Annotated in this window: 111 protein-coding genes and 1 tRNA gene (1 of these 112 only partly in view); 41 read left to right on the top strand and 71 right to left on the bottom strand. The window is 67.8% G+C overall.

Features of this window, described 5'->3' with window-relative positions:
• Together PFX90_RS01120 and PFX90_RS01115 are read left to right on the top strand one after the other, a co-directional pair.
• Nucleotides 1-712, top strand: partial view of an alpha/beta hydrolase gene (locus PFX90_RS01120; RefSeq protein WP_285709563.1) — the 3' portion only. The gene continues 239 nt to the left of window position 1, outside the view; only the last 712 of its 951 coding nucleotides appear in the window; its start codon lies beyond the left edge, outside the window; its stop codon occupies nucleotides 710-712.
• The gene (locus tag PFX90_RS01115; protein WP_285709561.1) at nucleotides 709-1191 is read left to right on the top strand and encodes an RNA pyrophosphohydrolase; all 483 of its coding nucleotides are present in this window, start codon (nucleotides 709-711) and stop codon (nucleotides 1189-1191) included. The genes PFX90_RS01120 and PFX90_RS01115 overlap by 4 nt, the downstream gene beginning before the upstream one ends.
• A gap of 4 nt (nucleotides 1192-1195) precedes the next feature.
• Here the strand turns inward: PFX90_RS01115 and PFX90_RS01110 are convergent, their stop codons facing one another.
• The 5 genes from PFX90_RS01110 to PFX90_RS01090 all read right to left on the bottom strand — a co-directional run bounded on the left by PFX90_RS01110 (nucleotide 1196) and on the right by PFX90_RS01090 (nucleotide 6759).
• The gene (locus tag PFX90_RS01110) at nucleotides 1196-1693 is read right to left on the bottom strand and encodes a tetratricopeptide repeat protein (RefSeq protein WP_285709559.1); all 498 of its coding nucleotides are present in this window, start codon (nucleotides 1691-1693) and stop codon (nucleotides 1196-1198) included.
• 62 nt (nucleotides 1694-1755) lie between these two features.
• Complete coding sequence (locus PFX90_RS01105; RefSeq protein WP_285709556.1) at nucleotides 1756-2934, bottom strand: RsmB/NOP family class I SAM-dependent RNA methyltransferase; 1179 nt, start codon at nucleotides 2932-2934, stop codon at nucleotides 1756-1758.
• Between the two features lie 9 nt (nucleotides 2935-2943).
• Complete coding sequence (gene guaB / locus PFX90_RS01100) at nucleotides 2944-4398, bottom strand: IMP dehydrogenase (protein WP_285709553.1); 1455 nt, start codon at nucleotides 4396-4398, stop codon at nucleotides 2944-2946.
• 91 nt (nucleotides 4399-4489) lie between these two features.
• Nucleotides 4490-6001: a M28 family peptidase gene (locus PFX90_RS01095; RefSeq protein WP_285709552.1), complete on the bottom strand. Its 1512-nt coding sequence runs from the start codon at nucleotides 5999-6001 to the stop codon at nucleotides 4490-4492.
• Nucleotides 5998-6759, bottom strand: coding sequence for a 3-hydroxybutyrate dehydrogenase (locus PFX90_RS01090; protein ID WP_285709550.1), 762 nt, complete (start codon nucleotides 6757-6759; stop codon nucleotides 5998-6000). Before PFX90_RS01090 ends, PFX90_RS01095 begins: the two co-directional genes overlap by 4 nt.
• 105 nt (nucleotides 6760-6864) lie before the next feature.
• On the opposite strand from PFX90_RS01090, the gene ypfJ reads away from it, so the two are divergent.
• Nucleotides 6865-7743, top strand: a complete 879-nt coding sequence (ypfJ, locus tag PFX90_RS01085; protein WP_285709548.1) for a KPN_02809 family neutral zinc metallopeptidase — start codon at nucleotides 6865-6867, stop codon at nucleotides 7741-7743.
• Between the two features lie 5 nt (nucleotides 7744-7748).
• Complete coding sequence (locus PFX90_RS01080) at nucleotides 7749-8237, top strand: hypothetical protein (RefSeq protein WP_285709545.1); 489 nt, start codon at nucleotides 7749-7751, stop codon at nucleotides 8235-8237.
• Between the two features lie 95 nt (nucleotides 8238-8332).
• Here the strand turns inward: PFX90_RS01080 and PFX90_RS01075 are convergent, their stop codons facing one another.
• Together PFX90_RS01075 and PFX90_RS01070 are read right to left on the bottom strand one after the other, a co-directional pair.
• Nucleotides 8333-10012 (bottom strand): M56 family metallopeptidase, encoded by a 1680-nt coding sequence (locus PFX90_RS01075; RefSeq protein ID WP_285709541.1) that lies wholly within the window; start codon nucleotides 10010-10012, stop codon nucleotides 8333-8335.
• A complete protein-coding gene (locus PFX90_RS01070) occupies nucleotides 10009-10398 on the bottom strand; it encodes a BlaI/MecI/CopY family transcriptional regulator (protein WP_285709538.1) in 390 nt (129 codons plus the stop codon). The genes PFX90_RS01075 and PFX90_RS01070 overlap by 4 nt, the downstream gene beginning before the upstream one ends.
• Nucleotides 10399-10524: 126 nt before the next feature.
• On the opposite strand from PFX90_RS01070, the gene PFX90_RS01065 reads away from it, so the two are divergent.
• The gene (locus PFX90_RS01065) at nucleotides 10525-12129 is read left to right on the top strand and encodes an esterase-like activity of phytase family protein (RefSeq protein ID WP_285709535.1); all 1605 of its coding nucleotides are present in this window, start codon (nucleotides 10525-10527) and stop codon (nucleotides 12127-12129) included.
• Here PFX90_RS01065 and PFX90_RS01060 read toward each other — a convergent pair.
• From PFX90_RS01060 to PFX90_RS01030, 7 genes are all read right to left on the bottom strand, one after another.
• On the bottom strand, nucleotides 12126-12509 hold the full coding sequence (locus PFX90_RS01060; RefSeq protein ID WP_285709532.1) for a PaaI family thioesterase: 384 nt from the start codon (nucleotides 12507-12509) through the stop codon (nucleotides 12126-12128). The two genes, PFX90_RS01065 and PFX90_RS01060, sit on opposite strands and share 4 nt — an antisense overlap.
• Nucleotides 12506-13075 (bottom strand): TetR-like C-terminal domain-containing protein, encoded by a 570-nt coding sequence (locus PFX90_RS01055; protein WP_285709530.1) that lies wholly within the window; start codon nucleotides 13073-13075, stop codon nucleotides 12506-12508. The genes PFX90_RS01060 and PFX90_RS01055 overlap by 4 nt, the downstream gene beginning before the upstream one ends.
• 17 nt (nucleotides 13076-13092) lie before the next feature.
• Nucleotides 13093-13551, bottom strand: coding sequence for a YiiD C-terminal domain-containing protein (locus PFX90_RS01050; protein ID WP_285709527.1), 459 nt, complete (start codon nucleotides 13549-13551; stop codon nucleotides 13093-13095).
• A 317-nt stretch (nucleotides 13552-13868) separates the two neighbouring features.
• On the bottom strand, nucleotides 13869-14861 hold the full coding sequence (locus PFX90_RS01045; protein ID WP_285709525.1) for a C13 family peptidase: 993 nt from the start codon (nucleotides 14859-14861) through the stop codon (nucleotides 13869-13871).
• Nucleotides 14862-14907: 46 nt separating this feature from the next.
• Nucleotides 14908-15330 carry a thiol-disulfide oxidoreductase DCC family protein gene (locus PFX90_RS01040; protein WP_285709523.1) on the bottom strand — a complete coding sequence of 141 codons (423 nt, stop codon included), beginning with the start codon at nucleotides 15328-15330 and terminating at the stop codon, nucleotides 14908-14910.
• Nucleotides 15327-16442, bottom strand: a complete 1116-nt coding sequence (locus PFX90_RS01035) for a saccharopine dehydrogenase NADP-binding domain-containing protein (RefSeq protein ID WP_285709520.1) — start codon at nucleotides 16440-16442, stop codon at nucleotides 15327-15329. The genes PFX90_RS01040 and PFX90_RS01035 overlap by 4 nt, the downstream gene beginning before the upstream one ends.
• Entirely contained in the window at nucleotides 16435-16971 is a 537-nt protein-coding gene (locus PFX90_RS01030; RefSeq protein WP_285709516.1) for a hypothetical protein, read from the bottom strand. The genes PFX90_RS01035 and PFX90_RS01030 overlap by 8 nt, the downstream gene beginning before the upstream one ends.
• Before the next feature lie 136 nt (nucleotides 16972-17107).
• Between PFX90_RS01030 and PFX90_RS01025 the strand changes: the two genes are divergently transcribed.
• Nucleotides 17108-17356: a type II toxin-antitoxin system ParD family antitoxin gene (locus PFX90_RS01025; RefSeq protein WP_285709514.1), complete on the top strand. Its 249-nt coding sequence runs from the start codon at nucleotides 17108-17110 to the stop codon at nucleotides 17354-17356.
• A complete protein-coding gene (locus tag PFX90_RS01020; RefSeq protein WP_285709512.1) occupies nucleotides 17356-17646 on the top strand; it encodes a type II toxin-antitoxin system RelE/ParE family toxin in 291 nt (96 codons plus the stop codon). The genes PFX90_RS01025 and PFX90_RS01020 overlap by 1 nt, the downstream gene beginning before the upstream one ends.
• A 72-nt stretch (nucleotides 17647-17718) precedes the next feature.
• Here the strand turns inward: PFX90_RS01020 and sdhA are convergent, their stop codons facing one another.
• Genes sdhA through sdhC form a run of 3 tightly spaced genes read right to left on the bottom strand, consistent with a single transcriptional unit; the run spans nucleotide 17719 to nucleotide 20367 of the window.
• On the bottom strand, nucleotides 17719-19587 hold the full coding sequence (gene sdhA, locus PFX90_RS01015; RefSeq protein WP_285709511.1) for a succinate dehydrogenase flavoprotein subunit: 1869 nt from the start codon (nucleotides 19585-19587) through the stop codon (nucleotides 17719-17721).
• The gene (sdhD, locus tag PFX90_RS01010; protein ID WP_285709509.1) at nucleotides 19587-19973 is read right to left on the bottom strand and encodes a succinate dehydrogenase, hydrophobic membrane anchor protein; all 387 of its coding nucleotides are present in this window, start codon (nucleotides 19971-19973) and stop codon (nucleotides 19587-19589) included. Before sdhD ends, sdhA begins: the two co-directional genes overlap by 1 nt.
• A gap of 13 nt (nucleotides 19974-19986) precedes the next feature.
• Nucleotides 19987-20367 (bottom strand): succinate dehydrogenase, cytochrome b556 subunit, encoded by a 381-nt coding sequence (gene sdhC, locus PFX90_RS01005; RefSeq protein WP_285709507.1) that lies wholly within the window; start codon nucleotides 20365-20367, stop codon nucleotides 19987-19989.
• A gap of 108 nt (nucleotides 20368-20475) precedes the next feature.
• On the opposite strand from sdhC, the gene PFX90_RS01000 reads away from it, so the two are divergent.
• The 5 genes from PFX90_RS01000 to PFX90_RS00980 all read left to right on the top strand — a co-directional run bounded on the left by PFX90_RS01000 (nucleotide 20476) and on the right by PFX90_RS00980 (nucleotide 25041).
• Complete coding sequence (locus PFX90_RS01000; protein ID WP_285709505.1) at nucleotides 20476-21198, top strand: SDR family NAD(P)-dependent oxidoreductase; 723 nt, start codon at nucleotides 20476-20478, stop codon at nucleotides 21196-21198.
• On the top strand, nucleotides 21188-22120 hold the full coding sequence (locus PFX90_RS00995; RefSeq protein ID WP_285709503.1) for an MBL fold metallo-hydrolase: 933 nt from the start codon (nucleotides 21188-21190) through the stop codon (nucleotides 22118-22120). Before PFX90_RS01000 ends, PFX90_RS00995 begins: the two co-directional genes overlap by 11 nt.
• The gene (locus tag PFX90_RS00990) at nucleotides 22117-23025 is read left to right on the top strand and encodes a 50S ribosomal protein L11 methyltransferase (protein ID WP_285709500.1); all 909 of its coding nucleotides are present in this window, start codon (nucleotides 22117-22119) and stop codon (nucleotides 23023-23025) included. The genes PFX90_RS00995 and PFX90_RS00990 overlap by 4 nt, the downstream gene beginning before the upstream one ends.
• A 4-nt stretch (nucleotides 23026-23029) precedes the next feature.
• Nucleotides 23030-24097: an AraC family transcriptional regulator gene (locus PFX90_RS00985; RefSeq protein WP_285709497.1), complete on the top strand. Its 1068-nt coding sequence runs from the start codon at nucleotides 23030-23032 to the stop codon at nucleotides 24095-24097.
• Nucleotides 24098-24204: 107 nt separating this feature from the next.
• Nucleotides 24205-25041: a sterol desaturase family protein gene (locus PFX90_RS00980; protein ID WP_285709494.1), complete on the top strand. Its 837-nt coding sequence runs from the start codon at nucleotides 24205-24207 to the stop codon at nucleotides 25039-25041.
• A 3-nt stretch (nucleotides 25042-25044) separates the two neighbouring features.
• Here the strand turns inward: PFX90_RS00980 and PFX90_RS00975 are convergent, their stop codons facing one another.
• From PFX90_RS00975 to recN, 14 genes are all read right to left on the bottom strand, one after another.
• Nucleotides 25045-25632, bottom strand: a complete 588-nt coding sequence (locus tag PFX90_RS00975) for an urea carboxylase-associated family protein (protein WP_285709491.1) — start codon at nucleotides 25630-25632, stop codon at nucleotides 25045-25047.
• The gene (gntA, locus tag PFX90_RS00970; RefSeq protein WP_285709487.1) at nucleotides 25629-26372 is read right to left on the bottom strand and encodes a guanitoxin biosynthesis heme-dependent pre-guanitoxin N-hydroxylase GntA; all 744 of its coding nucleotides are present in this window, start codon (nucleotides 26370-26372) and stop codon (nucleotides 25629-25631) included. Before gntA ends, PFX90_RS00975 begins: the two co-directional genes overlap by 4 nt.
• A 104-nt stretch (nucleotides 26373-26476) precedes the next feature.
• Nucleotides 26477-27661 (bottom strand): RNA polymerase sigma factor, encoded by a 1185-nt coding sequence (locus tag PFX90_RS00965; protein ID WP_285709484.1) that lies wholly within the window; start codon nucleotides 27659-27661, stop codon nucleotides 26477-26479.
• 29 nt (nucleotides 27662-27690) lie between these two features.
• The gene (locus PFX90_RS00960) at nucleotides 27691-28050 is read right to left on the bottom strand and encodes a YciI family protein (protein WP_285709482.1); all 360 of its coding nucleotides are present in this window, start codon (nucleotides 28048-28050) and stop codon (nucleotides 27691-27693) included.
• A gap of 91 nt (nucleotides 28051-28141) precedes the next feature.
• Complete coding sequence (locus PFX90_RS00955; RefSeq protein ID WP_285709480.1) at nucleotides 28142-29332, bottom strand: sterol desaturase family protein; 1191 nt, start codon at nucleotides 29330-29332, stop codon at nucleotides 28142-28144.
• Nucleotides 29333-29407: 75 nt separating this feature from the next.
• Nucleotides 29408-29902 carry a CinA family protein gene (locus tag PFX90_RS00950; RefSeq protein WP_285709478.1) on the bottom strand — a complete coding sequence of 165 codons (495 nt, stop codon included), beginning with the start codon at nucleotides 29900-29902 and terminating at the stop codon, nucleotides 29408-29410.
• On the bottom strand, nucleotides 29892-30725 hold the full coding sequence (locus PFX90_RS00945; protein ID WP_285709475.1) for a c-type cytochrome: 834 nt from the start codon (nucleotides 30723-30725) through the stop codon (nucleotides 29892-29894). Before PFX90_RS00945 ends, PFX90_RS00950 begins: the two co-directional genes overlap by 11 nt.
• An 82-nt stretch (nucleotides 30726-30807) precedes the next feature.
• The gene (locus PFX90_RS00940) at nucleotides 30808-31539 is read right to left on the bottom strand and encodes a glycosyltransferase family 2 protein (protein WP_285709474.1); all 732 of its coding nucleotides are present in this window, start codon (nucleotides 31537-31539) and stop codon (nucleotides 30808-30810) included.
• A gap of 83 nt (nucleotides 31540-31622) precedes the next feature.
• Nucleotides 31623-33689 (bottom strand): NAD-dependent DNA ligase LigA, encoded by a 2067-nt coding sequence (gene ligA, locus PFX90_RS00935; RefSeq protein WP_285709472.1) that lies wholly within the window; start codon nucleotides 33687-33689, stop codon nucleotides 31623-31625.
• Nucleotides 33679-34062 carry a putative quinol monooxygenase gene (locus PFX90_RS00930; RefSeq protein ID WP_285709469.1) on the bottom strand — a complete coding sequence of 128 codons (384 nt, stop codon included), beginning with the start codon at nucleotides 34060-34062 and terminating at the stop codon, nucleotides 33679-33681. The genes ligA and PFX90_RS00930 overlap by 11 nt, the downstream gene beginning before the upstream one ends.
• Nucleotides 34063-34075: 13 nt before the next feature.
• Nucleotides 34076-34978 (bottom strand): alpha/beta hydrolase, encoded by a 903-nt coding sequence (locus PFX90_RS00925; protein WP_285709468.1) that lies wholly within the window; start codon nucleotides 34976-34978, stop codon nucleotides 34076-34078.
• A gap of 60 nt (nucleotides 34979-35038) precedes the next feature.
• Entirely contained in the window at nucleotides 35039-35851 is an 813-nt protein-coding gene (locus tag PFX90_RS00920) for an alpha/beta hydrolase (protein WP_285709464.1), read from the bottom strand.
• Nucleotides 35852-35967: 116 nt separating this feature from the next.
• The gene (locus tag PFX90_RS00915) at nucleotides 35968-36498 is read right to left on the bottom strand and encodes an endonuclease domain-containing protein (protein WP_285709461.1); all 531 of its coding nucleotides are present in this window, start codon (nucleotides 36496-36498) and stop codon (nucleotides 35968-35970) included.
• Nucleotides 36495-38162 (bottom strand): DNA repair protein RecN, encoded by a 1668-nt coding sequence (gene recN, locus PFX90_RS00910; RefSeq protein ID WP_285709458.1) that lies wholly within the window; start codon nucleotides 38160-38162, stop codon nucleotides 36495-36497. The genes PFX90_RS00915 and recN overlap by 4 nt, the downstream gene beginning before the upstream one ends.
• A gap of 216 nt (nucleotides 38163-38378) precedes the next feature.
• On the opposite strand from recN, the gene PFX90_RS00905 reads away from it, so the two are divergent.
• A complete protein-coding gene (locus tag PFX90_RS00905) occupies nucleotides 38379-39872 on the top strand; it encodes a sensor histidine kinase (RefSeq protein WP_285709455.1) in 1494 nt (497 codons plus the stop codon).
• A gap of 9 nt (nucleotides 39873-39881) precedes the next feature.
• Entirely contained in the window at nucleotides 39882-40238 is a 357-nt protein-coding gene (locus PFX90_RS00900) for a response regulator (RefSeq protein ID WP_285709453.1), read from the top strand.
• A 12-nt stretch (nucleotides 40239-40250) separates the two neighbouring features.
• Here PFX90_RS00900 and PFX90_RS00895 read toward each other — a convergent pair whose 3' ends face one another.
• Entirely contained in the window at nucleotides 40251-42167 is a 1917-nt protein-coding gene (locus PFX90_RS00895; protein ID WP_419180070.1) for a potassium transporter Kup, read from the bottom strand.
• A 105-nt stretch (nucleotides 42168-42272) separates the two neighbouring features.
• Here PFX90_RS00895 and PFX90_RS00890 point away from each other — a divergent pair, with 105 nt between their 5' ends.
• Nucleotides 42273-43625 (top strand): DUF4118 domain-containing protein, encoded by a 1353-nt coding sequence (locus tag PFX90_RS00890; RefSeq protein ID WP_285709451.1) that lies wholly within the window; start codon nucleotides 42273-42275, stop codon nucleotides 43623-43625.
• A 66-nt stretch (nucleotides 43626-43691) separates the two neighbouring features.
• Here PFX90_RS00890 and PFX90_RS00885 read toward each other — a convergent pair whose 3' ends face one another.
• Nucleotides 43692-44600, bottom strand: a complete 909-nt coding sequence (locus tag PFX90_RS00885) for an alpha/beta fold hydrolase (protein ID WP_285709450.1) — start codon at nucleotides 44598-44600, stop codon at nucleotides 43692-43694.
• Entirely contained in the window at nucleotides 44597-45025 is a 429-nt protein-coding gene (locus tag PFX90_RS00880; protein ID WP_285709447.1) for a DUF4267 domain-containing protein, read from the bottom strand. Before PFX90_RS00880 ends, PFX90_RS00885 begins: the two co-directional genes overlap by 4 nt.
• A gap of 74 nt (nucleotides 45026-45099) precedes the next feature.
• Here PFX90_RS00880 and PFX90_RS00875 point away from each other — a divergent pair, with 74 nt between their 5' ends.
• Nucleotides 45100-45993 carry a LysR family transcriptional regulator gene (locus PFX90_RS00875; protein WP_285709445.1) on the top strand — a complete coding sequence of 298 codons (894 nt, stop codon included), beginning with the start codon at nucleotides 45100-45102 and terminating at the stop codon, nucleotides 45991-45993.
• Between the two features lie 28 nt (nucleotides 45994-46021).
• Here the strand turns inward: PFX90_RS00875 and PFX90_RS00870 are convergent, their stop codons facing one another.
• Nucleotides 46022-46816 carry an outer membrane protein assembly factor BamD gene (locus PFX90_RS00870; RefSeq protein WP_285709443.1) on the bottom strand — a complete coding sequence of 265 codons (795 nt, stop codon included), beginning with the start codon at nucleotides 46814-46816 and terminating at the stop codon, nucleotides 46022-46024.
• A gap of 198 nt (nucleotides 46817-47014) precedes the next feature.
• Here PFX90_RS00870 and PFX90_RS00865 point away from each other — a divergent pair, with 198 nt between their 5' ends.
• The 3 genes from PFX90_RS00865 (at nucleotide 47015) to PFX90_RS00855 (ending at nucleotide 49700) form a co-directional block, all read left to right on the top strand.
• Complete coding sequence (locus tag PFX90_RS00865; protein WP_285709439.1) at nucleotides 47015-47917, top strand: hypothetical protein; 903 nt, start codon at nucleotides 47015-47017, stop codon at nucleotides 47915-47917.
• Nucleotides 47918-48285: 368 nt separating this feature from the next.
• Nucleotides 48286-49149, top strand: a complete 864-nt coding sequence (locus tag PFX90_RS00860; protein WP_285709437.1) for a macro domain-containing protein — start codon at nucleotides 48286-48288, stop codon at nucleotides 49147-49149.
• Nucleotides 49149-49700 (top strand): TIR domain-containing protein, encoded by a 552-nt coding sequence (locus tag PFX90_RS00855; protein ID WP_285709436.1) that lies wholly within the window; start codon nucleotides 49149-49151, stop codon nucleotides 49698-49700. Before PFX90_RS00860 ends, PFX90_RS00855 begins: the two co-directional genes overlap by 1 nt.
• A gap of 258 nt (nucleotides 49701-49958) precedes the next feature.
• Here the strand turns inward: PFX90_RS00855 and lepA are convergent, their stop codons facing one another.
• The 3 genes from lepA to PFX90_RS00840 all read right to left on the bottom strand — a co-directional run bounded on the left by lepA (nucleotide 49959) and on the right by PFX90_RS00840 (nucleotide 56861).
• Complete coding sequence (gene lepA, locus PFX90_RS00850) at nucleotides 49959-51776, bottom strand: translation elongation factor 4 (RefSeq protein ID WP_285709433.1); 1818 nt, start codon at nucleotides 51774-51776, stop codon at nucleotides 49959-49961.
• Nucleotides 51777-51842: 66 nt separating this feature from the next.
• The gene (locus PFX90_RS00845) at nucleotides 51843-53921 is read right to left on the bottom strand and encodes a putative bifunctional diguanylate cyclase/phosphodiesterase (RefSeq protein WP_285709430.1); all 2079 of its coding nucleotides are present in this window, start codon (nucleotides 53919-53921) and stop codon (nucleotides 51843-51845) included.
• A 210-nt stretch (nucleotides 53922-54131) separates the two neighbouring features.
• Nucleotides 54132-56861: an EAL domain-containing protein gene (locus PFX90_RS00840; RefSeq protein WP_285709428.1), complete on the bottom strand. Its 2730-nt coding sequence runs from the start codon at nucleotides 56859-56861 to the stop codon at nucleotides 54132-54134.
• Nucleotides 56862-57063: 202 nt separating this feature from the next.
• Here PFX90_RS00840 and PFX90_RS00835 point away from each other — a divergent pair, with 202 nt between their 5' ends.
• The 3 genes from PFX90_RS00835 (at nucleotide 57064) to PFX90_RS00825 (ending at nucleotide 61580) form a co-directional block, all read left to right on the top strand.
• The gene (locus PFX90_RS00835) at nucleotides 57064-58761 is read left to right on the top strand and encodes a PHA/PHB synthase family protein (protein WP_285709427.1); all 1698 of its coding nucleotides are present in this window, start codon (nucleotides 57064-57066) and stop codon (nucleotides 58759-58761) included.
• Nucleotides 58762-58894: 133 nt separating this feature from the next.
• Nucleotides 58895-59755, top strand: coding sequence for an alpha/beta fold hydrolase (locus PFX90_RS00830; protein WP_285709425.1), 861 nt, complete (start codon nucleotides 58895-58897; stop codon nucleotides 59753-59755).
• A gap of 58 nt (nucleotides 59756-59813) precedes the next feature.
• Nucleotides 59814-61580 (top strand): N-acyl-D-amino-acid deacylase family protein, encoded by a 1767-nt coding sequence (locus PFX90_RS00825; protein WP_285709423.1) that lies wholly within the window; start codon nucleotides 59814-59816, stop codon nucleotides 61578-61580.
• 9 nt (nucleotides 61581-61589) lie between these two features.
• On the opposite strand, the gene PFX90_RS00820 is transcribed toward PFX90_RS00825, so the two are convergent.
• The 7 genes from PFX90_RS00820 to PFX90_RS00790 all read right to left on the bottom strand — a co-directional run bounded on the left by PFX90_RS00820 (nucleotide 61590) and on the right by PFX90_RS00790 (nucleotide 69166).
• On the bottom strand, nucleotides 61590-62672 hold the full coding sequence (locus PFX90_RS00820) for a DUF2855 family protein (RefSeq protein WP_285709421.1): 1083 nt from the start codon (nucleotides 62670-62672) through the stop codon (nucleotides 61590-61592).
• Nucleotides 62673-62701: 29 nt separating this feature from the next.
• A complete protein-coding gene (dnaN, locus tag PFX90_RS00815; protein ID WP_285709419.1) occupies nucleotides 62702-63829 on the bottom strand; it encodes a DNA polymerase III subunit beta in 1128 nt (375 codons plus the stop codon).
• A gap of 157 nt (nucleotides 63830-63986) precedes the next feature.
• Nucleotides 63987-64550 carry a hypothetical protein gene (locus PFX90_RS00810; RefSeq protein WP_285709417.1) on the bottom strand — a complete coding sequence of 188 codons (564 nt, stop codon included), beginning with the start codon at nucleotides 64548-64550 and terminating at the stop codon, nucleotides 63987-63989.
• Nucleotides 64547-65305 carry a 3-oxoacyl-[acyl-carrier-protein] reductase gene (fabG, locus tag PFX90_RS00805; RefSeq protein WP_285709415.1) on the bottom strand — a complete coding sequence of 253 codons (759 nt, stop codon included), beginning with the start codon at nucleotides 65303-65305 and terminating at the stop codon, nucleotides 64547-64549. Before fabG ends, PFX90_RS00810 begins: the two co-directional genes overlap by 4 nt.
• A 76-nt stretch (nucleotides 65306-65381) precedes the next feature.
• Nucleotides 65382-67313, bottom strand: coding sequence for a beta-propeller domain-containing protein (locus PFX90_RS00800; protein ID WP_285709413.1), 1932 nt, complete (start codon nucleotides 67311-67313; stop codon nucleotides 65382-65384).
• A gap of 51 nt (nucleotides 67314-67364) precedes the next feature.
• Complete coding sequence (gene fabD / locus PFX90_RS00795) at nucleotides 67365-68300, bottom strand: ACP S-malonyltransferase (protein ID WP_285709410.1); 936 nt, start codon at nucleotides 68298-68300, stop codon at nucleotides 67365-67367.
• Between the two features lie 35 nt (nucleotides 68301-68335).
• Nucleotides 68336-69166, bottom strand: coding sequence for an LD-carboxypeptidase (locus PFX90_RS00790; protein ID WP_285709408.1), 831 nt, complete (start codon nucleotides 69164-69166; stop codon nucleotides 68336-68338).
• 56 nt (nucleotides 69167-69222) lie between these two features.
• Here PFX90_RS00790 and PFX90_RS00785 point away from each other — a divergent pair, with 56 nt between their 5' ends.
• From PFX90_RS00785 to PFX90_RS00765, 5 genes are all read left to right on the top strand, one after another.
• Nucleotides 69223-70650, top strand: coding sequence for a glutamate ligase domain-containing protein (locus tag PFX90_RS00785; RefSeq protein WP_285709405.1), 1428 nt, complete (start codon nucleotides 69223-69225; stop codon nucleotides 70648-70650).
• Nucleotides 70651-70685: 35 nt separating this feature from the next.
• Nucleotides 70686-70937, top strand: a complete 252-nt coding sequence (locus PFX90_RS00780) for an RING finger protein (RefSeq protein WP_285709402.1) — start codon at nucleotides 70686-70688, stop codon at nucleotides 70935-70937.
• Nucleotides 70938-70973: 36 nt separating this feature from the next.
• Nucleotides 70974-72515, top strand: a complete 1542-nt coding sequence (locus PFX90_RS00775) for a class I adenylate-forming enzyme family protein (protein WP_285709399.1) — start codon at nucleotides 70974-70976, stop codon at nucleotides 72513-72515.
• 142 nt (nucleotides 72516-72657) lie between these two features.
• Nucleotides 72658-73896: a carbohydrate porin gene (locus PFX90_RS00770; protein ID WP_285709398.1), complete on the top strand. Its 1239-nt coding sequence runs from the start codon at nucleotides 72658-72660 to the stop codon at nucleotides 73894-73896.
• A gap of 35 nt (nucleotides 73897-73931) precedes the next feature.
• A complete protein-coding gene (locus tag PFX90_RS00765; RefSeq protein ID WP_285709395.1) occupies nucleotides 73932-75671 on the top strand; it encodes a methyl-accepting chemotaxis protein in 1740 nt (579 codons plus the stop codon).
• On the opposite strand, the gene PFX90_RS00760 is transcribed toward PFX90_RS00765, so the two are convergent.
• Nucleotides 75668-76303 carry a glutathione S-transferase family protein gene (locus tag PFX90_RS00760; RefSeq protein WP_285709393.1) on the bottom strand — a complete coding sequence of 212 codons (636 nt, stop codon included), beginning with the start codon at nucleotides 76301-76303 and terminating at the stop codon, nucleotides 75668-75670. The genes PFX90_RS00765 and PFX90_RS00760 overlap by 4 nt on opposite strands.
• A 12-nt stretch (nucleotides 76304-76315) precedes the next feature.
• A complete protein-coding gene (locus PFX90_RS00755) occupies nucleotides 76316-77254 on the bottom strand; it encodes a DUF808 domain-containing protein (RefSeq protein ID WP_285709390.1) in 939 nt (312 codons plus the stop codon).
• Nucleotides 77255-77462: 208 nt separating this feature from the next.
• Here PFX90_RS00755 and rpsF point away from each other — a divergent pair, with 208 nt between their 5' ends.
• The 4 genes from rpsF to PFX90_RS00735 all read left to right on the top strand — a co-directional run bounded on the left by rpsF (nucleotide 77463) and on the right by PFX90_RS00735 (nucleotide 80242).
• Entirely contained in the window at nucleotides 77463-77828 is a 366-nt protein-coding gene (gene rpsF, locus PFX90_RS00750; protein ID WP_088915598.1) for a 30S ribosomal protein S6, read from the top strand.
• Nucleotides 77828-78052 (top strand): 30S ribosomal protein S18, encoded by a 225-nt coding sequence (rpsR, locus tag PFX90_RS00745; protein WP_017665523.1) that lies wholly within the window; start codon nucleotides 77828-77830, stop codon nucleotides 78050-78052. Before rpsF ends, rpsR begins: the two co-directional genes overlap by 1 nt.
• 14 nt (nucleotides 78053-78066) lie before the next feature.
• On the top strand, nucleotides 78067-78672 hold the full coding sequence (gene rplI / locus PFX90_RS00740; protein WP_285709376.1) for a 50S ribosomal protein L9: 606 nt from the start codon (nucleotides 78067-78069) through the stop codon (nucleotides 78670-78672).
• A gap of 91 nt (nucleotides 78673-78763) precedes the next feature.
• The gene (locus PFX90_RS00735; protein WP_285709373.1) at nucleotides 78764-80242 is read left to right on the top strand and encodes an AMP nucleosidase; all 1479 of its coding nucleotides are present in this window, start codon (nucleotides 78764-78766) and stop codon (nucleotides 80240-80242) included.
• Between the two features lie 64 nt (nucleotides 80243-80306).
• On the opposite strand, the gene PFX90_RS00730 is transcribed toward PFX90_RS00735, so the two are convergent.
• The gene (locus PFX90_RS00730) at nucleotides 80307-80789 is read right to left on the bottom strand and encodes a hypothetical protein (RefSeq protein WP_285709370.1); all 483 of its coding nucleotides are present in this window, start codon (nucleotides 80787-80789) and stop codon (nucleotides 80307-80309) included.
• A 159-nt stretch (nucleotides 80790-80948) separates the two neighbouring features.
• On the opposite strand from PFX90_RS00730, the gene PFX90_RS00725 reads away from it, so the two are divergent.
• Complete coding sequence (locus PFX90_RS00725; protein WP_285709368.1) at nucleotides 80949-81716, top strand: SDR family NAD(P)-dependent oxidoreductase; 768 nt, start codon at nucleotides 80949-80951, stop codon at nucleotides 81714-81716.
• Between the two features lie 6 nt (nucleotides 81717-81722).
• Here PFX90_RS00725 and PFX90_RS00720 read toward each other — a convergent pair whose 3' ends face one another.
• From PFX90_RS00720 to PFX90_RS00690, 7 genes are all read right to left on the bottom strand, one after another.
• The gene (locus tag PFX90_RS00720) at nucleotides 81723-82589 is read right to left on the bottom strand and encodes an SDR family NAD(P)-dependent oxidoreductase (RefSeq protein WP_285709365.1); all 867 of its coding nucleotides are present in this window, start codon (nucleotides 82587-82589) and stop codon (nucleotides 81723-81725) included.
• Nucleotides 82590-82684: 95 nt separating this feature from the next.
• Entirely contained in the window at nucleotides 82685-83272 is a 588-nt protein-coding gene (locus PFX90_RS00715) for a TetR/AcrR family transcriptional regulator (RefSeq protein WP_285709362.1), read from the bottom strand.
• A gap of 38 nt (nucleotides 83273-83310) precedes the next feature.
• The gene (rimK, locus tag PFX90_RS00710; protein ID WP_285709355.1) at nucleotides 83311-84213 is read right to left on the bottom strand and encodes a 30S ribosomal protein S6--L-glutamate ligase; all 903 of its coding nucleotides are present in this window, start codon (nucleotides 84211-84213) and stop codon (nucleotides 83311-83313) included.
• 24 nt (nucleotides 84214-84237) lie between these two features.
• Nucleotides 84238-84708, bottom strand: coding sequence for an ATP-dependent zinc protease family protein (locus PFX90_RS00705; protein ID WP_285709353.1), 471 nt, complete (start codon nucleotides 84706-84708; stop codon nucleotides 84238-84240).
• Between the two features lie 24 nt (nucleotides 84709-84732).
• Complete coding sequence (locus PFX90_RS00700) at nucleotides 84733-86598, bottom strand: M2 family metallopeptidase (RefSeq protein ID WP_285709351.1); 1866 nt, start codon at nucleotides 86596-86598, stop codon at nucleotides 84733-84735.
• 63 nt (nucleotides 86599-86661) lie between these two features.
• The gene (locus PFX90_RS00695) at nucleotides 86662-87417 is read right to left on the bottom strand and encodes an alpha/beta fold hydrolase (RefSeq protein ID WP_285709350.1); all 756 of its coding nucleotides are present in this window, start codon (nucleotides 87415-87417) and stop codon (nucleotides 86662-86664) included.
• On the bottom strand, nucleotides 87407-88063 hold the full coding sequence (locus PFX90_RS00690) for a 2-hydroxychromene-2-carboxylate isomerase (protein WP_285709348.1): 657 nt from the start codon (nucleotides 88061-88063) through the stop codon (nucleotides 87407-87409). The genes PFX90_RS00695 and PFX90_RS00690 overlap by 11 nt, the downstream gene beginning before the upstream one ends.
• 78 nt (nucleotides 88064-88141) lie before the next feature.
• Between PFX90_RS00690 and PFX90_RS00685 the strand changes: the two genes are divergently transcribed.
• From PFX90_RS00685 to PFX90_RS00675, 3 genes are read left to right on the top strand one after another with little or no spacing between them, the layout of a single operon-like run.
• Nucleotides 88142-88591 (top strand): MarR family winged helix-turn-helix transcriptional regulator, encoded by a 450-nt coding sequence (locus PFX90_RS00685; protein WP_285709346.1) that lies wholly within the window; start codon nucleotides 88142-88144, stop codon nucleotides 88589-88591.
• On the top strand, nucleotides 88584-89660 hold the full coding sequence (locus PFX90_RS00680) for an HlyD family secretion protein (protein WP_285709344.1): 1077 nt from the start codon (nucleotides 88584-88586) through the stop codon (nucleotides 89658-89660). Before PFX90_RS00685 ends, PFX90_RS00680 begins: the two co-directional genes overlap by 8 nt.
• A 1-nt stretch (nucleotide 89661) precedes the next feature.
• Nucleotides 89662-91248 (top strand): DHA2 family efflux MFS transporter permease subunit, encoded by a 1587-nt coding sequence (locus PFX90_RS00675; protein WP_285709342.1) that lies wholly within the window; start codon nucleotides 89662-89664, stop codon nucleotides 91246-91248.
• On the opposite strand, the gene PFX90_RS00670 is transcribed toward PFX90_RS00675, so the two are convergent.
• The 15 genes from PFX90_RS00670 to PFX90_RS00600 form a co-directional block, all read right to left on the bottom strand.
• Entirely contained in the window at nucleotides 91249-91812 is a 564-nt protein-coding gene (locus PFX90_RS00670) for an aspartate-semialdehyde dehydrogenase (protein WP_285709340.1), read from the bottom strand.
• The gene (locus tag PFX90_RS00665) at nucleotides 91809-92384 is read right to left on the bottom strand and encodes a DUF2238 domain-containing protein (protein WP_285709337.1); all 576 of its coding nucleotides are present in this window, start codon (nucleotides 92382-92384) and stop codon (nucleotides 91809-91811) included. Before PFX90_RS00665 ends, PFX90_RS00670 begins: the two co-directional genes overlap by 4 nt.
• Nucleotides 92385-92425: 41 nt before the next feature.
• The gene (locus PFX90_RS00660; RefSeq protein WP_285709335.1) at nucleotides 92426-93451 is read right to left on the bottom strand and encodes an aspartate-semialdehyde dehydrogenase; all 1026 of its coding nucleotides are present in this window, start codon (nucleotides 93449-93451) and stop codon (nucleotides 92426-92428) included.
• 86 nt (nucleotides 93452-93537) lie between these two features.
• Nucleotides 93538-95820, bottom strand: coding sequence for a S9 family peptidase (locus tag PFX90_RS00655; RefSeq protein WP_285709331.1), 2283 nt, complete (start codon nucleotides 95818-95820; stop codon nucleotides 93538-93540).
• A 144-nt stretch (nucleotides 95821-95964) separates the two neighbouring features.
• Entirely contained in the window at nucleotides 95965-96333 is a 369-nt protein-coding gene (gene rplS, locus PFX90_RS00650) for a 50S ribosomal protein L19 (RefSeq protein WP_017665507.1), read from the bottom strand.
• Nucleotides 96330-97073, bottom strand: coding sequence for a tRNA (guanosine(37)-N1)-methyltransferase TrmD (gene trmD / locus PFX90_RS00645; protein WP_285709325.1), 744 nt, complete (start codon nucleotides 97071-97073; stop codon nucleotides 96330-96332). Before trmD ends, rplS begins: the two co-directional genes overlap by 4 nt.
• Nucleotides 97074-97412, bottom strand: coding sequence for a hypothetical protein (locus PFX90_RS00640; RefSeq protein ID WP_285709322.1), 339 nt, complete (start codon nucleotides 97410-97412; stop codon nucleotides 97074-97076).
• Nucleotides 97409-98368, bottom strand: coding sequence for a carbon-nitrogen hydrolase family protein (locus PFX90_RS00635; RefSeq protein WP_285709319.1), 960 nt, complete (start codon nucleotides 98366-98368; stop codon nucleotides 97409-97411). The genes PFX90_RS00640 and PFX90_RS00635 overlap by 4 nt, the downstream gene beginning before the upstream one ends.
• Before the next feature lie 22 nt (nucleotides 98369-98390).
• Nucleotides 98391-99224 (bottom strand): TIGR04222 domain-containing membrane protein, encoded by an 834-nt coding sequence (locus PFX90_RS00630; RefSeq protein WP_285709315.1) that lies wholly within the window; start codon nucleotides 99222-99224, stop codon nucleotides 98391-98393.
• Nucleotides 99224-99772 (bottom strand): glycine-rich domain-containing protein, encoded by a 549-nt coding sequence (locus tag PFX90_RS00625; protein ID WP_285709312.1) that lies wholly within the window; start codon nucleotides 99770-99772, stop codon nucleotides 99224-99226. The genes PFX90_RS00630 and PFX90_RS00625 overlap by 1 nt, the downstream gene beginning before the upstream one ends.
• 4 nt (nucleotides 99773-99776) lie before the next feature.
• The gene (gene rimM, locus PFX90_RS00620; protein WP_285709310.1) at nucleotides 99777-100283 is read right to left on the bottom strand and encodes a ribosome maturation factor RimM; all 507 of its coding nucleotides are present in this window, start codon (nucleotides 100281-100283) and stop codon (nucleotides 99777-99779) included.
• Between the two features lie 108 nt (nucleotides 100284-100391).
• Nucleotides 100392-100895: a 30S ribosomal protein S16 gene (gene rpsP / locus PFX90_RS00615; protein WP_285709308.1), complete on the bottom strand. Its 504-nt coding sequence runs from the start codon at nucleotides 100893-100895 to the stop codon at nucleotides 100392-100394.
• Nucleotides 100896-100950: 55 nt separating this feature from the next.
• On the bottom strand, nucleotides 100951-102411 hold the full coding sequence (ffh, locus tag PFX90_RS00610; RefSeq protein WP_285709306.1) for a signal recognition particle protein: 1461 nt from the start codon (nucleotides 102409-102411) through the stop codon (nucleotides 100951-100953).
• Between the two features lie 133 nt (nucleotides 102412-102544).
• A tRNA-Ala gene (locus PFX90_RS00605) sits at nucleotides 102545-102620 on the bottom strand.
• A 241-nt stretch (nucleotides 102621-102861) separates the two neighbouring features.
• Nucleotides 102862-103203: a TIGR02300 family protein gene (locus PFX90_RS00600; RefSeq protein WP_285709304.1), complete on the bottom strand. Its 342-nt coding sequence runs from the start codon at nucleotides 103201-103203 to the stop codon at nucleotides 102862-102864.
• Between the two features lie 174 nt (nucleotides 103204-103377).
• On the opposite strand from PFX90_RS00600, the gene aroA reads away from it, so the two are divergent.
• The 3 genes from aroA to PFX90_RS00585 are packed head-to-tail and all read left to right on the top strand — an operon-like array spanning nucleotide 103378 to nucleotide 105976.
• Nucleotides 103378-104697 carry a 3-phosphoshikimate 1-carboxyvinyltransferase gene (gene aroA / locus PFX90_RS00595; RefSeq protein WP_285709301.1) on the top strand — a complete coding sequence of 440 codons (1320 nt, stop codon included), beginning with the start codon at nucleotides 103378-103380 and terminating at the stop codon, nucleotides 104695-104697.
• Nucleotides 104694-104963, top strand: coding sequence for a CBU_0592 family membrane protein (locus PFX90_RS00590; protein WP_285709299.1), 270 nt, complete (start codon nucleotides 104694-104696; stop codon nucleotides 104961-104963). The genes aroA and PFX90_RS00590 overlap by 4 nt, the downstream gene beginning before the upstream one ends.
• Complete coding sequence (locus PFX90_RS00585) at nucleotides 104960-105976, top strand: proline iminopeptidase-family hydrolase (protein WP_285709297.1); 1017 nt, start codon at nucleotides 104960-104962, stop codon at nucleotides 105974-105976. The genes PFX90_RS00590 and PFX90_RS00585 overlap by 4 nt, the downstream gene beginning before the upstream one ends.
• Here PFX90_RS00585 and PFX90_RS00580 read toward each other — a convergent pair.
• Nucleotides 105970-106503, bottom strand: a complete 534-nt coding sequence (locus PFX90_RS00580) for a hypothetical protein (protein WP_285709294.1) — start codon at nucleotides 106501-106503, stop codon at nucleotides 105970-105972. The two genes, PFX90_RS00585 and PFX90_RS00580, sit on opposite strands and share 7 nt — an antisense overlap.
• Nucleotides 106504-106616: 113 nt before the next feature.
• Here PFX90_RS00580 and PFX90_RS00575 point away from each other — a divergent pair, with 113 nt between their 5' ends.
• The 3 genes from PFX90_RS00575 to rpsA all read left to right on the top strand — a co-directional run bounded on the left by PFX90_RS00575 (nucleotide 106617) and on the right by rpsA (nucleotide 110196).
• Nucleotides 106617-107237, top strand: coding sequence for a (d)CMP kinase (locus tag PFX90_RS00575; protein WP_285709292.1), 621 nt, complete (start codon nucleotides 106617-106619; stop codon nucleotides 107235-107237).
• 73 nt (nucleotides 107238-107310) lie between these two features.
• Entirely contained in the window at nucleotides 107311-108261 is a 951-nt protein-coding gene (locus PFX90_RS00570) for a bifunctional helix-turn-helix transcriptional regulator/GNAT family N-acetyltransferase (protein WP_285709291.1), read from the top strand.
• A gap of 240 nt (nucleotides 108262-108501) precedes the next feature.
• Complete coding sequence (gene rpsA, locus PFX90_RS00565) at nucleotides 108502-110196, top strand: 30S ribosomal protein S1 (protein ID WP_419180069.1); 1695 nt, start codon at nucleotides 108502-108504, stop codon at nucleotides 110194-110196.
• Nucleotides 110197-110223 lie beyond the last annotated feature (27 nt).

Below are 110223 nucleotides of genomic sequence, written 5' to 3'. Positions count from 1 at the left end.
CCCCACCCCCGTCATCACCTTCTACCACGGCGGCGGCTTCGTCATCGGCGACCTCGAAACGCACCACGCGCTGTGCACCGAGATCGCCGCGCTCGCCGATCTGCCGCTGGTCGCGGTGCACTATGCCCGCGCGCCCGAGGCGCCCTTCCCCGCGGCCATCCTCGATTGCGAGGCGGCGACGCGCTGGGTGGCCTCGTCGCCTGCCGAACTCGGCCTGACCGCGAGCGGCATCGTCACCATCGGCGATTCGGCGGGGGGCAATGCGACCGTGGTGGTGAGCCAACTGCTTGGGCAGCAACCCGCCGCCGTCCCCGTGCTGCTGCAAGTGCCGATCTTCCCGCTGGTCGCCGACGCCGAGGGCTCGGCGAGCATGGCGCAGTTCAGCGAGGGCTTCGTACTCACCGCCGAGACGATGGGCTTCTTCGACGCCGCCTATGCCGCCGACCGCTCGGACCCGCGCGGTTTCCCGATCCTGTCGGACCACTCCACCGCCCCGCCCACCATCGTCGTCACTGCCAGCCTCGATCCGATCCGCGATTCGGGCCGCGCCTATGCGAGGGCGCTGGTCGATGCGGGGCGTGATTGCGTGTTCCTCGAGATGCGCGGGGTGACCCACTCCTTCGTCAACCTGCGGCAGATGGTGCCGAGCACGCAGGGCGATCTCGAACGCATCGTCGCGGCGATGACATTCATGCTGGGGAACCCCGCATGATCGACCCCGAGACCCTCCCCTACCGCCCGTGTGCCGGCTTCATGCTGGTGAACCGCGACGGCCTCGTCTTCGTCGGCCAGCGGATCGACCCTTCGGCGCATGGCTTTTGGCAGATGCCCCAGGGCGGGATCGACAAGGGCGAGGACGTGCGCGAAGCAGCCCTGCGCGAGCTTGAGGAGGAAATCGGGGTGCCTGCCCACATGGTCGAGGTGATCGCGCAGGCCTCCAAGCCGATCTGCTACGATCTGCCGCCCGAGCTGCTCGGCAAGGTGTGGAAGGGCAAGTATCGCGGACAGGAACAGCACTGGTTCCTCGGCCGGTTCCTGGGCGAGGACGCGGACATCGACCTCGAAGCCCACGATCCGCCCGAATTCAACGAATGGCGCTGGATCGTGCCGGGCCTGCTGCCCGAGGTGATCGTGCCCTTCAAGCGGGCGGTCTATGAGGAAGTGCTGGCGGAATTCCGCGGGCTGATCTGACGCCTCAGTTCGACGCCGCCCCATCGCCCTTGCTCTCCACCGCGAGCCTTGCGGGCGCGCCGCGGGCGATGGTCGATTGCAGCGCCACCGTCTCGGGGCAGTCATCCCCGCACAGCGATTGCAGCTTGGCGAGGTTGCGCTTGGCCTTTTCCAGCGCGCCCTTCTCCGCCAGCGCCGCGCCCTCGCCCGAGATCGCGGCGAAGTTGCCCGGATCGCGCTCCAGCGCCTCGCGGTAATACTTGATCGCCTTGCCCTGCAACCCCTGCTGGCGCGCGGCGTCGGCGAGGTTGATGAAGATCGGGGTGTAACCCGGATCGACCGCCAGCGCGGCCTCGAAGGCGTCGGTCGCGGCCTGGGCCTCGCCTGCCGCCAGCAGCGCCTGCCCCTGCGCGATCAGCGCCTCGGCGCGCGGATCGGGCCCTGTCTCGCTCCCTGCCAGCGATATGCTCGCGGTCATGGCGAGGCACAGCGACAGGGCGGCGGCAGGGGCTGCGAAACGCATCAGAAGCTCCTTCAGTGCTTGAGACCGGGAACCGGGCGGCTGGGTCATAGCAAAGGATGCTATCATGGTGAACGAAGGCACGCGACGAAAAAACCATCCGTGCCGTGATGGAGCGGATCGAGGCGGATTCCTGCACCGCGAGGGCTGCCCAAGGGGAGCGGCAGGGCCTCGGCGGTCCACCCCGGATGGCGCTCGAGAAAAACGGAAATCCGGTCCGCGCCTTCTGCATCCAGAACCGAGCAAGTGACGAAGGCGATGGTCCCGCCCGGCCGGGTGAGCTGCGCGGCGAGGCCGAGGACGTGGTCCTGCAAATGGTTAAGGCGCGCGAGCTCGGCCGGGTCGAGTCGCCAGCGCCCTTCGGGGCTGCGGCGCCATGTCCCGCTGCCCGAACAGGGCGCGTCGACCAGCACGTGATCGGCCTTGTTCGCCCAGGGGTGGAGGGCGCGCATCTCGCGGCCGGGATCGAGCAGCACGGTGTGATCGACCGCCGCCCCTGCCCTGGCCGCACGGGGGGCGAGGTTGCCAAGGCGGCGCTTGTCGGTGTCGGCGGCGACAAGGCTCGCGGCATTGCCGAGTCGCGCGGCCAGCGCGAGGGTCTTGCCCCCGCCTCCAGCGCAAAGGTCGATAATGGTGTCGCCCGCAGCCACCGGCAGCGCCTCGACGATCAGCTGGCTGCCGAGGTCCTGGATTTCGACCAAGCCCTGTTCGTAGGCCTCCCATTGCTCGACCGGCGTGCCGGAGGGGAAACGCAGGCCCTGCGCGCTGGCGAGCGGCTCGCCCGGTTCGGGGAGTTCGAGCCCCGCCCGGTCGGCCTTCAGCGCATTGACCCGCAGATCGAGCGGCGCGCGGTCGAGCAGCGCGGCAATCTCGCGCCCGCCAAGGCCCGAGGCACGCAAGGCCGCGGCGAGCCACTTGGGGGCAAGGCCGGTGCTGGCCGCCTCCTCGCCCTCACCGCGTGGAGCGGGGCCGTGGGGGGAGCCGTCGAACAGAGCCGCAATGGCTTCGTCCTGCCCCGCCACCGCCAGCATCGCCGCACGCCCGCTGGCAGGCACCGGCCCGCACAGCCGGATCGCGCGGTAGACGAGATCGCGCACCGCGCGGCGGTCCTTCGATCCGGCATAGCGGCGCGCGCGGAAATAGTCGGCGATGATCCGGTCCGCAGGCGCGCCTTTGCTGCGCGCGGACGTGATCACGGTGTCGAGCAGCTCGATCGCCGCCTGTACTCTAGCGGCGGGGGTCATATCGAGGCCTCAGCGTGTGGGATAATTCGGCGCCTCGCGGGTGATGGCGACGTCGTGGACGTGGCTTTCGGAAAGCCCCGCATTGGTGATGCGCACGAACTGCGCGCGTTCCTGCAGGTCGGTGATGGTGCGCGATCCGGTGTAGCCCATCGCCGCCTTGATCCCGCCGACCAGCTGGTGGACCACGTCCGCCGCGGGGCCCTTGAAGGGCACCTGTCCCTCGATCCCCTCGGGCACCAGCTTCATCGCCGAGACGTCCTGCTGGAAATAGCGGTCGGCCGAGCCGCGCGCCATCGCGCCGACCGAGCCCATGCCGCGATAGGCCTTGTAGGAGCGGCCCTGGTAGAGAAACACCTCGCCCGGGCTTTCGGTGGTGCCGGCGAGCATCGAGCCGATCATCACGCTGGACGCGCCCGCCGCGAGCGCCTTGGCCGCGTCACCACTGGTGCGCAGGCCGCCATCGGCGATCACCGGAACGCCCGACTTGGCGGCCTCGGCGGCGCTTTCCATGATCGCGGTCAGCTGCGGCACGCCCACGCCCGCGACGACGCGGGTGGTGCAGATCGAGCCCGGCCCGATCCCGACCTTGACCGCATCGGCCCCTGCATCGACCAGCGCGCGGGTCGCCTCGGCGGTGGCCACATTGCCCGCGACCACCTGCACCGCGTTCGAGAGCTTCTTGACCCGCTCGACCGCGCGGGCGACTTCGATGTTGTGGCCGTGGGCGGTGTCGATCACGATCACGTCGACCTCGGCATCGACCAGCGCCTCGGTGCGCGCGAAGCCTGCGTCACCCACGGTAGTCGCGGCGGCCACACGGAGCCGGCCGGTGCCGTCCTTGGTCGCGTGCGGATAGTTCACCGCCTTCTCGATGTCCTTGACCGTGATGAGGCCGATGCAGTGGAAGGCATCGTCGACCACCAGCAGCTTCTCGATCCGGCGGGCGTGAAGCAGGCGGCGCGCCTCTTCCTGCCCGGTGCCGAGCGGCACGGTGGCGAGGTTCTCGGTGGTCATCAGCTCGCGCACGGGCTGCGCGGGGTTCTCGGCAAAGCGCACGTCGCGGTTGGTGAGGATGCCGACGAGCTTGCCACCGGCGTCGACCACGGGAATGCCGCTGATGCGGTTAGCCTGCATCAGCGCCTGCGCCTCTCCGAGGGTCGCGTCGGGCCCGATTGTGATGGGGTTGACCACCATCCCGCTCTCGTAGCGCTTGACCGCGCGCACCGCGGCGCATTGCGCGTCGATATCGAGATTGCGGTGGAGCACCCCGATCCCGCCCAGCTGCGCCATGGCGATCGCCATGTCGGCTTCGGTCACGGTGTCCATCGCCGAGGACAGGACGGGGATGTTGAGCCGGATGTCGCGCGTCAGCCGGGTCGAGGTGTCGGCCATGCTCGGCAGGACGTTGCTCTCCGCCGGACGGAGCAGCACGTCATCGAAGGTCAGACCGAGCGGGATATCCATGGAGCGCCACTTTCGCTTGCAAAGGTAGAGGGGGCATCTCCTCTGGCGGGAGATTCGTGGCGGCCCATGTAACCGCGGTTTGCGCGGAGCGCTAGGGGCGGGTCTTCGCGGGCGCGGGATACTTCTGCGGGTCGGCAAGCGTGCGGATCAGATCTTCGTGCAGCAGCAGATCGTCGATCGCGCCGCCGAGCTCGATTCCCTCCACCTCGTCCGAGGGCTGGTGGTAGCGCGACGCGATGAAGGGATCGAGGATCGCGCGGGTGCCATAGGTGCTCGACAGCAGCACCGCAGGCACGCCCGCCTGCACCAGCGCCCAGCCGTCCTGACGTTGCAGGAAAGAATCGGCGAGGGTCTGGTCGCCCAGTGTGCGCCCGCGGTTGCCCATCGCGGCCAGCACCACATCGTCGAGCGCCGCGTCTCTGCCCCGCCCGATGTAGCCGACCGGGCTTCCGGCGGGCGCGACCGCCATCATGTCGAGATTGAAGGCGGCGACGATGCTGGCGAGCGGGAACGGCGGGTTCTTGACGAAGGCACGGATGCCGAGCAGTCCGGGCTCCTCGGCGGTGGTGGCGAGGAAATAGACGTCGCGGGCCGGCGGCGGCCCGGCCTTAAGCCGCCGCGCCAGTTCGAGCATCATCGCGATGCCGCTGGCATTGTCGGCCGCGCCGTTGCAGATCCGGTCGATGGCCTCGGGCGGGCCGCATTCGCCGAGGTGGTCCCAGTGCCCCAGCACCAGCACCGCGCCCGATCCCGGCACGCTGCCGGGGATCATGCCGATGATGTTCTGGCTCGCGAATTCGCGGCGGTCGCTGGTCGCCTCGATGCTGACCGAGAGGTTGAGTTCGAGCGGGGCGAAGGCGTGGTCGCCCGCCTCGGCCTCCTTCTTCCACCCGGCCCAGCGGCGCGCGCCGATCACCTCGGCGAAAGCCTTGTCGGTGATATAGGCGGCGAGGTGGTCCTGCTCCTCGCTCGCGAGTTGCAGGCGCGGGCGGTCTTCGCGGGCGCGCAGGGCGGCGAGCGCATCGCGGTCGGGGAGGATGGTGAGCACGGCGGTCGCGCGCTGGCGGAACAGGGCCTCGCGGCGGGCCTGATCGCGGCCCGGATCGGCCAACATCACCGCCACCGCGCCCGCGAGCGCATCGCCGAGCACCGAGCCGTCGCCATAGCCCACGAACACCACCGGCACCCCCGTCCCCGGCCCACCGAAGGCGAGCGCGCGGCGGCGCGGGGTGAAGACCGCGGCATCCTCGGTAGGGACGACCACCCGCCGCCGCCCCTGGCCGAGCACCAGCTCGGCGCTCTCGGGCGTGACGCTCAGGAGGTCGACCGGCAGGCGCCAGTAGGAGCCCGGGTCATTGGTGCCCGAGACAAGGCCCGCCTCGCCCATGCGCTGCTCGATCCAGGCATAGGTCTCGCGACCGCCCTCGGTGCCGGGCTTGCGCCCCGCCATGGCGTCGGAAGACAGCGCCGCGATATCCGCCTCGAGCCGCGCGGCAATCGCGGCGCGATCTTCGGGCGCGACGCTCGCCGGGCGCGGGGCCGCAGGCGCGCAGGCGGCAAGCAGCGCCACCAGCAGCAGGGCAAGAGCGCGCGAAAGGCTCATTCGGCGGTCCAGCCCCCGTCGATCGCGTAGTTCGCGCCGGTGATCCCGCGCGCCGCGGGCGAGCACAGGAACACCGCGAGCGCGGCGACATCCTCGGGGGCGATAAACTCTTTGGTCGGCTGCTTGGCGAGCAGGATGTCGTTCATCACCTGCTCGCGCGTCATGCCGCGGGCGGCCATGGTGTCGGGGATCTGGTTCTCGACCAGCGGCGTCCAGACATATCCCGGAGAGATGCAATTGGCGGTGATGCCGTGGGTCGCGAGTTCCAGCGCGATGGTCTTGGTGAAGCCGGCAAGGCCATGCTTGGCCGCCACGTAAGCGCTCTTGAACGGCGAGGCGACGGCGGAATGCGCGCTCGCGGTGTTGATGATCCGGCCCCAGCCGCGCTCCTTCATCGCGGGCACGGCAAGGCGCGTGGTGTGGAAAGCGGCGGTGAGGTTCAAGGCGATGATCGCGTCCCACTTGTCCGCCGGAAAGGCCTCGATCGCGGCGACGTGCTGCATCCCGGCATTGTTGACGAGGATATCGACCGGGCCGACCTCCTCCATCATCGCGGCGATGGCGGCGGGATCCATCAGGTTGGCGCCGTTGTAGGTCGCCCCCAGCTCGTCGCAGAGCGCTGAAATGGCGTCCGGATCGCCCAGCCCGTTGAGAATCACCCCCGCGCCCTCGGCCGCCAGCGCGCGGGCGACCGCAAGGCCGATCCCCGAGGTCGAGCCGGTCACCAGAGCACGCTTGTCCTTGAGCATTCGCCGCATCTCCTGCACGTTCGGGCCATCAGGCCATGCAGCGCTTTTGCCGTGTGGCACGTGCCTGTCCAACAGAATTGTTGCAATCCAGGGGGCCAAGGGGAGGAATCGAAAATGCGTCTGGGGCCGTTCGACACGTCACGGATCAATGTCCGCTCCTCCGATGGCGGCGGGGGCGGCGGCGGGTTGGGCCCGCGCGGGATCGGCTGCGGGACGCTGGTGATCGCGCTGATCGGGGCTGTCGTGTTCGGGCTCGATCCGATGCAGACCATCGGGGTGCTGCAAGGGGTGCAGCAACAGACCGCCCCGGCCCAGAGCGGCAGCGGCAAGGAACTCAGCGCGCAGGAGGTCTGCACCCAGAACGAATATGCCACCGAAGCCTGCAACGCGCTCACCAGCCTCGATGCCACGTGGAGCACGGCCTTCCAGCGCGCCGGCATCCCCTTCGAGCAGCCGGTGCTCGATCTCTACCGCAACGGCCGGGTCAACACCGGGGGCTGCGGCAGCGCGACCTCGGCGGTGGGGCCGTTCTACTGCCCGGCCGACAAGGGCATCTATATCGACACCAGCTTCTACGACCAGCTCGCGCAGATGTCGGGCACCGGCGGAGACTTCGCGCGGCTCTACGTGATCGCGCATGAATATGGCCACCACATCCAGAATCTGACCGGCATTTCGGATCAGGTGAGGAAAGCCCAGCGCAGCAATCCCGCCGCCGCCAACCGCCTGCAGGTGGCGATGGAACTTCAAGCAGATTGCTATGCTGGATTATGGGCGGGCAAGAACCGCAACCTTATCGAGGCCGGCGATCTTGAGGAGGGTTTGAAAGCCGCGAGCGCGATCGGCGACGATACTCTCCAGCGCAATGCGGGTCAGGGGGTCAATCCCGAAAGCTTCACCCACGGCTCCAGCCGCCAGCGCATGCAAGCGCTGCGGCTGGGTCTGGAAGCGAATGACGACACCGCCTGCGACGTGTTTTTCGAAAGAGGTTGATTGTGATGCGCCCTGCCCTTCTCGCCACGCTCGCTGCCCTCGGATGCGCAGGCACGCCGCTCCCGCTCGCCGCGCAGGCCATGCCCGAGCCCGACGCGACCGAAGTCGCCAAGACCCCCTTGCGCGATCTCAACATCGACGGGCGCGACATTCCCGAGGTGCTCGTGGCGGCGGTGGCCGATCCCTATGCGACCAAGGGGCTCGGCAAGTGCAACGCGCTGGTGAGCGCCATCGCCGAGCTCGATATGGTGCTGGGCGCGGATTACGACATTGCCGAGGATGACGGGGGCAAGCGCATCAGCGAGGGCCGCATCGGGCAGAGCGTGGTCGGCTCGGTGATCCCCTTCCGCGGCATTCTGCGCGAGGTGACGGGCGCGGCGGACAACGACCGCAAGTTGCGCGCGGCCTATACGGCGGGGATGGTGCGCCGCTCGTTCCTCAAGGGCTGGGGTCTGGGGCGCGGCTGCGCCTATCCGGCGCGGCCCAAGAAGTGAACGCCAGGGCACCTGCGAAAACAGCAGCGGGCGGGAAACAGGCTTAGCGCCCCCTTCCCGCCCGCTCCCGGGCTCCCGATCGAACCTTGAAGGCGTCAGCTCTCGCGGCCGCTGCTCCAGCGGCTGATCTGCGCATCGAGCGTGCGCAGTAGCTGCTTGCGGGTTTCCTCGGGGATGTCCTTGTTGCCCGCGATCTCGGCGCGCGCTTCCTTGAGGCCCATCACCGCCGAGGCATAGATGCGCTTCTGGCAGATGCTGACGATCTGGACGCCGCCGCGGGTGGTGGTCTCGCTCACTTCCTCGCTGCCGGGGCGGCAAGCCTGCCGCACTTCCACGCGCATCGGCGAGCCGGCGGCGCGGGCTTCGGCATTGGCGGCATCGGCCTCGGCGCGGGCTTCGGCGAGCATCCGCGGCAGTTCGGCGAGCTCGCGGTCGGCCTCGGCGAGGCTGGCGCGCAGTTCGGCCAGCATCGCGTCGCGCTCGCCCTTGTCGAGGCCCTCGACCCCCTCGAGCTCGCGCGCCATCGCCTCGCCATCAGGGCGGCCGCGGGTGACGATCTTGACGCGGCGCTCCTTGCCATCGGCATCGCGCCAGACGCGTTCGGTGACAGTGCGGTCGCCGGGCGCGTCGGAGGCGTCAAGCAGCAGGACAGACGGCGGCTCGGGCGCTTCGGGAGCCTCGGGGGCTTCGGGCGGCACGGGGGGTTCGGGGGCCTCGGGCGGCTCGGGCGCTTCGAGCACGCTCTCGGTTTCGCTGGCGGCATAGGTGATGCTCGCGGTCAGCGGCAGGGCGAGCAGCCCCGCGCCGAGCAGCGCGCGGCCGGCCATGCGGCGGCGGGGGGAAAGATCGGACATGGATAGGCTCCTCAGGCGGTGAATGATCGATTTCTCGCCGAGCACCGGACAGGCCATCGGCGCGGTCAGAGCGGCGTTGTGGGCAGTGCCGGGGGCGGCAGCGAAGCGGGCGATGAGCGCGGCATAGGCGGCCTTCTCCTGCGCGCCGCGCCGGGCCATGACCCGCGCATCGCACGCCGCCTCCTGGTCACGCCTGAGCGCGAGCCAGCCAAAGCGGCCGAGCGGGTTCCACCAGTGCAGCGCGAACAGCGGCTGGACGAGGATGTTGACGAGCAGATCCCCGCCGCGATGGTGCGCGAGTTCATGCGCCAGCGCGAGATCGCGGCCGGTGCGGTCATGGAGCGCGAGGAAGCCCGGAGGCAGAGCGATCACCGGATCGAGCACGCCCATCGCCAGCGGCGCATGGGTCGCGGGCGTCTCGACGAGGCGCACCGGCATCCCCATCAGCCCCCGCGCCCGCCCCAGCTCGCGGGCACCGGCGAGCAGGCCGTCGCGCAGGGAGAAATAGGCGGCAAAGCGCAAGGCGAGGAACAGCGCCGCCCCGCCGAGCCAGACGACCAGCAGCATCTCGACGATCGGCCAGTCGGCCAGCACGGCGAACAGGTCGAAGCCGGGCTCGGGCGCAGGGATGGGCGCGGCGGGCAGCGTGTCGGCAGGTAGCGCGGCGGCGGCGGCCTCGAGCAGCGCCGGATCGGAGACCGGCGGCGCGTCGACGATGACAGGCGCGGCGGGCGCGGGGGACTTGGGTGCCATCCACGCAGGCAGCACCACCGGCGGCACGATCAGGCGCAGCAGCGGCAGCGCCCACAGCGCATAGGCCGCCTCGGGGCCGAAATAGCGCGCAACGGGACGGCGCAGCAGCAGCACCGCAGCGATCAGCACGCCGGTCCACGCCAGCGTCTGGATAAGGATCGCGCTCATGCCCGCAGCTCCTTCAGCAGCGCCTCGATCTCGGCGAGATCATCGGCGGTGAGCGCTTCGGTCTCGGCCAGATGCGCGACCAGCGAGGCGGCGCTGCCGCCGAACAGTCGGTCGACCAGCCGGCGGCTCTCGCCCCCGACATAATCCTCGCGCGCGATCAGCGGCGAATAGAGGAAGCGGCGGCCATCGGGCTCGGCCAGCAGGGCCCCCTTCTGGACGAGGCGCGAGAGCAGGGTCTTGACCGTGGCGAGGCTCCAGTCGCGGCTCGCGCAGACATCCTCGCACACTTCCGCCGCGGTCTGGCGCGGGCGGTCCCACAGGACTTCCATCACCGCATATTCGGCATCGGTGATGCGCTCTCCGGGATGCTCTTCTGATGCAGACACGACAGCGTCTCCCTCGCTTGATGATTACATCTGTAGTCATGGCGACTACGCTTGTAAACCTTGCGCGCGGCTGAACGGGGCCCTTCCCGCCTTGCGCTTCGTCGAAGCGGCGATACACCCGGACGAATGACATGGATGCGCGCTCTTGCCCTCACCCTCGCCCTTGCCGCCGCGCCGCTGGCCGCGCGAGGCGATGACGCTTTCCTCCCCGAGACCGCTCCCGCCGACATCGGAACGGGCGACACCGGCGTCCTGACCTTCCGCGGCGGAGTCGAGATCTTCCCCGACAAGGCCGATATCGGCGGCATCTCGAGCCTCGAATGGCACGGCGACACGCTGGTCGCGATCACCGATGACGGGCGCTGGATGGAGCTTTCCATCGATCAGGTGCAGGGCCGCCTGACCGATGTCTCGGGCGTGCGCCTCGGCCCGCTCCGCGACGCGAAGGGCTCCGCAATCGACGACAAGACCCGCGGCGATGCCGAGGCGCTGACCCGCCTGCCTTCGGGCGAATGGCTGGTCGCCTTCGAACAGCAGCACCGCATCTGGCGCTATGGCGATCTCGTACGCCCGCCGAGCGGCGACTACACGGCGGCCTCCGCGCTGCTGCCCGCAAAGCCTTCCAACGACGGGATCGAGACCCTCGCCGCCTACCCCGGCGGGGTGCTCGCCTGCGGGGAGTGGACCGATCCTGCGCGCCCCAATTGCCTGCGCATCGGCGATGACGGCGCGGCCACCCCCTTCACCCTCCCCGCGCCCGAGGGCATCGCGGCCTATGGCGGCGTGCCGACCGACGCGAGCTGCAAGGGTGACGGCACCTGCTACGTCCTCTTCCGCAGCTACACCCCGAGCGACCCGCCCAAACAGCGCAGCCGCGCCGCGATCATCGCCCTCGCCCCCGACAACACCGCGACCACCCTCGCCGTGCTCGCGCCGCCGCTGGTGCTCGACAATTTCGAGGGGTTGGCGGTGCGCGAGGAGGCGGGCGCGACGGCGCTCTACCTCATCTCCGACGACAACAATGACAATTGCCGGACGCGCGAGCACGACAAATGCCAGCGCACCTATCTCTACAAATTCACGCTCCCCGGCCCGCCTGCCCCTGAGGCCGCCCCTGCCCCTGCCCCCGCAGCCAACCCGCTCGTCACCGCCCGCCCCGCGGTGCGCCCCCATCCCGAGGCGGCAAGCGTCACCGTGGTGCTCGAGACCGAGCTGGGCCCCGTCACCATCGCGCTGGAGACCGAGCGCGCGCCGGTCACCGCGGGCAATTTCCTGCGCTATGTCGACCAGAAGCGCCTCGACGGCACCACCTTCTACCGCGCGATGGCGCTGGAGGGCGAGCGCCAGCCCTCGGGTCTCGTGCAAGGCGGCACCCGCGGCGACCCCAGGCGCGTCCTCCCCAAGATCGCCCACGAGCCGACCAGCACAACCGGCCTCACCCATGCCCACGGCGCGCTGTCGATGGCGATGGGCGCGCCGGGTGACGCCGACGGCGACTTCTTCATCATGGTCGAGGACCAGAACGGCTTCGACGCCGATCCGACCGCGAGCGACCCCGCCTGGGTCGCGGGCTATGCCGTCTTCGGCTATGTCACCGAGGGCATGGACATCGTCGCGAAAATCCTCGCCGCCCCGCGCGATCCGGAGGCGGGCGACGGGGTGATGAAGGGGCAGATGCTGGAGCCGAAGATCAAAATCCTCTCGGCGCGGCGGGTGGAGCCGAAGCCTTAAAGCACCAGCTGCGTCTGGATCACCACCGCAACCTGCTTGCCCTCGCCAGTGTCGATGGTGGTCTGCCACACCGACATCCGTTTGCCCGTCTTGAGCGGCACGCTGCGGCCCTTCACGAGGCTCCCGACCGGCGCGGCGCCGAGAAAATTGGTCTTGCTCTCGATCGTGGTGGTGCCCTTCGCGCCCTCGGGCAGGCAGGCGACCGCGCCCACCGCGCCCAATGCATCGGCGAAGGCCATGATCGCCCCGCCATGCATGATCCCGCCTGCGGTGCACAGGTCCTCGCGCACGGTGATCTCGCCCTCGACGCCTTGGGCCGAGGCGGCGGTGACGGTCACGCCCATCAGCTTCGAGAAGGGCATGGCATCGGCAGGGTTCATCGCGTCGTCTCCTCAGGCGGTGCAAGGCCCGCGATCTGCAACACCTCGGCGGCGAAGGCCGCGTCGCTGCGCATCTTCAGCATTCCGGCGCGCTGCAAGCCGATCGCGCCGTGGGCGAGCATCCACACCCGCATCACCTCGCGCCGCCGGGTGTCGTCATCCGCGCCCGGCGTCGCGAGCGCATCGAGCGCCACGGCGATCACCCGGTCGACTGCCGCGCGCAAGGCGGGAACGGCGTTGATCTGCGCGTGATGCCGCCCGGTCATCACCGCATAGAGCCCGGGCTGTTCGAGCGCGAAGCGGACATAGTCGGCAAGGAACCCCGCCGGATCGGGCGCGGGCGCAAGGCGCTCGGCAAGTTGCTGGAAGCCGCGTGCAGCCAAGGCCGCCAGCAATGCCTCGCGGTCGGCAAAGTGGTTGTAGAGCGCGCGGTGCGCGACCCCCAGCTTCTCGGCGAGCGTGCGCAGCGAGAAGCCCGCCGCAGGGTCCTCGGCCACCAGCGCTTCGGCCGCATCGAGCGCGGCTGCCGCAAGATCGCCATGATGGTAGGCCACACGCCGGGTCATCCGCTCCGGTTAGACGCTCACGCCGCCTTGGCCAAGGCCGAGAGGTGCCAGTCGACGCTCATCCGCGCGACTTCGCGGCCTTCGGCGTCCTCCATGGTGATGGTGACGGGGAAGCGCACCTTGCCTTCGCCGTCGAGCGCGGCGAACAGCGCCGCCTTCTCGCCATCGACGTTGGCGCGCGCGGTGATCGTGCCCTTGGCGGGCCGCGCATAGGCGATGGTCGAGCCCGCCGCGACCGGGCGCAGCGCGGCGAGGCGTTCGAGGAACATCCCCGCCATCGCCGCGCCCGAGGCGGCTTCCGCCAGCGTGAACAGCGCGCCGGCGTGCATCGTGGCGATGTGGTTCGAGGTGTTGTGACTCTGTGCGAGCGTGGCGGTGGCGCGGCCCTCGGCGATCTCCTCGAGCGTGACGCCGACATAGGCGGCGAAGGGGACGACGGCGGAAAGCTGGGCCTTGAGGGCATCGAAGGGGGTCATAGGGAATCGCCTCGCTGGGGTTATGTATCCACTGGATACATTGAGTCCGCGCAAGGTCAAGCGGAGCGGTCAGGCGGTCGGACTTCGCGTGCCCACCCCCGACCGCTGTGGCTGCGCCACGCCTGCGGCTCTCCGCAAGCGGGAGGGGAGAAGCATTTTCCTACAGCTTCGCGCTTTGCTAATGCTCGCGAAGCTGCTCTTTGGACTTGGTAAAACACCCCCGCGCACACCCCACCGGAGCGGAAGGAATTTGCGCCCCTGGACAGTGTCGCATGTGTCTCCAACACGGGCCGGAAGCGCCCGTCGAGCGGCGCGCTCTACTCGGCGAAGGCCGGGCGGCCGACCGGCTTCGAGGCCTCGCGCGGCATCCCCGCCTCGATCACCGGCAGCCAGGCGCGCGCGTTCATGCCCACATTGACCTGCGGCAGCGAGGCGAGGAACCGGGCCTTGGCCTCCCACTCGGCGACCGAGCGGCCAGCAGTGCGCGCGGCCTCCTCGAGCCCGACCGGCTGGCGCAGCGCGCGGTTGACGAGCGCGTCGCCGAAGAAGGTCCAGTCGTTCTCGGCAAGGCACCCGAAGGAGCTTCGCGTGCTGGCGGCAGCGGTGAGGATCGCGGTGTCGGGGCTCGCCAGCACCGGCACGAAGACGCCCGAGTAGCAGGCCGAGAGGATCAGCACCCGCCGCTTGATCCCCGCCTCGGACAGCGCCTCCTTGAGGCCCTTGGGGCTGAGGATGCCGTAGCCGACATCGCCCCAGTGATAGGCAAGGCCCAAGTCGTTGCCGTGGCTGGTGGTGTAGAGGACGAGCACATCCTCCTTGCTGTCCATCACGCTGCCAAGGTGGGCGATGGCAAGGCGGAGCGCGCTGATCGAGCCGTGCGGGGCATCGTCGCGCGTGCCGTCAGGCCCGGCGAGGGTCAGCGTGCGGCCCTGTGCTCCGTAGCGCGCGGAGAGCACCCTGGCCGCCTCGCGCGCCTCGCGGGCGAAGACCGGGTCGCTGTCGAGCGCGACGCTGAGGACATAGGCGTCGGGCGTGCCGGGGCGCTGGGGCTGGAGCGCGGCAAGGGCAGCCTCGAGGCGCGCGGCCTGCGCGCGCATCTCGGCGGCGCTGAGCCCGCGGCGCAGTTCGGGCGAGGCCTCGTAGCTCTGCCGCCGCTCGGCCATGGTCTGGCCGCTGCCGAGATCGGGAAACGGCGCGGTGTGCGGCGGGGGCTGGTTGGGGTTCGGCGGTGTCGGGGCGGAGGACTGCGAGAGCGCAGGGAAGGCGGCAAGCGCCGCCACAAGTCCCGCGATGATCTGGCCCCTGTTCATCGAGACCCAAGCTGCCCGCACGACTCCGGCCCGTCAAGCCGCTGCGTCAGACGAGCCGCGCGCGCTGGTCGGGGGTGAGCAGCTGGCAGGCCTCGGCGGTCTTGCCGAACCAGCGGTAGCGGTTGCGGGCGACAAGGTCGTAGGCCCAGTCGCGCAAGGGCCGGGGGATGATCCGGAAGACGAGCGTGAGCCGCCACCACCCGCCGAGGACGCGGGCGACCTCGAAATAGCCGTCGGACCTGGTGAAGGCGCGGCCACCCGAGACGAAGACATAGGTCGCGTTCCAGTCGATCCCGAAGTGGCCACACAGCTGCTGGCCGAGGGGGCCTTGCGCGGGGGTGAAGGCGATCTTGCCGGCGCGGTCGTGCTTCATGATGAAGGAGACCCCGCCCGAGCATAGCACGCAGACATGGTCGAAGATGAAAAGCGGGCGCGGGTCGCCCCAGTCGGGGAGTTCCGGTTCGATCATGCGGAGGTCTCTGTAACATCGAAGTCGGCAAAGGCAGCGCGGAAATCGGACAGGCTGACGATATCGAGGCAGGGCCGCGCGCCGGGATCGTAGCGGTGTCCGGCGGCCATGGCGCGGGCGATAAGGATGACGGGGATGCAGGGAATGAACGGCCCATGCCCCGAGCGCGCGACGATCCAGTGGCGGCGGGTGGCGGGAGCGCCGTCCGCCCCCTCGCCCGCGATGGTCATGAAGAACCCGCTGGTGCCGGTGCCGAGCCAGTTGAACAGGCTGGCGATGCGGACAAGCTGGGGCGCGAAGCGGTCGAGCCTCGGGAGCAGGCCGCGCTGCGTCAGCCAGCCCATCAGCGCCGTGCCGAAATGCATCGGGAGGATCGCGTGGCCGGCCCAGAAGGTGTGCTCCTCAAGCCCCGGATAGCGCGCGGCAAAGAGGTCGAGATCGGGCGCATTGGCCCGCCCGAACCAGCGCGCGCCGATGCCGGGAATGTGCACGCGGCGCTGGTCGCCCCAGCCGGTGACTTGGGTCATCCGCCCGCCGATGCGCTGGCTAAAGCGCTGGCCGACAAAGGACAGCACCGCCGCCACCGTCCCCGCCCCCGCGTTGGACTGCTCCGCGCCGCTGATGCCGTAGTCGAGCACGCGGATCGTGTGCATCTCCTCCAGCGCTGCGTCGGCATAGGCGGCGGTCAGCGCGGGGATCGAGCTCGCCCCCGCGATCACCGCGACGCCTGCGGCCTTGGCCTTGTGGTCGAGCATCCCGATCCCCGTGACGAAATCCCGCGCGTCGGCAATGTCGCAATAATGCGCCCCGCAGGCGATCGCGGCCTCGGCGACGGCGTAGCTCTGGCCGTTATAGGGCCCGACCATGTTGATGACGAGATCGGGCCGGAGCGCCGCCAATGCCTCGGGCGGGCCGGCCAAGTCGTAGGCGCCGGCCTCGGCGGGGTTGGCCGCGTCCAAGGCCGCAGCCGCCGCCCGCGCCTTCTCCAGCGAACGCCCGGCAAGGATCAGCCGGATCGCCGGATCGCCCGCAAGGCTGCGCGCCACGTGCTGGCCGAAATTGCCATAGCCGCCGATGATCGCGACCCGCAGCGGCGCGCGCGCCTCAGCCACGCCCCCTCCCCCGCCGCGCGCGCCATTGGGCAAGGTCGAGCGCCATCTTCGCCGGGCGGAAACCGCGCCCCGTGATCAGCCGCTTGAAGTCGGGCCAGTTGTCGAAATGCTGGAGCTGGCGGTGATAGTAATTCACATATTCCGCCACCGCGAGCGCCGCCGCGGCCAGCACTGCCCAGCGGTCGCTCGCGGTGCTGCCCAGGAGCGGCAAGGCGAAGCCAGCCACCGCCAGAACGAGAGCCAGCAGGGTAAGCACCAGCAGCGGCCGGTCCCAGCGATCGGCGAGCGCCAGCGCGCTATTCAGCGCCTCGCCCTCCCCCCGTAAGGCATGGAGCTTGCCGCGCCAGTAGAGCCCGCCCACCACCAGGAGCCCGCACACCGGCAGCAATGCGACAAGCGTCGGCCAGCCCAGCCCGTCGCCGAAGCGCCAGGCAAAGATGGCGAAGGCCAGCGGAACCAGCGCGGCATTGCCGACCTCGACCTGCCAATACCAGGTGAGCCGCTTGATGACGGGCCCATCGGCCGGCATCAGCTGAGTATTCCGGCAGGAATCGAGGAGGACATGCGCACGGCGCGAAGCTGCCTGCGGACGGGGAGCGGGTCAACCGGGATAGGGTGATGCCCGGGGCTTTGCGACATTACCAGAATCTGGTATCTTACCATCCATGGGAAAGAACACCTCGATCTCGCTCGGCGACCATTACGAAGCCTATGCCCGTCGCAAGGTGGAATCGGGCGAATTCGCCACGATCAGCGAAGTGATCCGCGACGCCCTGCGCCGCGCGGAGGAGCGGGAGAAGCGCATTGCGGCGCTTGATGCCGCGCTTGAAGAGGGATTGAATAGCGGCCCCGCCGAAGAGTTCGACTTCGACGATTTTCTTCGCGAGATGCACGCTACCTACAAAGCTGACTGATGCGCCTTGTCGTGCGTCCCTCGGTGCGGCGAGACCTCGCGCTGATCTGGACCGATACGGCGAACAGGTGGGGAATCGATCAAGCGGACGCTTACGTCGCGGCGATCAACGCCCGTTTCGGCGGAATTGCCGATTTCCCTTCCAGCTACCCTGAATATCGCAGCAAGCGCGCCGCCTTCCGCAAGGCTGCCAGCGGTGAACATCTGATCTTCTATGTCGTCACAGCTGACAGGGTGGAGGTCGTCCGCGTGCTCCACAATCGGATGGATGTGGACGAGATGCTGGGCTGATCCGCAGAGCAAAACGAAAGGCCCGATCCTTCCCAGGACCGGGCCTTGGCTGTCACGAATTGCTCCGAAGGATCAATAAACCCGCGCCTTGGGCTCGATATACTTGATGTCGTCCGTCAGCGTGTACTCGTGCACCGGACGGTAATCGAGGCGGATGTTGCTGCCGCGACCGCCCCAGCCGTCGAACCAGGCGATGGTGTGCTTCATCCATTCCTTGTCGTTACGCTCGGGGTAGTCCTCGTGCGCGTGGGCGCCGCGGCTTTCCTTGCGGTTGGCGGCGGAGGCGATGGTCACATTGGCCTGCGCCATGAGGTTGTCGAGCTCGAGCGTTTCGATCAGGTCCGAGTTCCAGATCAGCGACTTGTCGGTGACGTGGATGTCCTCCATCCGCTTGTTCTGCTCGGCGAGCTTGGCGACGCCCTCGTCCATCAGCTTCTGGTCGCGGAACACGGCGCAGTGCTTCTGCATCGCCTTCTGCATTTCCGCACGGATCTGCGCGGTGGGCGAGCCGCCCTGCGCATAGCGGAAGTGGTCGAGCCGGGTCAGGGCGAAGTCCGCGCTGTCGGCGGGGAGTTCGGCCTGCTTGGCATTGGGCTTTAGGTTGTCGCGCAGGTGGTGGCCGGTCGCGCGGCCGAACACCACGAGGTCGATCAGCGAGTTCGAGCCGAGGCGGTTCGCCCCGTGCACCGAAACGCAGGCCGCCTCGCCCACGGCGTAGAGGCCGGGGATGACGGTGTCCGGGTTGCCGTCCGGCCCCAAAGTCACGACCTGCCCGTGATAGTTACACGGGATGCCGCCCATGTTGTAATGCACCGTCGGGGTGACGGGCAGCGGCTGCTTGGTGAGGTCGACGCCGGCGAAGATCTTGCCGCTCTCGGTGATCCCCGGCAGGCGCTCGGCGAGCACCTTGGGGTCGATGTGGTTGAGGTGGAGGTAGATGTGATCGCCCTCCGGCCCCACGCCGCGGCCCTCGCGCATTTCCAGCGCCATCGAGCGGCTGACGACGTCACGGGACGCCAAGTCCTTCGCGGAAGGGGCATAGCGCTCCATGAAACGCTCGCCCTCGGAGTTGGTGAGGTAGCCGCCCTCGCCGCGTGCGCCTTCGGTGATGAGCACGCCCGCGCCGTAGATGCCGGTCGGGTGGAACTGGACGAACTCCATGTCCTGCAAGGGCAGCCCGGCGCGCAGCACCATCCCGCCGCCGTCGCCGGTGCAGGTGTGGGCGCTGGTTGCGGTGTAGTAGCAGCGCCCGTAGCCGCCGGTCGCCAGCACGACGGACTGCGCGCGGAAGCGGTGGATCTTGCCGTCGTCGAGGCACATCGCCATCACGCCGACGCACTGCTTCACCCCGTCGCGCTCGGACATGATGAGGTCGAGCGCGAAGTATTCGATGAAGAAGTCCGCGTCATACTTCAGGCTCTGCTGGTAGAGCGCGTGGAGCATCGCGTGGCCGGTTCGGTCGGCCGCGGCGCAGGTGCGCTGCACCGGCGGGCCGGCGCCCATGTTCTGCATGTGCCCGCCGAAGGGGCGCTGGTAGATCGTCCCGTCCTCGTTGCGGCTGAAGGGCACGCCCGCGTGCTCCAATTCATAGACCGCCGCCGGGGCCTCGCGCGCGAGATATTCGATCGCGTCCTGGTCGCCCAGCCAGTCCGACCCCTTGACGGTGTCGTACATGTGCCAGGTCCAGTGATCGGGCGAATTGTTGCCGAGCGAGGCGGCGATCCCCCCCTGCGCGGCCACGGTGTGCGAGCGCGTCGGGAAGACCTTGGAGATGTTCGCGGTGCGCAGGCCAGCCTCGGCCGCGCCCATCGTCGCGCGCAGGCCCGATCCGCCCGCGCCGACCACCACCACGTCATAGGTGTGATCGACGATCGTGTAGGCGCCCTTCAGATGCGCTCCGCCGACGTCATTCGCGGTGCCCTTGGGTGCTGCGGTGGCCATTACGCCTTACCTCCGAAAACAAGCGCGGCGACGCTGAAAATCCCGAAGGCGCCCCCGCCGATGGTTGCAAGATTGAGCAGCGCGATCGCGCCGAACTTGAGGCCTGCCTCGTGAACATAGTCCTCGATCAGCACCTGAAGGCCGAGCCGCGCGTGCCAGAACAGGCTGACGACCAGCAGGATCATCGCGGTCGCGTTGATCGGGTGGCTCAGCCACTTGGTGACATTGGCGTGGCCGAAGTCGCCCAGCAGCGCGAGACTGACCAGCAGCCAGGTCATCAGCACGAGATTGCCGATCGCGGTGAAGCGCTGGAGCAGCCAGTGATGCGGCCCCTCATGCGCGGCGCCCAGGCCCCGCACGCGGCCGATGGAAGTTCCGTTACCCATGTGCCTTACCCCCTCAGCCCAGCAGGATCACGGCCCAGAAGGCCGCAGTCAGCAGGATCGCGATCACCGGCGAGGCAATCGACCACATGCGGTTGGTGTCGAGCTCGTAACCCGCGCCGATATCGAGCACGAAGTGGCGAAGGCCGCTCATCATGTGCGTGAAGAAGGCCCAGCTGAGCCCCACCAGCACCAGATAGCCGATCGGCGAGCCCATCGCCCACTGGAAGGTCGCATAGGATTCCGGCCCGCTCGCCAGCGATCCCAGCCACCACAGCAGGACGCCGAGGCCCACCAGCGCCATGCCGTCGCCGGTCGCGCGGTGGAGGATCGATACGAGCATGTGCGGCCCCCAGCGCCAGATCTCGAGGTGGGGCGATAGCGGTCTTTGGTTCATGGTGATCCCGTCTGTCCCATAATTCGGCTTTCCCACTTAGCGCCGCTGACGCGCGAGGCAAGCGGCGAGCAGTGGACATGGCTTGCAAAGTTTCGGATAGCGGATTGCATGGGACACATTCTGGTAACCGGATCAAGCCGCGGAATTGGCAGGGCGGCGCTCGAGGCGCTGGCGGCAAGGGGCGCGAAGGTCATCGGCCACGCCTCGCGCGCGCCTGCCCTGGCGGGAGAGACGCCGATCATCGCCGCCGATTTCGGCAATCCCCTCGCCGCGCAATCGCTGTGGGAAGCCGCGCTCGAGGTCGCGGGAGGCGAGATCGATGCGGTGGTCAACAATGCCGGGCGCTTCGAAGCCAACCGGCTCGACCGCTCGGACATCGAATGGCTCGATGCCTGGGAGGACACGATGCGCGTGAACCTCACCAGCGCGGCGCAATTGTCGCGGTTCGCTGTGCTGCACTGGCAGGAGCGCGGGTTTGCCGGACGGCTGGTGCACGTCGCGAGCCGCGCGGCATACCGCGGCGATTCCCCCGCGCACTGGCATTACGCGGCGGCCAAGAGCGGGATGATCGGGATGCACAAGACCATCGCGCGAGCCTATGCCAAGGACGGCATCCTGAGCTTTGCGGTGACCCCGGGCTTCACCGATACCTCGATGGCGGGCGACTATCTGGCGAGCCGCGGCGGGCCGGGGCTGCTGGCCGACATCCCATTGGGCCGGGTGGCTACGCCCGAGGAAATCGCGGCGATCATCGCCTTCTGCGCCCTCGACGCGCCCCCCAGCATGACCGGCGCGGTCATCGACGCCAATGGAGCAAGCTTTGTACGTTGAACTCATCGCCCTTGCGCTGTCCGGCGGGCACGCGGTCGCCGCCCCGGCAGAGCGGCAACAACAGGCCGCCGAGCCGCAGCAAGCTCTGGCGATCGTCGCAGAGCCGCGGATCGTGAAGCCGGAAGACTGGTCGCGGGCCTGCAAGGACGGGGACGATTGGGACAAACCCGGCCCGCCCTTCAAGGTTTACGGCAACACCTATTATGTCGGCACCTGCGGCATCACGATCCTGTTTGTCGCGGGCGAGAACGGCACCGTCCTGATCGACACCGGCACGGAAAAGGGCATCTGGCTTGCATTGGAGAACGTGGCGCGGATCGGGCACGACCCCACGCGGATCGGTCTGCTGCTCTACAGCCACGAGCATTTCGACCATGTCGGCGGAATGGCAGCAGCGCAGAATTACACCCTCGCGCCGATGCTGGCATCTCCCGAAGCCGCCGAGGTCTTGCGCACTGGCAAGGACAATCCGCGCGATCCCCAGGCGGGGATGCACGAACCGATGCGCCCTGCCACTAACATCATTGCCATCGAACCGGGCCGCCCGGTCACCTTCGGTGGGATCGCCTTCACTCCCATCAGCACCCCCGGCCACACGCCCGGCGCGCTCAGCTGGCAGTGGGAGGCTTGCGAGAGGGACGTGTGCAAGACCATCGTCTATGCCGACAGCCTTTCGCCGATCAGCAGCGACACCTACCGGTTTTCCGATAATCCGGAGTACGTCGCCGCCTATCGCGCCGGGCTCGCCAAGTTGGGTGCGCTCGAGTGCGACATCCTGCTTACCCCCCATCCTTCCGCGAGCGAAATGATCACACGGGCGCGCAACGGGACACTCGAAGGCGGAATGACCTGCGCGCAATATGCTGACAGCAAGATCAAGGCACTCGATGAACGCCTCGCCAAGGAAGCGGCGGGCAAGTGACCACCACCTGGAAACTCACCGCCCACGCCCCCAAGCCGGTCGTGCAGGCGGCGCTGCTGGCGCATGATGAAATCGACGATTGGGACTTCGAGCTCGTCATCGCCGGGCGCGAGGTGGCCGAGGACAAGCCCGACGACTGGGTGCTCGAAGGCTGGTATCCGAGGAAGCCCGGCCCGGCCGAGAAAGCCGCGCTCGCCGGGCTGTTCGAGGGCACGCCGCCGAAGATCACCGTCGAGGAACTCGCGCCGCAGGACTGGGTGACGCTCAGCCAGCACAACGCGCCCCCGATCCGCGCCGGGCGCTTCCACGTCCACACGCCCGAATACCCCGCCGATCCCGAGCTGATCGACTTCGTCATCCCCGCCTCTCAGGCCTTCGGCACCGGCCAGCACAAGACCACCGCCGGGTGCCTCGAGATGCTGGGCCACATGAAAGCGAGCGGCGTCGTGGCGAGGAATGTCGCCGACATCGGCACCGGCACCGGCCTGCTCGGTTTTGCGGCGCTGGCGCTGTGGCCGCAGGCATTGTGCACCCTCACCGACATCGACCCGGTCTGCACCGGCGTGGTCGAGGAGAACGCGCGGCTCAACGCCGTGCCGCTGGGCGCCGGACACGGCGAGGCGGTGATGATCGTCGCCGACGGGATGGACGATCCCCTCCTGCAAGTGCGCGGGCCCTATGATCTGCTGATCGCCAACATCCTCGCCGGGCCCCTGGTGAGCCTCGCGCCCGACTTCGCCAAGGCCGTGCCGCCGGGCGGGAGCCTGCTGCTCGCAGGCCTGCTGGCGGGCGAGCAGGAGGCTGCGGTCAAGCGCGCCATGCATCGCGCCGGCTTCCGCATGGCCGCGCGCCTGCAACGCGGCGACTGGGCGATCCTGTGGCTGCGGCGCCGACGGGTGCGCTGACCCGATGATCGAGCGGCTCGACATCGCGGTCCGCCTGCTCGCCTGCGGGGCGAGCCTGCTGCTGGTGCTCCTGCTGCTGACCGGCGAGATGCGGCGCGGCCTGAAGCTTCCTCTGGCCGGCCTGCTGGTCGGGCTGATCGGATACCTACTCAATACTGCGGGAGGCGTCTTCGGCCTGCCCGGCCCGCTGCCGGTGAGCGACTTCCTGTCGATCTTCACCCCCTATTTCATCTGGCTTTTCGCCTTGCGCGTGTTCGAACGCGAGCCGCCGCGGCTGGCGGTGAGCGGGGTTCCGGCCCTGCTCGCGGCCGCCTGGGTGACCGGGTGGCTGATTGTGCCGCACCTGCGGGTCGGCTTCTACCTCATCCACATCATCGGGCTGCTGCTCGTCGCCGACCTGTTCCGCATTGCCCTGCTTGGACGCGACGACGATCTGGTCGAGCAGCGCCGCACCTTCCGCCTGTGGCTGCCGCTGCTGATCGGCGCGCAGACCGGGGGCATTCTGGCGTGGGATCTCGTCGCCGGGCGGGCGAGCGGCGGCGCGGCGTTTCCGGCGGTCTCGCTCGTCAATGGCATCCTGATCCTCGCCCTGACCCTGTTCGCGGGCAAGACCCTGCTGCGCACCGAGCCCGAACTGCTGCTCGAGACCGAGCGCGAGGCCCAGCCCGCCGGGGGCGCAGACGCAGCCGGATCAGGCTCGCCCGGCGCCGCGCTCTCGCCCAGCGAGATCGTGCTGAGGGACAAGCTCGAGGCCGCCATGAACGAGGGCATCTACCGCACCCCCGGCCTCACCATCGCCGGGCTCGCCGAGCGCCTCGGCACCCCCGAGCACCGCTTGCGGGCGCTGATCAACCGGCGGATGGGGCACCGCAACTTCTCGGCCTACCTCAACCGCTACCGCATCAACGAGGCGCGCGCGCTGCTGGCGGATCGCGCGAAGGTCGACCTGCCGGTGCTCACCATCGCGATGGACCTCGGCTACAATTCGCTCCCGCCCTTCAACCGCGCCTTCCGCGCCGAGACCGGGCAGACCCCCACCGATTACCGCCGCGCCGCGATCGGTCGGAACTGAAAAAGCGAGGGCGATTTCGGAATCCTTCGGCTTTTTCCGCCAGCGACGAGCCTTTGCCGGTGAGGCAAGCCATGTCATAAGCCTTCGCTGACAAAGGCTTCTCCCCCATGCTGACCCCCGCCGACCCCGCCACGCTCGACTATGCCATGACCCGCGTGGCCGACCACTTCATCTTCGGGATCTATTTCGATCTCAGCCGCTACCTGATCGCGGCGGGCGTGCTGACGGCGCTGCTGCTGGTCTTCCGCGGCTTTGCCGAGAGCCGCCGCATCCAGCAGGGGCGCCGCGCGATCCGCGCCGACTACATCCGCGAGCTGCTCTCCTCGATGCGCACCGTGGTGGTCTATGCCGTCGTCACCCTCGCGATTCTGGTCGGGCACGAGACCGGGGTGATCCTGCTCTCGATCAAGGATGCGCCGCTGTGGACGATCGCCTGGCAGTTCGTGCTGATCGTGCTCGCGCATGACGCGTGGTTCTACTGGGCCCACCGCGCGATGCACTCGAAGCGGCTGTTCCGCGCCACCCACCTTCACCACCACAAGTCGCGCACGCCCACGCCGTGGACCGCCTACAGCTTCACCATGACCGAGGCGGTGATCGAGGTCGCCTTCGTGCCGGTGTTCCTGTTCCTCACCAGCCAGCTCGGCATCGCCTATGCGGGCTATGCGATCCTGTTCTTCATCTGGCACCAGATGATCCGCAACGTAATGGCGCATGCGGGGAGCGAGCTGTTCCCGGCCGGCTGGGTCGACAATCCGTGGACGGACTGGATCGCGACCACCACGCACCACGACCTGCACCATTCCTCGGGCCACAATTTCGGCTTCTACTTCACCTGGTGGGACCGCTGGATGGGCACCGAGCACCCGCGCTACCGCGAGGCGTTCCGCGAGGTGACCGAGCGGCGCCGCGCGGCGGAGCCTGTCGCCGAGCCTGCGGAATAGGCCCTACTCCGCCCGTTCGACCGTGTAGTCGATCGGCTTGAAGCTCCCCCCGTTCGAGGCATAGGCCGAGCACGCGGTGAGGCCGATGACGAGGTCCATCTCCGCACGCAGCCGGATGAAATCGCCTGCGCGGGTTTCGGGTGGGAGCACCGCCAGCTTGCCGTCCTGCGCGAAGGTCACGTTCATGAAGACGTTGAAGGCGCAAGGGATCATGTCGGGCGTCACGCCATGCGGCGCGAGCGCCTCGGCAAGGTTGCCGAAGCAGCCGCGGTGGACGGGCTTGTCGGGATAGAAATGCCGGAAGGTCTCCTCCGAGCACGGCGTAAGCAGGAAGTCATGCGCGGGCGCGGTGTCCTCGAGGATCGTCAGCATCACCCGCGAGCGGTTCGACCACAGCCGCGCGCCCGTGGTGAGGCGCAGCGTCTCCTCGTAATCGAAGGTCCGCCCGTTGGAGATGATCTCGCCCGGATCGCCGTCGGCCACGGCGATCAGATCGCTGACCTGACCGCCCTCGGGGTCGATCACCGTCAGGATGTCGCCCTTGGCAAGCCGCAGCGCGGTGCCGCTGCGCGGGGGGATGCGATCCGTCATGCGTTCGTGCCGGGGCGGAAGAAGGGGCAGGACCAGCCATCCTCGACCTCGCGCCCGCTGTACTGGCGCGCCTCGCTCACCTCGCCGTGGCGCGCCAGCATCGGGTTGGGCTCGCCGTCGAATGCCTCGTCGCGGGCGAGGATGACCTCGCGCATCCGCTCGTAGCGATCCTCGGCGCGCAGCTTCTCGAACTGGTTGTGGAGGTTGAAGACGATCGCCGGGAACGGCAGCCGCCGCGCGCGGCGCGAGGCATTGGGGTGGAGGCCGACCGCGAAATAGGCGCGCCCGCCGAAGCTCAGCGCGAAATGCGGGTCTTGCGGGTCCGTGCTGAAGCCGGGATCGGGGGCGAAGCCGCGTTCGGCGTCCTCGGCGCTGATGCTCGACAGGCGCGCCCACAGCGCGGCCTCGAACGCAGGTTCGTCGAGGTCGCGCGGGCCGTGGTAGACGACGGTGAGGCTGCGGAAATCGGCCTCGTTGGTGGCGGGCATCCGGCTCCAGCGGGCGAGCGCGCGCTGGATGCGGGCATCGTCGGCAGGGCTGGTGATGTCGCCGGCGGTCTCGATCCTGAGGCCGCTCTGCGCGAGGGCGGCCTTGGCGCCGACGCAGGGGAAATCGGTGCGGGCGATAAGGCCGCGCAAGGACTCCTCGAGCTCCTCATCAAGGTGCGGCTCGCCGCAGCCGCGCAGGGCGCAGAGGTGGGCGTGGGGGCCGGGGCGGAAGGCGGTGTCGCTGGTTTGCATAGCGCCAACGCCCTAGGCGAGGAGGCAATCTGCGTCCCTAACCTGCATCGCTACACCGCTATGGCAAACATGGCATCCATCCGGCTCCGGCTTCCGCTGGCCGTTCACAGCGCAGCGCGGCGTGCCTCCAGCCACAACCGCTCGGCGCGCGGGGGGCCAAGCGCGAGCGCGGCATCGAGCGCCGCGCGGGCCTCCTCGGGGCGGCCACATCGCGCCAGCAAATCGGCGCGCGCGACGTGCCACGGACGGACGAGCGCGAGCCGCTCGGCAGGAAGCGCGTCGAGCGCCGCCAGCCCGGCTTCGGGCCCCTGCACCTGCGCCAGCGCCAGCGCGCGGCTGAGCGCCACCATCGGCGAGGGCCGCAGCACCATGAGCACATCATACAGCCGCAGCACCGCGCTCCAATCGACCACCCCGTCGAAGGCGCGGCGCGTGTGGGTGAGCTGGATCGCGGCCATCACCTGATAAGGCCCCGAGCGCCCGATCCGCTGCGCGCGATCCATCAGCAATTGCGCATATTCGATCCGCGAATAGCTCCAGCGCGCGACGTCCTGCTGCGAGAGCGGCACCATCGCGCCCTCTCCGTCCAGCCGCGCGCCCTTGCGCGAGCGCGCCAGCAGCACCAGCGCGGCGAGGCCCAGTGCCTCGGGCTCCTGCGGCAGCAGTTCGGCGACCAGCAGCGCGAGGTGCTCGACCTCCGCGCCAAGGTCCTCGCCCAGATCCGCCGATAGCTCGCCGCCCGCATCGGCATAGGCGGCGGTGAAGGCGAGCTCCAAGGCCAGCAGCACCGCCCCCAGCCGCTCGGGCCATGCCTTGCGCGGCGGGAGCTCGAAGGCGATCCCCGCCTCGCGCACCTTGGCCTTGGCGCGGGTGATGCGCTGGAACATGGTGGGTTCGCTCACCACGAAGAGCTGCGCAATGCGATCGACCGGCAGCCCGCAGATGACCTTCAGCGCCAGCGCCGCGCGCACCTCGGCCCCGAGCGCCGGGTGGCAGCAGATGAACAGCAGACGCAGCCGCTCATCGGGGATCGGGTCAGGGAGTTGCAGGATGTCGGCCATGTCGGACACCTGAGCGAGCGCCTCGGTGCTGCGCACCTCGGCGGCCTGTTTGCGAATGGCATCGAGCGCGCGGCGCTTGCCCGCGACGAACAGCCATGCGGCATAATCGTCCGGCGGTTCGGCCAGCGAGAGGCAGCGTTCAGCAGCGCCCGCAAAGGCCTCTTCCGCCGCATCGAGATCGCGCAATTGGGCGGCAAGCGCGGCCACCACCCGGGGCCGCGCCGCCATGATCGCCAGCGCTCGCTCGCGCGCCTCGGTCAGCTTTCGGGGCCCATCTGCCAGACCGGACGCACCTCGACCGCGCCCTTGGGCACGGGGATTCGCTTGGCCCATTCGATCGCCTCGTCGAGCCCCGGCACGTCGATGATGTAGAAGCCGCCCAATTCCTCGTGGGTCTCGGCAAAGGGGCCGTCATGCAGGGTCACGGTGCCGTTGTCGGAGCGCACCGTGGTCGCGGTCGAGGCGGGCTTCAGGCGCTCGCCCGAGAAGGGGATGCCGGCCGCGACCAGATCCTCGGCGAGCTTCATGTGCCCCGCCAGCGTCGCCTCGAGCAGCGCCGCGCCGCCCTCGCCGGCATAGGGGCTTTCGTCCTCGTTGATCATCAGCATGAATTGCATGGGTCGTCTCCGTCATCGGCCCGGCCGGAATGGCGAGGCTCTGATACGGAGACGCGGGGGGCAAGACGGATTCGACAGGGCGCGCGAAAAATTATTCGGCAGGCTCGGCCCCGCTACCCGAAGACGCCCCCGTCTCGTCGAGCTTCTTGCCGGTGCGGGTCCAGGGATAGAGGAACTGCCCGGCATAGCCCTGCGGCACGTCCTCGGGGATGCCGTAGTCCTTGGGCCAGCGGTCTTGCGGCAGATGGAAGGTGCCGAACAACTTGTCGATCCAGGGGAAGTGGATCGCGAAGTTCACATCGAACGCCTCGCGCTCGAGCCCGTGGTGCCAGTGGTGGAAGCGCGGCGTGGCGATCCAGTGGCCGAGGCGGTTGAAATTGCCCCCGACATTGGCGTGCAGCAGCGACGACCACACGTAGATGAAGCCGATATAGGCCTGCATCACCGAAGCCGAGAAGCCGAGCGTGAACAGCGGCAGCGAAGTCACCGCGCGCAGCAGAACGACCTCGACGATATGCATCCGCGATCCCGCCAGCCAGTCCATCGCCTTGGCGCTGTGGTGCACCGCATGGAAGCCCCACAGGAAGGGCACCTGATGGAACAGGCGGTGATACCAATATTGCAGGATGTCCGAGGCGACGAGGACGATCACGAACTGCACCGCCCACGGCAGGCTCGCCACGCCCGCGCGGAAGGCGTCCCAGCTGTTGGTGTTCGCATTGATGATCTGCGAGGGCGCGAGGCTGAGGAAGGCCAGCACCTGCACGAACATCGAGCTCACGAGGAAGTAGAACAAATCCTCGCGCCATTCGTGACGGAACAGGCGCTGCTCGCGGCGGTGGGGGACGAAGCGTTCGAGCGGGGCCCACATGAAGCCGGTCGCGAGCAGGTTCACCACGAAGAAATCGAGCCCGAAGAACACCCCCCAGCCGCTTGCGTTGTCCGCCTCGACCGCCGCGCCGCCGAGCAAGGTTGCCGCCAGCGCGATGACCAGTGCGGTCATCCCGAGCACCTTCCTCGGCCGCAGCAGCAGGCTGAGCAGCGCCAGCGCATAGCTCGCCAGCAGCATGACGTGGATCGCGGTGCGGAAGCCGGCCCAGTCGCGCACCACCTGCAATTCGGGCGTGGTGAAGACCGCGGGGAACTTTAAGGCCACCACCATCACGAAGCCGCTGATGGCGAAGAGCAGCGCGAAGAAGCCCGCAAACCACCCCGATCCGAAGCGCCGCACCTCGACCGGCGATTCCAGATCGCGCATCAGCTTCGTTAAATATCCCGCCATGATCCCGCTTGGCCCCTTTTGTCTTTGCCGGGCCTTACCACGAAAATGCTTGCCAGACAGCTACCTGCCCCGCGCTCATCCGCCCAGCGCGTCCTTCAGGGCTTCGAGCGCGTTGCGGGTGAAGGCTTCCATATTGGCGATGCGGTCATCGCTGCCGGTCTCGATGGTGGAAATCACCTTCTTATGCTCCGGCCCGACAATGGCGACGACGCTGCGCCCCGCTGGCGCCCCGCTCGGATGCGAGGAACCGCCGACCGATCCGCTTTCGGCAATGCCCCACTCCGCCCCGAAATTGTCGCGGATCGCGCGGGCCTGGAGCAGGGCATAGTCCTCGGTGGCCCCGCGCATCCCCTTGTAGGCCTCGCGCGGCAGAGCGAGCAGCACGTCGCGCGCGCGGAAGGAATAGACCACGCCTCCCCCGACGAAAAAGTCGAGCGCGCCGGGCACGGTCAGCAGGCTCGCCGCGATCAGGCCGCCGGTGGCGCCATCGGCCACCGCGACCTTCTCGCCCCGCGCACGCAGCAGCGCGGCGATCCGGAGCGCCCGGGGATGAAGTTCTTCAAGGATCACGGTTGGCCAACTCCACCAGATAGCCCCGCACCGCCTCGACCTCCTTGTCGGTGAGGTTGGCATAGCGCCGCCGTGCGACCTTGCTCATCAGTCCGACTTCGCGGTCGCCGGCCGCCTTGCCTTCGCGCATCAGCCGGGCGAAATCCTGCGCGCTGTAGGAGCCCACGATGCGCAGGTCAGCCGGCGGGTTGCCATCGCCCTCCATCGGTTCCTTGCCGCCCTTCAGCTCGATCCCGTGGCACTCGGCACAGGTGGCGCGGACGATGAAGCGGCCAAAGGCGTGGGCCTCGCCCAGATCCGGCGGGCCCTTGTCCTTCATGTCGGCGACGCGGGCAGGCGAATCCATCCACTCGCCCTTGGCCTGCAGGGCAAGCAGCTGCGGGCCCAGCACCGGCTCGGGATGCACCGCGCCCTCGGGCTTGAGCGTCTTCAGATAGGCCACCAGCGCGTCGACATCGGCGGGCGCAAGGCCGCTGAACAGCCACGAGGGCATGTCGATCAGCGCCCGATCAGGCTTGCGGCCCTCGGTTATTATCACGGCCAGCTCGGCCTGCGAATATCGCCCCGCGCTCTGCGTGAGGTTGGCGGTCCACAGCGTGCCCATCGCATCGCTCCAGTCCTGCCCGGTGAGATTGTCCGCGTGGCAGCCCGAGCAGCCGAGCACCTGCGACAGGCGCTTGCCATGCACGGCCGGATCGGCGGAGGCGAGTTCGAAGCGCGGCGGAACCGGCGCGGCAGGGGGCGTGTCGGAGGGCGCGGAACAGGCGACGAGGCCCACCAGCGGCGCCAGCAGCAAAGCGCGGGGCAGGTTGAACAGGGTCATTTCGGGCTCCTCAATCCGGCGCTTTCGACGTGCTCTATCACAGCGGCCGCGCGTCCGGCAGCCACGCTCCGCCTCGCCCCCCTCACCCCAGCACGATATGCGCGCCGACGCGGTGGTCGAGCGCGCGGCGTTCTTCGGGGGAGAGGCCCGCGACCCAGCCCGCGATCGGCTCGACATCGAGCGCGCGCGCATCGGCGGGCACGGGGCTGCCGCTGGCGGCATAATGCGATGCCCATTGGCTGACATAGGTCACGCTCGCGCGCGCGGTGTGCGCCATGCGGCAGCCGGCGGCACCCAGCGCAGCGTGGAACACCCGGTCGCCGACCGCGGCGAGCGGGGGCGGGATCAGCGCCCAGCGCGCGATAACCGGAAAGGCGCCGGGGAGCAGGAAGAGGCAGTTGGTATCGACCAGCCCGGGCTCCTCGTCGACCGCGACAGGGGTGCCGCAGGGCAGCTCGATCCGGCGGCGGGCGACGACGACGTCGGGCGCATCGGGTTGCTCGGCGGTGGCGGCGAGGCATAGCGCGACATGATCGGGGTCGATGCGGTTATCAGCGTCGAGAAAGCCGACCGCCTCATAACCCTCGCCCGCCGCCAGCAACGCCCCGATCCCGCGCGCGGCATTGCCATAGTCGGCGTGATTGCGGTCGAGCTGCAAGTGCCGCACCGGCGCGGCGTCGATCCAGTCCTGCGGCGCGCCGTCGGCAACCAGAAGATGATCGCAGGCCACGTGCTGCGCGGCGACGCTGGCGATGCAGCGTTCGAGCAGGCTACGCGGCTCCTGCCAGTATGGCGTGACGATGCAGATGCGCATGGTTTGCCCGGCCCCCCAGCCAAGGAAGCCGCACCATGGCACAGGCTGGTCAGGGTGTCAGCCGCTTTGTAAGGGGCGCGCGGCTAACCCAGCGCCTCGGCGACGATGGCGGCCCAGCCCGCCTCGTCGGTCACCTCGATCCCGAGCTCGGCCGCCTTCTTGAGCTTGGAGCCCGCGCCGGGGCCGGCAACCAGCAGATCGGTCTTGGCGCTGACGCTGCCCGCCGCCTTGGCCCCGAGGCGTTCGGCCTGCGCCTTGGCCTCGTCGCGGCTCATGGTTTCGAGCTTGCCGGTGAAGACCACGGTCTTGCCCGCGACCCGCGAGGCGACGGTCTTGACCTCGTAGCGCGGCGGGGTGACTTCGGCGAGGAGGTCTTCCCAGACGGCGACATTGTGCGGCTCGTGGAAGAAATCGCCCAGCGCCTCGACGACGCTCGGCCCGATGCCGTCGATGGCGGTGAGTTCGCCCGCCGCTTCGGCGTCGCCCGCGTGGGCCCTTTCGGCCAGCTCGCGCAGCGCGGGAAGCTCGTGGACATGCTTCATCAGATCGCGCGCTGTCACCTCGCCGACATGGCGGATGCCGAGCGCGAAAAGCAGCCGCGCGGCATCGGGCGCGCGCTTGGCCTCGATCGCGGCGAGGAGGTTGTCGACCGACTTCTCCTGCCAGCCTTCGAGGCTCAGGATCTCCGAGCGGCGGCGGCGCAGGCGATAGATGTCGGCGGGGCTCTCGAGCCAGCCCAATGCGAAGAACTGCGCGATGGTCTTCTCGCCCAGCCCTTCGATGTCGAGCGCCTTGCGGCTGACAAAGTGCTCAAGGCGCTGGGTGCGCTGTGCGGGGCAGATCAGCCCGGCGGTGCAGCGGACGTCGACCTCGCCTTCCTCGGCAACGGCTTCGGACTGGCATTCGGGGCAATGGTCGGGGAACAGGAACGGCGCGCGCGGTTCCTCGCGGGTCAGGTTCTCGACCACCTGCGGGATGACGTCGCCCGCGCGCTGGATCACCACGCGGTCGCCGACGCGAAGGCCCAGCCGCGCGATCTCGTCGCGGTTGTGGAGCGTGACGTTGGTCACCGTCACCCCGCCCACCAGCACCGGCGCGAGGCGGCCCACCGGGGTAAGTTTGCCGGTGCGGCCGACCTGAATGTCGATGCCCTGCACGACCGTCTCTGCGCGCTCGGCCGGGAACTTGTGCGCGAGCGCCCAGCGCGGGGCCTTGGCCACGAAGCCGAGGCGTTCCTGCCAGTCGAGCCGGTCGAGCTTGTAGACCACCCCATCGATGTCATAGGCGAGGTCCGGGCGCTTTTGTCCGATGGCATGGAACCATGCCACGAGGCCGTGCGCATCGCCGACGATCGTCACGAACAGCGGGGAGACCGGGAAGCCCCATTCCCGCAAGCGCGCCACCACCTCGGATTGCGTCGCCCCCGGCACCGCCGAGGCCGCGCCCCAGCCATGCGCCCAGAACCTGAGCGGACGCTTGGCGGTGACGCTCGCGTCCTTCTGGCGCAGGCTCCCGGCGGCGGCATTGCGGGGGTTGGCGAACAGCTTTCCGCCCACCTTATGCTGCGCAGCATTGAGTGCGGTAAAGGCCTGTTTTTCCATATAGACCTCGCCGCGCACCTCGAACACGTCGGGGACGCCTGTGGGGAGGGTTTGCGGGATGTCGGGAATATGCGCGACATTGGCCGTCACATCCTCGCCGACCTGTCCGTCGCCGCGCGTCGCGGCGCGCACCAGCTTGCCGTTCTCGTAGCGCAGCGAGCACGAGAGACCGTCGATCTTGTCCTCCGCCGTGATCGCCAGCGGCTCGCCCTCCGGCAGGTTGAGAAAGCGCCGCATACGCGCCAGCCACTCGGCCACCTCCTCCGGGGAAAAGGCGTTGTCGAGGCTCATCATGCGAACCTCGTGCGTCACCTTGCCCAAGGGCGAGGCGGCGATGGCGTGGCCGACCTTGCGGCTCGGCGAATCCGCGCGGATCAGATGCGGGAATGCGGCTTCCAACTCGGCATTGCGCCGCACCAGCGCGTCATATTCGGCGTCGGTGATCTCGGGGCTGTCCTCGGCGTGATAGAGCCGGTCGTGATGCGCGATCGCCTTGGCGAGGCGCATCAGCTCGTTGGCGGCCTCCGCCTCGGACAGCTCAACCGGCATAGCCCACCGGAGAGGTTTCCGCGCGCACCCCGAAGCCCGCGATCAGCGGGCGGCCCCTGTCAATCGCGGCCTGCACCGCCGGCAGCGCGAGCGATGCGGCATGGTCATCCTTGCTCGCCCACACCTCGGTGATCCAGATCGCATCGGGATCGGCCATATCCTCGGCGATCAAGTAGAGCAGGTTGCCGGGCATAGCCCCCGTCCCCTCGCGCAGGATCGCCACCAGCTCGGCGCGCTTGCCGGGTGCTGCCATCATCTGGCCGATGAGGCCGTAGAGGGTGTCTTCCATGCCTTCTCCTGTCGCCAAGCCGGGCGCGGCTGTGGCCAGCAGCGCCAGCGCGGCGGTCCCGATGAATGCGCGTCGCTCGATCATGGCTGCCGCTTTTTCACCGCGCCTTGGCAATGTCCAGCAGCGCCGGAGCGATTGCGGCAAAATCCTTCGTGCCGGGGACGAGCAGGTTGAAATGCTGCTGCTGGTCGATGGTGATGACCTCGACCGCGACGCCTTGCGCCTTGAGCGCCGCGAGCACCGCCGGATCGGGATCGGGCAGCGCGGCGTCGACCACCAGCAGGCGCTTCGCGCGCGGCGGGTTGGTCACGGGATCGAGCATCGCAAACCGCCCCGGCAGCTCGGCGGGTGAGCCGCCCACCAGCGGGACGATCACCGGCTCCCCGCAGATCGCCGCGTCCACCCCCACGAAGGGCCCCAATGCCAGCGGCCCGTCAAGCGCCACCACGCCGCGCACCTTGGGCAGCCCGCCCGTGACCACCGCGTCGCCCTTGTCGCCGCTCGCCAGCCACACCGCCGGGGTGACGCCCGCCGAATGGCCCATCAGGGTGATGCGTTTGAGGTCCAGCGGATAGTCGCGCGCCAGCGTGTTCACGTGGCCAAGGCCCTGCGCCCAGTCGGTGAAGGTGTTGGGCCAGCCCCCGTCCGAGCCCAGCTCGCGGTAGGAGGGCGACCAGGTGGCGATGCCGTTCTGCGTCAGGAAACTCGCCAGCGCGGCAAGGTTGGCGGTGCCCCCCATCCCCGCCCAGCACCCGCCGTGATAAAGCACCGCGAGCGGGAACGGGCCTTTCCCTTTGGGCACCCTGAGCTCGCCATATTGCCGCGCCGAGGCGCTGCCATAGGCGATGCGCGCGGTCGGCGGATCGGAGGGGACGGCGTTGACCGACATAGGGTTGTAGTCGGCGGTGTCGGTGACGGCGATGCTGGCGGCGGGCGGCTCCTCGGGAGCGCAGGCGGCGAGTGTGGCGGCCAGCGCGGTGGCTGCGATCAGGTGTCTCATGGTCGTCTCCCCCCTTGTCGTTGTCCGACAATTAGCGCGCCCGCAGGCCGCAGCAAACCGTCACTTGATGACCGCCAGCATCGCCGCCTCGTTGGCCTCGTAGACCGGGTTGCCGGGCGTGATGATGGCGAAATGGCTCGCCCCTGCGTTCTCGCGCACCGTGACTGTCCCCCCGTCGCGCGCGAGTGCTGCCTGGGTCGCTGCCGAGGGCGCGGGGAGCTTGGCCTGCACGAACAGGATTTGCGCAAGCTCCGGCGCGCGGGTCGCGGGCGAGATCGCCGCATAGCGTGCCGGATCGGCAGCCGGAGCGGCGCCCATGAAGGGCTCTACTGCAGAGAATTGGCACAGCGCATCGAAAGCGGGCTGCTCGGCCCCGACATCGCCCGGCCCGTCGAGCACGATCGACCCTCGCACCTTCAGGGCAGAGCGCGCGCCGACCGGCCCGCCCGGGCCGTCGGCGCGCGCCAGCCACTGCGCGGGCAAGGCTCCCGCCGAATGCCCGGCGAGGGTGACGCGGGCGCGGTCGATGGGGTATTTCGCCGCAACCTCGTCGATCAGCCTTGCGGAAGCGGCCCAGTCCTTGAACGACCCCGGCCAACCGCCCCCGTCGCCGACCTCACGGTAATCGACATTGAGCGTGGCGATGCCGAGCTGCTGCCAGCGCGTGGCGAGCGGGGCCATGTAGGCCTGCGAGGCGATCCCGGTCTTCCAGCACCCGCCATGATAGATCACCGCGAGCGGGAACGGGCCTTTGCCTTGCGGGACCCTGAGTTCCGCAAACCCGCGCGGGTGGTCGGCATAGCGCAGGATAGCGTCCGGCTTCGAGGCGGCGAGGTTGGCATCGGTGCCATAGGTCGCATTGTTCGGCTGCACGGCGGCGGGGGCCTCCTCGGGGGCTTTGGCGGGGGAGCAGGCGGCGAGGAGTAAAGCACTCCACCACCCCCAACCCCCTCCTCTAAAGAGGAGGGGGCTTTTTGGGCACCGCCTCATCACTCCCCCTCCTCTTTAGAGGAGGGGGTCGGGGGGTGGTGCCGTGAGTTGCGCGTCACCCGCCCGCTCCAGCGCTCCGGCGTTGCCGCAAGCACCTCCTGCAAGCGCATCAGACACCCGTCGAGATTTCGCATCACATCCTCATTCGTGAACCGCACGGTCGCAAAGCCGAAGTCCCGCAGCATCCGTGCGTCGCGCAGCGCATCAACCTCGGCGTCATGCGTGTGCCCGTCAACCTCGACGATCACCCCGCGCGCCGGACAGAAGAAGTCGACGATGCGGTGACCGATCACGTCCTGCCTGCGGAACTTGAAGCCCTCGAAGCGGCTCGAGCGCAGCGCCATCCAGAGGCGCTTTTCCGGCTCGGTCGGGTTGTTGCGCATGGCGCGGGCGCGGAGCCTGAGTGTCTCTGCCGTGACGCCACCACCCCCAACCCCCTCCTCTGAAGAGGAGGGGGCTTTGGTGCCATTCTCCCCCTCCTCTTCAAAGGAGGGGGCCGGGGGGTGGTGAAGTCCCTTGTCGGAACTCACACCCCCTCCAGCAACCGGTCCGCCTGCGCGCGGGCCTCGGGCGTCACCTCGGCGCCGGAGAGCATCCGCGCGATTTCCTCCTGCCGCCCGGCGTGGTCGAGCAGCACGACGGATGTCTTCGTCACCGTCCCCGAGGAGGCCTTGGCGATGAGGTAGTGCTGCGAGCCGCGCGCCGCGACTTGCGGCGAGTGGGTCACCGCCAGCAATTGCCCCTCCTGCGAGGCCAGCCGGGCGAGGCGCTCGCCAATCGCGGAAGCCACCGCACCGCCCACCCCGCGGTCGATTTCATCAAAAATGATCGTCGCCGCCCCGCCCTTTTCGGCAAGCGCCACCTTCAGGGCGAGGATGAAGCGCGACAGCTCGCCCCCCGACGCAATCTTGGCCAGCGGTGCAAAATCCGCGCCGGGGTTGGTCGAGATGAGAAACTCCACCGCATCCATGCCCGACGCCGCCCAGCGCTCCTCGGGGAGCGGGGTCACCTGCGTGCGGAATTTCGCCGCGTCGAGCTTCAGCGGCGCGAGCTCGGCCGCCACCGCTGCGTCGAGCCGCTCTGCCCCCGCGACCCGCGCGGCGTGGGCCTTGCCGGCGGCCTCGACATAGGCGAGGCGCGCTTCCTTGGCCGCGGCTTCCAAAGCATCGAGCTGCGCCTCCCCGCCCTCGATCGCGTCGAGGCGGGCGCGCATGGTGCGCATCAATTCAGGCAGATCATCGACCTCGCAGCGGTGCTTGCGGGCCGCGGCGCGCAGATCGAACAGGCGGGTTTCGGCGCGTTCGAGCGCCATCGGATCGTGGACCAGCGCCTCGGCCGCGAGCCGCAGCTTGTCCTCGGCCTCGCTCGCCTCGATCACCGCGCGATCGAGCGCGGCGAGCGCTTCGGCCAGCAGCGGATGCTGTTCGGCGATGCGATCCAGCCGCCGCGCCGCCACCCGCAGCGCCGCGAGCGGCGAATCCGAACCCTCCCACAGGTGCCGCAGGTCCTCGAGATCGCCCGAGAGTTTCTCGCCCTTCTGCATATCGGCGCGGGTCAGCGCGAGGCGCTCCTCCTCGCCCGCGACCGGCTCCAGAGCCGACAATTCGGCAAGGTGGGCGATGAGTAAATCCTGATCGGCCTTGGCCTGCTCCACCGCGTTGCGCGCCTCGGAAAGCTGCGCCTCGGCGCGGGCCCAGTCGGCATAGGTGCGTTCGAGACCCGCAACGTCCGTCCCGGCATAGCGGTCGAGCAGCATCCGGTGCCCGCGCGGGTTCACCAGCCCGCGATCATCGTGCTGGCCGTGGAGTTCGACCAGCGCCGGGGCGAGTTCACGCAGCAGCGCGACGCTCGCGGGCTGATCGTTGATGAAGGCCTTCGAGCCCCCGTCGGCCCGCACCTGACGGCGGATCATCAGCGGCTCGCCCGGCTCGAGCGCGATCTCGGCCTCGTCCAGAGCGGCGGCCACGACAGGCGGCAGGGCGGCGAATTCGAAACTGGCGGTGACGCTCGCCCGCTCCTCGCCCGCGCGCACCAGCGACGTCTCCGCCCGGTCTCCCAGCACGAGGCCCAACGCGTCGAGCAGGATCGACTTGCCCGCCCCCGTCTCCCCCGTCAGCACGCCGAGCCCGCGCGCGAAATCGAGATCGAGCGCTTCGATAAGGACGATATTGCGGATCGAGAGACGGGTGAGCATGGCCGTCCAAGCGGATAGCGCAGCCATCGGGCCGCGTCACGCGGGAAGGCTGGCCCAATCCCCAAGCCGCAAGCGCCCCGGAGTGCCTGCCTTTCACGGTCCGTCTTGACCTTGGCGCGATTTGCGCGCCAATCGCTGCACCGGGAGCGCCGATCGGGCTCCCGCTCCCTTGCGCGCGGCACCGGCACTGCGCCGGCCGCTGCGCGCGAGGGCAGGATGCAGGTGGTCGCGATGGGGCAGGACGGTTCCGTTTCCGAACAATCCGGCGGCGTGTTGCCGTGGATCGCGCGCGTCCAGATTGCCGACTTCGGCCCGCTCACCCGGCTGGCCGGAACCCTCGCCATCTTCGCGGCCGCCTGGGGCCTCAGGGTGCTGGTCGATCCGGCGCTGCCGCCGGGCTTTCCGTATGTCACCTTCTTCCCCGCCGTCATCCTCACCGCCTTCCTGTTCGGCCTGCGCGCGGGGATACTATCGGGAGCGCTGTGCGGTCTGGTGGCGTGGTATTATTTCATCTCGCCGGGCCGCAGCTTCCAGCTTGCCGGAGCCGAGGTCGCGCTCGGGCTCTACGTCTTCGTGGTCGCGACCGATCTGGCCCTGATCCACGGGATGCGCGTCGCCAACCGGGCCCTGCGCGCCCAGCGGCAGACCAGCCTCGATCTGGCCGCGGAAAAGGCGCAGCAGGCCGAAGAGCTGCGCCAGGCGCTGGACGCGCTGCGCGAGAGCGAGATCAAGACCCACCTTGCGACCCAGACCGCCGGGATCGGCATCTGGCAATGGCACAAGCCGAGCGGGACGATCCACTGGGACGACACCATGTTCGCCCTCTACGGCATCGCCCCGACGCCTGACGGCACGCTCCCTCTCGACGAATATCTCGCCCGGCTGCACCCCGATGACGTGCCCGCGCCCGACAGCATCCGGGAAATGGAAGCGCGGCGCGACGGGACCGTGGTCAACGAATTCCGCATCCGCCGCGGCGACGACGGGCGCGAGCGGCATCTGCGCGCGGTCGAAGTGGTGCGCACCGGCCCTGACGGCAGCGCGGGCGACTGGGTGGTCGGCACAAATCTCGACATCACCGAGCAGAAGGACCGCGAAAGCCACATCCGGCTGCTGCTGGGCGAGGTCAACCACCGCGCCAAGAACCTGCTCGCGGTGGTGCTCTCGGTCGCGCGGCGCACCAGCGGGGCCGATCACGAGACGTTCCTGACGAACTTCGCCGCGCGCATCCAGTCGCTCGCCGCCGGGCAGGACCTCTTGGTCAAGAACGCGTGGCGCGGGGTCGGGCTGCAGGCGCTGGTGGCCGCGCAGCTGGCGCATTACAAGGACCTGATCGGCAGCCGCATCCTGATCGCGGGCGAGGATATCGCGCTGGCCGCGCCCGCGGTGCAGACGCTCGGCATGGCGCTCCACGAACTCGTCACCAATGCCGCCAAGCATGGCGCGCTGTCGCAGGACGGGGGGGAGGTGCAGCTGGCATGGGCGCGCAAGGGGAGCGACTTCACCATGACCTGGAACGAAAGCGGCGGACCGCCCGTCACGCCGCCCTCCGCGAGCGGTTTCGGCTGGGTGGTGATCGGCGACATGGTGCGCAATGCGCTCGACGCCGAGGTCGAGAGCCGCTTCGATCCGGAAGGGTTCGCATGGGCGATGGAATGCCCGCTCGCCAGCATCATCGAGACCGGTGATCCCGAGCCCGCTTTGCGCTAGGAGGCCTCCATGAGCGCGCGCATCCTGATCGTGGAGGACGAATATTTCATCGCGCAGGAAATCGCCGAGGCGCTGGAGAGCGCCGGGATGACCGTGCTCGGCCCCTGCCCCAAACTCGGCGCCGCGCTCGAGCTGCTGGCCGGGGACGACCCCTGCGATGCCGCCGTGCTCGACGCAAGCCTGCGCGGGGTGAGCAGCCTGCCGGTGTGCGAGGCGCTCGCCGCGCGCGGCATTCCCTTCGTGGTGGTGACCGGGTTCAGCGCCGGCCAGCTCCCCCCCGCGATGGCCGCCGCCCCGGTGCTGACCAAGCCGCTCGATCCGGCAAGCCTCGTGCGCGTGCTGCGCGCGGCGATGGCGGGGGAGTGAGCAGGCGCGCCTTCAGATCTGCAACTGGCTCCCCAGCTCGACCACGCGGTTGGTGGGCAGCTTGAAGCTCTCCATCGCGCTCTCCGAACTCTGCGACATCCACGCGAACAGCCCCTCGCGCCAGCGCGCCATGCCGGGGTGATCGGCGCTCGGGATCAGCTTCTGGCGGCCGAGGAAATAGCTCGTCGCCATCGGATCGAAGGGCCCGCAGGCGGTCTCGAGCGCGGCGAGATCGCGCGGAATGTCGATATCCTCCATGAAGCCGTAACGCAGGATCACGCGGTAGAAGCCCTCGCCCTCGTCCTGCACCACCGCGCGGGTGGCGGCAGCGACCTGCGGCACTTCCTCGACCTTGACCGTCACGATCAGCACCCGCGCGTGAAGCACCTGGTTGTGCTTCAGGTTGTGCAGCAGTGCCGAGGGCACGCCAACTTCCGAGGCCGAGAGATAGACCGCGGTGTTCCTCACCCGGTGCACCGATCCCGCGATCGAGGCGATGAACTGCGGCAGGGCCAGATCGCCCTCGGCCATCGCCGAGCGCATGATCCTCCGGCCCGTCGCCCAGGTCGTCAGCAGCGTGAACAGCACCCCCGCCACCGCCAGCGGGAACCAGCCGCCATCGGGGATCTTGGCGATGTTCGAGGCGAAGTAGATCCCGTCAACCAATGCGAACAGCGCGATCGTCGCGCCCGCAAGCAGCTTGTTCCAGCGCCACACGCGGAAGACGAGGAAGGCGAGCATCATCGTCGTGATGATCATCGTCCCGATTACCGAGATGCCATAGGCCGAGGCGAGCCGGGTCGATTCGCGGAAGCCCAGCACCAGCACCAGCACCATGGCGAGCAGGCCCCAGTTGACCGCCGGAATATAGATCTGCCCCGCCGCCTTCGCGCTGGTCTGGAGCGTCCTGAAGCGCGGCAGGAAACCGAGCTGCACCGCCTGATGCGTGACCGAGAAAGCACCCGAAATCACCGCCTGACTGGCGATGATCGTCGCCGCGGTGGCGATCAGCACCAGCGGCAGGCGCGCCCATTCGGGAGCCATCAGATAGAAGGGGTTCTCTGCCGCTTGCGGGTTCGCCAGCAGCAGCGCGCCCTGCCCCATGTAGTTGAGCATCAGGCAGGGGTAAGCGACTCCGAGCCAGCTGAACGCCACCGCGCGCCGCCCGAAATGCCCCATGTCGGCATAGAGCGTCTCGGCCCCCGTCACCGCGAGGAACACCGAGCCCATCGCGAGGAAGGCGGTGCGCGGGTCGTAGGCGAAGAAGGCGGCGGCGTGGTAGGGATTGAGAATGCCGAGGATCTCGGGCCGCGCGGCGATGTTGACGATGCCGAGCGTGGCCAGCGTCGCGAAATAGACCAGCACCACGGGGCCGAACAGCGCGCCGACCTTGGCCGTGCCGCGGCTCTGGATCAGGAAAAGGCCGATCAGGATCACCACCGCAATCGGCAATACCAGCGCCTCCAATGCGGGATTGACGATGGTCAGCCCCTCGACCGCCGAGAGCACCGAGATCGCCGGGGTCAGCATCGCATCGCCGTAGAACAGCGACGCGGCGAGCACGCCCAGCGTGACCAGCACCGCGGTGGTCCGCCTGCCCGCGACATGGCGCGAAAGCAGCGCGAGCAGCGCGAAGGAGCCGCCCTCGCCCTTGTTGTCGGCGCGCATCGCGACGAGGACATATTTGACCGTCACGATCAGCATCAGCGACCAGAAGATCAGGCTCAGCACGCCGAAGACGTGCAGCCGGTCGACGCTCAGGGGATGCGGCCCGACGAAGCTTTCCTTCAATGCATAGAGCGGGGAGGTGCCGATATCGCCATAGACCACCCCGATTGCGCCCAGCATCAGCAGGGGCAGGGGATCGCGGGGGCCATGATGGGGGGTGGCGGCGGAGGCGGCCAGAGCCGCGGGGGATGCTGTGTTCATGCGCCTTCATGTGCGCCCGAAGCGCATAAAGATTCCATGTGGATTGCAGGTCGCCGGGAGTGGAATGGCTTGGCGCGCGGGCCTTTGCGGCGCATCTTGCGGGGCATGACAGACCCTGCCTCAACTCCGCTTTCAGCCACTCCCGGCACCGGCGCGCGCGCGCTCGGCTTTGCACTCGGCCTGCTGCTGACACTGCTCGCGACGCTTGCGGGCCTGCTGATCGCACCCGGATGGGGCGCCGCGCCGATTGTGCTGCTCTATCTCCCGCCCGTGCTGCTGACCGCGCGCTATGCCGGGCTGTGGCCTTCGCTCGGCGTATCGCTGCTGGCGACGCTCGCCTTCAATTTCTTCTTCACCGAGCCTTACCACACGCTCCAGATCACCAGCGCGGCGGACATCCTCACCGTGGCCGCGCTGTTTCTGGTTGCGGTCGTGACGAGCCAGCTGGCGAGCGCGATGCGCACCCAGACCCAGCTCGCCGCCGCGAGCGCCGCGCGCAACGCCACCATCGCCGGCCTCGCTCGCCGCCTGATCCCCTGCACCGACCGCGAGAGCATCGCCGAGGTCGTCACCGAAGACCTCGCGCGGCTGTTCGATTGCCATGTGGTCTTCGCCGCCAATGAAGACCCGCCGCAGGTGCTCGCCGACCTGCCCGCCAGCCCGACGCTCGCGCCCAATGATCACGCCGCGCTTGCCGCTGCCATCGAAGAGCGGCGCGTCACGGGGCGCGGGATCGCCCATGTCAGCCCGACCGACTGGCAGTTCCACCCCGTGGTGGGCGCGGGCAAGACCCACGCCGCGGTCGGGCTAGCGCGGCCCGATGGGCGCTCGCCGGTGAGCGAGACGACGCGCGAATTGCTCGGCAACCTGCTCGATCAGGCGGCCCTCGCGCTCGAACGCGCGCGGCTCGAGGCCGAGGCCGCGGCGGGAATCGCCGCGAAGGAGCGTGACCGGATGCGCGCGGTGCTGCTCGCCTCGATCGGCGAGGACGTGAAGCCGCGCCTCCACGCGATCCAGACGGCGGCGAAGACCCTGCGGCGCACTCCGGGCGACAAGGATGCGGCGGGCGCGGTCGCGAGCGAGGCGGCGATGCTCCAGCGCTATGTCGACAATCTCGTCGACCTCTCGCCCGGCGAGGATCAGGAGCCGATCATCTGCGGTCCGCTGACAATCGACCTGTTCCGCCACCGCGTTTCGCGCGCGGGCGAGGAGGTGCACCTTACGCCCAAGGAATTCGCGGTGCTGGCCGAACTCGCCCGCCACGCCGGCCGCGTCCTCACTCATCGCCACCTGCTGCGCGCCGTGTGGGGCCCGGCGCACGAGGACAGCATCGACTACCTGAGAGTCGCAATCCGCGCGCTGCGGCAGAAGCTGGAGGAGGATCCGGCGGCCCCGACGCTGATCCTCAACGAACCGGCGCTAGGCTATCGGCTGGCGGGGGCGGGACGGACGGAATAGCCGCCGCACCCGCGGGCCAGAGCGCCATCGGCAAGATCACAGGCAACGGGAGCGCAGCGCCCCGGCCTACCCCGTCGCCACAAAGCTCCGCACCTCCGCCAGCACCCGTTCGGGCGCCTCGAGTTCGGGTGTATGGCCGAGGTCATCGAAAGTCACCGTCCGCACGCCTTCATACAGCCGCGCCAGCGAATGTTCGTTGCGCGCCGGGTGCGAGCGATCGGATGCGCCCCACATCGAAAGGATAGGCTGGGGCGGTCGGGGCAACTCGTCCCGCTGGCTCATGTAGATCTGGTAGGCGCTTGCCAGCGACCACATCGCGCCCTCGGCAAAGGAACGCTCGGCACAGGCGCAGAAATGCGGGATCTGCTTCTTGCGTCCGACCGACAGGCCGTACCATTGCGGCATGCGCTTCGGCGCCATCCGGGCCATCGCGATCTGGCCGAGGACCGGCTTTGCGAGAATGCCCTTGGGATCGCGCCCTGCCTTCCAGATCGCAAAGGCCTCGGTGCCGCCGGCCTGTATCAGCGCGAGGTGCGAGGCAAGTTCCGGCATTCGCGCTGCAATGTCGAGCGCGGCGAGGCTGGCGGCGCAGGAGAAGGCAAAGATGCTCCCCTCGCCCGCTACCGCGCGCAGGAAACCGGCAAGGTCATCGTTGGTCTCGCGAAAGCCGAAGCCATAATCCCCCGTTGCGGCGGAAAAGCCCATCGCGGGCAGCTCGACGGCGATCACCCGGAATTGGCGCTCGAAGACCGCGACCAGCGGCCCGTAGACCTCAATCGTCATCGGCGGATCGCAGGTGAACACGATCGTCGGGCCGCTGCCCGCCTCGAGGTAGCGGTATTGCACCTTGGCGGTGCGATGGAACTTGACCTGCGGCGTCGCTTTCGCGGGCCAGCCGGACCGGAACCGCGCCATCTTCGCGGCGCCGCCCCGTGTGTCGAGCCGCGCGCCCAGGCGGGTGAGGAAGCCGCTCATGCCGACCTCTGCGCCCGGGCGGCGCGCCCGAGGAAGTGCGATGCGACCAGCAAAACCACTGCAATCGCGAGATGCCGCCCGACAATCGCCGCACCGGCACCCGCGCTTGCGGCGAGCCAGGCATCTCCCAATGGCATCACCAGCGCGGCCAGCGCCATCCAGCGCAGCGCCGCAAAGTCACCGCGCGCCAGCAGCACCGCGGTGAGCAAGGCGATGAAACCCGCGCGCAGACCATAGACCTGCACCCAGGCAAGCGCGCTCGGCTCATCGACAGGCAGCCCCATGTAGGTGGCGAAGCCTTGCGGATCGATCAGCGCGCGGACCGCGTTGAGCCCTTGCAAGGCAGCAATTGCGAGCGCGAGCCAGAAGCCCGCTGTACGCGTGCCACGAAAAGCGTCTGCGTGAGTGGCCACCATCGTCTCCATCCTTGTCATGGCGGACGGATAGTCGATTGCCAGTCGGGCAGCAGCTTGCGATATGGCAAAGCGGTTTTCCGTTAGTGCAAAGGAACGAGCTCTTGCCTCTCGATCCACAAGACCTCGAAGACCTTCTCGCGATCCGCGATACAGGCACCCTCAGCGCGGCTGCGAAGGCGCGTGGGGTGGCCATATCGACCGTGTCGCGGCGGATCGAGACTTTGGAGGCTTCGCTCGGGCTGCAACTTGTCGATCGGCGCACCGATGGCGTGCGGTTGACCGGCGCCGGTCTTGCCATTGCCGAAGCCGCTTCCCCCATTGCCGAGCAGATGCGCCGCGTCGAGCGGGTGGCGGAAAGCCTCAGGCAGGGGAGCAAGACCATGCCGGTGCGCATCTCGGCGACCGAATTCGTGATCTCCGACGTCCTCGCCCCGGCGCTCGCGCAGCTGTGGGAGATGGGCGCGGACTTCCCGCTTCACCTGCAATCGCAAGCCGACGTGGTGAGCCTCGCCGGCCGCGACGCCGACCTTGCGATCCGCATGGTCAGGCCCGAGGGCGCAAGCCTCTATGCCCGCAGGCTCGCCGACATCCGGCTCGGGCTCTTCGCGTCGGCCGATTACCTTGCGGGCCGCGAGCCTGCGGCGATCGACCTCAGGGCCGAGCGCCTGCTGATCTATGACGACAGCTATGGTCGTCTGCCCGAGCTCGATTGGGTGACGCGCCACGGGCTTTCGGATGCGGTAGCGATGCGGACGGGCAGCACGCGCGGATTGCTGGCCGCAGCATTGGCGGGCGCGGGTGTCGCGCTGTTGCCGGTGCCCTTCGCTGTTCGGGCGGGCACGTTGACCGAGATTCCGCCGCCTTCGGCCCTGCCGAGCCGCCAGCCGTGGCTGATCGTCCACCGCGACTTGCGGCGGATCCCGGCGATCAGGCTTGCGCAGAGGTGGGTGGTGAAAGCGTTCGCCGGCCTGCCCTGAGGGCCGCCGAAGAGCGGCGGGCGAAGGATTACGACGCCGTGACGCCCTCGGCGTTCTTGTTCACCAGCTTGAAGGCGCGCTCGTACCATTCGCTGCCGGGGTAGTTCGCGCCCAGCACCGCGGCGTACTTCACCGCTTCGGTCGGCACGCCCAGGGCAAGGCTGCTCTCGCACAGGCGGTAGAGCGCCTCGGGGGTGTGGCTGGTGGTGTCGAACTTCTCGACCACGTTGCGGAACCGCATGTCGGCGGCAAGCCACAGGCCCATGCGTTGGTAGTGGCGCCCGATCTCCATCTCCTTGCCCGCAAGGTGATCGGCGACAAGGTCAAGCTTCAGCCGCGCGTCGGCGGCGTATTCGCTCTGCGGGAAGCGCCGGTTGACCTCGCGCAGCGCAGTTTGCGCCTGCTCGGTGATCTTCTGGTCGCGGTTCACGTCGCTGATCTGCTCGTAATAGGAGAGCGCGATCAGGTAGTAGGCGTAAGGCGCGTCCTTGTTCCCCGGGTGGATCGACAGGAACCGCTGCGCGTTCTGGATCGCCTTGTTGTAATCGCGCGCGATGTAGTAGCTGAAGGCGCTCATCAGCTGCGCGCGGCGGGCCCAGGGCGAATAGGGGTGCTGGCGCTCCACCTCGTCGAACAGCGCCGCGGCCTGGAGCGTGTTCCCCCGGTCGAGCCGCCGCTGCGCCTCGGCATAGAGCGATTCGACATCGCGCGCGACATAGGCGACGTCCTTCTCCCCCCCGCCCCCGGCACAGGCCGAAAGGCCCGCAAGAGTGAAAGCGGCGAGCGCGGCCTGCGCGACACGAGTGGGGAGCTTGATCGACATGCCCGCTCCTATAACGAGGCCCGCCCTGAACGCCAAGTGAAGGCTGACGCCCTGTGCGCAAGTCGCCAGACTTGCAAACAAGAGGCGGCAAGCCCGGCCGGCGGGCGGCGTCAGCCGACCCGTTCGACGACGCGGCTCTGCCGCGGCGCGCCCTCCCGCACATTTTCCTACACGCGCGAAATGTGTTTCCCTCCCTCCATGACCCGCCGCAAAGACCCCCGCTCCGCCCGGCTCCCCGTGTCCGCAGGAGAGCTCCCCGCCTTCACCCCCGTCCCCCGCCAGTACCAGCGCCACGACGGCTGGACCCCCGAGCGCCAGCGCGGCTTCATCGAAGCGCTCGCCGACACCGGCTCGGTCGAGGCCGCCGCCCGCGCGGTCGACATGAGCAGCGTCGGCGCCTACCACCTGCGCCGCCAGCCCGGCGCCGAGGAATTCCGCGCCGCCTGGGAAGCCGCCCTCGCGCTCGGCATCCAGCGGATCGAGGACGTCGCCATGGACCGCGCCCTCAACGGCACCGAGGAGCCGGTCTATTCCTACGGCAAGCTCATCGGCACCCGCATCAAGCACAATGACCGGCTCCTGATGTTCATGCTGCGCAACCGCGCGCCCGAGCGCTTTGCCGCGGGCGGCGGGCCGAGAGGCCTCAACGCGGTCAGCCAGATGCAGCTCGACCGATTGAAGAAGCAGTGGCGCAAGGAGTGGGAGGCCGAGCGGCCCAATGTCTCCGCCGCCGAGGTGCGCGCGAGCATCGACCGCAAGATCATGGAGATCCGCCGCCGCATCGAACGCGAACGCCCCGAGCGCCGCGCCGTCCTCAGCGAGGAAACCCTCGCCGCCTTCGCCCGCTTCGCCGAGCTGCGCGACCGCGACCTCGCCGCGGCTAACGCCGACGAACGCACGCGCCGGATCGCGGGCGGCGATATCAACACCCCCACCAACTATTACGACCCGGTCGAGCCTCCTGCCCTCCCCGCGCCGGTGCGCGAGGCGGAGGAGGAGCCGCCGCAGCACCCGCCCGAAGGGTGGAGCTACGGCAAACCCAAGCCCGCGCCGCCGCCTAAGACCACATGGACGCTGAAGGATGACAACTTCGACCCCTGAGAGGCGAGGCGCACTGATCCTCCCCTTCAGGGGAGGGGGACCACCAAAGGTGGTGGAGGGGCAGGTGAAGGTGAAGGCGCGCAGCGCAGTCGTTTGCCCAGCAAACGGCAAGCTGGAAGCCGGCGCGCGTCAGCGCATCACCCGCCCCGGCCGGCGGGGCGGCCCGAAGCGCAGCGAGGGGTGAACCCGTTCGGAAGCGAAGCTGGCCGAAGGCCACCTCATGGCCACGGCTTTGCCGCGGCTGCTAAACACCCTATAGCGCTGCATACTTTCGTTTAGCCAAAAGCTTGAATGCGCTACTCAGTTGTGGAAGCTGCCGGAAGGCAGCGTTGCAACGCATTGACGGTGCGAGCACAATGTTAGCCACGATGGCCGCAAACGTTGCTCAATCTTTTCTCGTTGGCATTCGACGCCGTTGGCTCTTGGGACTTTCTCGAGCGCTCAGCGCAGTCGGCGGCGTCTGGCTCCTTACGGAAATAGGACAGGTCATTTCCGATGACCTTGCCTCATGGCTGAAGAACAACGGTCAGACCTTCTTTGCTTTGGTCTTTTTAGCTGCGCTACTCGGCTTCTTAAGTTACGTTTATGAACCGCGGAAAATCACGTTCAAGATACCGACGATCGACAGCTATATAACTATAAAATTTGGCGACATATTCGCAGAGGATGCGAATTGGCTGTTTTCAGTAAATGAATTCTTTGACAGTCGGCTCGGAGATGTAATATCTTCACGATCTGTACATGGCCAATTTATCACGAAGATTTTCGCCGGCGACGAAATTCGGTTCCGCGCCGCTGTAGACACTTCGCTTCGCGGGACGAATGGAACCGATATCCCTAGACCTGGCTTGCCAAGCACTGCTTACAAGATTGGTACTACTGCGATACTTCAGAACGGTAGCCGCAGAGCATTTCTTGTTGCCTTGTCAAAGACTGATTTAAGAACGCATAAGGCATACGCCGACGTACCGATGCTTTGGGATGCGATGACTGGAGGCCTTGAGAGTGTCTTGCATCATGGCTCAGGAGACCCTCTAGCTATGCCCCTTATGGGCAACGGCCTATCAGGGATAAACGTTGATCCTCAACATCTTCTGAGGCTTATCACATTAAGGCTGGTCGACTACGGAAGAAAATATGGCATTCCGAAGCAGGTACGCATCATCGTACATGATGACTGCTTTGAACACATTGATCTGCGTGAAATCAAAAGAGACTGGATGACGCGATAATGGTTTATCGAAACGGCACCTACATCGCTTTCCACGCCGAGGGGAAAACAGACCCCACAGCATCAGACATAAGATACTATCGAATGCTAAAGGCGTGGCATGAGAACGACGAAATTGAGTTTAAGTTCGTAAATAGTCACGAAAAGGTGGCAGCAGTTAGGGATACAAGTCGAGCAGAGACAGTAAAAAGAAGCCTCAGAGCTCGACTAGACTCTTCAAAGAATATGGTTCTTATTGTCGGATCGACAACAAAGAATGATAGAGACTTCGTTCCGTATGAGATTTCTTATGCAGTGGATAATTGTAAAATTCCAATCATTGCAACGTATCCTGGCGAAGGTGTAATAAGGAACCCAAAAGCCTTGTCTCAGCTTTGGCCCGCCGCGCTGAAAGAAAGGATCGAAAACGGCACCGCAAGTGTCATACATATCCCTTTCAACAGAAAGGCACTAGATGCGGCGATGGCACAATTTGGCCCAAATAACCTTCCTAATGGCGGAGGACTGGGTTACTACGACGACAATGCTTATCGGCAATTCGGGCTCCTATGAGGCCTTATTGTCCATCTCTAAGCCGCACATGACGCCGCCTCTACCAAAAAGGATCAGCCGCGGCCACGAGGTGGCCTTCGGCCAGCTTCGCTTCCAAATGGCCTAACCCGCAGCCGCCCGCAGCCTAGAGTACACTCTCTTGCTTCTAGTTTGATCCCCCTCCCGCTTGCGGGAGGGGTTAGGGGTGGGAGCGAGCGCAGCGAGCCACTTTAGGACAGGCCCACCCCCTGCCCCTCCCGCAAGCGGGAGGGGTGAAAGTCACTCCTCACCCATTCTGAGAGCAGCGATAAAGGCTTCCTGAGGAATACTGACGTTGCCATACTCCCGCATCCGCGCCTTCCCCTTCTTCTGCTTCTCGAGCAGCTTCTTCTTCCGGGTAATGTCCCCGCCATAGCACTTGGCGGTCACGTCCTTGCGCAGGGCGGCGATGGTCTCGCGGGCGATCACCTTGCCGCCGATCGCGGCCTGGATCGGGATCTTGAACAGGTGGCGGGGGATGAGGTCCTTGAGGCGTTCGCACATGCCGCGTCCCCGCTCCTCTGCGTTCGCACGGTGGACGATCAACGACAAGGCATCCACGGGCTCGTTATTTACAAGAATATTCATCTTCACGAGGTCGCCCTCGCGGGTGCCGATCTGCTCGTAGTCGAAGCTGGCGTAGCCGCGCGAGATCGACTTCAGGCGGTCGTAGAAGTCGAACACCACTTCGTTCAATGGCAGCTCGTAGCTCACCTGCGCGCGGCCGCCGACATAGGTGAGTTCGGTCTGGATGCCGCGGCGGTCCTGGCACAGTTTGAGGATCGCGCCGAGGTATTCGTCGGGGGTGTAGATCACCGCCTTGATCCACGGCTCCTCGATCGACTCGATGCGGTTGGTGTCGGGCCAGTCGGCGGGGTTGTGGATGTCGATGGTCTTGGCGTCCTCGGTCTTCGAATGGCCGAGGTGGATGCGGTAGACGACGCTGGGCGCGGTGGTGATGAGGTCGAGGTCGTATTCGCGGCTGAGGCGTTCCTGGATGATCTCGAGGTGGAGGAGGCCGAGGAAGCCGCAGCGGAAGCCGAAGCCCAGCGCCGCGGAGGACTCCATCTCGAAGGAGAAGCTCGCATCGTTGAGGCGCAGCTTGGCGATGCTTTCGCGCAGCTTCTCGAAGTCGGCAGCGTCGACCGGGAAGAGGCCGCAGAAGACCACGGGCTGGACTTCCTTGTAGCCCGGCAGCGCCTCGGTCGCCCCGCCCTTGACCGTGGTGATGGTGTCGCCGACGCGGGCCTGTTCGACTTCCTTGATCTGCGCGGTGATGAAGCCGATCTCGCCGGGCCCGAGCTCGGCAAGGTCGGTGCGCTTGGGGGTGAAGCAGCCGACGCGGTCGACGAGGTGCTGGGTGCCGCCCTGCATGAACTTGATCTGGAGGCCCTTGGTGAGCTTGCCGTCGATCACGCGCACGAGGATGACGACGCCGAGATAGGGGTCGTACCAGGAGTCGACGAGGCTGGCCTTGAGCGGGGCTTCGGTGGTGCCCTTGGGGGCCGGGATCTTGGCGACGACGGCTTCGAGCACTTCCTCGATGCCGATGCCCGACTTGGCGGAGGCGAGGACGGCCTCGGAGGCGTCCAATCCGATGATGTCCTCGATCTCGGCGCGGACCTTGTCGGGCTCGGCGGCGGGGAGGTCGATCTTGTTGATGACGGGGACGATTTCGTGATCGTGCTCGATCGACTGGTAGACGTTGGCGAGGGTCTGGGCCTCGACCCCCTGCGCGGCGTCGACGACGAGCAGCGCGCCCTCGCAGGCGGCGAGGCTGCGCGAGACCTCGTAGGCGAAGTCGACGTGGCCGGGGGTGTCCATCAGGTTGAGCTGGTAAGTTTCGCCGTTCTTGGCGGTGTAGTTGAGGCGCACGGTCTGCGCCTTGATGGTGATGCCGCGCTCCTTCTCGATGTCCATGTTATCAAGGACTTGCTCGGACATCTCGCGCGCGGTGAGGCCCCCGGTGAATTGGATCAGCCGGTCAGCCAGCGTCGACTTGCCATGGTCGATGTGCGCGATGATGGAGAAATTGCGGATATGGGAGAGGTCAGTCATCGCCGCGCGATGTAGCGCCCGGTCACCGCCTTGTCATTCGCCAAAAACGCAACTGCCCCAAGGGCCTCAGACCGCCTCGCCGCGCAGGGGAAGCGCGTAGCCGAACTTGGGCACGGCCGAGCCCTGTGCCAGCCCCATGAACTTGCCCGGGGCAAGCGGCGCGAGCGGGGCGCCGGCTGCGGCGAGTGCGTAGGGCGAGACGCGGTTGCGGGTGCACAGGCCGCCCGAGCCGTCCTCGATCAGCGACTGCTCGAACTCCAGCCCCTGCACGTCGCCGTTGGAGCGCGTCACTGTCGCCACCGCGAGCTGGCCGCCGCCGAGGTCGACCACGAATTGCGTGCCCTTGGGCACATTCGCCAACCCCTCGATCAGCGCGCCCGACTTGGAGAGGTTGCGCAGCGTCACCTCGTAGGCGTAGTCGTCGTGGATCACCTGGATCTTGCGGAACACCGTGCGGCGGCGTGCGCGGCGGGTGCGTTCGGAGCCCGGGTCGATCTTCCAGCTGCCGCCTGCCATCTCGGCGATCACCGCTTCGGCTTCGGCCGGTTCGCTGAAGATCGGGCCCTGGAGATAACGCAAGCCGCATTCGGTGAGCGCCGCGAGTAGTCCCGCGCTCTCGATCCCGCCCGCCATCGTGTCCATCTGCAGCGCGCCTGCCAGCGCGACGATCGCGCGCACAAGGCCCATCTCGCGCGCATCGTGGCGCTCGGCCTCGGCGACCAGCTTCTGGTCGATCTTGATCGCATCGAAAGGCGCGCGGCGCAGGTACGCGAGCGAGGAATAGCCGCTGCCGAACTCGTCCAGCGTCAGCCGCACCCCGAGCCGGAACAGCGCGGCGAGCGTGCGGTCGACCACGCTCGCATCGCCGAAGAACACCGCCTCGCTGATCTCGAGCTCGAGCCGTCCGGGCGCGAGGCCTGCGCCATCCAGCGCCTCGCCGACCAGCGCCACGAAATCGTCGGCGAGCAGCAGCGGCACGGGGACATTGACCGCCAGCCGCACGCTCTCGGGCCAGTCGGCCGCCGCGGCGCAGGCCGCGCGCACCGCCCAGCGGCCGACATCGGCGGTCAGCGCCGAGCCCTCGATGATCTGCGCGAATTCCTCCTCGTCGATCACGCCGCGCGCGGAGTGGTTCCAGCACACATGCGCCTCGAGCGAGGCGACCGTGCCGCCGCTCGCCTCGACGATGGGCTCAAAGCGCAGGAACAGCTGCTCCTCGCGCAGCGCCGTGCCGAGGTCCTGCTCCAGCCGGCGGCGGAAGATCGTCTCGTTCTCGAGCTCGCCCGAGAAGAAGCGGTACTGCGCGCGCCCGCCGTTCTTGGCGGCGTAGAGCGCAAGGTCGGCCGCTCGCACGATGTCCTCGCGGGTCATGCCGTCATGCGGGGCGATCGCGATCCCGACCGAGGCGCCGATCACGCAGCGGCCCTCCTCGAGACTGTAGGGCTGGCGCAGCATGGCGATGATCTTGGCCGCCAGCTCGGCCAGCTCGCCGCGGTCGTCGATATCGGGGAGCAGCACCTGGAACTCGTCGCCACCCAGCCGACCGATCTCGCATTCGCGGTCGATCGCGCGGGTCAGACGGCTTGCCACCTGCTTGAGCAGCTCGTCACCCGCCGCATGGCCGAGCGTGTCGTTGACATGCTTGAAGCGGTCGCAATCGATCATCATCACCGCGCAGTTGCGGCGCGCGGCCTTGAAGGCGGTGAGCGTCGCCTCGATGTGGCTCGCCATGCGGTGGCGGTTGCTGAGGCCGGTGAGCGAATCGAACCGCGCGAGGCGGGCGGTTTCCTCCTCGCGGGTATATTCCTCGGTGATGTCAGCCCCGGTGCCGCGGAAGCCCTGGAACTTGCCGGTCAGGCTCATGATCGGCTGACCGGACAGGCGCAGCACGGCGCCTTGGGGCCGCCGCGTCGCGCGCACCGCCATGCCCGCAAAGGCCTTGTGCGCGCCGAGCATCAGCGAGAGCGTCTTGCCCCGCCCGTCGCTTTCGGCCGCGGTGAAGATCGCCGCGAGCGGCTGGCCGATCAGCGCGTCGAGCGGCAGGTCGAGCCGCGCGGCGATGGCGGCGGAGAGATAGGTGAGGTTGCCGGCCGCATCGCTCGCCCAGAACCAGCCCAGCCCCGATTGCTCGAGATCGTCGAGCATGGCGAGGCGCTCGCCATCGGACAGCGCCGATACCGGGCCACGCGATCCGCCTCGACCGCTGCGGGATGACAAGAGACCCTTCAGGGACATCTCGCGGGCAAACCTCCAGACCTCGGGCGCGCAAGGGGGAGACCTGCCGCCGGAGTGTGTTTGCCAGTTCTAAAGTCCGATGGTTACTTTTGGCCTAATGCGCCTGCCGAAGAGCCCCGCCTACCAGGCCGCGGCGGCCTGTCCCGGCGCGCCCTTGAGAACGGCGAAGGTGCCGTCGGCGCGGCGGCGCAGAGGCTGGTGGAATTCGATCCCGACGCGGTTCTCGCGCGACCAGCGGACCTGTGCGGTGACGGTCTTGTCGGCGGAGAATTCGACCCGCATTGCCGTGCCCACGGGCATGTTCCACAGGCCTTCGATCATCGCCCCGCTTTCGGAGATGTTGCGCAGCGTCGCATTGAGGCGGTTGCCGCTGTAGACCACGATCACCTTGCGCAGCAGGTTCTGGCGCGGGGCGCGGGCGCATTGCGGCCCGTCGGCCTGCGCCACCAGATCGCCCGAGACCAGCGCGGTCGCGTCCGCAGCGTTCATCGGCTTGTAGTAGATATAGCCCTGAACGTGGCTGCACCCGAGCAGGCGCACCAGTTCGAGCTCGTCCAGCGTCTCCACGCCCTCTGCCGTGGTGTCCATGTGCAGCGCTTCGGCGAGGCTGGTGATCGAGGCGATGATCGCGCCGTTGCGGCTGCCCTCTTCGGTGGCGCCCTGCACGAAGCTGCGGTCGATCTTGATCTTGTCGAAGGGCGCCTTCTTCAGATAGCCGAGCGAGGAATAGCCCGTGCCGAAATCGTCGAGCGCGAGGCGCACGCCGACCCGCTTCAGCGCCTTGAACATCGCATCCGTGCCCGAACTGTCGTTGAGGAACACGCTCTCGGTGATTTCCAGCTCGAGCCGCGAGGGCGCGACGCCGCTGTGGGCGAGCGCATTGGCGACGATGGTCGGCAGGTCGGGGTTGGCGAATTGCAGCGCCGAAACGTTGACCGCGCATCGGATCGAGCGCGGCCAGCGGGCCAGGTCGGCGCAGGCCGTGCGCAGCGCCCATTGGCCGATGCGGTCGATGAGGCCCGCATCCTCGGCGATGGGGACGAACTTGGCCGGGCTGATCCACCCGCGCTTGGGGTGGTTCCAGCGCATCAGCGCCTCGAAGCCGACGATCTTCTCGTTCGCGGCATAGACGACCGGCTGGTAGTAGAGCTGGAGCTCGCCCTTGGCGATCGCCTCGCGCAGGTCCTGTTCGAGCTCGGCGCGCTCTTCGGCCGCGGCGTGGAGATCCTCGGCATAGAAGCGGTAGACCCCGCGCCCGGCATCCTTGGCGGCATAGAGCGCAAGGTCGACGTTGCGGATCAGCTCGTCGCTGTTCGAGCCGTGCTCGGGCGCGAGCGCGATGCCGACCGAGGCGCCGATCACCACGCTCTGGCCCTGGATCGAATAGGGCTGCGAGAGCGAGTTGATGATCGCGGCCGCCATGTGGCCGAGCGTGTGGCGGTCCTGGTGGCCGGGGACGATCACCTGGAACTCGTCGCCGCCCAGACGTCCGCAGCGACCGTGGCCGTCGATCGCGCGCTCGAGCCGCTGGGCGACCTGCTTGAGCAGCGCATCGCCCGCCGGGTGGCCGAGGGTATCGTTGACGTGCTTGAAACGGTCGAGATCGAGCATCAGCACCGCGCAGGCGCGCTCGCGACCGCTGGGGGCGGCGAGGATCTGCTCCAGCGCCTGGCTCATCTGCACGCGGTTGGCGAGACCGGTGAGCGAATCATAGTGCGCAAGGCGCGAGACCTGCTGTTCGGAGCGGCGCTTCTCGGTGAGGTCGGTGCCGTGGCCGCGGAAGCCGCAGAAGTTCTTGTAGCTGTCATAGACCGGACGGCCCGCAAGCGCCCACCAGCGCTCGTCGCCCGTGGTCGCGGCGCGCACTTCCACGTCATGGAAGGCCGAGCGCGCCGAGAGGTGGAAGGCGAGCGTGCGCTCGGCATCGGCGGCGCCTTGCGTGGGATCGACGATTTCGGACAGCGGGCAGCCGACGACCTGATCGCTGGTCTTGCCGAGCACGGTCGCGGCCTTGGGGGAGATGTAGGTGATGAGGCCGCGGCGGTCGGTTTCCCAGAACCAGCCCTGCCCGGTTTCCTCGAAGCTGCGCAGGATGTCCTCGGCGCGCGCCGCGACCCGCTCGCGCGCCTCGCGGGCAAGGCGGCGCTTCTGCGCGGCCTTCCATTCGAGCCGGGCGATCAGCGACAGAGTCAGCGCGGCGGCGAAGACCGCGGCAAAGGTGACGTTTTCGGGCACCAGCACGGCAAACCCGGTCCAGCTCGCGATCTTGGCGCAGAACAGCGAGATGATGCGCATGTCGAACAGCGCGGCGGCGGCGGCGTTGATGCAGACGAGCGTCGCAATCCCCCATTGCCACGGCAGGCCCTCGCCCACCCACAGCGCCAGCGCTAGCCCCGCGCAGCCCATGGGCAGCACGATGCCGATGAAGACGATCCCGAGCCTGACCACGCTCAAGGCCTCGGAGCGGCGCTCGATCGCGGCGAACAGCGATCCGCAGGCGAACAGCGTCGCCGAGGCCAGCGCGAAGGTCATGGTGGTGGTCGAGGGCAGGCCCTGGAACACGCCTGCCGCCAGCGCATAGGCGGCGACGAGGAACAGCGTCATGCCGCCGGCCTGGCGGGGGAGGAAGAAGCTCTGTTCGCTGGCGGGCTCGTCGATCGCCTGCTGCAAGCCGCCCGCACGTTCGGTCTGCAGCCGCTCGGCCCCGCGCCGCTCGCCGCGCGCGCGGTTTTCGGCCACGTCTGCCTCGCCCGAGGCAGCCCGCGCCTTGGCGGCCGCGCGCAGATCGCGCCCCGCTACGGGCGGGCGTGGATTGTCGGTTACGAGTTTGCGGAAAGGTTCCCCGGCCATGGGCCTGCCTTGCCTCAGGATGGCCTAGAAAATCGTTAATCGGGATACTTAATTCTTGAACCAATGCGCCCCGTTTGGCGCGCGCCGGCCCCTTGCAGATGCTTGCAACTTGGGGCCCGAGGCTGCATTCTGCCAATCGACGACCGCGTTAACGCAAAGCCGTATCAAGCGGCACACGCAGGGTCGAACCAGAGGGGATTTCATGGCACGACGCGAAGTAAAGCTCGAGAACGAGGCAGCCCAGTCCACCAACGCCCTGGGGCCGCTGATCGGGGTGGCGCGCGAGGACTTCGTCAGCGCGGTCGCGCTGCTGCTGCGCGAGACTGCATCGGACCCCTCGCGCTTCCTGCGCCACGGCACCGCGATGGCGCAGGACATGGTCAAGATCATGACCGGCAAGAGCGAACTCGCGCCCGATCCCAAGGACAAGCGGTTCATGGACCCCGCGTGGCAATACAACCCCTTCTTCCGCGCCGGCGCGCAATATTACCTCGCGGTGCAGAAGGGGATGAAGAACTGGCTCGAGGAACTGGAACTCGACGAACTGGAGCGTAACCGGGCGAACTTCATCGCCAACATCATCCTCGATGGCCTTGCCCCCACCAACTCGCTGATCGGCAATCCGACCGCGCAGAAGCAGATCATCAATTCGGGCGGCCTCAGCCTCATCAAGGGGCTGCAGAACGCCTATAACGACCTCGTCCACAACAAGGGCATGGTCAGCCAGGTCGACAAGCGGCCCTTCAAGATCGGCAAGAACATCGCCACCTCCAAGGGCAACGTGGTCTACCGCGACGAGATCATGGAACTGCTGCAATATGCGCCGACCACCGAGGAAGTGCATGAAATTCCTCAGCTGACCGTCCCGCCGCAGATCAACAAGATGTACATCAACGACCTCTCGCCCGATAAGTCGGTGATCAAGTGGCAGGTCGACAACGGCATCCAGACCTTCGTCATCTCGTGGCGCAATCCCACCAAGGAACAGGGCAAGTGGGGCATGGCCGATTACATCGCGGCCTGCGAGAAGGCGCTGGAGGTGGTGTCCTCGATCACCGGCTCGAAGAAGGTGAACGTCTCGGCCGGGTGCTCGGGCGGGCAGACCGCCTCGGTGCTGGCCTCGAAGCTCGCCGCGACCAACAACCCGATCCTCGGCTCGCTGACGCTGATGGTCTGCGTGCTCCACCCCAAGCCGACCGATATCGAGGCCGGATCGCTGGTCAGCGAGAACGGGATGCAGCTCGCCCGCCAGCGCGCGATGAAGCAGGGCGTGATCAAGGCCGACGACCTTGCCCGCGGCTTCGCGTGGCTGCGGCCCAACGACCTCATCTGGAACTACGTCATCAACAACTACCTGCTGGGGCAGGACCCGCCGGCCTTCGACGTGCTGTTCTGGAACGCCGACGCGACCAATCTCTCCTCGAGCCTGATGGGCGACTTCCTCACGCTGTTCGAAACCCTCGCCTTCACCAAGAAGGGCGAGGTCGAGATGGCCGGGCACAAGGTCGACCTTTCCAAGGTGACCGCCGACCTCTTCATCCTCGGCGGGGTGACCGATCACATCACGCCGTGGAAGGCGACCTATCGTTCGACCCAGCTGTTCGGATCGAAGGACGTGACCTACGTGCTCTCGCAGAGCGGCCACATGCAGGCGATCCTCAACCCGCCGGGCAACCCCAAGGCGAAGTATTTCGTGCAGGCAAAGCCGGGCAAGCTCCCCGAGACCGCCGACGAGTGGTTGCAGGGCACGCAGGAGGTCGCGGGCAGCTGGTGGCCACTGTGGATGGAGTGGGTGCAGAAGCGCTCGGGCAAGAAGAAGCCGGCCCCCGCGAGCCTCGGCAATGCCACCTATGCGCCGATGGAAGCCGCGCCGGGACTCTACGTCGTCGAAGAAGTCTGATACAGGGAACCCGCGTCAGGGGCGTTCCGCGAGCCGGAACGATGGCGCAAAAGCTTGTGGGCGCGCGCGCTATGGGATCGGCGTGCGCGCCCAACCCGCCCCTCTTTCGGGGGGTATGAAAGGACGTGACTACGTGACCAATCCCATGGACGACGCGGTCGTCTCGATGGAGCAAGTGGGCGGCCGGACGCTACGGACTGCTGCCTGGCGGCTCGATATGCCTTCCGACCATCTGCCGGTTCTGTTCTTCAACGGCATCGGTGCGAACATCGAGGCGGTGGCCCCGCTGGCAGCCGCCCTGCCCGAGCGCGGCTTCATCATGTTCGATATGCCGGGTGTGGGCGAATCGCCCGATCCGCTGGTGCCCTACAACCCCTTCACCATGAGCTGGACAGCCTCGCAGCTGCTGGCGAAATATGGCCTCGAGCAGGTCGACGTGATGGGCGTGTCGTGGGGCGGCGCGATGGCGCAGCACTTCGCGCTCCAGCACCCCGGGCTGACGCGCCGCCTGACGCTGATCGCGACCACGCCGGGAATGCTGATGGTGCCGGGCAACCCCGCCGCCTTCACCAAGATGGCCGACCCGCGCCGCTATGTGGACCCCGAGTTCATGGCGAAGCACTTCAAGACGCTCTACGGCGGCATGGTCGAAAGCGCCGGCGAGGATCACAAGGCGAGCCATATCAGCCGGTTGAAGCCCCCTTCCCCGCGCGGCTACGTCTACCAGCTGATGTGCATGCTCGGCTGGACGAGCCTCCCTGCGCTCCCCTTCATGAACAAGGAAACGCTGATCATGATGGGTGACGAGGACCAGATCGTCCCGCTCATCAACGGCAAGATCCTTGCCGCGATGATCCCCAATTCGCGGATGATCACCTTCGAAGGCGGCGGGCACCTGTTCCTTCTGACCCACGCCGACGAAAGCGTCGCGGCCATCCGCGAGTTTCTCGACGCGCCCGATACCGAGCGCGAGGCGAAACGCGCGGCGGCCTAGCCCGCGCTGGACACCTCGGGCCGATTGCGACAATCTCCCTGCCAAAAGGGAGAGAGACATGGCGCAATACGACCTCATCATCCGCGGCGGCACGATCGTCGACGGCACCGGGGCCCCGGCCTTCACCGGGGATGTCGCGGTGAAGGACGGGCTGATCGCGGCGGTGGGCCGTGTGACGGGGAGCGCCGCCGAGGAGATCGACGCCGCCGGCAAGGTCGTCGCCCCGGGCTTCGTCGACATCCACACCCATTATGACGGGCAGGCCACCTGGGATCAGGAGATGGCCCCCTCCAGCTGGCACGGCGTCACCACGGTCGTGATGGGCAATTGCGGCGTCGGCTTCGCCCCCGCGCGGCCCGACCGCCACGAGTGGCTCATCAGCCTGATGGAGGGGGTCGAGGACATCCCCGGCACCGCTCTCGCCGAGGGGATGACCTGGGACTGGGAAACCTTCCCCGAGTATCTCGATGCATTGGAAAAGCTGCCGAGGACAGTCGATGTCGGCACCCACGTCCCCCACGGCGCGGTGCGCGCCTATGTGCTGGGGGACCGCGAGCAGCCCGGCGCGGTGCCGACGGCCGAGGACATCGCCGCAATGTCGGCAATCGTCGAGGAAGGCGTGCGCGCGGGCGCGCTCGGCTTCTCGACCTCGCGCACTGTGCTGCACAAATCGGTCGACGGCGAGCTGGTGCCCGGCACCACAGCCACAGCGGAAGAGCTGATCGCGATCGGCAAGGCGATGGGCCGCGCGCGCGCTGCGGGCGGCTATGCCGTGTTCGAAATGGCGAGCGACTTGAAGCGCGAGTGGAACGAGTTCCAATGGATGGGCCAGCTCAGCCGCGAGGCCGGCATCCCCGTCACCTTCGCCGCGCTGCAATCCATCGCCAAGGAACTGCCGCTCGACGAGCAGATCGCCGAGATGCGCGCGCAGAACGACAACGGCGCCAACATCGTCGCCCAGATCGCGCTGCGCGGCAACGGGATCATCATGGCGTGGCAGGGCACCGTCCACCCCTTCCGCTTCCGTCCGAGCTGGATGGCGATTGCCGATCTGCCGTGGGAAGAACAGCGCGCGAAGCTGCTCGATCCGGCGTTCAAGGCGCAAATGCTCGCCGAACCCAACGACTACACCGACGCGCCCAAGGACATTGGCGGCGTGGTGATGGCGATCAGCATGGGCTGGAGCCTGCAATACGAAATGGACCCCGATTTCGACTACGAACCCGCCGCCGACGCCAGCATCAACGCCCGCGCCGCAGCCGCCGGGGTCGCCCCGCAGGAATATGCCTATGACCTGCTGTGCCGGGATGAGGGCAAGGGGTTCATTTACCTGCCGATCCTCAACTATGCCGACGGCAATCTCGATTTTCTGCACCCGCTCCAGCACGCTGACGACACGGTGAATTCGCTGTCGGACGGCGGCGCGCATTGCGGGACGATCTGCGACGCGGCCTCGCCGACCTTCATGCTCGAACACTGGGTGAAGTCTCGCCGCCGCGGCGCGACGATCACGCTCGAACAGGCGATCAAGCGCCAGTGCCGCGATACGGCGCGGCTCTACGGCCTTGAGGATCGCGGGGTGATCGCGCCGGGCTATCTCGCCGACCTCAACGTGATCGACATGGACAGGCTGAAGCTCGGCAAGCCGTGGCTCGCCTTCGACCTTCCGGCAGGCGGCAAGCGGCTGCTGCAGAAGGCCGAGGGCTACGTCGCCACGATCAAGAGCGGCACCGTCACCTTCCGCGACGGGCGGTGGACGGGCGCGACCCCCGGGGGCCTCATCCGCGGGCCGCAGCGCGTCGAACTGGCCGAAGCGGCGGAGTAATCCGCCGCCTCAGGGCTCGATCACGATCCCTTTGGCCGGGTCGATCTGGCCTGCGACCATCGTGGTGAACACGGTGCGCGCGGCCTCCAAGCCCTTGTGGCGCGCGATCGCAATGGTGCCCTCGGCCGCCTTCAGGAATTCGTGCCAGGCGGCCGCGACCAGCTTGCCGCCTTCTTCGGCCCCGTGCGCCTTGAAGAAGGCGACCGCGTGGTCGGGGGCGAAGAACAAGGCGGGCTTGGGGCCCGGCAGCGGCTCGTTCTTGCCGAAGACGCTGCGCGCCTCGATATGGGTCGCGCCGACCAGCGCGGAATGCGCCAAGGCATCCTCGAAATGGCGATGGATGTTCGCCAGCAACTCAGCGTTCCCGGCGAAGTCCACGCTGACGCTGCGCAGCACGGGGACGCGCCCCAAATCGTCATACGCGACGACCTCATCGTAAAGCCCGCTCGCCTCGACGAAGGCGACATTGCCCTTGGAGGTCAGCCCGATGCGCCGGATCCCTGGCGAGGATTGCCGCGCCACACTCGCCAGCCCCATCGCGGTCTTGGAGGAGGCGCTGGTGACCACCAGCTGCTCCGCCCCGAACCAGTCCTGCCCGCGCAGGAAATATTCGATCAGGAACCCGGTGCGGAACAGCGGGCCGAAGATCATCCGCTCCGCCTCGCGCAGCGGATCATGCTCGGGATCGGCGGCGAGGCGCGTGTAGCTGTTGTAGACCGGGCTCATCGGTTGGCGGTGCGCGGCCATATCCGAAAAGCCCCCGGCGCTCACCCGTCCGGGGAGCACATCGAGATGGCTCGCCATCGGCAGATAGCCATAGACCCGCTCGCCCACCGCGATCCCGGGGTGGCGGCTGTCGATCACCCGCGCATGGCCCCACATCGGCACGATGCCCATGCCGTCGGGTGCGGGGAAGAAGTCCCAGTACCGGAACCCGTCGCCCACCACCGCATAGGTGACGTTGTTGGCCGTGACCGAGAAGCTCTCGACCTGAAGCCGCACCTCGCCATCGCCGAGCGGCGCCAGCGGCACTTCGGCCAGCGCGGCATCGGTAAGCGCGCCCTTGCGCACATGGACTTCAACGGCGTTCATCGCCTTTCCCCTCCCTTATGTGGCGGGGATCACACCCGCATCGGCATCAGCACATAGAGCGCGCGGGCCTTTTCGTTCTCGCGGATCAGCGTCGGCGCGCCGGCGTCGGCGAGGTGGAGTTCCACCATGTCGCTGTCGATCTGGCCGAGGATGTCCTTGAGATAATTGGCGTTGAACCCGATCTCGAGGCCCTCGGCGCGGTATTCGGCCGCCAGTTCCTCGGCCGCGGTGCCGTTGTCGGGCGAGGTGACCGAGAGCGTCACGCGGTCGTTGTCGAGCCCGATCTTGACCGCGCGGGTCTTCTCGGTGGCGATTGTCGCGACGCGGTCGACGCCTGAGAAGAACAGCTTGGGATCGACCTTCAGCAGCTTGTCATTGGCGGTCGGGATCACGCGGCTGTAATCGGGGAAAGTCCCGTCGATCAGCTTGGAGGTGAGTACCACCCCACCCTCACCGCCCAGCGTGAAGCGGATCTTGCTGGCCGAAAGGTCGATCAGCACATTGCCGTCCAGCGCCTCTTCGAGCAGCTTCCTGAGCTCGCCCACGGCCTTGCGCGGCACGATCACGTCGGGCATCCCGGCAGCACCTTCGGGGCGCGGCAAGGTGAAGCGCGCGAGGCGGTGGCCGTCGGTCGCGGCGGCCTTGAGCAGCGGCTCGTCCTCGTCGGTGACGTGAAGGAAGATGCCGTTGAGGTAATAGCGCGTTTCCTCGGTCGAGATCGCAAAGCGCGTGCGGTCGATCAGCTCGGCGAGCATCCGCGCGGGCAGTTCGAAACTGGTCGGCAGGTCGCCCTCGACGATCACGGGGAAGTCGTCACGCGGCAGGGTCGGCAGCTTGAAGTTCGAGCGGCCGGCCTTGACCTCCAGACGGTTCTCGCTGGTGGTGAGGCTGACCTGGCTCCCCTCGGGCAGCTTCCTTGCGATGTCGAACAGCAGGTGCGCCGAAACCGTGATCGCGCCGGGCTGGTCGACCGAGGAGGCGCTCATGGTCTCGACCACCTGGAGATCGAGGTCGGTCGCCATCACCCGCACGCTTCCGCCCGCGTCGGCATCGATCAGGACGTTGGAAAGGATGGGGATGGTGTTGCGGCGCTCCACCACGGATTGAACATGGGAAAGGCACCGCAGCAGCGTCGCGCGTTCGATCGTGGCCTTCATCGCTTGTCCCTTATCGGTCCTGTGTCTTGCGCGGGAGCCGAAGGAATCGCCTCCAAGCGCCGAAAGTTGCGCAAAACCTTAGCGAAGGCGGCGCGGCGGGCAAGTTGGCGGGATTGCGAGGGGGTATTGGGCTGGGGATAAGGGGGCGCGGGGGCGCTTAGCGGGCAGGCTGGGTGCGCGGCTTGGCCAACTCGATCACGCCCGAGACGTAGATATGCACCAGCACGTCGATCAGGCCGCTCTCCTCGTTGTCATCGCCAAGATCGAGGGCGAGACCCGCAGGGGGCGCTTGGCGCAGCAGCGCGAAGGTCGCTGCGCTCGCACGGGCCGCGTCGCCCTCTGAGCCGGGCAGCACGGAGGCGACCGCACCCTTCAGCCACGCGGTATCGACCCCGCGCTCTGCCAGACGGCGCGCCGCTTCATCGCGCGAAGCCTTGGCTGCAACCAAGGCGCCGACAACTTTGGCGCTACTGCTAGGCGTGCCATGCTCGAGCGTGCAATCCTTGCCGATTGCGACGAATTCTTTCGTGGGAAACTCGCGCGCCTCGCCAAACCCCGTCTCGCCGAGGATCATGTCGACGAAGCGCCCGGCCAATTCCGCATCGGTACGCTGTTCAACGCATATTTCGGTCGGATGGGTGAAGCCGAGTTCGCTCTCGGCCGCGGCGGGCGCGGCGGCGAGCGCGAGGGCTGCGGGAAGGAGCAGCCGCGACCGCCTCACAGCATCGCCATCCCGCCGTTCACGTGCAGCGTCTCGCCCGTCATGTAGGCCGCCTCGCGGCTGGCGAGGAAGGCGACTGCGGCACCGATCTCGGCGCCCTCGCCCATGCGGCCCATCGGGATGCGGCCATTGATCGCGGCTTGCTGCTTTTCGTCGAGGGCGGCGGTCATCGCGGTGCGGATGAAGCCGGGGGCGACGCAGTTCGCCGTGATTCCGCGGCTGGCCACTTCCTGCGCGAAGGCCTTGGTCATGCCGGTGAGGCCTGCCTTGGCCGCGCAATAGTTCATCTGCCCCGGATTGCCCGTCGCGCCCACCACGCTGGTGATGTTCACGATCCGGCCGAAGCGCGCCTTCATCATCGGCTTGGCCGCCGCGCGCATCAGGCGGAAGGCGGCTTCGAGGTTGATGCGGATCACCTGATCCCACTCCTCGTCCTTCATCCGCATCCCCAGATTGTCGCGGGTGATGCCGGCGTTGTTGACGAGGATGTCGACCGAACCGAGCGTATCCAGCATCGCCGGGATCAGCTCCTCGACCTGGGTCTGGTTGCCCAGATCGCAGGTGATCTCGACATGGCCGTCATGATTATGCGGGTAGGCCTCGTTCAATTCGTCGCGAAAGGCGCGCAGCTTGGCCGCGTTCGAGCCCGACAGCGCCAGACGCGCGCCCTGCGCGGCGAGCGCGTGGGCAATCGCCGAGCCGATCCCGCCCGATGCGCCGGTGACCAGCGCGTTCATGCCTTGAAGTGAAAACATCGTCGCATCCTTGCCCGCAATTCAAGCCGCCCCTCTGCGCTGCCCGCGCGCGAGGGTCAACGCCGGACCGCTAGCTTCACGGGGCAAAACTCGCCCGCCGCCGCTCGGTGATGGAGCTGCCGGAGAGCGTGCCTTCGACCAGCTCGTAACCCATCAGCGCGAACACCCGCCCGCCGGTGAAGATCGGGCGGGCATTGCCATACCAGTCGACACAGGAGGCCTTGCAATTGTCGCTCTGCGAAAGTCTGGGCGCGGCGGCGAGTTCGCCGAGCGGGGAGAGCTTGCGCGATGCGCGCCGCAAGAAGGCAATCGCCGAGCCCGAGCCGAGGAATTCCTCGCCATCGCGCATGCTTTCGCGGTTGACGGGAAGGCCGAGCACGCCCGAGGCGCCGTCCGCGCTGCCGGGATCGGGGCGGAAGAAGAAGGCCTGGCTGCGCGTCTCGCCCTCGCCCGCAGCGGCGAGGATGTGGACGTCCTCGAGCTTGGCGGTACTCCCCAGCGACAATGCCGAGAAACCGAGCCCGTCGCCGCGCGCCGGGCCGATGGCGATGGCATCCTGGCCCATGCGGTCGAAGCGGGTGATGCCGTGGGGGACTGCGACCTCCTGCACCGCCCCGCCGCCGAGCGGGACGGCATAGACCGTGCCCGTCTCCTCCTCGCTGCCATAATCGCCCGCCGCATAGAGCACGTAGTCGCCCACGAAGCGGTTCTGGAAGCGCCAGCCCTCGGGCTCGGGCAGTGTGCGGTAGTCGTCGCGCGCGAGGCTGCCCTTGCCGTTGCCGAAGAGCGCGAAGGGCACGCTCGCGAGCGCGACGCTGCCGCCGCTGACCTCGCCCTCCCACATGCCCTCGCCCTCACCCTCGCCGCGCAGCAGCACGCGCAGCACGCCCGCGCGCGCATCCTCGGCGAAGGAGAACTGGTCGACCGGCGCCCCGCTCACCTGCACCGCGCCCGCCGCGCCGCCCGCGAGCGGGATGCGGTAGAGCTGGCCGGGGAGGCCCCGCCCCTCTTCGCTGGAGGGATCATCGGTCATGCCCGTCCAGACATAGACCGCCTCTGCCGAGACGTAGAAAGCATGGCTCCACGTCCCCGCAATGGCGCTGGCGCGGCATTCGAAACCGGCGGAAAGCTTGCAGCGGGTGACGGTGTGGAGCGTGTCGAGCAGGTAGCGGCCGGAGCGGTAGGGCTCGGCCACCATGAAGTCCTGCGGCTTCACCAGCGGCAAGGGCTTGGCATAGGGGCTGCGCTTGCGGATCGCGGGCAGGCTGTCCTCGAGCTTGGCCCAGTTGGCGTAGACCGGGGTGTAGACCACCAGCTCGTCGCCGATCAGCCGCGAGGCGTAGTTGGAGGAGGAATAGTAATCGCCCGAGCGCATGTAATGCGTATCGCGGTAGGCTAGCTTGCCGTCCTCGGCGATGTCGAAGCGGTTGATCTCGGTCCCTTCGGAACCGTAGGAATAGCCGATCACGATCACCTGCCGGTCATGGATCAGCATCTCGTCATACCAGGTCTCGTCGGGATCCTTCTTGCCCGGCGGGAAGGCGTCGATCATCCCGGCGGGCGCAAGCGCGTCGCCGCCGATGCGGATCGTGAAGAGCCGCCCGCGGCGCAGGACGACGAGATAGTCGCCCGCCTGCTTGACGATCCCGCCCTCGTCGACGCCGGCTTCCTGGGTGTTGGTGATGCTTTCGGCGCCGGGCGGCGGGGGTTCGTTTGCGGCGTCGGTGGCGACTGGGTCAATCGCGGGCGGCGCTGCCATGGAATACATGACGGTATCAGCGACCGCTTCCTGCTGTTTCCGCTCGAGCCGCGCCATCTTGCGGGTGAAGGCATCGAGCGCGGCCTTGTTGGCAAAGCCGCTCAGGCCCGCGCCGCTCGCGGGGGCTGCGGCGTTCTCTTGAGCGCCCGAGGGTGCGCTGAAGCCGACGGCGGCCATCAGCACCGCCACCAGCGCCAGCAGCACCCCTAGCGAAAGCGCCTGACCTGAGCGGGCTTGCACCGTGTCCATGTCTCTCTCCCCGTGACCGGCCTTGCGCCGGGTGAGAGCGAGATTATCGCATCACAGGCTTTTGGCAAAGGCCTCAAGGTCTTGCATGGTCACGAGGCTGGTGACTTCAGCCTCCTTGTCGGTGCGGCCGACCATCGGGCCGACAACCTTGCCGCCGAGTTCGACGAAACTCTCGACCCCGTCCGCGCGCATCGCCAGCACGCTTTCGCGCCAGCGGACGCGGCCGGTGACCTGCTCCACCAGCAGCGCGCGGGCCTCGTCGGGGTCGGTGACGGGCGCGGCGGTGACATTGGCGTAGAGCGGCAGTGCCATCGCACCCGGAGGGGTGGCGGCGAGCGCGTGGGCCATCTTCTCGGCCGCGGGGGCCATCAGCGAGGAGTGGAAGGGCGCCGAGACATTGAGGATCATGCCGCGCTTGATCCCGTGCTCCTTGGTCAGCGCCACCGCGCGCTCGATTGCGGCGGTGTGGCCCGAGATCACGACCTGCGAGGGGTCGTTGTCGTTGGCGACCTCGCACACCTCACCCTGCGCGGCGGCTTCGGCCAGCGCCTTGGCCTGCTCGATGTCGGCGCCCAGCAGCACCGCCATGGTCCCCTCGCCCACCGGCACCGCCGCCTGCATCGCCCATCCGCGCAGTTTCAGCAGGCGCGCGGTGTTGGTCAGGCTGAACGCACCGATGCTGGCGAGCGCGGTGTATTCGCCGAGCGAATGGCCCGCGACGCAGTTCGCCGTCTCGAGCAGCTTCACGCCGAAATCGCGCTCCAGCACGCGCAGGGTAGCGATGGCATTGGCCATGATCGCGGGCTGGGCGTTCTCGGTGAGGGTGAGGCGATCCTCGGGGCCCTCGCGCATCAGGGCAAACAGGTTCTGCCGCAGCGCCTCGTCAACCTCGCCGAAGACGTCGCGGGCGGCTTCGCTGGCGGCGGCCAGCTCCACCCCCATGCCGACCTTCTGGCTGCCCTGCCCCGGAAAGATGAACGCGCGCATGTCTGACCCCATCCGTTGTGAATTGGGGCGCGCCGTTACGTCCGCGCGGGCGGGCTGGCAAGGCCGAAGGGCACAACCCTGTTGGCAGAAGTGTGCCCGATCTCGGCCCGGCCGAGGTAGGGCACGCCCATCCGGTCGCACCAGAAGCGCGCGATATCCTCTTCATTCTGGCCGAATTCGACGTAGTTTTCCGGCACATCGGTGACATAGCCGAGCCTCAGGCCAGCAAGCCGCGGCAGGGTTCCGGCAAGGTGGAAGAACAGGCGGTCGACCGAATACATGTGTTCGGACACTTCCTCGACCATCAGCACATGGCCAGTAAGGTCGGGCATCATCGGCGTGCCTGCGATCATCGCCAGCGTGATGAGGTTGAAGGCGGCCGCGGGCGTCACCCCGTCGAGGCTCGGCTCCAGCCCGCTGGTGTCGCCCTCGAGCCAGCGCAGCACGCGCCTGATGGCCTCCTTGCCCCCTTCCGAGCGCGCGCTCACCGGCATGTGGCCGTGGACGCTCTGCCCGATGCGTTCGCGGTAGAGCGCGGCGAGCAGGTAACCGGCATCCGAAAAGCCGATATAGGTCTTGGTCCGCGCCGCGCGGTTCATCTGCGCCACCGCGGCTTGCGCGATGCGGTTCGAGCCGTAGCCGCCCTTGGCGAACCACACGACATCGAAGGCCGGATCATTGGCGAATTCGAGCAGCGCGGAGAGCCGCCTCAGATCATCGCCCGCAAAGTGCCCCGCCCGCTCGAAGCACTGGTCGTGGAAGGTGACGCGGTGGCCCGGGAACTCGGCCGCCACCAGCGCCTCGAGCGCATCGCTCTGTTCGCGGGTGATCGGCGTTGCGGGCGCACAAATGGCGATATTCGTCATGGAGCGCAGCCTATGGCGCTTGTCAGGGGGCGTGCAAGCCAATAACCAAGCCTCATATGGATAACACGGCCTCGTCGGAGCCGCTTGCAGGGCGGCCGCTGTTCTTTTGCGGCATCGGCGGGTCCGGGATGCTCCCTCTCGCCCAGATCGCGCACGGGCTGGGCCACCCGGTCGCGGGCTCCGACCGCAGCCGCGATCAGGGCCGGCCCCCCGAGAAGTTCGCATGGATGGAAGCGAACGGCTTTACCCTGTTTCCGCAGGACGGCAGCGGGGTGACTTCGGCAGAGCAAGTGCTCGTCGCCTCGGCCGCGATCGAGGACACCGTCCCCGAAGTCGCCCGCGCCAAGGCACTGGGCTGCGCGCGCCTGAGCCGCGCCGAATTGCTCTCGCGCCTGTTCAACGCCGCCGATTTCTCGGTCGCGGTGGGCGGCACCTCGGGCAAGTCGACCGTGACGGGCATGATCGCCTGGATCCTCGCCGAGGCGGGGCACGATCCCACGGTGATGAACGGGGCGGTGATGAAGAACTTCGTCTCCCCCGCCAACCCCTTCGCCTCGGCGCGGATCGGGAGCGCGGGGGTGTTCGTCAGCGAAGTCGACGAAAGCGACGGGTCGATCGCGCTCTACCGCCCGACGGTGGGCGTGCTGCTCAATGTCAGCCTCGATCACAAGAGCATCGAGGAATTGCGGGTGCTGTTCGGGGACTTCGTCGGCACGTCGGGGACGGCGGTGATCAACCTCGATTCCGTGGAGGCCGGCTATCTGCTCCCCCGCGCTGCCCGCAAGGTGACCTTCGGGATCAGGGCCAAGGGTGCCGACATTTCGGTCGAGCCGGATTCGATCGACATGAGCGAACTGGGCATCCGCGCGGCGGTGGTCGACAACCGGCGGCGCGAGATGTTCCCGCTGATCCTGCCGATGCCGGGGATGCACAACCTCTCCAATGCGCTCGCGGCGATCGCGGCGGCGAGCGCGGCGGGGATCGGTGTGGGCCACGCGGCCTATGCCCTGCGCGGCTTCAAGGGCCTCGCGCGGCGCTTCGACGTGATCGGCACCTCGCCGGGCGGCATCAGCGTGATCGACGACTTCGGCCACAACCCCGAGAAATGCGCCGCCACCCTGCGCACCCTCAAGGTCACCCCCGGCAAGGTGATCGCCTTCTTCCAGCCCCACGGCTACGGCCCCTTGCGCCAGATGGGCGAGGAGCTCGCGCAGACCTTCGCGCGCGAGCTCGGCCCCGATGACATCACGATCATGTGCGATCCGGTCTATTTCGGCGGTTCGGTGGACCGTTCGGTGGGCACCGAGCGGATCGTCGATCTGGTCAACGCGGCAGGCGGCAAGGCCGAACACATCGCATCGCGCGAGGCCTGCGGAGAGCGCATCCTCGCCCTCGCCCGGCCCGGGGACCGGATCGCGGTGATGGGCGCGCGTGACGACACGCTGACGGAGTTCGCGCGATCGATCCTCGCCCGCCTTCGCTGAGCCTCCACGCCCGCGCGCGGGCCCATGCGTGGCGGATGCTGGGGGTGCTGGCGCTGGCGGTGCTGCTGGTGCTGGCGACCGACCGGCTTTACGGTCACTCGACCCTCGCCTTCGCTGCGGCGATCGTCATGCTACTGATCGCCAATGCGCCGATGCTGCGGTTCAATTGCCCGCGATGCGGCAAGAACGCCTTCTTTCGCGGGCCTTTCGTCGTCCCTTGGCCCAACCGCTTATGCACCCGCTGCGGCGAGGATCTGGCGGCCAGCCCCCCTTCGCAAAATCGCTGATGGGCGCGCGGCTTGCGGCAGGTTAGCCTCGCATCCATGCAACCCCGCGACTTCTCGCTCGACACGCTGCTGGCGAACTGCGCGCAGCGTCATGGCCACCGGCTTGCGACCGTTGACGGAACCCAGCGCCTCACATGGGCCGAGCTTGATGCACGGGTGACCAACCTCGCCCGCTGGATGCTCGCGCGCGGTATCGCGCCGGGCGACCGGGTTGCGCTGCTGCTGACCGACGGCGCGCCGTTCCTCACGATCCTGCTGGCCGCAGGCCGGATCGGGGCGATCGCGGTGCTGCTCAATTGGCGCCTCGCCCCGGCGGAACTGGCGTGGATCTGCGGCAATGCCGAGCCCGCTATGACCTTCGCTTCCCCGCGTTTTTTCGAGCTTTTACAAGGCGCTGAGGCAGGAGAAGTGCATCAAGTTGATGAAAGTCATGCAGGGGACGGATTTTTCGAGACTGTTGTAGGAACCACCCTCGGGCCGATCCAACACACTTATGATTTCGGGCTCAACTTGCCGCCTGATCGTCCGCTTTACATGATGTACACCAGCGGCACGACCGGGCGACCCAAGGGCTGCCTTCAGGCAGGGAGCGCGGTCGCCGCGAGCGCGCTCGGCTTCGCACAGCATCGCCGCTTCACCGCCGACGAGGTGCTGCTCTCGGTCAATCCGCTGTTCCATGTGGTGGGGATGCAGCAGGTCGCCGCGATGCTCGCCTGCGGAGGCACATCGGTGTTCGCGGGCCGCGATGATGACAGCGCCGCGATCCTCGAGCTGCTCCACCGCGAGGGCTGCACCACCACCAGCGCCTTTCCCACCATCAGCTTCCCTTGGCAGGCGATGAACCCCGTGCGCGCGGGCCGGATGCCGCTCACCAATTACACCGGCGGGGCGGGCATGGGGCGGCCGCAGATGTATGAATTCATCGAGAAGGAGTGGGACGCCCGCGTCGTCGGCGGCTACGGCCAGACCGAGATCTGCGGCTTTGCGACCTTCATCGACTACCCGCAAATGCTCGAGGCCCCGCGCTCGATCGGCTGGACGCTGCCGCATGTCACGATGACCGTGCTCGATCCCGAGGGCAACCACCTACCCTCCGGCGAAGAGGGTGAACTGTGCCTGCGCGGCCCCTCGGTCATGCTCGGCTATTGGCGCAATCCCGAGGCCTCCGAGGCTGCCCTAGGCCACGGCTGGCTGCGCACCGGCGACCTCGGCACGATGGATGAACGCGGGCGCGGCTATCTGCTGGGCCGCGCCAAGGAGCTGATCAAGACCGGCGGCGAGAACGTCTACCCCGCCGAGGTCGACGCCATCTTCGCCGCCATGCCCGAGGTCGCGGACGCAGGCTGCTGCGGCGTGCCCGACCGGCAATGGGGCGAGGCGGTCAAGGCCTTCGTGGTGCTGAAGCCCGGGCAGACCCTCACCCGCGAGGAAATCACCGCCCGCTTCAAGGGCCAGATCGCGGGTTACAAGCGCCCGCGCTATATCGAATTCGTCGAAACCTTGCCGCGCGATCCGATCGGCAAGCTGCTGCGCCGCGAACTCTCGGCACGCCCCGTCAGCCCCGACCAGGCCGCCTGACCCCCGTGACTTTCCCCTAGGGATGCTGCCGAGGGGCACGCCTCACCCCGGCTTAGCGGGCCTTGCATAACCTGCAAGTATCGCAAGACTTCGGGAAGCCGGCCCCACCACCCCGGCGCGGTCTTGCATCGAGGGCAAGGCCATGCAGCACCCGACGGCCCCTGCAAAAACTCCGCTGGCGCTGCGGCGCTGCATCCTGCTGCTCGCGGCGAGCACCCTGCCCGCAACCCCCTTGCACGCCGAGGATGGCGAGGATGCAGAGAATGCACCCGCCTTCACGCTCGAGGGCGAATATGTGCTCGACATCGTCGGCGTGGCGCAAGGCGAGCGCAGCGGCGTGCGCCATGTCGATCTGCTGACGCTGACCGGCACGCTCGATCTCTCGGCGGCGGCGGGGTGGCAGGGCACCGAGCTGGTCGGCGAGGTGATCGCGGGCACGGGCCGCGAGCCCAATATGCTGGCGGGCACGCTCCAGGGCATCGACAATGCCGAGGTCGCGCAGAACCGCGTCAAGCTCTACCAGTTCTACCTGTCGAAACAGTTCGCCGATGCGCCGCTGCGGGTGGCGGCGGGGTTCATCGACCTCAATGCCGAATTCTACAGCAACGACGCAGCCGGACTGCTGATCGCGCCCGCCTTCGGGATCGGCAGCGAGCTGGCGGCGACCGGCCCCAATGGCCCCGCGATCTTCCCCTCGACCGCGCTGACGCTGATGGTCCATGTCGAGCCCACCCCCGAGACTTACGCCAGCCTCGCGCTGGTCAACGCCGAAAGCGGCGTGCTGGGCGACAAGGGCGGCATTCCGGCAATGCTTCGCGAGGGGGCGCTGATGATCGGCGAGGCGGGGTTCACGCGTTTCGGCAAGCTGGCGCTGGGGGCGTGGACCTATACAAACCGGCAGGACGATTTGCGGCTGCTCGATCCCGCAGGCGACCCGCTGCGCCAGCGCGCACAGGGGGGCTATCTGCTGCTCGAAGTGCCCATCGGCACGGCGACACAGGCCGCCGAGCCCGACACCCCAGCGGCCAGCCTGTTCCTGCGCGCCGGGATCTCGGACGGCGACACCACGCCCTATTCGGGCGGCTGGCAGGCGGGCGTGCTGGTCAATGCCCCCTTCCCCGGACGGCCCGACGGCCAGTTCTCCGCAGGCGCCAATCAGGCCTACCTCACCGACAAATTCCGCCGCAACGAGGCCGACGCCGGCATCACCCGTGGCCGCACCGAAACCGGCTTCGAGCTCACCTATGCCGACCGCCTCGCCCCGTGGCTGACGCTCCAGCTCGACGGGCAATATGTCGTGAGCTCCGACCACACGCCGGGCGCGCGCGACGGCGTGATCTTCGCCCTGCGCTTCATCCTCACCGGCGCCGCGAGCCGGTAAGCCTGCCCCAGCCATTCTTCCGGGAATCCCCCAGCATGACGATCAAGACTCGCGCCCTCATCCTTGCCGCCGTGCTGCTCGGCCTGACGCTGGTGCAGACCGCCGCCACCGCATGGCGCGACCACGCCCGGATGCAGAGCGATGCCGCCGGCGAGCAGCTGGTGGGGATGCTGCGCAACCACATGGTGGGCGACATGATGCACGATGCGGTGCGCGGCGCGGTCTATGCCGCGCTCTATGGCGCTGCGACCGGCAACGCCGCGCAGGTCGCCTCGGCGCGCAAGGACCTGGCCGAATACGCCGCCAATTACCGCCAGATCATGGCCGAGAACCGCAAGGATGCGGACGCGGCCGGGCAGGAGAAGATGATCGCGCTGCTCGCCAAGACCGATGCCGATGTCGAGGCCTATCTCGGGATCGCCAGAAAGATGGTCGAAGCCGCCGCCCGCGACCGCGCGCAAGCCGAGGCGCTGTTCCCCGAATTCAACGCCAAGTTCGACGCGCTCGAGGAATCGATGGAGGCGATCGGCCTCGTGTTCGAGGACCTGCTCGCGCAGGAAAACGCGGCGGCGCAATCGAGCAGCTGGATCATGCTGGTGTTCTTCGCCCTGCTCTCGCTCGCGGTGCTGGCATGGACGCTGGTGATGGTGAGGAAGGCGATCGTCGCGCGCCTGTCGCTGCTGGCCGAGCGGCTCGGGACGCTCGCCGCCGGGGACTACACCGCGCCCGTGCCCGAGGCCGAAACCACCGACGAGATCGGCGACATTGCGCGCGCCGCCGAGGTGTTCCGCGCGGCGGCTCTGGCCAAGCAGGCCTACGACATCGAGCAGGAAAAGATCGTTAACGCGATGGCCGGAGGGCTCAAGGCGCTCGCCGCACGCGATCTCACCTGCCGCATCGACACGCCCTTCTGCCGCGAATACGAGTCCCTGCGCGAAAACTTCAACCGCACCGCGCAGGAGCTGGCAGGGGTGATCCGCGAGGTGGTGAGCGCCGCCGATGGCGTGACGGTCGGCGCGGGCGAGATCCACGCGGCCTCGGACGATCTGGCCAAGCGCAACGAATTGCAGGCCGCGCGGGTCGAGCAGACCACCAGCGCGATGGGCGAGATCGCGAGCGGGGTGCAGGGCACCGCCGCCAGCGCCCGCGATGCCGAGAAGGCCGTCGGCGAGGCGCAGACCGAAGTCGCCACCGGCGGCGCGGTGGTGCGCGACGCGATGGCGACGATGAGCGCGATCGAGCAGTCGAGCCACGAGGTCGCACAGATCATCACCCTGATCGAGGGGATCGCCTTCCAGACCAACCTGCTGGCATTGAACGCCGGGGTCGAGGCGGCGCGCGCGGGCGAATCCGGCAAGGGCTTCGCGGTCGTCGCCAACGAGGTCCGCGCTCTCGCCCAGCGCTCGGCCGAGGCGGCGAGCGACATCACCGCGCTGATCACCGCGAGCGCCGGCCATGTCGAGCGCGGGGTCGCGCTGGTCGGACGCACGGGCGAGGCCTTCGAGGCCATCCTCGCCCACGTCGCGCGCACCAGCGAACACATCGCCCGCATCGCCGAGGCCTCGTCGGTGCAGGCGGACAGCCTCCAGCAGGTCAGCACCGCTGCGCGCGAGATGGACCGCATGACCCAGCAGAACGCCGCGATGGTCGAGCAGGCAACCGCCGCGGCGAGCGGCCTCACGCGGCAGGCGCAGGGCCTCGCAGCGCTGGTGGCGGACTTCCGGCTCGAGGCGGGCGGCCCTGCGTGGGCGGATGAAGCCCGCCGCGCGGCCTAGAGCGCCTTGCGGCCCTCTTCCTCACGCGCAAAGGCGCGGCTGTAGGCGGGGCGCGCCGTCAATCGCTCGCGATAGGCCTTGAGGCTATCGGGCACGCCCTCGTCCAGCCCGACGCTCTGGGCGAGGATCAGCGCGTAGCCGACGCAGATGTCGGCGACGGTGAAGCGGTCGGCGCACAGGTATTCGCGTGCGTGCAGACGCTCCTCCACCTTCACCAACCGCTTGTGGAACCACTTGGCATAGGCGTGGCCGGCCTCCTGCAAGCCCTTGTCCTTCTCGAACAGGCAGAAGCGCATGTAGACCGTCTGCGGGAAGGTGATCGTCGCGTCGGCGTGGTAGGTGAAGTCGAGGTATTCGCCGTAATCCCGCTCACCCGGAGCCACCGCGAGGTCGGTGGTGCCATCGCGGGTGGCGAGATAATGCGCGATGGCGCAGCTTTCGGTCAGCTTCGTCTCGCCATCGACCAGCATCGGCACAGTGCCGAGCGGGTTGATCGCCAGATAGTCGGGCGCGAGGTAGCGTGGCGGGAACGGCAGGATCCGAAGGTCGATCTCGACCCCCGCCTCCTCCGCTGCCCAGGTCGCGCGAAGGCCGCGCGAGCGCGCGCAGGTGTAGAGAATGGGTGTGGTCATGGGGCGGGAGGCTTAGTGTGCCTTGTCCGCGCCCACACCCAGCACTTTGTGCAGGACAAAGGCGATGATGCTCCCGAGGATCAGGCCGAAGATCGCCGACAGCGTCGTCGCCGTCAGCCACCCGAGCACCCCGCCCGCTGCCTCATGCACCGCGTGCTCGGCGCCGTGGATGGGTGCGTAGAACCAGTCGATCCCGAGCTTGTGCAGGCTATCGACCACGATGTGCCCGCCGACCCACAGCATCGCCGCCGTTCCGATCAGCGACAGTGCCACCAGCAGCTTGGGCACGAAGCGCAGCAGGAACCGCCCGAAGGCCTGCGCGCCCGCGCTCGCTTTCTTGGTCAGGTGCAGGCCGATATCGTCGAGCTTCACGATCAGCCCGACCGCGCCGTAGACCGCGACCGTCACCGCCACCGCCACCAGCGCCAGCACCGCCCCGCGCATGACGAGGCTCTCGTCGGCGACTTCGGCGAGCGCGATCGCCATGATCTCGGCCGAAAGGATGAAGTCGGTGCGGATCGCCCCGGTGACGCGCTCGTTCTCGAAGGCGACGGGATCGGTGATCTCGTCCTCCAGTGTCTCGCCATGCTTGGCGAAACCGAGCTTTTCCATCACCTTCTCCGCGCCCTCATAGCACAGGAAGGCCCCGCCCACGATCAGCAGGTAGGTGATGGCGGCCGGCAGGAACTCCGAGAGCAGCAGCGCGCCGGGGAGCAGGAAGACCAGCTTGTTCTTGAGGCTGCCCTTGGTGATCTTCCAGATGATCGGCAACTCGCGCGCCGGGGAGAGGCCGGTGACATAGCTCGGCGTCACCGCCGCATCGTCGATCACCACGCCCGCGGTCTTGGTGCCCGCCCGCCCCGCGGCGACCGCGACGTCATCGATCGAGGCCGAAGCCGCCTTGGCAATCACCGAAATATCGTCGAGCAGCGCGACCAGTCCTGAAGGCACAGGCAATTCCCCCTTTGCGATTCGTGCAATAAACCCCGCGCCTGCCCGTCCGGTTCCCTGCGGACAAGACTTGCAATTGCCGGGCAAAGCTGTAAGGGGCCGCGCTTCGCTTGGGATGCGCCCTTGCGGATATGGAAGAAAGCCGGAGGGGCCCCGTTCATTCGGAACGGATCAGCCAGCGATCGGCAGGAAGTAGAAAGGACGCAAGATGGCGCTCTACGAGCACGTCTTTCTTGCGCGTCAGGATCTGAGTCAGGCTCAGGTTGACGCGCTGGCGGCGCAAGCCACCGAAATCGTCGAGGCCGGCAACGGCAAGGTCACCAAGACCGAAACCTGGGGCCTCAAGTCGCTCGCCTACAAGATCGAGCGCAACCGCAAGGCGCACTTCGTGCTGCTCAACATCGACGCCCCCGGCTCGGTGGTCGCCGAGCTCGAGCGCCAGACCCGCATCAACGAAGACATCATCCGCTACATGACCATCCGCGTGGAAGAGCACGAGGAAGGCCCCAGCGTGATGATGCGCAAGAACGAACGCGAGCGGAAGCGCCGCGAAACCCGTGAGGAGCGCGACTGATGGCCCGCCCGTTTTTCCGCCGCCGCAAGTCCTGCCCCTTCGCGGCCAAGGACGCCCCCAAGATCGATTACAAGGACGTGCGCCTGCTGCAGGGCTTCATGTCCGAGCGTGGCAAGATCGTGCCGTCGCGCATCACCGCCGTCTCGGCGAAGAAGCAGCGTGAACTGGCCCAGGCGATCAAGCGCGCGCGCCAGATCGGCCTGCTGCCCTTCATCGTGAAGTAAGAGGAGAAAGAGACATGGATATCATTCTCCTTGAGCGCATCGAGAAGCTCGGTTCGATCGGTGACGTGGTCACCGTGAAGGACGGCTATGCGCGCAACTTCCTGCTGCCGCAGAAGAAGGCTCTTCGCGCCAACGACGCCAACCGCAAGGTGTTCGAAGCCAACCGCGAACGCCTCGAGAAGGAAAACGCCGAACGTCGCACCGTCGCTGAAGCGCAGGGCGACAAGGTCGCGGGCGCCGAAGTGGTGCTGATCCGCGCCGCCTCGAACGCCGGCCAACTCTATGGTTCGGTCAGCGTGCGCGACATCGTCGCCGGGCTCGCCGAACAGGGCCACTCGGTCGACAAGCGCATGGTCATCCTCGGCGCGCCGATCAAGACCATCGGCATGCACGACGTGACCATCGCCCTCCACCCCGAAGTGCGCGTGACCGTGAAGGCCAACGTTGCCCGCTCGGACGACGAAGCCAAGCTTCAGAGCGAAGGCGTCGACGTGCTCGCGCAGATGTTCGCCGACGAACAGCGCGAGATCGAGGAACAGGCCGAAGCGACCCGCATCGACACCAGCCTCGAACCGGGCGAAATCCCGGCCGAACTGCTCGAAGGCGGCGAGGACGCGTAAGCTTCCCGCACCTTCAAGGCGCAAGATACAGGGCGCGAAGATCACCTCGATCTTCGCGCCCTTCTTGTAAACAGCCTCCGCACAGGCAAAAGTGCCATACAACGATAACAACAAAGGAGCAGAGACAACTGCCATGATCGACATTCCCGCCATCCTCGCCGAACTCCAGCGGCATTACGACGACGCGGTGCGCACCCTGCGTGAAGACGTCATCGCCTTCGGGCGCGACGGCACCCTGCCCGCCCCCGCCAAGCGCGCCGACGGCTCCTATGCCTATCCGCAGATCACGCTGCGCTACAACGGCGTGGGCGGCCAGCGCGACCGCAGCCGCGCCTTCGGGCGGCTCGAAACGCCGGGCACCTACACCACCACCGTCACCCACCCCGAACTCTTCACCCAGTATCTCACCGAACAGCTCGCGCTGATCGTCAGCGAATACGAGGTCGAGGTCACCGTCACCCGCTCGCGGCAGGAAATCCCCTTCCCCTATGTGCTCGATGGCGAGGCCGGGGCGGCGATGGTGGGGATCGCCCCGCAGGATATCGCGGCGCATTTCCCCTCGACCGACCTTGCCCTGATCGGCGACGAATTGGCGGACGGGATCGAGATCGACGGCGATCACGACATGCCGCTCTCGCTGTTCGATGGCCTGCGCACCGATTACTCGCTCGCGCGCCTCAAGCACTACACCGGCAGCGAGGTCAGCGACTTTCAGGACTTCATCCTGTTCACCAACTATCACCGCTATGTCGATGAATTCGTGAACTGGGGCGCCGCACAGATCGGCAAGGATGGCTATGTCGCGCTGACCGGCGCGGCCGGGCTCGACATCCGCGAGCCGACCACCCACGCGCAGGACCAGCTCAACGACACCGCCTGGCGCCGCCACCAGATGCCCGCCTATCACCTGATCCGCGAGGACGGGCGCGGGATCACGTTGGTCAACATCGGCGTCGGCCCCTCCAACGCCAAGACGATCTGCGATCACCTCGCGGTGCTGCGCCCCCATGCATGGCTGATGATCGGCCACTGCGGCGGGCTGCGCTCGACCCAGAAGATCGGCGACTTCGTGCTCGCCCACGCCTATCTTCGCGACGATCACGTGCTCGATCCGGTGCTGCCGCCCGAAGTGCCGATCCCGCCGATTGCAGAAGTGCAGCAGGCGATGGCCTTCGCTGCCGAGAAGGTCGCGGGCGTGCAGGGCGCGAACCTCAAGCAGCGGATGCGCACCGGCACGGTCGTCACCACCGATGATCGCAACTGGGAGCTGCGCTATTCCTCATCGGCCAAGCGCTTCTCGCAGAGCCGCGCGATCGCGATCGACATGGAGAGCGCCACAATCGCCACGCAGGGCTACCGCTTCCGCGTGCCCTACGGCACGCTGCTGTGCGTCTCGGACAAGCCGCTCCACGGCGAGATCAAGCTGCCGGGGCAGGCGAACAAGTTCTACGAGGAAGCCATCGCGGCGCACCTGCAGATGGGCATCGTCGCCTGCGCCATGCTGCGCGACGAGGGCGACCGGCTCCACTCGCGCAAGCTGCGCGCGTTTAACGAACCGCCGTTCCGGTGAGAAAAGGGCGGCGGGCCCCCACGCCGCCCCTATTCACGACCCCGCCCTTGGGCAGGGACGGGCCTTACAGCTCGTCCCGGTCGCCCGAGAGCTCGATTTCCTTGTCGTCCGCGGTCTCGGCGGCGATATCGAGCAGGCTCGACAGCTCCTTCGACGTGGCGCTGTCGAGCACCTTGATGACGAAATAGAGCACGTCGCCGCGGATTTCCCAGCTGCCCATCTTCATCTGGCCCGAGGCCGAAAGCAGCTCGAGCGCGGCCTTGCCGTTGATCCCGTCCTTCTCGACCCGGCCCGCGGGCGCGAACACTTCGCGGATGGTCAGGCCCGACACGGTCTGGGTCGTGCCCGAGACGAACACCAGCTGGGTGCGCCCTTCCTTCGTATAGTTGTAGGTGAGCTTGTAGTCGCCATCGTCGTCGACCTCGTATTTGAGGCCCGCGCTGTCGAGGCGGCGTTCGACGCTGGCATCCTCGGCAGCGGCCGGAACCGCGGTGGCGGCGGCGAGGCCTGCAAGGACAGACAGCGACAAGAGACGGCGAATGGTCATGAAAATCCCTCCATTGGTGACCCCGATGCTCGCCATAGCCGATTCGCACGCCCTCTGGCTTGGATTAATTGGTCAGGTGCGGCGCGAATTGCGGACGGGTGACGCAGGCGCGCGCCTCGGCTAGCCTCGCGGCCCCAGCACCGGACAGGAGAGCCGCCCGTGACACATCCCACATTGTCCCGCTCGATCGCCGGGCGCTGCGCGATCATTACCGGCGCGGGCAGCGGGATGGGGCGGGCGACTGCGCTGCTCTTCGCCGCCGAGGGCGCGCGCGTCGTCGTGGTCGACCGCGACGGCGCGGCGGCGGAGGCGGTGGCGGCGCAATGCGGCGCCGATGCACGCGCCTATGCGCTCGACGTCGCCGACGGCGACGCGATTGCGGCCACGGTGGAGCGCATCGGCGCGGACTTCGGGGGCATCGACATTCTGGTGAACAATGCCGGCGTCTCGAGCTTCTGCGCGCTCGACGACCCCGCCTACGAGGAGGTCTGGGCCCGCGCGCTCGGCGTGATGCTGACCGCCCACCAGCGCATGGTGCGCGCCTGCCTGCCTTTCCTGCGGCAGAGCGACGCGCCCCGGATCGTCAACATCGCCTCGACCGAGGGACTCGGCGCGACTCCGGGCGATACGCCCTATGTCGCCGCCAAGACCGGGGTGATCGGCCTGACGCGCGGCCTCGCGGTCGACCTCGGCCCCGAGGGGATCACCGTCAACTGCATCTGCCCCGGCCCGATCCGCACCGCGATGACCGATGCCGTGTCCGAGGAGCACAAGACGATCTTCGCCAAGCGCCGCACCGCGCTCAGGCGCTACGGCGAGCCCGAGGAGGTCGCGCACATCACCCTCTCGCTGGTGCTCCCGGCGGCAAGCTACATCACCGGGGCGGCGATCCCGGTCGACGGCGGGCTGATGGCGCGCAACGCGTGAGGCGGTTCAGGCGAGGCCAAGCAGAGCAAGACTATCGTCCCACAGCTTCGCCGCTGCCGCATCGTCCTGCGCGAGCGCGGAAGGCTCGATCCGCACGAGGGCAGGATTGCGCACCGACCAGTAGCTGCCCTGCTCGCGTCGATAGGCCGGTGCGGTTGCGAGGTCGGCGAGAAAGCCGCCCGAAAGAGCCACCGTGCTGCTCCGGTCGCCCGCCATCAGCCGCGGCACCACGAGGCTCGCAATCGCGGCAATCACTCGCCCGTTGGCGCGGCCAAGCCCGGTCCACGGCACATATCCCGGGTCGTAAGCCATCACCGAAAGATCGGACCGTAACCGGGCGAGGTGCCGCGCCGTCATGATGTTGGCGAGCTTGGACGAGGAATAGGCGCGGAACGCCTGCTTGCGCGCGGACTGCGGGAGCGCGGGATCGGTCTCGGGAAAGGCCAGACGGCGTGCATCGGCATGGTCGGGCGGCGTAACCGGGGTCTTCTCCGCCGGATCATGCGTGCCGCTCCCGGTCAGCACCACCCGCGCACCGGCAGGCAGCCAATCCAGCAGTCGTGCCAGCAATTGCACATGGGCGAGGTGATTGACGAAGAACGTCTTCTCCATTCCGTTCGCCATGCGCCCGGGCTTCGCCAGTTGCAGGCCCGCATTAAGCACCAGAGCGTCGACGGTATCGCCGCTCCGGACGGCCGCCGCGAAGGCATCGACCGTGGCAAGATCCTCGAGATCAAGCGGCAGGACGCGCGTTTGCGCGGTGTCCGGAAAGGGGGTGCGGGCACCAAGCGTGAGGCGGTGCCCCGCCTGGGCCATGCGCGCCGCCGCCTCGGCGCCGAAGCCGGATGTTCCGCCGGTCATCACGATATGCATGGAGAGGGCCTCGCATCATTTATTGATTGGTCAACCAACCAAATACTGTACCCACGTGCATCGCGCAAGAACCTTCGCGTGGATCGGATGGAAATTCAGACGGTCGCGCGAACCGCGGCGGCGAAACGGGACAGGGCGCCTTCCATCGGGAAACCGGGTCGCGATAGCCACGACAGCATCAGCCCCTCGAACGCCGCCTTGATCATCCGCGCGCCGGCTTCATCCTCGGCCACGGGAACGCTGCGCCCCCCGTGTCGCGCCAGCACCTGCGCAAGCCGCGCCGCAATGGCCGCATCGCCGCCAGCCAGACGCTCGGCCATAGCGGGCTCGTTGATTGCGCGCACCGCCAGCGCGAGGCGCAGCGCGAACAGCGGGCGGTGGGCATCGAGGGCGCCCGCGGCAAAGGTCAGGTAGGCATCGAACAGCGCCGCAGGTTCGTGTCCCGCGATCAGTTCATCGAGCGCGGCGACATATTCCGCCCCCGCGCGCTCGACCGCGGCGAACAGCAGCTCGTCCTTGCTGGCGAAGTGGTAGTGGAGCAGCCCCGCCGTCACCCCGGCCTCCTGAGCGATTGCCTTGACGTTGGCCTCGCCAAGCCCGTCGCGCGCGACAACCACCAAGGCGGCGTCGATCAGCCGGTTGCGGGTGTCAGCGGCCCGGGAGGGGTTGGTGGCAGCGCCCATCCTTCTGCCTTAGCGCGAAGCGACGCACTTGGCCAAGCCTACCCCCGCCCCTTGGTCTTGGTCGTCCCGCCGGCATTGGCGGCGATGAAGTCGATGATCTGGCCGGCGATGTCCTTGCCCGTCGCGCTCTCGATCCCTTCGAGGCCGGGGGAGGAATTGACCTCCATGATGACGGGGCCGTGATTGCTCCGCAGCATGTCGACCCCGCACACGTTCAGCCCCATGCGCTTGGCCGCGCGCACCGCGGTCGAGCGCTCCTCTGGGGTGATCTTGATCACCCTGGCGCTGCCGCCGCGGTGGAGGTTGGAGCGGAACTCGTCCGCAGCGCCGGTGCGCTGCATCGCCGCGACCACCTTGCCGCCCACCACCAGCGCGCGGATGTCGGTGCCGCCCGCTTCCTTGATGAACTCCTGTACGAGGATGTTGACGTTGGCCCCGCGGAAGGCCTCGATCACCGACTTGGCGCTGCTCATGGTCTCGGCGAGCACCACGCCGATCCCTTGCGTGCCCTCGATCAGCTTGATCACCACCGGCGGGCCCTTGACCGCCTTGATGATCTCCTCGGCCGCCTTGGGATCATTGGCATAGGCGGTGAGCGGCAGGCCGAGCCCGTGCTTGGCGAGGATCTGAAGGCTGCGCAGCTTGTCGCGGCTGCGCCCGATCGCGACGCTCTCGTTCAAGGACCAGATGCCCGCCATCTCGAACTGCCGCAGGATCGCAAGGCCGTAGTTGGTGATCGAGGCGCCGATGCGCGGGATCACCGCGTCATAGGCGGCAATCGGCGCGCCGTTGTAGAACACCTGCGGGCGATGGCTGGCGATGTGCACCGTGCAGCGCAGCGTGTTGAGGATGTCGAGCGTGTGCCCCCGCGCCTCGGCGGCCTCCTTCAGCCTCCGGTGCGAGTAGAGGTTGGCATTGCGCGCCAGCATCGCGATTTTCATGGAATACCTTTCAAGACCGGCAGGTTACCGGCGGACGCGCCCCATATGCGCAATCGCGGGTGATTGCAGCCACGAATGACCACTATCCACGACCATCCGCCTTCTGAGCGCGGTGCGCCCGATCAGCATGGGAAATTGCATCTGGGACCTGTCCGCCAGGCTGATCTCCGCCCGGAAGGTGAGATTACCGATGGAGAGCGGCGTCTTTATGACAAAGCGGGTCTGCTGGTCGCCGTTGGACGAGGTGATGCCGCGCACGTCGACATGGATCGCCTCGCAGAAATGCCGCTCCCCGCCCCAGTCGACCGCGAAGCGCACGAAACGCTCGCCGCCGCGCTCGAACTCCTCGACCTCGCGGGCATGGAGCGAGGAGGTGCGCGCGCCGGTGTCGATTTTGGCGGGGATGCCGGTGAGGCCCAGATCGGGCAGGCTCACCAGCTCGCGCCAGCCCACGACGAGAGGCGGGCCTGCGCGCGGTCTGTCCTGCCTCGCCACCCCCGGCGCCCCCGCCTGCGCTGCCTACCAGCCCGCGGTCTCGCCCTTGTTCTGCTCTTTCAGCCACTTCATCAGCGGCGCGAAATATTCGAGCATCGGCTTGGCGCTCATCTCGCGGGTGCCGGTGAAGGCTTCGAGCGCATCGGGCCAGGGCTTGGACGCGCCCATCTCGAGCATTGTGCCGAGCTTCGCGCCGACCTCCTTGTTGCCGTAGAACGAGCAGCGGTGGAGCGGGCCCTTCCAGCCGGCCTGATCGCAGGCGGCCTTGTAGAACTGGAACTGGAGGATGCGCGCGAGGAAGTAGCGCGCATAGGGCGTGTTGCCCGGGATGTGATACTTGCCGCCCGGATCGAAGGCATCCGCCGGGCGGTCGGCCGGGGGGACGATCCCCTGATAGTCGCGCTTCAGATCGACCCATGCGGTATTGTATTCGGCCGGGCTGATCGAGCCGTCGAACACGCCCCAGCGCCACTTGTCGACCAGCAGGCCGAAGGGGAGGAAGGCGACCTTGTCCATCGCCTGACGCAGCAGCAGGCCGGTGTCCTTGTCGGCGCTCGGCACCTTGGCGCGGTCGAGCAGCCCGATCTGGACGAGATATTCGGGCGTGATCGACAGCGCGATGAAATCCCCGATCGCCTCGTGGAAGCCGTCATTGGCGCCGTTGAGATAGAGATAGGGCTGCGCCTTGTAGGCGCGCTGGTAGTAGTTGTGCCCGAGCTCGTGGTGGATCGTGACGAAGTCGCCCGCGTTCACCTTGATGCACATCTTGATGCGGATATCGTCCTTGTTGTCGATATCCCACGCGCTGGCGTGGCACACCACCTCGCGGTCGGCAGGCTTGGTGAACTGGCTGCGCTGGTAGAAGGTCTCCGGCAGCGGAGCGAAGCCCAGCGAGGAATAGAAGCCCTCGCCGATCTTCACCATCTCAAGCGGGCCCTTGCCCTGCGCCTCGAGCAGCGCGCCGATGTCATAGCCGACATCGCCCGATCCCGGCGGCGCGACGAGCTCGTAGATATTGCCCCATTCCTGCGCCCACATATTGCCGAGGAGGTCGGCGCGGATCGGGCCGGTGCGCGGCTGCACCGCGTCGCCGTATTTCTCGTTGAGCTTGGCACGGACGTAGGTGTGGAGCGCGATGTAGAGCGGCTTGGTCTCTTCCCACAACCGCTCGGTCATGGCGGTGAATTCCTGCGGGCTCATGTCATAGCCCGAACGCCACATCGCCCCGACATTGTCGAAGCCCAGCTCGCGCGCGCCTTCGTTGGCGATGCCGACCATCTTGGCGTAGTCGTCCTTCATCGGCGCGCCGACATTGTCGTGCCAGCTGACCCACATTTCCTTCAATTCCTCGGGCGTGCGCGCGGGGTTGCCCATCTCGGCCTCGATGTCGCTGCCGTTGATCGGCTGGCCGTTCAGCGTGCCCTTGCCCTTGCCGTACTGGCTGTTGAGGCGGGTCGCGATCTCGCTGAGTTCGCTCGCCGCGCCCGGGGTGGTCGGCGCGGGCAGGACGAGGCCGTTGCGCATGATGTCGAGCTTGCGCTTCAGCTCGGCCGAGAGCCCGGGGACTTCGGCATAGCGGGCCGAGAGCAGCGCGTATTCGACGCTCTTCTCGGTGCCGATGGCGTTGATCCGCGCGGCCATCGCGTCGGTGTCTTCGGTGATGTAGGTGTTGTTGACCCAGTTCACCTGAGACGCCTCGACCGAGTAGGCGAACAGGTCCTTCTCGGCAGCGGCGACGAATTGCGCGGCGCCCTCGGGCGTCAGCGGAAAGGGCGCTTCGGGGGCGGCGGCAGCGGCTTCGGGCGCGGCGCTATCGGCAAGGGCCGGCGCGGCAAGAGCGATGGCGAGCGCGGCAACGGCGCCCTTCAGCAGGGGGGCGGCAGATTTCATTGCGAGGGTTTCCCGTCCGTCATGTGACAATGGCGGGGGGTTTGAACCCGCTCGGGCGCGGAATCAAGCCGCGAGGAACTCCGCAATCGCCGAGCCGAGTTCCGGCTTCGTCACGCTGCCCATATGCGTGCCGGGGACTTCGATGTAGCGCGCATCGGGCAGCAGCGCGGCGAGATCCTCGGCCGAGCCGTTGTCGCGGTCCTCGTCGCCGCAGATCACCGCGGTAGGCATGGTGAGGTTGGCGAGCATCGCGAGGTCGAAATCGTCCATCGCGTCCAGCAGCAGGCGCGCGGCGGTGCGGTCGACGCCCTGGGACTTCAGGAAGGTGCGCGCGGCATAGGCCGGATCGCCGGGGCGGATGGTGTCGAATTCGTCGATCACTCGCTTGAAGAAATCCGCCCGCCGCGCCCATCCGGCCAGCCCCTCGACCCCCATGCCGCAGACGGCGAGGCGGCGCGGTTCGAGCACCCCGTGGGCGACGGTGTGGACCGCGGTGCGCGCGCCCAATGAGAAGCCGACGAGGTCGAAGGTGCCGGGCTCCAGCGCGAAATGCTCGGCCAGCGCAGCGACATCGCGCACCAGCAAGCCCGGGGTATAGGAGGCGGCGTCGCGCGGCGCATCGCTCTCACCGTGCACCCGGAAATCGAGCATGATCGCCCGGAACCCTGCCTCGGCAAGCCGGGTCGCATGGCCCCACTTGATCCAGTTCATCTGCGACGAGGAGAACAGCCCGTGGAGCAGCACCACCGGGCGGCCCTCTCCGTGGGTGTGGACCGCAAGCCCGGTGCCGTCGAAACTGGCGAAGCGTTCAAGCTGCACGGCGCGCGAGCCCCTTCTGCTCCATCCGCCACTGGGCCATGGCGATGCGGTCCTGCCCGAAGAAGGGTTCGCCCTCGAATACCAAGGTCGGCACGCCCCAGTGCCCCGCCGCCTCGAGCGCGGCCTGGTTGCCGGCAATCTCCGCGTCGAGCGCCGCCGCATCATCAGCCGCCTCGGCTGCGAGCGCCGCGTGATCGAGCCCCGCGCGCGCCGCCGCTTCGGCGAGGTGATCGCCCTCGTGCCAATTATCGACCGTGCCCGACCAGATCACCGTCGCCACCTCGTGCGCGAAGGCCAGCCCCCGCCCCGCGCGCTCGGCCGCCTGCCCCATGCGGCACAGGCGGTGGATATGGGGCTGCTCGGCCGCGATCTCGCGCGTGGCGAGGTTCTGCACCACCGGATCGGGGCGCGGCCAGCGATAGGGGAGCCCGAGCATCTGCGCCGAGCGCGCGGCGTCGATGAAGATGTAGCGCCCGACATTGGGGTTGCCGGTGAACAGCAGCGAGGGATCGCGGATCGCGATCGGCAGCACCGTGCGCAGGGCGATCGCGAGGTCATACTCCTCGCACATCTGCCGGTATCGCCCGATGGCGAGGTAGGAAAAAGGCGAGCGGAAGCTGAAGAAGAGGTCGGCGCGTAACGTCATGCTCGCCTTGCTAGCCCGCTTCCCGGCCCGCCGCCAGTCTGCTTGAAAATGATAAGCCCACTTATTATAAGCCCACGCATGAGCATCGAGACCGGATACCGACTCGCCGACAATTCGCGTCAGCTGCGCCGCCTGTTCGACGAGCGGGTGCGCGGCCTCGGCCTGACCGGCCCGCAGGCGCGGCTGCTGCTCTCGCTCGAGCGCTACCCGGATCAGAACCAGGCCTTCTATGCCGAGCGGCTGGAGATCGAGCCGATCACCCTCACCCGCATCGTCGACCGGCTGGAGGATGCCGGGTGGATCGAACGCCAGGCCGACCCGGCTGATCGCCGCGCGCGCATCCTTCATCTCACCGACAAGAGCCGCGGCATCGTCACCCGCCTGCGTGCGAGTGCGGAAGGCTTGTTCGGCGAAGTGCTAGAAGGCTTCGATCCCGCCGAGCGCGCGCTGTTTGCCGCGATGCTTGATCGCATTGCCGCCAACCTCGCAGCCGCCCGCCAGCCCCAACCCGAGGCCCTTCATGGCTGAAGCCGATCCCGCCCGCGCGCCTGACGCCGCCAGCGCGACCCCGCTCGCCGACGCCAAGCCGCGCCGCCCGTGGCTCCGCTGGGGGCTGATGCTGATCGTCCCGCTCGCGCTGGCGCTCGGCGCCTTGCTCTACTGGCAGAGCCTTCAGGGCAAGGTCTCGACCGACAATGCCTATATCAAGCAGGACATGGTCTCGGTCAGCGCAGAAGTCGGCGGGCCGATCGCCGAGGTGCTGGTCAAGGACGGCGACGATGTGCAGGCGGGGCAACTGCTGTTCCGGATCGATCCAGAACCCTTCCGCTTGCAGATCGCCGAGGCCAATGCCGCGATTGCGGGCGCGCAGGCGAATGTCATCGCGCTCAGCAATTCCCCCGATCTCACCGGCACCGACATCGCCGCCGCGCGCAGCGACGTCGGCTTTGCCGAGGCGCGGTTCGAACGCGTCAAGGCGCTGCGCGACCGCGGCTTTTCCACCAAGGCCGATTTCGAGGCGGCCGAGCAGGCGGTGATCCAGGCGAAGGAGCGCGTGCGCCAGGCCGAGGACCGCCAGCGCGAGGCCCGCGCGCGGCTTGCGAGCGGCGCGGCGGTCCCCGGCAAGAACCCGCAGGTTGCCGCCGCCGAGGCGAGCCGCGCCACCGCCCAGCTCTCGCTGCGCCGCACCGAAGTGCGAAGCCCCGCTGCCGGCCGCATCGCGCAGGCCGACCGCTTGCAGGTTGGCCAGCAGGTCGTCCCCAACCTGCCGGTGCTGACGCTGGTTCGATCCAATTCGACCTATATCGAGGCGAATTTCAAGGAGACCGACCTTGCCGACATGGCCGTGGGGCAGCGCGCCGAGATCCGCTTCGATGCCTATCCCGATCTCGTCCTGAAGGGCCGGGTTGCCAGCATCGGTGCGGGCACAGGGGCGGAATTCTCGGTGCTCCCGGCACAGAACGCGACCGGCAACTGGGTCAAGGTCACCCAGCGCGTGCCGGTGCGCATCGCGATCGAGGGCCAGAGCCCGCGCCGGTTGATCGCCGGGCTCTCGACCGAGGTGACGGTGTTCACCGACGAGGGCAAGCAGCGCTGACATGGCAAGCGCCGCCGCGCCTGCCGCGGGCGAGCGCCCCGCCCCGCCCGCCGCGCCGCGGCCGGATGTCGCCGAGCTGGAAAGCCGCAACTATCCGCTGATGATCGTCGGCGTGATGGCAGCCTCGCTGCTCCAGATCCTCGACACCACCATCGCCAATGTCGCCCTCCCCCACATGCAATCCTCGCTCGGGGCGACGGTCGATACTGTGACCTGGGTGCTGACGAGCTACATCATCGCCTCGGCGGTCGCGCTGCCGCTGACCGGGTGGCTCGCCGACCGGATCGGTGCTCGGCTCTTGTTCATCGGCTCGGTCGCCGGGTTCATCCTCGCCTCGATGCTGTGCGGGATCGCCCAGAACCTCGAGGAGATGGTCGCCTTCCGCGCGCTTCAGGGCGTGGCCGGGGCGTTCATTGCGCCGCTCAGCCAGTCCTTCATGCTCGATGCCACCCGCCCCTCGCGCCATCCGCAGATCATGGCGGTGTGGGGGATGGGAATCATGATCGGCCCGATCCTCGGCCCCATCCTCGGCGGCTGGCTGACCGAGACCGCCAACTGGCGCTGGGTGTTCTTCGTGAACCTGCCGGTGGGCCTCGGCTCGCTGGCGATCCTGATCGCCTACTTGCCCAAGCGGCCCAAGCGCGAGCGCCGCTTCGACCTTGCGGGCTTCATGCTGCTCGCCGTCGCGCTCGCCGCGTTCCAGCTGCTGCTCGACCGCGGGCAGCAGGAAGACTGGCTCGCCTCGGGAGAAATCTGGATCTACCTGCTGCTCACCCTCTCGGCGACGTGGATGGTGGTGATCCACTTCGCCACCGCGCGCGCGCCGATGTTCGAGCGCAAGCTCTTCGCCGACCGCAACTTCGCCATCGCGCTCGCCTTCATGATCGTGATCGGGATCGTGATGTTCGCGGTGATGGCGCTGCTGCCGCCGATGCTCCAGAACCTGTTCGGCTACGGGGTGATCGACACCGGCATCGTGCTGATGCCGCGCGGGGTGGGCATTCTGGTCTCAATGCAGGTCTCGGGCCTGCTGATGCGCCGCGGGGTCGATGCGCGCCCCGTTGTGGCGAGCGGCTTCCTGATCTGCGCGGTCTCGCTGTGGCAGATGGCGCACTGGTCGCTCGCGGTCGACGAAATGCACGTGATCGTCAGCGGGTTGTTGCAGGGGCTCGGCATGGGGCTCGTCTTCATACCCTTGCAGGTGAGCGCCTTCGCCACCCTCAGCCCCGCTCTGCGCACCGACGGGTCGAGCCTGCTCAACCTGTTCCGCTCGCTGGGCGCATCGGCAGGGATCGCGTGGATGACCGTGCTGCTCGCGCGCAACATCCAGACCAGCCACGCCGACCTCGGCGCCAACATCACCGCCGCGACCGGGAGCCTCGTCGACTTCTCGGCGACCGACCGCTTCCAGGCGCTGGGCGACACCGCGATCACGCTAATGGACGCCGAGGTGAACCGCCAGGCGGCGATGATCGCTTATGTCGACGATTTCTGGCTGATGATGTGGATCACGCTCGCCGCCGCGCCGCTGGCGCTGCTGATGAGGAAGAACGCGCGACCTGCCGGGCCGGTGGTGCTGTCGGAATGATCAGCGGAAGAAGCACTGGGTTCCGGCATGGAGCATCTCCACCCGGTCCCCGGTGATGAAACCGCCCAGCGTTTCGCCCAGCCTGAATTCCTCGCCAAGCGTGCTGCCTTCGACCTTGGCAAAGCCGGGCGCGGCCTCGACCGCCGCGCGCGGAGCACCAAGTTGGACCGTGCCCGCAAGGCTGACGGTGCCGCTCGCGGCCTTGTCGCCATCCTGCGGCAGGTGCCAGTTCCATCCCACCAGCTTGCCCTCCTGGAAATGGGCGGTGAGCCCGCCGGCATAGTCAGTGAAGGCCATCTTGCCCGCCCCGCATTCGGGGTTCTCGCCGCTGCGCAGCTGCGGGCCCAGCGCCTTGGCGAGCGCGGCCTCGACCTCGCTCTGCCCGGCAGCGAAGAAGAAGCTTTCCGCGCCCGCGCTGAGCCCGTCGCCGCGCAAGGTCACCGCGTTGGCGGCCACCGGGGCCTCGCCCGCCCCGGTTGCGTCAGCATCGGGCGCAGCGCCGCTATCGCAAGCCGCCAGTGCCAGAGCGCCCGCGAGCGCGAGGAAAACCCGGAGCTTGATCATTGCGAATTCCCTTTCCACCAGCGCGCGCCCCGCACGAGCGGAGCGACCAGCACGGCACCGAGCCCAGCTAGCGCCATATCCTTCTGCGCGTCAAACATGTCGCCCTGCTCGCCGTTGTAAGCTCCCGCGTCTTCCGGCGCGAGCGCGAGCGTCAGGCTCCATTCGAAAATTTCGTAAAGCCCGCCCACCGCGAGCACGAAGGTGATCGCGAACACCAGCGCCATACGCGACGACAGCCCCCAGTAGCGCACCCCGCTCTCGACCATCGGCGCCATCGCCAGCGCGCCGAAGGCGAAGTGGACGAGACGGTCGAAGTGATTGCGCTCGGTGGCCAGCGCCGGAACCCATGCATCATAGGGCACGAAGCTGTAGGACCAGCGGGCGGCAACGAGGTGCAGCAGCACAAAGGCGGCGATGCTGGCGGCCGAGGCATTGCTGATCGGCGCGCGGGCCAGTGCGCGCCAGGCGAAGGGCAGCCCCGCCGCGACGGGGCCGACCTGAAGCCAGGTGTTGGAGGGATAAAGCGCACCCAACGCACTCAGCGGAATGCCCAGCGCCACCGCTGCCAGCATCCAGCCTTGCGCTTTCGCCAGCCGCGGCATGGGCGCGCCGCTCAGCCCTTCTTCAAGTGGCGGCGGCCCAGCAGTTCGGCGATCTGCACCGCGTTCAGGGCCGCGCCCTTCCTCAGGTTATCCGAGACCACCCACATGGTGAGCCCGTTCTCCACGGTCGGGTCCTCGCGCACCCGGCTGACGAAGGTCGCCGCATCGCCGACGCATTCGACGGGGGTGATGTAGCCGCCATCCTCGCGCTTATCGATCAGCATCACGCCGGGGGCTTCGCGCAGGATGTCCATCGCGGCTTCGGCGCTGAGTTCGTTCTCGAACTCGATGTTGACCGCTTCGGAGTGGCCGACGAACACCGGCACGCGCACGCAGGTGGCGTTCAACTTGATGCGGGGATCGAGGATCTTCTTGGTCTCGACCACCATCTTCCATTCTTCCTTGGTCGACCCGTCGTCGAGGAAGCTGTCGATGTGGGGGATGACGTTGAAGGCGATCTGCTTGGTGAACTTCTGCGGCTCCACGGGATCGCCGACGAAGATTGCGCGGCTCTGGGTGAAGAGCTCGTCCATCCCCGCCTTGCCCGCGCCCGAGACCGACTGGTAGGTCGAGACCACCACGCGCTTGATCGTCGCGGCATCGTGCAGCGGTTTCAGCGCCACTACCAGCTGCGCGGTCGAGCAGTTGGGATTGGCGATGATGTTCTTCGCGGTGTAGCCGTCGATCGCGTCGGGGTTCACTTCCGGAACGACCAGCGGCACGTCCGGGTCCATGCGGTAGAGCGACGAGTTGTCGATCACGATGCACCCGGCAGCGGCTGCCTTGGGGGCATATTCCTTGGCCGGGCCCGAGCCTGCGGCGAAGAGGGCGATGTCCCATCCGGCGAAGTCGAAATGCTCAATGTTCCTGCACTTGAGCATCTTGCCGGTGTCGCCGAACTCGACTTCGCTGCCCGTGGAGCGCGGCGAGGCGACCGCGGCGACCTCGTCGCACGGAAACTCGCGTTCGGCCAAGACCTGCATCATCTCGCGCCCGACATTGCCGGTCGCGCCGACCACTGCCACCCGGTAACCCACTTGCGCATTCTCCTGTGATTTCGCAGCCGCGAGATAGCGTGCGTTGCGGCATGCGCAACATCATTCGTCTTTGCGCAGACCTATTCCTACTTCGGCGGCGTCACCCCGTGCGCCTCGAGGAAGCGGAAGATGGCGTTCCACACATGCGGGCCGATCTTCGGGCCGGAGACGCGGTGGGTGTAGCCGGGGTAGAGCATCATCTCGAAGGGGGTGTTGCTCTCCTGCAGGACGCTGATGAGTTCCGAGGAATTCTCGAAGATCACGTTGTCGTCGGCCATGCCGTGGATCAGCAGCAGGGGATCGGCGATCCTGGTCGCGTCGGGGATGGCGCTGGCTTTCTCGTAAGCCTCGGGCACCTCGCGGGGATCGCCCATGTAGCGTTCGGTGTAGTGGGTGTCATACAGCTCCCACCGCGTCACCGGCGCGCCCGAGATGCCTGCGGCATATAGGCCCGGATCGGCCTCGAGCATCTTCAGCGTCATGTAGCCGCCGTAGGACCAGCCATAGGTGGCGATCTTGGCCGGGTCGACGAAGTCGAGGCTCTTCAGCCACTCCGCGCCCGCCTTCTGGTCGCGCACCTCGACGCCGCCCATGGCGCGATAGATCGGCTGTTCGAAGTCAACGCCCCGGTTGGCCGATCCGCGATTGTCGAGCTGGAAGAAGATGTAGCCCCTGTCGACCACCGCCTGCGCGAGCGCCCCGCCCCAGCCCTTGGTCACCATCTGCGGACCCGGCCCGCCATAGTGCTGGAAGAAGACCGGATAGCGCTTGCCCTTCTCCATCCTGGGCTTGAGCATCATCCAGTGGAGCGGCGTCCCGTCCTCGGCAGCGATGGTGCCGAATTCGGGGGTGACATGGCTGGCGAGGAAGGGCGCGTAGGGGTGATCGCCCTCGACCCGGTTCTCCTCGATCCACGCGACCTGCTTGCCATCGGGCATGGCGAGATAGGACTGCGGCGGCTGGTTCGGGCCCGAGCGCGAGACGTAGAGCAGCCGCCCTGCCCCATCCATGCTCGCAGAATTGGTGAAAGCGGGGTCGGTGAGCAGCTCGGGCTCGCCGGTGCCATCGAGCTTGGCGCGATAGATCTGCTGGGTCAGCACATCGGCCGACGCCTGATAGGTGAAAGTGCCCGCCGCCTCGTCGACCCCGACAAGGCTGGTGGTGGGCGAGGTGCCGCGGGTGAGCTGCTGCCACTGCCATCCCGTGAAGGGTGTCTGACCGTCATGCGTGTCCAGCGGCTTGAAGGCACCCCGGTAGAAATGCCCGTAGCCGTCCCGTTCGGACCACCACAGCAGGCTGCCGTCCTTGAGGAAGCGGTAGTTGTCCGAGAGGTTCACCCAGTAATCGGACCGCGCGGCGGCTTCGGTGAACAGCACGCGCGAAGTGCCCGTGGCAGGATCGACTACCAGCATGTCGATCCTGGTTTGTGCGCGATCCTGCCGCTGGACGTAGATCGCCGAGGCATCCGGCGCCCAGTCGACGCGGGCGACGTAGATGTCGAGATTGGCGCCGAGGTCGACCTTCACCTGCCCCGAGCCATCGGGGTTCATCACGAACAGCTCGACCACGGCGTTGTCGGTGCCCGCGGCGGGATAGCGCTGGTCGAACACCTTGGTGCCCTTCGCCCCGATCGCCGCGCGGGTGACGACGCCGACCGCTCCCTCGTCGGTGCGCTGGACGACGATGCGCTTGTCGTCGGGGCTCCACCAATAGCCTTGCAGGCGCGCCATTTCCTCCTGCGCGACGAATTCGGCCTCGCCCCAGCGGATCGTCTCGGCCTCGCCTGCGGGGGTGATGGGTTGCGCTTCCCCGCCCACCGGCCCGACCCACAGCCGCCGGTCGCGCACGAAGCTGACATAGGCGGCCTTGGGCGAGAGGCCGGGGTTCAGCTCGGTGCCCTCGGTATCGGTCAGGCGGGTGACCGTGCCGTCGAGCTTCGCCAGAAACAGGTCGCCATCGAGCGGCACCAGCACGCCCGCGCCGTCGCTCGCCCACTGGTAGGCGATGATGCCCTTGAGGCTGCCGACCCGCGCGCGCTCGCGTTGCATCTTTTCGTCTTCGGACAGTTCGCGCCCGCTGCCGAGCTTTTCGGAGTCCACCAGCATCCGCCATTCGCGGGTCTCGATGTCGTAGCCCCACAGGTCGTAGCGGTCGCGATCATCGGCGCGGTTACGCAGCAGGGTGAGATAGCGCCCGTCGGGCGACAACTTCACCTGGCGCGGCACGGGGCCATCGAGACCGGGGGAGGCGAAGACGCGTTCGAAGCTGAGGGTGGGGGCAACTTCAGCCATTGTGGTCGTCTCCGCCAGCGCCGGCGTAGTCAGACAGGTTGAAAGACCAAGAGCAACCGCAGCAAGAACCGAACGCATCCAAAGCTCACCTCGTCATTGCACACCGCCGGAAGGGCAGCGCGCCAATGCTCCTCGCAATGACGACGATGCTTGGCAAGAGGCGCAAACGAAAAGGGCGGCCCCTTGCGGAGCCGCCCTTCGCAATTCGCTGGCCGAAGAGCCTTACGCCTTGGGCGCGGAGGCCTTGCGCTCGACGATACGCGCGCTCTTGCCGGTGCGGCCGCGCAGGTAATAGAGCTTGGCGCGACGCACCACGCCGCGGCGGACCACGGTGATGCTCTCGACGATCGGCGAGTAGAGCGGGAAGACGCGCTCGACGCCTTCGCCGAAGCTCATCTTGCGCACGGTGAAGTTCGAACCCATGCCGCGGTTCGAGCGGGCGATCACGACGCCTTCATAGGCCTGGATACGCTCGCGGTTGCCTTCCTTCACCTTCACGCCGACGCGGACGGTGTCGCCTGCGCGGAATTCGGGGATGTCCTTGCCGGACTTGGCGATTTCTTCGGCTTCAATCTGCTGGATCAGGTTCACTGGTCCGGTTCCTTGGTTTTGCGCCGCGCGCCAGAGGCAGACTGGACCCGAGCGCCCTCATGGCGCTCCCACAAGTCCGGCCTGCGTGACCGTGTGTCGTTCTCGCTTTGCAGCTTGCGCCACGCCGCGATCTTCGCATGATCCCCCGATCGCAGCACTTCGGGGATCATGCGCCCTTCCCATTCAACAGGTCGGGTGTAGTGCGGGTATTCGAGGAGGCCGTTTTCGTACGACTCCTCCTCCCCGCTGGAGGTCGCGCCCATTACGCCGGGAATGAGGCGAATGCAAGCGTCAAGGAGGGTGAGCGCCGCCATCTCGCCGCCGGAGAGGACGATGTCGGCAAGGGAGACCTGCTCGATCTGGGGGCGGGCCTCGAACAGACGCTCGTCGAACCCCTCGAAGCGGCCACACAGGATGACGACGCCGGGGCCTGCCGCGAGTTCGCGGATGCGCGCTTGCGTGATGGGTTTCCCGCGCGGGGTCATGGCGAGGGTGGGGCGTCCGGCGACCGGAGCACTGTCGAGCGCCCGCGCCAGCACATCGCACTTCAGCACCATTCCCGCCCCGCCGCCCGCGGGGGTATCGTCGACGGTGCGGTGCTTGTCGGTGGCGAAGTCGCGGATCTGCACCGTCTCGCAGGCCCACTTGGCCTCGGCCAGCGCGCGCCCCGCGATCGAATGCCCGAGCGGCCCGGGGAACATCTCCGGGTAGAGCGTGAGGATGGTGGCGGCGAAGGTCATTCAGTCGAACACGGATGGATCGGGTTTTGCTGGCCTGCGCTTAATCATGATCAGCGATACCGCAAGCGCCAGAACTGCCCAAACCGCTCCTCCCAGCACAGCCTCGTTCACCGAATCAGAAAAGGCCTCAACCGCGTTGGGCGGGGCCGCGCCGTTTATCGCTTCATACTTCCCGATTTCTACCAAGCTCTGGTAAATCGAGTAGATCACGTAAAGGCCGGGAAGCACGATCACCAAAAAGGCGATGGTCAGCCAGTTTGGAATGCGCGGAAGCAGCCGCTTCGTCGCAACAAGAATGGTCAACGTGATCGCGAGCGACATTAAGACGACCAAAATCATTGATTACGCCCCCACGTCACCCCGTCCTTCGCCCGCGTATCCACCGTCAGCTCGAACACATCCGGCCGCGCATAATGCCCGTCGGTATCGAGGTTCGTCAGCCCCTCGGACACTTCTGCAAGGTCAAGTTCGGCGAAGAGCGTCTCCTCCCCCTCGCCCGCCTGCGCGATCACACGGGTGTCGGGGGCGGCAATCAGCGAGCCGCCACGGTTTAGGACTTCGGCGGGGATCGCTTCGAACAATTCGCGCGCCGCGCCGTCACCGCCCACCCGCGCCAGCCCGTCGAACAGATCGTCCCGCGTCTGCACCAGCCCCGCCGCCAGCACGAAGCAGCGCCCTTCCATCGCATAGTGCCTTGAGGCAATCTGGTGGCTCTCGCGCACCGTCGGCCAGGCGGCGATGTGCACATCCTCGCCCAAATTGTGCATCGCCGCGCGCGCCAAGGGCATCCAGTGCTCCCAGCAAATCAGCGTGCCGATCCGGCCCCATTCCGCCTGATGCACCCCCAGTGTCGAGCCGTCGCCGCGCGCCCAGATCAGGCGCTCCCCGTGGGTCGGCACCAGTTTGCGGTGATCGAGCACCGGCAGGCCGGGGCGAAAAGTCAGCTGATTATTGACGAGGCTCCGCCGCACCCGTTCATGCGCGCCGATGGAGATCACCGCCCCGCTCGCGTCGGCCAGTTCCTGCAAGGGCAAGAGCCGCTCGTCACCCGGCACCACCGCCTGCTCGAGCATGATCCGGTGCAGCGCCTTGCTCCCCGGATGATCCCACAGCGCCGCTCCCGGGGCCTCGTCGAGCCACAGCGGATAGCCGCCCAGAAAGGTTTCTCCGAAAGCGACCACCTTCGCGCCGCTCTCCACCGCCGCGCGGGCGAGGGCCACGGCCTTGTCGATCCCGCCCTGGAAATCGAGCGGGACAGGCGCGGCCTGGACAACGGCGACAGGAAGCTTGGTCATGCCCGCCACTTACGCGCGGGGACTAGCCTCCGCAACCGCCGCAGCCGCCCCCGCCGCAGCCCGATCCGCCGTCGCCGCTGCTGCTGTCGCCGCCGCCGCAACCTCCCCCGCCATCGCCCTGGGTATTGCGCAGCGCGTGGACCGGCTCCCACGGGGTGCCGATCAGCACCGTGGTCCCGAACAGCGCGACCGCCATCGCCGCCTCGTCCGGCATGGGCGCGCGCGAGGAGCGGTCGTTCTTCTCGCACAGATCGCGTAGCGCATCGATCCCGGCCTGCGTGCGCGGGTCGACGGTGACGAAGCGGATCAGCGCGAGCGCGAAGGTCACGATCAGCAGGAACACCAGAAAGCCGGTCGGCTCCCCCATCGCATCGCCCGCCCGCTCGCGGTAGAGCCCGAGCAGGAACAGCGCGGCAAAGGGGGTCACCGAAAGCCAGCGCAGCCGCGTGTAATCGGCATCACGCATCAGCAGCCCCGCGCGCTGGAGGCGCGCCGCGACCATATCGGCATGGGCGTCGAGCGCCTTCTTCGCATCGGCGCGCGAGAGTTGTTCGCCCGCGCCCAGCAGCGCCTTTGCCGCAGGCGAGACCGCCGCATCGCAGCGGGTCACGGCAAGCTTGCCCTTCGTGCCGCCCACCAGACCGCCGTGGACATAGAGCTCGGCCAGCGCCGAATCGGCGAGCCGCGATGGCCCGCCGGCGAGCACGGCAATACTGTCGCAGTCGGTGAGGCTGGCGCGGCGACCGGGTTCGCGCAGAAGGCCGGGCATCCGCCACGCGCTGATGCCGGCAAAGACCAGCAAGACGCTGTAGAACAGCAGGAAATCGCTGCCCGTCCAGGACGAGAACAGCTCCATCAGATTATCCTTCCCGCAAGCCATCCCCCCGCGACAAGGAAGAGGGCCAGTGCCAGCGCGACCCGGCGTTTGAGAACAATATCATGCCAAAGGTTAACGCGCACTCCCCGCGGGTCGACGGCAAAACGCCGATGCGCGCCCGGCCAGATGTCGGCGGGGGGCGCGTGGCCGAAGGCGCTCTCGTAGGCGGCGAGGGTTGCGGCATATTGGCGGTAATAGCGGTCGCGCTCCACCGTGCCGCCCGCCGTCGGACCATGGTGAAGATCGCGCCCGAGCACGCGGGGGCAGAAGCTCTGCCAGTAATCGCGGCTGTAGGTGAGGTGGAGGTGCCAGGCCTGATCGACCGCGTCGGACGGGGTCACCTCGTGGCCGGCGGTCATCGCGAGATAGCAGAAGCGCTTGTACTCGCCGATCACGCGCTCGGCGTGGGCGGAGCTCCAGCGGTTCTCGCGGGCGAGGCGGGCGGTGAAGGAGAGCGATGCGTCCGCCGGGCCGATGTGGTGGTCGGCGATACGCTGCCAGAGAGTCTCGTCGAAGGGCGAACTCACGCCTTCAATTATCGGCGAAATCCGCGGCTATCACAAGCCGTTTGTCGTCCCACTCGATCACTGCGGCGGGGATCATCGGCACCATGAAGGTCTTGGGGCCCTTTTGGGGGGCGGGCTCGAGGGCGATCTCGATGATGTCGGTCGCGCCGAAGTTCTCGATCGCGAGCACGCTGCCTATCGGGTCTCCCGCGTCGGTGACGACCGGAAGGCCGAGGAGGTCGGCGTGGTAGAATTCGCCCTCGGCGAGTGGCGGCAGCGCCGCGCGGGGCACGGTCAGCACCGTGCCGCGCAACTTTTCCGCATCGGCGCGCGTGGTGCTTTCGGCGAGGCGCGCGATGGCCCCGCCCTTCCCGTCCTCGCGGATCTTCACAAGGGTGAGCGCGCCGTCATTGAAGCTCTTCTGCTTGGCTAGGGTCGCGATGCCCTCGCCGAACAGCTTCAGACGCACCTCGCCCGCCACCCCGTGCGCGCCGGCGATGGCGGCAAGGGTGATCGAGGCACGCTCAGACATAAGCCCCTCCCGCTTGCGGGAGGGGTTTGGGGTGGGCCCGGTCAGGCGCGTAAACATGCTTCGCGCCCACCCCCGGCCCCTCCCGCAAGCGGGAGGGGAGGTTTGGCATCAGCCTTCGGCCTGCTCTTCAGCGGCGGCTTCTTCAGCCGGGGCCTCTTCGGCGGCAGCTTCTTCAGCAGCGGGCGCTTCCTCGGCAGGAGCTTCTTCGGCCGGAGCCGGGGCAGCAGCAGCGGCCTTGGCTTCTTCCTCGGCAGCGCGCGCGGCTTCTTCGGCCTCGGCGATCTTGGCGGCACGCTCTTCGGCGCGCTCCTTGGCCTTCTCGCCCGGCTCACCCTTCTTGGGGTTGTTGCGGGCCGCACGCTCCTTGATGCCGGCGGCATCGAGGAAGCGGGCAACGCGGTCGGTCGGCTGCGCGCCGACGCCGAGCCAGTAGCGGGCGCGGTCTTCGACCAGCTTCACGCGGTCGGCCGAATCCTTGGCGAGCAGCGGGTTGTAGGTCCCGATCTGCTCGAGATACTTGCCGTCGCGGGGCGAGCGGCTGTTGGCGACGACGATGCGGTAATAGGGACGCTTCTTGGCACCGCCGCGCGAGAGCCGGATGGAAATCGACATGAGTTGTTACCTTTCGAGAGAATTGAACTTTTGAACTGAACTGACTGACTTGAAACTATTTCTTGAACCGAGGAGGCCCGCCGAGGCCGGGAAGGCCGCCCATCGGGCCGGGGCCGCCAAGGCCGGGAAGACCGCCAGCGCCGCCGCCCATCGGGCCGCCCATACCGCCCATGCCGCCGCCGCCGAACATCGCGGCGAGGCCCTTGAGGCCGCCCATCTTCTTGATCTGCTTCATCGCGCGGGCCATTTCCTGGTGCATCTTGAGCACCTTGTTGACCGTCTGCACGTCGGTCCCGCTGCCCGCCGCGACGCGCTTCTTGCGCTTGGCGTTCATCAGGTCGGGGTTGGCGCGTTCCTTGGCGGTCATCGAGGAAATGATCGCCTCCATGTGGACCAGCACCTTGTCGTCCATGCCGGAGTTGGCCATCGCCGCCTTGGCCTTCTTCATGCCGGGCATGAGGCCTGCGAGCATCCCGATCCCGCCCATGTTGCGCATCTGCTTCAGCTGCATGGCGAGATCGTCGAGGTCGAATTTGCCCTTCTCGAGGTTGCGCGCCATTTTCTCGGCGTCGGCTTCCTTGATCGTCGCGGCGGCCTTCTCGACGAGGCTGACGACGTCGCCCATGCCGAGGATGCGGTCGGCGACCGAACCGGGGCGGAAGGGTTCGATCGCGTCGAGCTTTTCGCCGGTGCCCGCAAACTTGATCGGCTTGCCGGTGACCGCGCGCATCGAGAGCGCCGCGCCGCCGCGGGCATCGCCGTCCATGCGGGTGAGGACCACGCCGGTCAGCGGCACCTCGTTGGTGAAGCTCTGCGCGACGTTGACCGCGTCCTGACCGGTCAGGCTGTCGACCACCAGCAGCACTTCGTTCGGCGCCGAAACGCCGGCGACGGCCTTCATCTCGGCCATCAGCGCGTCGTCGACATGCAGGCGGCCCGCGGTGTCGAGCAGCAGCACGTCGAAGTTCTGCAAGCGCGCGGCTTCCATCGCCCGGCGCGCGATGTCGACCGGCTGCTGGCCGGCGATGATCGGCAGGGTTGCGACATCGACCTGCCCGCCCAGCACCGCCAGCTGCTCCTGCGCGGCCGGACGGTTAACGTCGAGCGAGGCCATCAGCGCCTTCTTGCCGTGGCGTTCGCGGATCAGCTTGGCGAGCTTGGCGGTGGTGGTGGTCTTGCCCGAGCCCTGGAGGCCGACCATCATGATCACGACCGGCGGCTTGGCGTCGAGCTTGAGGCCTTCGACCTCCATCCCGCCCAGCGTTTCGACCAGTTCGTCATGGACGATCTTGATGACCATCTGGCCGGGCGTGACCGACTTCAGGACATCCTGCCCGACGGCCTTCTCGGTGACGGCATCGATGAAGCGGCGGGCGACGGGCAGCGCGACGTCGGCTTCGAGCAGAGCGATGCGCACCTCGCGCATGGCATCGCGCACGTCCTGCTCGCGCAGCGCGCCGCGGCCCTTCAGCTTGTCGAATACGCCTCCCAGACGGTCAGACAGCGTGTCGAACATCGCTCACTTCTCCTGCCGGGAGCCGAAACGCCCGGAAAATGCGAAAAACGCCGGCGGACGAAACCTCGTCGGCCAGCGTTGCGAAGGGTGTCCCCATGGGGGAGCGAACTCTCCGACTTTGATCAGTGGTGACTGGTGGAGCCTAGCGGGATCGAACCGCTGACCTCAACACTGCCAGTGTTGCGCTCTCCCAGCTGAGCTAAGGCCCCGAGCCAGTCATCATGCAGAGCAGAGCGGGTGCCCTGTCTGCGGGAGGCGGCCATTATAAGGGCCGCCCTCCCCTTGCAAGTGAAATTTGATCGACCCGGACTAAAATCCGAACACCGAACCGGAGGCGCTGGCTTCGGTCGCACCGCGACCGCAAGGCCGACCGGCCGCCCGCAGGTGCTCAGGCCCGCAGGGCCTGAAACAGCACCGAGGAAGGGGCCGCGGAGGCGGCCCCGCAATCAATCAACTTTCGTCGTCTTCGTCATCGCCCGAAGTGGCAACGCCGAGATCGTCGTCACCGCCGAGGTCGACGTCGTTGTCGGGCGAATCGCCGTCCTCGTCGATGTCCTCGATGTCCTCGAGATCGCCGAGATCATCGTCGCCGCCCAGATCGGCATCGGCTTCGACATCGACCTTCTTCTCGGCTTCCTCGAAGGGAATCGGCTGCTTGGACTTGAGCACCGGCTCGGGCGTCCAGGTCTCGCCGCATTCGATGCAGGAGACCGGGTCTTCCTTGCCGAGATCGTAAAAGCGCGTGCCGCACTTCGGGCAGGTACGCTTGGTTCCCCATTCGGGCTTGGCCATTGTCATTCCTCAATTCGAACCCGCCCCTTGGCCGGAGCGGAGACATAAGCTGCAAAAATCGTAGGGCGCTTGGGCGCAAAAATTGGGCGCGGCAAGCGCTTTATCAAGAGCCCGGGCCGCGGCGCGCGGCGCGCCTTGCCAGAAGCGCGGGGCGCTGTCAAAGACCGCGGCCTTATGACGAGCCACACCTTCGCCCCCCTCGGCCCCCTGACAGGCAGCATCCGCGTTCCCGGCGACAAGTCGATCAGCCACCGTTCGCTGATGTTCGCGGGCCTTGCCGTGGGCCGCAGCCGGATCACCGGGCTGCTCGAGGGCGAGGACGTGCTGGCGACAGCCGCCGCCATGCGCGCTTTCGGAGCGCAGATCGCGCGCGAGGAGGATGGCAGCTGGGTGGTCGACGGCGTCGGCGTGGGCAGCCTGCTCGAGCCGAACCAGGCGCTCGACATGGGCAATTCGGGCACCTCGACGCGGCTGCTGATGGGCCTTGTGGCGAGCCATGCGATCACCGCCACCTTCACGGGCGACGCCAGCCTGTCGGGCCGCCCGATGAAGCGGGTGATCGACCCGCTCAGCCAGATGGGCGCCAGCTTCGAGGCCAGCGCAGGCGGCACTCTCCCGCTGATGCTGCGCGGCGCTTCGCCTGCCGTGCCGATCATCTACCGCCTCCCCGTGGCGAGCGCGCAGGTGAAGAGCGCGGTGCTGCTCGCCGGCCTCAACACCCCCGGCATCACCCGCGTGATCGAACCCGTCCCCACCCGCGACCACACCGAGCGGATGCTGACCGGCTTCGGCGCGAAGCTCGAAGTGGGCGTGGAGAATGGCGAGACCGTGATCGCCATCCACGGCGAGGCGGAACTCGCTCCGATGGACGTGACCGTCCCCGGCGATCCCTCCTCCGCGGCCTTCTTCATGGTCGCCGCGACGCTGGTGCCGCGGAGTGACCTCACCATCATGAACGTCGGCCTCAACCCGACCCGCGCCGGGCTGCTCCATGTGCTGCGCCAGATGGGCGCGGATATCGAGGAGGTGAACCCCCGCGAAGTCGGCGGCGAGCCTGTCGCCGATCTGCGCGTCCGCCACGCCCAACTCTCCGGCGTCGAAGTCGACCCGGACATCGCGCCCGCCATGATCGACGAATTCCCGGTGCTGTTCGTCGCCGCCGCGCTGGCGAGCGGCACCACCCGCACCACCGGCCTCGAGGAACTGCGCGTCAAGGAAAGCGACCGCCTCGCCGCGATGGCCGCCGCGCTCACCGCCGCGGGCGCGCGGGTGGAAGAGCACGCGGACGGCCTCACCATCCACGGCACTGGCGGCGAGCCGCTGCGGGGCACCGACAATGCCCGCGTCAAGTCGCTGCTCGACCACCGCATCGCCATGAGCATGGCGGTCGCGGGCCTCGTCAGCGAGGGCGGCGTGGAGGTCGACGACATCTCCCCTATCAACACCAGCTTCCCGACTTTCATGGGGCTGCTCGAAGAGGCGGCGGCGGCGTGAACACCCCGCTCGACTGGCCGAGCATCATCGGCCTTTGCGGCACCGCCTGTATCATCGGCGCCTATGCCTATCTGACGCTCGCCAAGGCGACCAACCCCTTCCTCCTCCACGGCACCAACCTTCTCGGCGCGGCGCTGCTCACCGTGTCCCTGATCTACCACACCAACTGGGCGAGCCTCGTGCTCGAATTCTTCTGGGCCTCGATCGCGATCATCGGACTGGTGCGGGCGTGGCGGGGGCGCAATACCGAGGGAGAACAGCCATGATGCACAAACCGCTCTTTGCCGCCGCCCTCGCCCTGTTGCCGCTCGCCGCGCAGGCGCAGACGGCTGCCCTGCCCACCGACCCCGCCGCAGACTGGTCGGTCGCCACCTCCGAGCACCGTATCGCGGTGGAAGGCGGCAAGGTCTGGGTGCGGGTCAATGGCGTGATCGGGCAAGGCGAAACGCCGGTCATCCTCATCCACGGCGGCCCCGGCGGCACGCATCTCGGTTTCGGCACCCTGCTGAGCCTTGCCGACCAGCGCCCGGTGATCCTCTACGACCAGCTCGACAGCGGGATGTCGGACCATCCGGGCGACCCCGCCAACTGGAAACCTGCGCGCTTCGTCGCCGAGCTCGAGGCGATCCGCAAGGCGCTGGGGGTCGAGCGCTGGCATGTGATCGGCCATTCCTGGGGCTCGGCCCTCGCCCTGGAATATGCCGCTGCCTATCCCGAGCACACCGCCTCGGCGGTGCTGAGCGGCACCTTCCTCTCCACCTCGCACTGGATCACCGGCACCAACCTGCTGATCCGCGACCTGCCCGACGATGTCGCCGCAACGATCCGCGCCTGCGAGGGCCCGACCCCGCCCGCCATCGAGGTCTGCGAGCCCGCCACCGCCGCCTTCTACGACGCCTATAACGGCCGCCCCGACCGCCCCGCGCCGACTTCCGTGATGCTCGCCTATCGCCAGCGCTATGGCGGCAAGGGGTTCAACCCGGAACTCTACAACACGATGTGGGGCCCGACCGAATTCCGCGCCTCGGGCTCGCTTGCGGGCTATGACGTTTCGGGCCTGCTGGCGCGGGTGGATGGAGCCAAGGTGATGTTCGTCATCGGCCAGTATGACGAGGCGCGGATCGACACGGTGCAGGATTTCCTCGCGCTCACGCCGGGAGCGGAACTCGCGGTCGTCCCCGGCGGCAGCCACGCCTTCATCGCCGAGCGCCCCGAGGTCGCCGAGGCGATCTTCCGTGACTGGATGAACCGCAAGGACGCCGCCGCGCCCGGTCACTGAGCCTTTTGGCAGAGCCCCGGCTGCGCGCCCATCGTCGGCGGCATCGCGCCCTTCGTCCAGTGCAGGCGGCTGAGGCCCTGCATGTCGGTGGTAACCGAAAGCATCAGGGTGTTGCCGTCCTTGCGCGCCATCACCTGGCACAGGCGAGCGCTGCGCGGCGGGACTTCGGGGAGCGGGACATCGAGGTGCATCGGGCGCACTTCCCACCCCGCCGCCGCGAGCCTTGCGGCATAGGCCGCCTGCAATGCTGCCGCATCCTCGAAGCCGCCGAGCTCGGCATAGCCCGTCTCCGGCTGGCCGGCACCGGGACCGAAATGGGCCCGCACTGTGAGGCCTGCACCCTCGGGCCGGAGCGCCCATTGCGGCCAGAAGCTTTTGGGCCCGATCTCGGCCTGCTGCACCGAGCCGTCGGCATTGGTCGCGGTGAAAGGCGCAGCGCCCGTCTCCATGTCCCACAGCAGCCTTGCCGCCGGCCATGCCCCGCCGAGCGCCCCCGCAGCAATGATCAGCCCCATCACCCAGCGCATCGCCCGGCCCTCCTGTAGCGCCGCACCGCAATAGTCCGCCCGCGGTGAAGGAGGGGTAAACCGCGCGCCCCGACGCTTGCCAAGCGCCGTCCGCGCTGCCACGGCGCTCGGCCATGATCATCGCAGTCGACGGCCCCACCGCGAGCGGCAAGGGCACCATTGCCAAGGCGCTCGCAGGCCATTTCGGGCTGCCGCATCTCGATACCGGGCTGCTCTACCGCGCAGTCGGGCGGCAGGTGATGCTGGCGGGGGGCAATCCCGACGATCCGCACGCGGCGCTCGCCGCCTGTGACTTCCCCGAGGCGATGCTGGAGGACGAATTCCTGCGCTCCGAAGAGGTGGGCGGCTATGCGAGCCGCGTCTCGGTCCACCCCGATGTGCGCCGCGCGCTGTTCGAACGCCAGCGCGCCTTTGCGCTGCAAGAGGGCGGCGCGGTGCTCGACGGGCGCGACATCGGCACGGTGATCGCGCCCGAGGCGCAGGTGAAGCTGTTCGTCACCGCCTCCGTGGCGGAGCGCGCGCGGCGTCGCTGGCTGGAGATGCAATCGCGCGGGATCGCGGTGGAGCTTGCGGCCATCGAAGCCGACATTGCTGCCCGCGACGTGCGCGACACGGGCCGCAAGGACGCGCCGCTGATGGCCGCTGCCGATGCCGTGGTGCTCGACACCACCCTTCTCGGTCGTGACGCTGCCATTGAGGCCGCAATCAAGACTGTGGAAGGCCATCGACCCTGATCTGCATCTGGCGGCTTGCGCAGGGATAGAGCGCCTTCTATAACGCGTTATATATCGCGTTATAGAGAGCATCATGGCAGATGTCGTCGCCCAGATGGGCCCCGCCTTCCTCGGCAGCAGGTTGAAGCGTCTGGGTGAGCAGATGCAGGCAAGTGCAGCGACTGTGATCGCCGGGACGGGATTGCCGTTACAGCCCGGCCAGATGGCAATCCTTGCGGCGCTTCGTACCGGGCCGATGGCGGTGGGACAGTTGGCCGAGACCTGCGGCACAAGCCAACCGGGCGTCACTCGCGCGCTCGGGCAGCTGCGAAGCTTGGGCATGGTGACTGACACCAAAGGCGAGGACCAGCGGTCGCGCTGCGTGGCGCTGTCGCCGAAAGGACGCGATGCCGTGGGCATTATCGCCAGCGAGGTGTGGCCGCGTGTAGGGATGGCAGCGCAGCAAATTCTCGCGCAGCTGGACAGCGACTTCCTTCGCCAGCTGACGCGGATCGAAGCTGCATTGGCCGAAGCATCGATTGCCGAACGCGCGGCGGCGCAGGATCCGGGCCCGCTCACGCTGCACGAGTTCTCCGATAGCCTCGCCCATCACTTCCACGACATCAACGCCGAATGGATCGAGGCGATGTTCCGGCTGGAACCGACCGACCGCGAGGTGCTGGAGAACCCCCGCGCGCGAATTGTCGACCCTGGCGGGTGCATCCTCTTCGTCGAAGCGCCCGGTCTCGGGGTGGTGGGCACATGTGCCTTGCAGAAGACCGGGCCGGGGTCGTTTGAGCTGACCAAGATGGGCGTGCGCGAAACGGCGCGTGGGCTCAAGGCCGGGGAGTTCCTGCTTGAGGCGGTGATCGCGCGCGCGCAAACGATTGGTGCGACCAAGCTCTATCTCCTGACCAACCACATCTGCGAGGCGGCGATCCATCTCTATGAAAAGGTCGGCTTCGTCCACGACGCGCAGATCATGGCAGACTACGGGGCTCGCTACGAACGCTGCGACGTGGCGATGCTCTACAGGGGCCGATAGCTAGCCCCCGTCCCGCCATTTTCCTTGCATTTTGCGCATTCCTCGCCTAGGCGCGCCTCCGTTCTGCCCAATCATCGCTGGTTGTAAGGAACCTTCGCACAGGCATGGGGCCTTGCGGAGAAGTCTGCCTCTTGCCCCGCCAGCCCGCGCAATGGTGCACGGGAAGCGGAGAAAGACCCCGGAAAAACCGGTGGCCGGTAGCACAACGAAACAGGACGTTACGTCACTATGGCAAGTCAAATGCCCACTCGCGCCGATTTCGAGGCGCTCCTCAACGAACAGCTCGGCGGCGCCGGCGACGAAGGCTTCGAAGGCCGCGTCGTCAAGGGCACCGTCACCGCGATCGAGAACGGCTTTGCCGTGATCGACGTCGGCCTCAAGAGCGAAGGCCGCATCTCCCTCAAGGAATTCGCCCGCGGCGATGACGACCACGGCCTGACCGTCGGCGGCGAAGTCGAAGTCTTCGTCGACCGCGTCGAGAACGCCGATGGCGAAGCCATGCTCTCGCGTGACCGCGCCCGCCGCGAAGCCGCGTGGGACAAGCTGGAAAGCGAATTCGGCGAAGGCAAGCGCGTCGAAGGCCGCATCTTCGGCCGCGTCAAGGGCGGCTTCACCGTCGACCTCGACGGCGCCGTGGCCTTCCTCCCCGGCTCGCAGGTCGACATCCGCCCCGTGCGCGACGTCACCCCGCTGATGGACGTGCCGCAGCCCTTCCAGATCCTCAAGATGGACCGCCGCCGCGGCAACATCGTCGTCTCGCGCCGTGCGGTGCTCGAGGAAACCCGCGCCGAACAGCGCAGCGAGCTCATCAATGACCTGGTCGAAGGCCAGATCATCGACGGCGTGGTCAAGAACATCACCGATTACGGCGCCTTCGTCGACCTCGGCGGGATCGACGGCCTGCTGCATGTCACCGACATGAGCTACAAGCGCGTCAACCACCCGAGCGAAGTGATCGCCATCGGCGACACCGTGACCGTGCAGATCGTGCGCATCAATGCCGAAACGCAGCGCATCAGCCTCGGCATGAAGCAGCTCGAAAGCGATCCGTGGGATGGCGTTGCCGCCAAGTATCCGGTCGGCATGAAGCTCACCGGCCAGGTCACCAACATCACCGAATACGGCGCCTTCGTGGAGCTGGAAGCCGGGATCGAGGGCCTCGTCCACGTCAGCGAAATGAGCTGGACCAAGAAGAACGTCCACCCCGGCAAGATCGTCTCGACCTCGCAGGAAGTCGATGTGATGGTGCTCGAGGTCGACAGCGACAAGCGCCGCATCAGCCTCGGCCTCAAGCAGGCCCAGCGCAACCCGTGGGACGAGTTCGCCGAGAAGCACCCGGTCGGCAGCGAAGTCGAAGGCGAAGTCAAGAACGCCACCGAATTCGGCCTGTTCATCGGTCTCGATGGCGACGTGGACGGCATGGTCCACATGTCGGACATCGCCTGGGGCATCTCGGGCGAAGACGCGCTGGCGCTCCACCGCAAGGGCGAGATGGTCAAGGCCATCGTGCTCGACGTGGACGTCGAGAAGGAGCGCATCAGTCTCGGCATGAAGCAGCTCGAAAAGGGCGCGCCTTCGGCTGAAGCGGCCTCGACCGGCTCGAGCCTGCGCAAGAACCAGACCGTCACCGTCACCGTGCTCGAAGTGCGCGACGGCGGCCTCGAAGTGCAGGTCGGCGAAGACGGCGCGACCGGCTTCATCAAGCGCAGCGACCTCGGCCGCGACCGCGACGAACAGCGCCCCGACCGCTTCCAGGTTGGCAGCAAGGTCGACGCGATGGTGATCGGCTTCGACCGTTCGAAGAAGCCCAACTTCTCGATCAAGGCGCGTCAGATCGCCGAAGAGAAGGAAGCGGTTGCACAGTTCGGCTCGTCGGATTCGGGCGCTTCGCTCGGCGACATCCTCGGCGCGGCCCTCAAGAAGGGCAGCGAGTAATTGGAGCGCGCTCGCCCCTCCGGGCGG

Origin of the sequence: Erythrobacter oryzae (genome assembly GCF_030271515.1) — a bacterium.
Lineage (GTDB): Bacteria > Pseudomonadota > Alphaproteobacteria > Sphingomonadales > Sphingomonadaceae > Erythrobacter > Erythrobacter oryzae.
Note: the sequence above shows the minus strand (reverse complement) of the source record. Positions and strands in the feature narration are given on the sequence as shown.

Coding starts and splice junctions, on each gene's coding strand:
- PFX90_RS00885 (WP_285709450.1), bottom strand. CDS start 44,600: ATGAGCGGCTTCCTCACCCGCCTGGGCGCGCGGCTCGACACACGGGGC.
- PFX90_RS00640 (WP_285709322.1), bottom strand. CDS start 97,412: ATGATTTTGGTCGTCTTAATGTCGCTCGCGATCACGTTGACCATTCTT.
- ligA (WP_285709472.1), bottom strand. CDS start 33,689: ATGCCGGTTGAGCTGTCCGAGGCGGAGGCCGCCAACGAGCTGATGCGC.
- PFX90_RS00670 (WP_285709340.1), bottom strand. CDS start 91,812: ATGATCAAGCTCCGGGTTTTCCTCGCGCTCGCGGGCGCTCTGGCACTG.
- fabG (WP_285709415.1), bottom strand. CDS start 65,305: ATGTTTTCACTTCAAGGCATGAACGCGCTGGTCACCGGCGCATCGGGC.
- PFX90_RS00955 (WP_285709480.1), bottom strand. CDS start 29,332: ATGGCGGGATATTTAACGAAGCTGATGCGCGATCTGGAATCGCCGGTC.
- PFX90_RS00845 (WP_285709430.1), bottom strand. CDS start 53,921: ATGCTCGACGATCTCGAGCAATCGGGGCTGGGCTGGTTCTGGGCGAGC.
- PFX90_RS00865 (WP_285709439.1), top strand. CDS start 47,015: ATGACCCGCCGCAAAGACCCCCGCTCCGCCCGGCTCCCCGTGTCCGCA.
- PFX90_RS01110 (WP_285709559.1), bottom strand. CDS start 1,693: ATGCGTTTCGCAGCCCCTGCCGCCGCCCTGTCGCTGTGCCTCGCCATG.
- PFX90_RS01090 (WP_285709550.1), bottom strand. CDS start 6,759: ATGCGGCGAATGCTCAAGGACAAGCGTGCTCTGGTGACCGGCTCGACC.
- guaB (WP_285709553.1), bottom strand. CDS start 4,398: ATGGATATCCCGCTCGGTCTGACCTTCGATGACGTGCTGCTCCGTCCG.
- PFX90_RS01105 (WP_285709556.1), bottom strand. CDS start 2,934: ATGACCCCCGCCGCTAGAGTACAGGCGGCGATCGAGCTGCTCGACACC.
- PFX90_RS00900 (WP_285709453.1), top strand. CDS start 39,882: ATGAGCGCGCGCATCCTGATCGTGGAGGACGAATATTTCATCGCGCAG.
- PFX90_RS00790 (WP_285709408.1), bottom strand. CDS start 69,166: ATGACGAATATCGCCATTTGTGCGCCCGCAACGCCGATCACCCGCGAA.
- PFX90_RS00580 (WP_285709294.1), bottom strand. CDS start 106,503: ATGCGCTGGGTGATGGGGCTGATCATTGCTGCGGGGGCGCTCGGCGGG.
- aroA (WP_285709301.1), top strand. CDS start 103,378: ATGACGAGCCACACCTTCGCCCCCCTCGGCCCCCTGACAGGCAGCATC.
- PFX90_RS01025 (WP_285709514.1), top strand. CDS start 17,108: ATGGGAAAGAACACCTCGATCTCGCTCGGCGACCATTACGAAGCCTAT.
- rpsR (WP_017665523.1), top strand. CDS start 77,828: ATGGCCCGCCCGTTTTTCCGCCGCCGCAAGTCCTGCCCCTTCGCGGCC.
- recN (WP_285709458.1), bottom strand. CDS start 38,162: ATGCTCACCCGTCTCTCGATCCGCAATATCGTCCTTATCGAAGCGCTC.
- PFX90_RS00895 (WP_419180070.1), bottom strand. CDS start 42,167: ATGAACACAGCATCCCCCGCGGCTCTGGCCGCCTCCGCCGCCACCCCC.
- PFX90_RS00835 (WP_285709427.1), top strand. CDS start 57,064: ATGGCACGACGCGAAGTAAAGCTCGAGAACGAGGCAGCCCAGTCCACC.
- PFX90_RS00720 (WP_285709365.1), bottom strand. CDS start 82,589: ATGCATATCGTGATGACCGGCGGAACATCCGGCTTCGGCGCCGAGGCG.
- PFX90_RS00780 (WP_285709402.1), top strand. CDS start 70,686: ATGCTGGGGGTGCTGGCGCTGGCGGTGCTGCTGGTGCTGGCGACCGAC.
- PFX90_RS01115 (WP_285709561.1), top strand. CDS start 709: ATGATCGACCCCGAGACCCTCCCCTACCGCCCGTGTGCCGGCTTCATG.
- PFX90_RS00655 (WP_285709331.1), bottom strand. CDS start 95,820: ATGCGTTCGGTTCTTGCTGCGGTTGCTCTTGGTCTTTCAACCTGTCTG.
- PFX90_RS01080 (WP_285709545.1), top strand. CDS start 7,749: ATGCGCCCTGCCCTTCTCGCCACGCTCGCTGCCCTCGGATGCGCAGGC.
- PFX90_RS00925 (WP_285709468.1), bottom strand. CDS start 34,978: ATGAGACACCTGATCGCAGCCACCGCGCTGGCCGCCACACTCGCCGCC.
- rpsF (WP_088915598.1), top strand. CDS start 77,463: ATGGCGCTCTACGAGCACGTCTTTCTTGCGCGTCAGGATCTGAGTCAG.
- rimK (WP_285709355.1), bottom strand. CDS start 84,213: ATGAAAATCGCGATGCTGGCGCGCAATGCCAACCTCTACTCGCACCGG.
- PFX90_RS00700 (WP_285709351.1), bottom strand. CDS start 86,598: ATGAAATCTGCCGCCCCCCTGCTGAAGGGCGCCGTTGCCGCGCTCGCC.
- PFX90_RS00630 (WP_285709315.1), bottom strand. CDS start 99,224: ATGGAGCTGTTCTCGTCCTGGACGGGCAGCGATTTCCTGCTGTTCTAC.
- PFX90_RS00635 (WP_285709319.1), bottom strand. CDS start 98,368: ATGACCAAGCTTCCTGTCGCCGTTGTCCAGGCCGCGCCTGTCCCGCTC.
- PFX90_RS00985 (WP_285709497.1), top strand. CDS start 23,030: ATGATCGAGCGGCTCGACATCGCGGTCCGCCTGCTCGCCTGCGGGGCG.
- PFX90_RS00585 (WP_285709297.1), top strand. CDS start 104,960: ATGATGCACAAACCGCTCTTTGCCGCCGCCCTCGCCCTGTTGCCGCTC.
- PFX90_RS01055 (WP_285709530.1), bottom strand. CDS start 13,075: ATGACCCGGCGTGTGGCCTACCATCATGGCGATCTTGCGGCAGCCGCG.
- PFX90_RS00855 (WP_285709436.1), top strand. CDS start 49,149: ATGGTTTATCGAAACGGCACCTACATCGCTTTCCACGCCGAGGGGAAA.
- PFX90_RS01050 (WP_285709527.1), bottom strand. CDS start 13,551: ATGACCCCCTTCGATGCCCTCAAGGCCCAGCTTTCCGCCGTCGTCCCC.
- PFX90_RS00965 (WP_285709484.1), bottom strand. CDS start 27,661: ATGGCGGCGCGGCCCCGGGTGGTGGCCGCGCTTGCCGCCCAATTGCGC.
- gntA (WP_285709487.1), bottom strand. CDS start 26,372: ATGCAAACCAGCGACACCGCCTTCCGCCCCGGCCCCCACGCCCACCTC.
- PFX90_RS00945 (WP_285709475.1), bottom strand. CDS start 30,725: ATGACCCTGTTCAACCTGCCCCGCGCTTTGCTGCTGGCGCCGCTGGTG.
- PFX90_RS00800 (WP_285709413.1), bottom strand. CDS start 67,313: ATGGACACGGTGCAAGCCCGCTCAGGTCAGGCGCTTTCGCTAGGGGTG.
- PFX90_RS01045 (WP_285709525.1), bottom strand. CDS start 14,861: ATGAACAGGGGCCAGATCATCGCGGGACTTGTGGCGGCGCTTGCCGCC.
- lepA (WP_285709433.1), bottom strand. CDS start 51,776: ATGACTGACCTCTCCCATATCCGCAATTTCTCCATCATCGCGCACATC.
- PFX90_RS00675 (WP_285709342.1), top strand. CDS start 89,662: ATGGCAAGCGCCGCCGCGCCTGCCGCGGGCGAGCGCCCCGCCCCGCCC.
- PFX90_RS00730 (WP_285709370.1), bottom strand. CDS start 80,789: ATGACCATTCGCCGTCTCTTGTCGCTGTCTGTCCTTGCAGGCCTCGCC.
- rpsP (WP_285709308.1), bottom strand. CDS start 100,895: ATGTCGATTTCCATCCGGCTCTCGCGCGGCGGTGCCAAGAAGCGTCCC.
- PFX90_RS00760 (WP_285709393.1), bottom strand. CDS start 76,303: ATGACCACACCCATTCTCTACACCTGCGCGCGCTCGCGCGGCCTTCGC.
- PFX90_RS01065 (WP_285709535.1), top strand. CDS start 10,525: ATGACATGGATGCGCGCTCTTGCCCTCACCCTCGCCCTTGCCGCCGCG.
- PFX90_RS01000 (WP_285709505.1), top strand. CDS start 20,476: ATGGGACACATTCTGGTAACCGGATCAAGCCGCGGAATTGGCAGGGCG.
- PFX90_RS00960 (WP_285709482.1), bottom strand. CDS start 28,050: ATGCAATTCATGCTGATGATCAACGAGGACGAAAGCCCCTATGCCGGC.
- PFX90_RS00690 (WP_285709348.1), bottom strand. CDS start 88,063: ATGACGTTACGCGCCGACCTCTTCTTCAGCTTCCGCTCGCCTTTTTCC.
- PFX90_RS00785 (WP_285709405.1), top strand. CDS start 69,223: ATGGATAACACGGCCTCGTCGGAGCCGCTTGCAGGGCGGCCGCTGTTC.
- PFX90_RS00715 (WP_285709362.1), bottom strand. CDS start 83,272: ATGGGCGCTGCCACCAACCCCTCCCGGGCCGCTGACACCCGCAACCGG.
- PFX90_RS00765 (WP_285709395.1), top strand. CDS start 73,932: ATGACGATCAAGACTCGCGCCCTCATCCTTGCCGCCGTGCTGCTCGGC.
- fabD (WP_285709410.1), bottom strand. CDS start 68,300: ATGCGCGCGTTCATCTTTCCGGGGCAGGGCAGCCAGAAGGTCGGCATG.
- ypfJ (WP_285709548.1), top strand. CDS start 6,865: ATGCGTCTGGGGCCGTTCGACACGTCACGGATCAATGTCCGCTCCTCC.
- ffh (WP_285709306.1), bottom strand. CDS start 102,411: ATGTTCGACACGCTGTCTGACCGTCTGGGAGGCGTATTCGACAAGCTG.
- PFX90_RS00820 (WP_285709421.1), bottom strand. CDS start 62,672: ATGAACGCCGTTGAAGTCCATGTGCGCAAGGGCGCGCTTACCGATGCC.
- sdhC (WP_285709507.1), bottom strand. CDS start 20,367: ATGAACCAAAGACCGCTATCGCCCCACCTCGAGATCTGGCGCTGGGGG.
- PFX90_RS00880 (WP_285709447.1), bottom strand. CDS start 45,025: ATGGAGACGATGGTGGCCACTCACGCAGACGCTTTTCGTGGCACGCGT.
- rplI (WP_285709376.1), top strand. CDS start 78,067: ATGGATATCATTCTCCTTGAGCGCATCGAGAAGCTCGGTTCGATCGGT.
- PFX90_RS00575 (WP_285709292.1), top strand. CDS start 106,617: ATGATCATCGCAGTCGACGGCCCCACCGCGAGCGGCAAGGGCACCATT.
- dnaN (WP_285709419.1), bottom strand. CDS start 63,829: ATGAAGGCCACGATCGAACGCGCGACGCTGCTGCGGTGCCTTTCCCAT.
- trmD (WP_285709325.1), bottom strand. CDS start 97,073: ATGACCTTCGCCGCCACCATCCTCACGCTCTACCCGGAGATGTTCCCC.
- PFX90_RS00870 (WP_285709443.1), bottom strand. CDS start 46,816: ATGTCGATCAAGCTCCCCACTCGTGTCGCGCAGGCCGCGCTCGCCGCT.
- PFX90_RS01095 (WP_285709552.1), bottom strand. CDS start 6,001: ATGAGCCTTTCGCGCGCTCTTGCCCTGCTGCTGGTGGCGCTGCTTGCC.
- PFX90_RS00840 (WP_285709428.1), bottom strand. CDS start 56,861: ATGGCCGGGGAACCTTTCCGCAAACTCGTAACCGACAATCCACGCCCG.
- PFX90_RS01040 (WP_285709523.1), bottom strand. CDS start 15,330: ATGATCGAACCGGAACTCCCCGACTGGGGCGACCCGCGCCCGCTTTTC.
- sdhA (WP_285709511.1), bottom strand. CDS start 19,587: ATGGCCACCGCAGCACCCAAGGGCACCGCGAATGACGTCGGCGGAGCG.
- sdhD (WP_285709509.1), bottom strand. CDS start 19,973: ATGGGTAACGGAACTTCCATCGGCCGCGTGCGGGGCCTGGGCGCCGCG.
- PFX90_RS00680 (WP_285709344.1), top strand. CDS start 88,584: ATGGCTGAAGCCGATCCCGCCCGCGCGCCTGACGCCGCCAGCGCGACC.
- PFX90_RS00825 (WP_285709423.1), top strand. CDS start 59,814: ATGGCGCAATACGACCTCATCATCCGCGGCGGCACGATCGTCGACGGC.
- PFX90_RS00905 (WP_285709455.1), top strand. CDS start 38,379: ATGCAGGTGGTCGCGATGGGGCAGGACGGTTCCGTTTCCGAACAATCC.
- PFX90_RS00980 (WP_285709494.1), top strand. CDS start 24,205: ATGCTGACCCCCGCCGACCCCGCCACGCTCGACTATGCCATGACCCGC.
- PFX90_RS00570 (WP_285709291.1), top strand. CDS start 107,311: ATGGCAGATGTCGTCGCCCAGATGGGCCCCGCCTTCCTCGGCAGCAGG.
- PFX90_RS00975 (WP_285709491.1), bottom strand. CDS start 25,632: ATGACGGATCGCATCCCCCCGCGCAGCGGCACCGCGCTGCGGCTTGCC.
- PFX90_RS00685 (WP_285709346.1), top strand. CDS start 88,142: ATGAGCATCGAGACCGGATACCGACTCGCCGACAATTCGCGTCAGCTG.
- PFX90_RS00930 (WP_285709469.1), bottom strand. CDS start 34,062: ATGATCGAGCGACGCGCATTCATCGGGACCGCCGCGCTGGCGCTGCTG.
- PFX90_RS00940 (WP_285709474.1), bottom strand. CDS start 31,539: ATGCGCATCTGCATCGTCACGCCATACTGGCAGGAGCCGCGTAGCCTG.
- PFX90_RS00775 (WP_285709399.1), top strand. CDS start 70,974: ATGCAACCCCGCGACTTCTCGCTCGACACGCTGCTGGCGAACTGCGCG.
- PFX90_RS01060 (WP_285709532.1), bottom strand. CDS start 12,509: ATGAACCCTGCCGATGCCATGCCCTTCTCGAAGCTGATGGGCGTGACC.
- PFX90_RS00890 (WP_285709451.1), top strand. CDS start 42,273: ATGACAGACCCTGCCTCAACTCCGCTTTCAGCCACTCCCGGCACCGGC.
- rpsA (WP_419180069.1), top strand. CDS start 108,502: ATGCCCACTCGCGCCGATTTCGAGGCGCTCCTCAACGAACAGCTCGGC.
- PFX90_RS01030 (WP_285709516.1), bottom strand. CDS start 16,971: ATGCCGGCCGATGGGCCCGTCATCAAGCGGCTCACCTGGTATTGGCAG.
- PFX90_RS01020 (WP_285709512.1), top strand. CDS start 17,356: ATGCGCCTTGTCGTGCGTCCCTCGGTGCGGCGAGACCTCGCGCTGATC.
- PFX90_RS00600 (WP_285709304.1), bottom strand. CDS start 103,203: ATGGCCAAGCCCGAATGGGGAACCAAGCGTACCTGCCCGAAGTGCGGC.
- PFX90_RS00665 (WP_285709337.1), bottom strand. CDS start 92,384: ATGCTGGCAGCGGTGGCGCTGGGCATTCCGCTGAGTGCGTTGGGTGCG.
- rimM (WP_285709310.1), bottom strand. CDS start 100,283: ATGTCTGAGCGTGCCTCGATCACCCTTGCCGCCATCGCCGGCGCGCAC.
- PFX90_RS00770 (WP_285709398.1), top strand. CDS start 72,658: ATGCAGCACCCGACGGCCCCTGCAAAAACTCCGCTGGCGCTGCGGCGC.
- PFX90_RS00860 (WP_285709437.1), top strand. CDS start 48,286: ATGGCCGCAAACGTTGCTCAATCTTTTCTCGTTGGCATTCGACGCCGT.
- PFX90_RS01075 (WP_285709541.1), bottom strand. CDS start 10,012: ATGAGCGCGATCCTTATCCAGACGCTGGCGTGGACCGGCGTGCTGATC.